Raw genomic sequence first — 87,589 nt, forward strand, 5'->3', positions numbered from 1 at the left:
GAGCGCCTGCATGGCATGCAGGAGGTCAGCGGTTCGATCCCGCTAGGCTCCACCAAATTCTTGCGCAATATTCCGCATAATCCTACATATCTGCCGGATGTTGCGCCGCGATCAGCGTCGCGTCATCGGGGGTGCATCTATGCGGGACGATTTGGCGGCATCAGTCGCAGCACAGGGCGATGACGACAAGATCCGGGCGATCCTGGAGGAAGTCTGCCAAAACACCGGCATGGGCTTCGCAGCTGTCGCCAGGGTGACCGAAGATCGCTGGATCGCCTGCCAGATCATCGACCGGATCGAGTTCGGCCTTGATCCCGGCGGCGAACTGGAAATCAAAAAGACGCTGTGCGACGATATCCGCCGCTGCGGCGAGGGTATCTATATCGATCATGTCGCGATGGACCAGGACTGGCGCACCCACCATGTCCCTATCTTCTACGGCTTTCAAAGCTATGCCTCGCTGCCTGTGATCCTGCCGGACGGCAGTTTTTACGGCACGCTCTGCGCCATCGATCCCAGTCCCCGGTCGGTCAGCGGGCCAGCCATAGTGGCTGCGATGCAGGATTATGCGCGGTCGATCGCCGAGATATTGGCAGCAAAATAACGCAGCCCGTCACGCCACCGACACAAAACTGTCCATCACCCGCTTGCGCCCGGCCGTCTCGAAATCAATCTCCAGCTTGTTGCCTTCAATCTCCGCGACGGTGCCGTAGCCGAATTTCTGATGGAACACGCGCAGCCCTAATTCCATGTCGCTGCGCCCCTTATTGCCGATCGACACCGCCGACGCGCGCGCCTCGACGATCCGCACCGGCTCACGGCTGAACTGGCCCGACGATTGCGCCCGCTGCCATCCCGGCCCGCGCCCTTCGCCGCGCCCGACATGGGCGAACGGATCGTCCCGCTCCGACCAGTTGGCCCGCCATAGCGACGCACCGCCGCTCATGCTGCTTTCCGCGTCGACATGCTCCGGCGGCAATTCACCGACAAAGCGCGAAGGGATGCTGCTGGTCCACTGGCCATAGATGCGCCGATTCGCCGCGTGCAAAATCGTACAACGCTTGCGCGCCCGCGTGATCGCGACATAGGCCAGCCGCCGTTCCTCCTCCAGACTGTTGAGGCCGCCTTCGTCCAGCGCCCGCTGCGACGGGAACACCCCTTCCTCCCAGCCGACCAGAAAGGTCGAATCAAATTCCAGCCCCTTGGCGGCATGGATCGTCATGATCGTGACCTTGCGCTCTTCCTGCTGCGCCTCATTGTCCATGACGAGGGAGACATGCTCCAGAAACGCGCCCAGCGTCTCATATTCCTCCATTGCGCGGGCCAGTTCGGTCAGATTCTCCAGCCGCCCCGCGCTCTCGGTGCTGCGTTCGGCCTGCAACATCGCGGTATAGCCGCTCTCGTCCAATATCAGCCGCGCCAGTTCGGCATGGGGCAGGGTGGTCGCCCGGTCGCGCCAGCGCGCCAGATCGCCCACAAATGCGCCCAATGATCGCCGCGCCTGTGGCGTCAACTCATCCGTGTCGAGAATCCGCGCCGCCGCATGGACCAGCGGTATCCCCTCCGCCCGCGCCAGCCGATGCAGTTTCTCCACCGCCTTGTCGCCCAGCCCGCGTTTGGGCACATTGACGATCCGCTCGAACGCCAGATCGTCGGCGGGCTGGTTGACCAGCCGCAAATAGGCCAGCGCATCGCGGATTTCCGCCCGCTCATAGAAACGAAAACCGCCCACGATGCGGTAGGGCATCCCGATCTGGATGAAGCGGTCCTCAAATTCGCGGGTCTGGTGCTGCGCCCGCACCAGTATCGCCACCTCGTCCAGCGACCCGCCGTCGCGCTGGATCGCCTCAATCTCCTCGCCGACTCGCCGCGCTTCCTCCGGCCCGTCCCATATGCCGATGACGCGCACCTTTTCGCCCACGTCGATGTCGGTCCACAAAGTCTTGCCCAGCCGATTGCCATTCTCGGCAATCACGCCCGACGCCGCGCCCAAAATATGCGGGGTGGACCGGTAATTCTGTTCCAGCCTGATGATCTTCGCGCCCGGAAAATCCTTCTCGAACCGCAGGATATTGGCGACTTCCGCCCCGCGCCATGAATAGATGGACTGGTCGTCATCGCCCACGCAGCACAGATTCTTGCGCGTCTGCGCCAACAGCCGCAGCCACAGATATTGGCTGCTATTGGTGTCCTGATATTCGTCCACCATGATATATTTGAACCGCTGCTGATAGCTTTCCAGCACGTCGCGATGGCTTTTCAATATCGTCAGAACATGCAGCAGCAAGTCTCCGAAATCACAGGCATTTACCTGACGGAGCCGCGCCTGATAGGCGGCGTAGAGCTTCTGCCCCTTGCCATTGGCATAGCCTTCGCTCTCACCCGCGCTGATGTCCTGCGGGGTCCAGCCCTTATTCTTCCACTGGTCGATCAGCCCGCCCAATTGCTTGGCAGGCCAGCGCTTGTCGTCAATTCCCTCGGCCTGGATCAACTGTTTCATCAACCGCAGCTGATCGTCCGTATCCAATATCGTGAAATTGGATTGCAGCCCGACCAGTTCGGCATGACGCCGCAGCATCTTGGCCGCAATCGCATGGAACGTCCCCAGCCACGGCATCCCCTCGACTGCCGGGCCGATCATCCTTCCCACCCGCTCGCGCATTTCCCGCGCGGCCTTGTTGGTGAAGGTGACGGAGAGGATTTCGGACGGCCAGGCCCGCTGCGTCGCGACCAGATGCGCCAGCCGCGCGGTCAGTGCCGCCGTCTTGCCCGTACCTGCGCCCGCCAGCACCAGCACCGGCCCCTCGGTCGTCAGCACGGCCTCCCGCTGCGGCGGGTTCAGCCCCTTGATATAGTCGGGATCGGTGGGAGACGGCGCGGGAAAGGTCATCGGCCTCAACTAGGCATGGGCAGGGGCGGGGGCAAGGCATCAGCCTTGCAGCGACGCGCCTTCTATGAGAACAAAAGGCGAATCATGCAAGGGAGGACGAATCATGGCGACGGGTAAATGCCAATGCGGGGCGATCCGCTATGAAGTCAGCGGCGATCCAGCGCACAGCACGATCTGCCACTGCGCCGATTGCCGCGCCAGTTCGGGCGCACCGATGGTCGGCTGGGCCTTGTTTCAACAGGACGCGGTCAAGATAGACGGCACGCCGGTCGCCTATCAATCGTCGGAAAACGCGAATCGTCACTTCTGCGGCACCTGCGGCACCGGGCTATTCTACACCAATCCCGCCATTTTCCCTGGCGGCATCGACATTCAGACGGCAACGCTGGACGATCAGTCTGCCTTCCCGCCTCAGGCCCATATCCAACTGGCCGACGCCCCGCCATGGGCCGCGACCGCCAACGACCTGCCAAAGTTTGATCGATACCCCGACGAATAAGGGCAAAATCCAATCTCCTCCATTGGGACGGGTAGCTGGCCGCAGGCCAGACGGCGGGGTGTCGTCTTCTCGATAACACCACGCCCCTTCCTTTCATGGTGCATCCGCCACGGTTCATCGCCGCTGCCGGAACGGACACGTCACGACTCCGGTTCTTCGCTCACCGCTCCCGCAAAACGGGGCCGTGAGAAAAGAAGGAAAGGAGATTCCCGATGAAATCCATCATGCTGGCCAGCGCCGCGATGCTCAGTTTCACCACCATGGCAGGCGTCGCCCTCGCGCAGGATACCCCGGCACCCATGAGCCAGCCGCCCGCCGGTGACATGGCACCGCCCGCTGATCCCGCCGCGCCGCCTCCGCCTGCTGATCCAGCCATGGCCCCGTCTGCTGAACCGGCACCGGTTGCTGACCCCAATGCAGCCCTGCCCACCGGCGCCGTCCCCGCCGATCCCGGCATGGTGCCCGCTCCCGCAGGCGTCCCCAATGATCCCGCTGCCCCTGTCGGATCATCCTCTAACCCCGTCACCGTCGGCGGCAACATGACCCCGCCACCTGCCGAGGCAAAGGATTATCCGGTCTGCTCGAAAACCGTGCAGGACAGCTGCATCAATCCAAGCGAGGCGCGCAAGGCGCGTCGTCGCTAACCACCGGCTCCGGGGCCGGGCAGGGCAGCGATAATCGCCGCCAGCCCGGCCCGGTCGCGGGTCGCGTCGCTCAGACTGTGCCGGTCCAGCACCGCCAGAAATGCCGCCGTCGCCTGCGCCAATATGCCGGTCAGGCCGCAGGACGGGCGGATCGCGCAGGCCGCGCAATCGGCCATCCTCATGTCCGGCTCGCTATGCCGGATCACCGCGCCGATGCTGATCTCCTCCGGCGCACGCTCCAGCGCAAAGCCGCCGCCGCGCCCGCGCTGGGTTGCGATAAACCCGCCCTGCGCCAGGCTATGCACCACCTTCATCAGATGATTGCGCGACAGCCCATAAGCCTTGGCAATCTGCGGGATTGTCGCGCGCCCCTCCGGCGCTGCTGCCAGATGGATCAGCACGCGCAGCGCATAGTCGGTGTGGCGGGTCAGTTGCATGGGCTTGTCCGTTAACGGCGCTACAGGCAGCGGAAAACATCTATCCTGTTTACATCTTCAAAGATGCAAATTAAATACTCCTTATCGAGTCCATCGAAAGGCGTACATATGTCCAGCTCACTGTCGGCTTCCACCATCGCGATCGTCAAATCGACTGGTCCAGCCTTGCGCCAGCACGGCGTTGCCATCACCACCGCCATGTATGCCAGACTGTTTCAGGACGCCGAAGTGAAGGCGATGTTTGATCAGGCTGCCCAGGCAAGCGGCGAACAGCCCAGGCGCCTCGCTGCCGCGATTCTGGGCTATGCCGAAAATATCGACAAGCTCGGCGCTCTCGATGGCGCGGTTGCCCGCATGGTCGCGCGCCATGTCGAAACCGGGGTAAAGCCAGACCATTATCCCAAGGTCGCCGCCGCTCTGCTCCCCGCCATCCGGGAGGTATTGGGCGAAGATGTCGCGACCGACGCGGTGCTGGACGCCTGGGCGGAGGCTTACACCTTCCTCGCCAACATCCTGATCGCGAAGGAGACGGCGGCCTACGAAGCCGCCTGATCCACCGCCCGCAGCAAGGTGATCCGCGCCTTGCCAGCGTCGCGCACGGCGTCGATCGCAAAGCCCTTCACCTCGACATCCTCACGCCGGTCGGTCTCAATGCTGATCCAGGTCGCAGGCCCGGTCCAGCCCAGCCGTCCCAGCTTGTCGAGCGCGACCTGTCCGGCCCCCGTGCCATAGGGCGGGTCCATGAAAATGAGGTCCAATGGCTTGGGCGCGGACCCCAGCGACAATACGCTCGACGCCCGGATGTCGGGCTTGATGCCTAGCCGTTCGCCATTGGCGCGGATCGAATCGATCGCCGGCTTGTCCTGCTCGACGAACAGGCAGGTGGCGGCACCACGCGACAGCGCCTCAAACCCCAACGCCCCGGACCCGGCAAAGAAGTCGCCCACGGCCAGCCCCTCGAATGATCCGATCCGGCTGACCAGCATCGAAAACAGCGTCTCGCGGGTCCGGTCGGCGGTGGGCCGGGTTGCGTCGCCCTTGGGCGCGGTCAGCGGACGACCACGCCATTGCCCGGATATGATCCTCATTTGCTGTCCTTCAGGCTGGCCTTGAACTGGACCAAGTCATGCTGGCGGATTTCCTCGACCGCGCCGGGCGGCAAATCGCCCAGCAGGAACGGGCCATAGCTGGTGCGGATCAGCCGGTTGACCTGCAACCCCAGATGCTCCAGCACCCGCCGCACTTCGCGGTTCTTGCCTTCGGTCAGGGTCATTTCGATCCACTGGTTGCGCCCTGTGCGCCGCTCCAGATTGGCCTCGATCGGGCCATAGCGGACGCCCTCAATCTCGATCCCGTCGAACAGATCCTCCAGCTGCTGCTGGCTGACTTCGCCAAAGGCGCGCGCCCGGTAAGTGCGCGGCACCCCGGATGAGGGCAACTCCATCTGCCGCTTGAACCCGCCATCGGTGGTCAGCAGCAACAGCCCTTCGGTCGTCATGTCCAGTCGCCCGATCGGCATGACACGCGGCAGGTCGGCGGGCAGCTTGTCATAGATGGTCGGCCGCCCGGCGGGGTCGCGCTCGGTCGTCAGGAACCCGCTTGGCTTGTGGAACAGGAACAGCCGGGCAGGCGGCGGCGCGGCAATCGCCACGCCATCCACCGCCACGCCATAAAGCGACGCCAGCAAGGTCGCGGGCGTCTCGACCGCCACGCCATTCAGCGTCACGCGCCCTTCCTCGATCATCCGCTCGACCTCGCGCCGCGAAGCGACACCGGCCCGCGCCAGCAGCTTGGCGATGCGCTGCGGCTCGCCCTTGCCATCGCTGGTCGCGGCGGCGCGGGCGGGATGCGGGTTGGCGGGCGTCTTGGCCCCGGCACCCGGCTTCTTGAAACCGGGCTTGCGGCCCCATGGCTTGGCGCTGGCGGCGGGATCGGCTTTGCCCTCACCCGGCTTGCCAAAGCGCGGCTTGCCATCCGATGTCCGACCCGGCCCGCCCGCACCGGGGCCAGTGGGGCGTTTGGGGCCGCCGGGGCCAGCCCTGCGGGGCGGTCCAGATTTTTTCGGCGGTTCCAAGGGCGGATTCCTTTTCGTGGGCACTGGCCCTTCCCATATGACAGGGAAGCCAGCAACAGGCTGAACGGTGCCGTCCCGGCGCTTGGGCGAGGGCGTCTTGTCCTTCGCTCGGCAACCCGGCGCGGGGGCGCGGCGTTTGATCGCTGGGCATGGCGGAAACAGGGCGGATCGGCAAATGTTTTTCGGGTTGGTGAAGGGCGAAAGCGCGGCGGCAGGACGGCGCAAGGCGATCCGCACCGTGCTGGTGGTGGAGGATGAACCCCTCGTCGCCTTCGACAATGAACATGCGCTCGAACAGGCCGGATACCGCATCGCCGCGACCGTGGACGATTACAGCCACGCTATCGCTGTCATCGACGGCGGCGGGGTCGATCTGGTGATCGCCGACGTCAGCCTGAAGGGCGACCGCAGCGGCATCGACGTCGCCCGCCATGCCGCGACCAAAGACCTGCCGGTCCTCTTCGTCACCGGCGCTTGCCCGCTCGACGCCCGCGCGCTGGCATTGGGCTGCCTCGCCAAACCCTATGCCCCGCGTGATCTGGTCGCGGCGATTGGCGTGATCGACGCCCTTCTGCGCGGCGCCCGCCGCCCGCGACTGCCCGTTGGCCTCACCCTGTTCGACACGCCCGATTGATCCCACAAGGCTTGCCAGCACCGCGTCAGGCCATATGGTGGCGCGCAACAGACGCCTTCGGGGGACGCGCACCATCATGACCGACGCCACAACCGGCACGAACAGCTGGCTTAATGCGGTAAAGCCCTATGCCCAGAAAGCCCCGCTGGCAGCGTTTTTCCTGGGCGTGTCGTCGGGCTTCCCCTTCGCGATGATCGGCGCAACCCTGACCACCCGCCTCGCGCAGGACGGCATCGACAAAAAGGCGGTCACCGCCTTCACCCTCGCATTCCTGGTCTATAATCTCAAATGGCTCTGGGCCTGGGTGGTCGATGGCGTCCGCTTGCCCGTGATCGGTGGACTGGGCCAACGTGTCTCCTGGCTGATCCTGGCAGGCGTGCTGGTGATGGCGGCGGTCGCCAATCTGGCGCTGGTCGATCCGACGAGTAGCCTGATCCAGACCGCCTATGCTGCCATATTGGTGGGCGTTGCGGGCGCGACCTTCGACATCGTGATCGACGCCTATCGCATCGAATTGCTCAAGCCCGAACAATTGGGCGTCGGGTCGGGCATGTCCCAATATGGCTGGCGCATCGGATCGGTCGCGGCGGGCGCGCTGGCGCTGGTGCTGGCGGCGCGGATCGGCTGGGAAGGCGCCTATCTTGCCTGCGCCATCTTCGCCTTGCCAGCCATGTTGACCGGCCTGCTTCTGGGCGAACCTGAACGTCATCGCGATCCGCTGGCACGACGCGGCATGAGCGAAGTCTGGCAGTCGATCGCGGGGCCTTTGGTGGAATTTTTCCAGCGCAAGGGCGCTCTGCTCGTGCTGCTCTTCATCCTGCTGCACAAGATCGGCGACACGCTGGCGAACCTCACCTTCCGCCTGCTGTTCGATGACATGGGCTATAGCAATGACGAGATCGCCATTTATGACATCGGCATCGGTTTCTGGGCCTATCTGATCGGCATTTTTGTTGGCGGTATTCTCTACGCCCGGATTGGCATGAAGCGATCGGTGCTGCTCAGCCTGATCCTGATGGGCGTATCTAACTTCGCCTTTGCGGCATTGGCGGCGCTGGGCAAGAGCAACTGGGGCATGGCCGGCGCGATCGGCTTTGAAAATTTCGCCAGCGGCATCGGCGGCGTCACTGTCGTCGCCTATTTCTCTGCCCTGTGCGACCTACGCTTCACCGCCACCCAATATGCGCTGATTTCCGCCGCCGCCAGCATCGTCGGACGCTTCCTGACCGGCACGACCGCAGGCGGGCTGATCGAACAATTCGGCTATGTCGATTTCTACCTGCTCACCACGGCGGCGGCGGTGCCGGGCATCATCCTGTTTTGGCTGATGATGCGCGCCGGCCTGATCGACGCCAGCGTCGGCAGCGCGGCCACCGATCCGGGCAATCACCCCTCGCCATAAAGCTCCAGCGGTCGGCCCAGATCGGCATGGGCCTGCGCCACCGCCTGCAAACAGGTCAGCGCGCCCAGCGCATGATCATTGCCCAGCAACCGGCTCACATGCTCATAGGCGCTATTGGGATCGCGCAGCGCGTCGCCGGTGGCTTGCATCATCAGTGCTTCGTCCGCCGTCATCCGCGCGCAGCAGCAGGGCGCGACCAATATCTTTCGGCTCGACGCCCGCGCCAGTTCCAGCATCATCGCCCGCATCAGCACCAGCGGCCTGCGATAGCTGCGCCCGAACGCGCCCAGCATCGCATTGGCGGCGTGGGCATCATTGACGCCCGCACTCGCCATCCGCCGCATCACGAACAGGAACAGCCGGTTGCCATAGCCCGATGGCATCGGCCGGGGCAGATCGTCGAGGGAGGAAGTCTCTCCATGTGCCATGATAGTGTGCCTTCTGCGGTGGTCTGGTTCCCGCAGGTTAGGCTATTGCGAGTCAATCGCAAGTAGAATCAGTCAGGCAGTTGATCGTTCAGCCGCAAAATTTCGCCTGCCAGATAAAGCGAACCGCCGATCAACAGCTTGGGGGCCGGTTCACCCAGTGCCGCTATGGCGCGGATCGCGGCGGTCGGTTCGCCGTGCGCAGTGCATCCGATGCCCCAGCGCGTCGCGATCGCCGCGAATCGATCGGCCCCATGATGCTCATGCCCCGGCACCGGCAGGGCGTGGATATGCGCGATCCGCCCGGCGAAAGGAGAGAGGAACGCATCGACATCCTTGTTGGCGAGCATCCCGATCACCAGCTGAAGCTTCTGCCCCTCCAGCCGGTCGCTAGTGAAGAAAGCGCTGATCGCCTCACCCGCACCGGCATTATGCCCGCCGTCGAGCCAGGCGGTGGTCGCATCGGGCAGGGGCGCGAGCAGGGGCCCATGGTCGAGCCGCTGGAGCCGCGCGGGCCAATGCGCCCACAGCGGCGCGGCCTTGAGCGCGGCTTCGGACAGCGGCACCGCGTTCTGATGCCGCAACATCGCAAAGGCCAGCGCCGCATTCTGTATCTGATGCGCGCCCGCCAGCCGGGGCAGCGGTGTGTCGAGCCGCCCCTGTTCGTCGCGATAATGGAGCCGGTCGCGATAGGCGGCGGCATCCCAGCCATCGCCCTGGCCGATCCAGCTGGTCCGCGCGTTGGCGACCGCGTCCATCATCACCGGGAACAGCGATTCGGCGTAACGTTGGGTGACCAGCGGCGCGCCCGGCTTGGCGATGCCCGCCTTCTCCGCCGCGATCGCGGCCAGCGTGTCGCCCAAAAACGCCTGATGGTCGATCCCCAACTGCGCGATGCCGCACACCACCGGATTGGCGATGACATTGGTGGCATCCAGCCGCCCGCCAAGGCCAACCTCTATGATGCAGGCGTCAGCGGGATGCTCGGCAAAGGCCAGGAAAGCAGCGGCGGTCGTGACCTCGAAGAAGCTGGCGTCAACGCCCTCGGCAATGTCCAGCACCCGCTCCAGATAGCGCGCCAGCGCATCGTCGCTGATCAACTGGCCGGCGACCCGGATACGCTCGTTAAAGCGGACCAGATGCGGCGAGGTAAAGACGTGGACGCTCTTGCCGTCGGCTTCCATCGCCGCGCGCAGGAAGGCGCAGGTCGATCCCTTGCCATTGGTCCCCGCAACATGAAAGACCGGCGGCAGCGCGCGATGCGGGTTGCCCAGCCGCTCCAGCAGCGTGGTGATCCGCTCCAGCCCTAATATGTCGGCGCCGGGGGACAGCGACCAGAGCCGGTCGAGTTGCGCCTGCACCGCAGGATGATCCGATACCGCGTGATCGGCCATGCGCCCCGTCCCCCTAAATGCGTGATGTCAGGCGGCAGCCCGCGGCGTCAGATAGTCGATCACCCGCGCCAGCGTGTCGCGCAATTCGCCGCGATGCACCACCATGTCGATCATGCCATGGTCCAGCAGATATTCGGCGCGCTGGAACCCTTCGGGCAGCTTTTCGCGGATCGTGCTTTCGATCACCCGCTGCCCGGCAAAACCGATCAGCGCATTGGGCTCGGAAATCTGGATGTCGCCCAGCATCGCATAGCTGGCCGTCACGCCGCCGGTGGTCGGATCGGTCAGCACGACGATATAGGGCAGGCCCGCCGCATGCAGCTTCTGGATCGCCACCGTCGCGCGCGGCATCTGCATCAGCGATAGGATACCCTCCTGCATCCGCGCGCCGCCTGCAGCGGTGAAGATCACATAGGGGCATTTATGGGCGATCGCGTCATTGACGCCCTGGATGAAGGCTGCGCCCACGCCCATGCCCATGGACCCGCCCATGAAGGCGAAATTCTGCACGCCCATCACCAGCGGCACATCGTCGATCGCGCCGCGCGCGTTGATCAGCGCGTCATGATCGCCGGTCGCCAGCCGCGCCGCCTTGATCCGGTCGGGATAGCGCTTGCTGTCGCGGAATTTCAGCGGATCTTCCTGCACATGCGGGGTCGGCAGCAGGATGAAACCGGCGTCCAATATATGCTCGAACCGTTCCGAAGGCCCGATGCGGCCATGATGGTCGCAACGCGGGCAGACGGACAGATTTTCTTCCCATTCCTTGATGAAGATCATCTCCGAACAGGAAGGGCATTTGTGCCAGAGCGTCTCGGCACTCTGTTCCTTCTTGGCGATGAAGGGGATGGCTTTGCGGACGCGGTTGATCCAGCTCATGCGGCGGTTTCCCGTGAATGGACGGTGAGCGCACCGCTCAGGGCGGCGACGAATTGCTGAACGAAGGGGGCGGCGGCATCGCCATGCGACCCGACCAGATCGACGATCGCGGAACCGACGACGACGCCATCGGCAATGCGCCCGATCGCGGCGGCCTGTTCGGGCGTGCGAACGCCAAAACCGACCGCGATGGGCAGATCGGTAGCGGCTTTGAGCTTCTGGACGGCCAGCTCGATATTGGCCTGCGCTGCCTGCTGCTTTCCGGTGATCCCCGCGACAGAGACATGATAGAGGAAGCCGCTGGCCCCATCGAGCACGGCGGGCAGTCGCTTTGCGTCGGTCGTAGGCGTCGCCAGCCGCACCAGATGAATCCCCGCGTTGCGCAGCGCTGGGCCAAGCTCGGCATCTTCCTCCGGCGGCACATCGACGCAGATGACGCCATCGACGCCCGACGCTTTGCACTGGTCGGCAAACCAGTCGGATCCGCGCACCAGCATGGGATTGGCATAGCCCATCAGCACCAGCGGCGTGTCGGGATGGCGGGCGCGGAAATCGGCGGCAATCGCAAAGATATGCGCCGTTTTCGTGCCGGACCCCAAACTGCGCAGATTGGCCAGTTCGATCGCGGGACCATCGGCCATCGGATCGGTAAAGGGCATCCCCAGCTCGATAATATCCGCGCCACCTTTGACCAGCGCGTCGAGAATGGCTGGGGTTGCCGCAACGGTCGGATCACCGGCGGTCACGAAGGTAATCAGCGCCGCGCGGCTCTGCGCCTTGCAGGCGGCGAAGCGGGTGGCCATCCGGTCAGTCATGCCCTCTCCCCTTTAGGGGAGAGGGTTGGGAGAGGGGCAAGGCCTGCCGTCTCCAAAATGAGCATAAGGACAGATTCCATGTTGGTCATCACATCTTGGTTCGTAAATCGCAGCACCCGATAGCCGCATTCGCGGAGAAAGGCACTGCGCCTTTCATCGTAAATTTCCTGATGCGCATGACTGTCTCCATCAATTTCGATCACCAGCATCGGATTTCTCACCGCGAAATCGACGATGAAGGGACCAATCACTTTCTGCCGTCGAAATTTCAATCCGCCCAATCGTTCAGCCCGTAGCGCGAGCCACAGTCGCTGTTCCGGTTCAGTGGGCGCTTTGCGCATGGTGCGGGCGTGCGCTGTCAGGGCAGGGTCACGCATATTCCCCCCTCCCAACCCTCCCCCCTAAAGGGGAGAGGGCTTTGGAAGAGCGGCGGTTATTCACATCTCCGCTCCCAGTGCGTCCGCCACGGTAAAGATGTCCTTGTCCCCCCGGCCAGACAGGTTGACGACGATGATCTTGTCCGCATCCATCGTCGGCGCAACCTGCTCGGCAGCGGCGATGGCGTGGGCCGATTCCAGCGCAGGAATAATCCCCTCCAGCGCCGACAGCTTCTGGAAACTGGCCAGCGCTTCATCGTCGGCGATCGGCATATATTGCACCCGGCCGATTTCGTGCAACCAGCTATGCTCAGGCCCGATGCCCGGATAATCCAGCCCCGCCGAAATGCTGTGCGCCTCGGTAATCTGGCCATCCTCATCCTGAAGCAGATAGGTGCGGTTGCCGTGCAAAATGCCCGACGCGCCGCCTGCCAGCGACGCAGCGTGCTTGCCGGTCAGCCCTTCGCCCGCTGCTTCCACGCCGATCATGGCAACGTCCGTGTCGTCCAGAAACGGGTGGAACATGCCGATAGCGTTAGAGCCACCGCCGACCGGGGCGATCAGCATGTCGGGCAGGCGACCTTCCGCCTCCATCATCTGCGTCTTGATTTCCTTGCCGATGATCGACTGGAAATCGCGGACCAGTTCGGGGTAGGGGTGCGGGCCAGCCGCCGTGCCGATGATGTAGAATGTGTCATGCACGTTCGACACCCAGTGACGCAGCGCGTCGTTCATCGAATCTTTCAGCGTCGCCGAACCGGACGTCACCGGAATGACCTCTGCGCCCAGCAGCTTCATGCGGAACACATTGGGCTTCTGCCGCTCGACATCCTTGGCACCCATGAAAATCTTGCATTCCATGCCGAACAAAGCGGCGACCGTCGCGGTCGCGACGCCATGCTGGCCCGCGCCCGTTTCCGCGATCACCTTCTTCTTGCCCATGCGGCGGGCCAGCAGCGCTTGCCCGATGCAATTATTGATCTTGTGCGCGCCGGTATGGTTCAACTCCTCGCGCTTGAGGTAAATCTTAGCGCCCTTGCCCGCTGGCGCGCCTTCGCGCAGCGCCTCGGTCAGCCGTGACGCATAATATAGCGGGTTGGGGCGACCGACATATTGCTTGAGCAGATAGTCATATTCTTCCTCAAACGCCGGATCGTCCTTCGCCGCGCGATAGACTTTTTCCAGCTCCAGGATCAGCGGCATCAATGTTTCGGCGACGTAGCGGCCACCAAACTGGCCGAAATGGCCACTGGCGTCGGGTTGGCTGCGCAGGCTGTTGGGCAAGCTAATCGTGTCGGTCATGATCGTTTCGGTCTCTTGGGTCTAAATGGGCGTTCGCTTCGGATGGGGGAAGCGATCAGCGCCATCGTGTCTCGATGCGCGCAACAGGGGCGGGCGGCGTCAACATTGCGAAACCGCTTTGCAGAAGGTGATGATCTTGTCCATATCCTTGATGCCCGGCGCGCTTTCCACGCCCGACGAAACGTCGATCAGCGGCGCGCCGGTGATGCGGACCGCCTCGGCGACATTGTCCATCGACAGGCCGCCCGACAGCCCCCATGGTCCGGGCACCGCCACCCCGCGCAGCAACGTCCAGTCGAACCGCAGCCCCATGCCGCCGGGCAATGCTGCGCTATCGGGGGTCTTGGCGTCGAACAGCAGCCGGTCCACAGCACCGGCATAGGCGCTGGCGGCGTCGATGTCCGCGCGGGTCTTGACCGAAATCGCCTTCCACACCGACAGGCCGAAACGATGGCGGATCGCGGCGGCCCGTTGCACGCTTTCCTTGCCGTGGAGTTGCAGCGCGGTCAGCGCGCCGGTCGCGACAAGTTCGTCCAGCATCTCGTCAGTCGGATCGACCACCACGCCGACCCGCTCGACATGGGCGGGGGCGATGGCGGCCAGCGCCTTGATCTGATCCGCATCGACATGGCGCGGGCTTTTGGGAAAATGGACAAAGCCGATATGGCTGGCCCCCGCGCGCACGGCAGCGCCCACCGTGTCGGCAGTCGAAAGGCCGCAAATCTTGATCGCGAGTCGGGACATGGCAGGGGCTGTAGCCGCGATGCAGCGCGAAGTCACATGACCGGAGGGGCATTGGCGGGCAGAGTTGGAGGCAAATGCCCCGGCCGGGTCAGGTCCATATCATGCAGCGCCAGCCACTGATCGGCATGATCGATGCAGGCTTGGCCTAAAAACTGGTCGAGTGTCGCCACAATGTCGGCATCGCTCGTGACGCGCGGATCGAGCGGGGGATGCCAGTGCAGGTCGAAATGCGGGCCATCGGTGCGGGCGAGATAGAAGGGCAGGAATTGAGCGCCAACCTTGCGCGCCAGCCGCAGCGCGACCGACAGATTGCCCGACGGCATCAGGGCACGGCCAAAAGTTGGAAACCAGACCTGAAACTCCCGCCGCTCATCCACCAATATATAGAGCGTCGCCCGGTCCTTCTGGGTCAGATGCTTGAACACGCCGCGTGCCGCGCCCTCGCCGCTGATCGCTTCGCCCATATAGCTTTGCCGCGCCTTCTTGAGCAGCGCGGCCTGCCCCGGATTATCTGGCGGATCGTAGATGCCCAGTCCCGGTCGGTCGGTCGATGCCTTGATATGAGCGGCCAGCAAATCCCAGTTGCCGGTATGGACGGTCAGGCTGATCATCGGTCCCGGCCCGTCCAGCACGGCCTGATACCCCGCCCGGTCGATGACGTTCACATGCCGCTCGTTCACCAGCCGGTCGATATTGGCCAGTTCGCCCAGCGTCCGCCCGATATTGAACCAGCGCCGGGTCAGCATCGCCTCCCGCTCCGCTTCCGGCAGGTCAGGGCGCAGGATCGCCAGATTGGCACGCGCGCGGGCGTCGCGCAGCTTCATGCGCGGGCGGGCGAGCGTGACCGACAGCCAGCCGCCCAGCCAGGAGGCGATGCTTGCGGGCAAAAGCCGCAGCAGGGCGAACAGAAAGGGGTTGGAGAGCATGGGGATAGCGTCATACAGAAGCAGCCGGGACGGTAAAGAGGCGCTGGCGTAACATGCTGTGGCTATGGATATTGCTTCAGGGGCTAAGCCTGCTGGGCGTCGTCAATTACTGGCGTCACCTGCCGGTCGATCGCAAGATCGAGACGCCCGACGGTGTCGTCATGCTATTGTCGGTGCGCGACGATTGGGATGGCGGGCCGCAGTTGATCGCCCGGCTGAAAGCCCAGACCGCGCGCTTTCGCCTGTTGATCGCGACATCGGGCGCGTGCGCCGCCGCCGATGCGCTGGCGGCGCGCGAAGGCAACTGGGTGCAGGTCGTTCATGCCGGGGACGCCAGCGACGAAGGCCAGAAAGTCCACAAACTGCGCGCGGCGCTGCGGGTGTTGCGACCGGACGATCGCTATGTCCTGTTCATTGACGCCGACATCGAACCGCCCACGCGCCTGGTTGGCCGACTGCTATTCCCGCTGGTCCGGGGCAAGGCGGACATCGTCACCGGCTACCGAATGCTGCTACCCGAACGCGGACCAGTGCTGGCGCTGGTCGGGGCGGTCGAGATGCAGCTGGCGACCCTGCCGCGCTTCGCCAGCGCGACCATGCCGTGGGGCGGCGCGATGGCGTTGACGCGGGAGGTGGCCGACCGGCTGGACCTTGATCGGGCGATGGCCGGGCGGTTGTCGGACGACATGGCGATCGGCCTGGCAGGCTGGCGCGCCAAATTGCGATTGCGGCCCGTGCGCGACCTGCTCGTCGCCAGCCCGTTGGAGGGGAGCGCAGCGCAGGTGCTGGGCTTCGGCGTCCGTCAATATCGACATATCATCACCAACAGCCCCGGCATGTGGGCGCTGGCGACTGTGGTGGTCGCGGTGCAGGCGGCGGCATGGGTCTGGGCGCTGGTCTGGGGTGGCTGGGCGATGATTGCGATCGGCTATGGCGCGGCATGGGGCCGGGCGCTGGCACGGCGGGCGATCCTGGCCAGCGTACTGGAACCGGACCAGGCTCGGCGCGCGCGACGGTCGCTCTGGTGGGATTGCATCGCACCCTTCGCGGTCAGCTGGGCGCATCTGATTGTACAACTCGCCGCCGCCACATCATCGCGCATCCGTTGGGGCGGATGGGATTATTGGGTCAGGCGCGGACTGGTCGTGCGGATGAAACGGGTGGATCAAAACCCCGCCGGGAATTGATGCAGGCCATCGTCGCCGATCCGCAGCACCACCTTGCCCGCAACCGCACTCAACGGCAGGTCGCCATAGAGATGCGGGAACAAGGCACCGCCGCGCGACTCTTCCCATCTGATCGCATCACCGAACGGCGCCAGATCGACCATCAGCATCACCAGCCGGTCCTGCCCGGCAAAATGCTTCGCCGCCGTCTCCGCTGCCTGGTCACGGGTCGACATATGGATATAGCCATCGGCCAGATCGACCGGCGCGCCCGCAAACACGCCGTCGGCCTTCAATTGCGCATATTGGTCCGCCGTCAATATCTTGTAGGCGAACAGGTCGCTCATGCCTCGACGGCCGCTTCGGTCTCGCCCTCGTCGCTTTCCTCGATCCGCGCGGCGCTGACGACATGCTCGTCCTTGGCCACGTCGAACAGGCGGACGCCCGCCGAATTGCGGCCGATGACGCGCAGGCTGTCGAGGCCCATGCGGATCAGCTTGGCCTGATCGGTCACCAGCATCAACTGGTCGCCATGGGTCGCGGCGAAGCTGCCGACGACAGGGCCATTGCGACCGATATTGTCGATGTTGGTGATCCCCTGACCACCGCGTCCGGTGCGGCGATAATCATAGGCCGACGACAGCTTGCCATAACCATTGGCGCAGACCGTCAGAATGAACTGCTCATGCTCGCGCATATGGGCGAACATTGCCTGATCGGCCATTTCGCCTTCCTTTTCCGGCTTCCATGGGGCGAAGCGCAAATATTCTTCGCGCTGCTCCTGATTGGCCCCCGAACGATGCAGGATGGACAGCGAGATAACCTCATCGTCGCTCTTGAGCGTCATGCCCCGCACACCGGTCGAAGTACGGCTCTGGAACTCGCGCACATCGGTCGCGGCAAAGCGGATGGCCTTGCCCTGCCGGGTGGCAAGCAGCACGTCATCTTCCTCGGTCAGCAGCGCGACACCGATCAGCCGGTCCTCGCTGCCCTCGTCAAAGCGCATCGCCAGCTTGCCGTTGGACGGCACATTGGCGAAGGCATCCATGCTGTTGCGCCGCACGGTGCCGTTCGCGGTCGCGAACATGACGTGCAGGTCCTTCCAGCTATCCTCATCTTCGGGCAGCGGCAGCACGGTACGGATGGTTTCGCCGGCCGCAAGCGGCAGCAGGTTGACCATCGGTCGCCCGCGCGTCGCCGGGCCGCCTTCGGGCAGGCGCCATACTTTCAGGCGATAGACTTTGCCCGCGGTCGAGAAGAACAGCACCGGCGTATGGGTCGATGTCACGAACAATTCCGTGATCGCATCCTCATCCTTGGTCGCCATCCCCGACCGGCCCTTGCCGCCGCGCGCCTGCGCGCGGAAGCTCTCCAGCGGGGTGCGCTTGATATAACCCTGCACCGTGACGGTGACGACCATATCCTCGCGCTCGATCAGATCCTCATCCTCGATCCCGTCGGCGGCGGCGGTGATTTCGGACAGACGAGGCGTGGCAAATTCCCGCTCGATCGCCTCAAACTCTTCGCGCATCACGGCATAGAGTTTTACCCGGTCACCCAGGATGGCGAGATATTCAGCGATCGCGTCGGCCAGTTCGGCCAGTTCCTTGCCGATTTCGTCGCGGCCCAGCGCCGTCAGGCGATGCAGGCGCAGGTCGAGGATGGCGCGGACCTGAAGGTCGGACAGCTTGTAGAAATCGCCCGACACTTCAATGTCGATCGCTTCGACCAGCCGGATATAGGGCGCGATCTCGCCGATCGGCCATTCGCGCATCAGCAGCTTTTCGCGCGCTTCGGCGGGGCTGGACGATCCGCGGATGATGCGGACCATCTCATCAAGATTGCTGACCGCAACGACCAGACCCAGCAAGATATGCGCCCGGTCGCGCGCCTTGCTCAGCTCGAACTTGGTGCGGCGGGTGATCACCTCTTCGCGGAACTTGACGAAGGCTTCGATGATGTCGCGCAGGTTCAAGAGTTCCGGGCGACCGCCGCGAATGGCCAGCATGTTGGCCGGGAAGCTTGATTGCGCGGGCGTGTTGCGCCACAATTGGTTCAGCACGACTTCCGGGGTCGCGTCGCGCTTCAAATCCATGACGATCCGCACGCCTTCGCGGCTGGATTCGTCGCGAATGTCGCTGATCCCCTCGATCCGCTTTTCCTTGGCGGCTTCGGCGATCTTTTCAACCAGGCCGTTCTTGCCGACCTGATAGGGGATGGCGGTCAGCACGATGGATTCGCGGTCGCCGCGCCCGCTCTCGATGACATGGCGCGACCGCATCATGATCGATCCGCGGCCCGTATGATAGGCGCTGCGGGCGCCCGACTGGCCCAGGATCAGCGGCGCGGTCGGGAAATCGGGACCGGGGACGATCTGGATCAGTTCGTCGATGGTGATGCCGGTATTGTCGATATAGGCCAGGCAAGCGCGGATGACTTCGCCCAGATTGTGCGGCGGGATGTTGGTCGCCATGCCGACCGCGATGCCGCCTGCGCCATTGACCAGCAGATTGGGGAAGCGCGCGGGCAGCACCTGCGGCTCGCTTTCCGAAGCGTCATAATTGGGCGTGAAATCGACGGTGTCCTTGTCGAGATCCTCCAGCAGCGCATTGGCGACCTTGGCCAGGCGCGCTTCGGTGTAGCGCATGGCGGCTGGCGGATCGGGGTCCATCGAACCGAAATTGCCCTGACCGTCGATCAGCGGCACGCGCATTGACCAGTCCTGCGTCATGCGCGCCAATGCGTCGTAGATCGAGCTGTCGCCATGGGGGTGATATTTACCCATGACTTCACCGACCAGACGCGCAGATTTGCGATAGGGGCGGTTATAGACGAAGCCCGATTCCTGGGCGGAAAAAAGAATACGGCGATGCACCGGCTTCAACCCGTCGCGCACGTCCGGCAGGGCGCGGGACACGATCACCGACATGGCATAGTCGAGATAGCTCGCCTTCATCTCGTCTACGATGCTGACGGGGCTGATGTCCGAAGGGTCGGCGAGGCTGGTCTCGTCGTTCAAGGCGATTCTCTTTTTTGGATGGAATGTGTTTCTGCGTTCGCACTAGCCGAGCGAAACAAATCTGTCACCCCTCGCGCGCTCACGCGCGCGCCCGCACGTGCAGACAAATAGGGCAGGGGGTGATGAGCGCCGCACACGGAACGAAGCGTGTGCATGACAGTTGCAAAATCCGCCGATATAGGCTTGTTCAATGGCCATTCACGCGCCGCCCCCTAATCGGCGCACAACAGCTTTACAGTCGCCCATGGCTTCCCCGGCCCGGCGCAAAAAGGAGATGAGGATCATGCGTTTTGTTACCCCGGTGGCGCTCGTGCTGGCTCTGGCAGTAAGCGGCGGCGCGATCACCGCCCCCGCCTTTGCCGCGAAGAAGGAAGAAAAGAAGGCCGGGCCGAAGCTGAATGTTTCGCCCGAAGTCATCAAGTCGCTTCAGGTCGCACAGAAAGCTGCCGAAGCGCAGGATTGGGCCGCAGCCAAGGCCGCACTGGCCGAAGCCGACAGCAAGGCGACGTCGAACGACGACAAATATCAGATCGGCGCGATCAAGCTGAACACTTCGATATCGAGCAAGGACGCTGCGCTTCAGAGCGAGGCGCTGAACCAGATGCTCGATAGCGGCCTCACCCCGCCCGACCAGGCGGGCCAGTTCAACGCGGTCGCTGCCGATCAGGCGATGGGCGCAAAAAATTATGATCTGGCGCTCAAGCGCGGTCAGGCAGCGCTGGCGGCCGGTTATAAAGCCGAAGCGGTCAATCCAACCATCGCCCAGGCCTATTTCGGCAAGGCCGGCACGGGCAATGCTTCGGTCGAACCCGCGCGCGGATTCAATGTCCAGGGTCTTGCCGCGCTCAAGGCTGCGGTTGATGCGATGAAGGCCGCAGGACAGCAGGTTCCGCCCCAATGGTATCAGATCGGCGTTGGCCGCTCCGAAGCGGCCAAGCTGCCCGAAGTGACCGAATGGGCGAAGATGGCCTATCAGGCAGAACCCAGCGGCGCGAATTTGCGGACGCTGGTGCGGCTGTTCCAGCGTGCCAATCCGACTATTACGAATCGCGAGAATCTTGACGTGCTGCGCCTCCTGTCGGCGTCGGGTGGTCTGGTTGTTGCGGGAGACTTTGTCGAATATGCGGAAATGGCGTCCAAGACCGGCATTTATGGCGAGGTCAAATCCTCGATCGACCTGGGCCGCTCGAAGGGCGTGCTGAATGCAAGCCAGGGTGGTGATCTCTATCAGACCGCGACGGCGCGTATTGCAGGCGACAAGGGATCGCTAGGCGCGGCTGAAGCGGATGCGAAGAAGGCCGCCAATGGCAAGATCGCAGCAGCAACCGCCGACGCCTATCTGGGCTATGGCGACTATGCCAAGGCGGCCGCTATGTTCGATCTGGCCAAACAGAAGGGTGGCGTTGACGCGGATGAGATCAACACCCGCATGGGCATCGCCAAGCTGATGAGCGGCGACAATGTTGCAGCCAAGGCGGCGTTTGAAGCGGTGCAGGGCGGCGCGCGCAAGCAGATTGCCGGCCTGTGGCTTGCTTATCTGGGTACCAAGGGCGCCTGACATTTTGCGCGCCGTCGCCCGACCGGCGACGGCGCGCCTTATAATATATTGATAAAGTGCGTACCGGGGAGGCTTTTGGGGCCATGCGATTTCATACATTAACCTTTGCGGGCCTGCCGATTGCCTTGGCGGGGGCGTTGCTGATGGCGACGCCAGCACTGGCCAAGAAGAAGGTCGCGGCCGGTCCCGTTATCGCCATGTCCGATGCGTTTCGCGCCAATGTGACGGCGGCACAGGCCGCGCTGCAAGCGCGTGATGTGACCACCGCCAACGCGCGTATCGCGGCGTTGGCACCCATGTCGGACTTTGAAAATTATGTCGCGGCAGGGCTTCGGTTCGAACTGGCGGCGCAGCGCCGCGACGTGCAGGCGCAGCGGATCGCCCTGACCGACCTGTTCAAGACCAGCGCCTTGCCCAAGAAGGATGCGCCACGGCTGCGCTATGTTGCGGGCTATCTGTCCTACGCCGTGGGCAATTATGACGATGCGGTGGCGCAGCTCGATTATGCCAGGACCCTTGGCTATGACGGCATTGACGCGACATTCCTGCGCGCCGACATTGCCCTGCGCCGCAACAAGCCCAAGGAAGCGCGCCCGTTCGTACAGCAGGCGCTGGCCCGTCAGCGCGCCTCCGGTCAGCCCATGCCGCTCGCCTGGTCCGACCGTGCCATTTCCATGGCCTATCAGGCCGGTGACTGGACGGAAGTTGGCCAGCTCTATCGCGAACGGCTGACCCAGGCAGGCGCGCGCGAAGATTGGCGTTCGGCGATCACCAATTATCTGTCGGCCGCAGGCATAGATTCGCAGCTCCAGCTAGACCTGTATCGCCTGCAAGCCGCCAATGGCGCGATGGCAAGCGAGCGGGACTATCAGGCCTATGCCCAACTGGCGGAGAAATCTGGCTATTTTGCCGAGGCCAAATCCATCATCGAGGCTGGCCGCAAGGCCGGTAAGCTGACCGCGACCCAGCCTGCGACCACGTCGCTGCTGAAAGCGGTCACGCCCAAGGCGACCAAGGAGATCGCGGCCTTGCCCGCGCAGGCGAAGAAGGCGGCGGGCGCTTCATCCGGCAAGGATGCGCAGGCCGTGGCCGACAGCTATTTTTCGTTGGGGCAATTTCCCCAGGCGGTCGAGCAATATCGCCTGGCACTGGCCAAGGGCGGTGTCGATGCAGGCCGGGTGAATGCGCGGCTGGGCGTGGCACTGGCGCGATCGGGCGACCTGCCCGGCGCGCAGGCGGCTTTGAGCCAGGCCAGCGGCAACTGGGCCAGCGTGGCGGGTTTCTGGTCGGTGTGGGTCGATCAACAAAGCCGCAAGGCCGCGTGATCGCGGGCCGGATCAGCTAATGATCCGGCACCGCGCCTGACAATTCACACCGGCAAAGGCACGCCCGGCAGATTTTTGGACGTGCGGATGGTGAGCGATGTCTTGACGCTCACCACATTGGGCGCTGGCGTCAGTTTGGACGTCAGAAATTGCTGAAAGCTCTGAAGGTCCTTCGCCACGACCTTCAGAATGAAATCTATCTCACCGTTCAACATATGACATTCGCGAACCTCTGGCAGTTCCGCGACATGATCCTGAAAGGCTTTGAGGTCCGCTTCCGCCTGGCTTTTCAGGCTCACCATAGCAAACACCGTGATGGTGTAGCCCAGCATCCCCGGATCGACCACGGCATGGTAGGAGGTGATGGCACCCGCTTCCTCCAGCGATCGGACGCGGCGCAGGCATGGCGGCGCGGTCAGGCCGACCTTGCGTGCCAGTTCCACGTTGGTCATCCTGCCATCCTGCTGCAATTCACCCAGAATTTGCAGATCAATGTCGTCGATATTCGGGCCGGCCATTATTGTGCTTATTTCCTGTCCTGTTTTCCTGTCCCATCATAATAATGTTTCAGGGCAATGCAATTGTCCCACTATGCGACGATCGCTTTCGTTCGCGTAACCAGCCCCTTTTCCTTTGCGGGGCGAGGGCTTATCGGTAGGTGCGTGACAGCCGCTGAGCGCACCGGGCACCTGCCTGCGCCACGGCCATATGGGGATTATTGGTGCGTTTCAACGATCTGATGCAGACAGTGCTGGCCGCCGAGGACCGTGCCGGGCTGGGCGCGGTGACGTTGTGGCGTCAGTGCGTCGATTTGCTGGCGCAGCATGACCGCGCCGATCGCGCGCCGATGGCGGCGGACCAGCGGGCCGCATTACTCGACCGGCTGGCAGGATTGCGCACCAAGCTGTCGGAAACGCAGCGTATTGCCACCGTCGTCGAACTGGGCGGTCGGCTGCGGTCGGCTAGCCTGGTCGAGTTTTTTGCCCATGATCGCCCCTCCATTGCCGCCGCCGCGATGGCACGGGCGCAATTGCCCGACATGATGTGGGAAGAGCTGCTGCCACGGCTGACGCCCACGGCGCGCGGCGTCCTGCGCGGGCGGCGCGATATCGGTCCGGCGGCGCGACTGGCGCTCGAAGCCTTTGGTCCGTCCGATCTGGTGCTGACCACCGTACGGCAGGATATGGTGGGCGACAGCGACATGCTGCTCACCGCCGATATGGTTCCGGCGAACGACGCGCCGGATTTGGAGGCTGAGACCGGCACGGTCACGCCGCTGCGCGCGCCTGTCGGCGACAAGGACCAGATCCGCAATCTGGTCGACCGGATCGCCCATTTCACCAGCACCCGGCCGCCACCCCAGCCACTGGCGACAGAGGAACCTGACAGCAGCGCGCCACCGCGCGATTTCGCGTTCGAAACCGATGCCGCTGGCACGATCCTGTGGATTGACCAGGGACCGCGCGCGGCGCTGATCGGCCTGTCGCTGGGCGAAGTAGCGCTGGAGGGCGGTAGCGGGCCGGATGGCCATGTCGCAGGTGCCTTTGCCCGGCGCAGCGGCTTCCAGAATGGTCGGTTCGCCATTGTGGGCGGGACGATGGCCGGCGAATGGCGACTGTCGGCCACCCCCTTTTTCGATCCCCGGTCGGGCCGCTTTCAGGGCTATCGCGGTCAGGCGCGTCGTCCCTTCCTGCACGAAGTGGCCGCGCAGCACGAGCCTGCGCCGGACGGGCTGAGCGGCCTGTCGGCGGATTCGCTGCGCCAGCTGGTGCATGAACTGCGCACGCCACTGAACGCCATATTGGGCTTTGCCGAGATTATCGAGCAGGAATTGTTCGGCCCGGCAGGCGCGGAATATCGCGATATGGCGGGCAATATAGCGGTCGATGCGCGCCATCTGCTGGCGGCCTTCGACGATCTGGACCTCGCCGCCCGCGTCTCGCGCGGCGACGATGTCGGTGCGCCGCAACTGCTCGATCCCGAACCGCTGGTGCGCCAGATCGCCAACCGCTTCCGCGATCAGGGCGGCGCGCCGGTCGACATCGCTATGGCAACCGACCTGCCGCCAGTGCGGATCGATCCGGTGCAAGGCGAACGCATGGTCCAGCATCTGTTGCGCACGCTGATTTCCGTCGCGCCAAAGGGGGAGGCGGTGACCGGTGCCTGCTGGTTCCAGCCCGAAGGCACCAACGGCCGGGTTGTCCTGGCCATCGACCGTCCCTCCAGCCTGGCGGGCATGGAGGAGGCGCAACTGCTCGATCCGGGCTATACGTCCGAAGGCGATTGGGCCGATGGTCCGCTGCTGGGGCTGGGCTTTTCGCTACGGCTGATCCGCAGCCTCGCCGGGACATGCGGCGGCAGTCTGGAAGTGGAGCCGGGGCGGCTGCTGCTCGCCATTCCCGCCGCCAGCGTTGCCGAAGACACGGCCCACGCCTGACGCGCACGGCAACCCTATGGCAACCATTGCGCGCTATGGATAGCGCATGACTGTTTCCCCCCATGACGGCAACCTGCTGGCCCCGCCCTTGCTGCAGGACAGGATCACCCTCGATCCCGCTTTCGGCACCCGATTCATGCTGTTCGTCGATACCGAAGAGGAATTTGACTGGAACGCCCCTTTAAGCCGCACCGGTCATGACGTCACCGCCCTGCCGGGTATGGCACGGGGGCAGGCCTATTTCGCGGCGGCTGGTGTCAAGCCCATCTATGTCACCGATTATCCCGTAATCGATAGCGACGTAGCGTCAGCGATGATGGCGCAATGGGTCAGCGACGGCACCGCCGATATCGGCGCGCATCTCCACCCCTGGGTCAACCCGCCCCATGTCGAGGAAGTCAGCGCCGTCAACTCCTATGTCGGCTTCCTGCCCGAAGCGGTAGAGCGCGCGAAGCTGGAGGCGCTGTGCCGCCGGATCGAGGAGCGCTTTGGCCAGCGCCCCATCGCCTATCGCGCCGGTCGCTATGGCGTTGGTCCCAACAGCGCGCGGTTGCTGAGCGAAGCGGGGTTCCGGCTCGACAGTTCGGTGCGCAGCCGGTTCGATTACAGCCATCAGCATGGCCCGGATTTTTGCGGCTTGCCCCAGACGCCCTATTGGGCTGGTCCTGACAGGACTCTGGTGGAATTGCCGCTGTCCACCGCCTTTGTCGGCCTGCTGCGCGGCGCGGGCGAGCGTCTCTATCGCGCGGCCCAGTCCATGGGGCCGCTCGCCGGCGCCCTGTCGCGCGCCCGGATGCTGAGCCGCGTGCCGCTAACCCCCGAAGGCATATCCGCCCCCGAAGCCATCGCCGCGATCGACGCGCTTATGGAGGAGGGCGTTCCCGTCCTCAATTTCAGCTTCCATTCGCCCACGCTGGAGCCGGGCCATACCCCCTATGTCCGCGATGAGGCCGACCGCACCGCCTTTTACGGCTGGTGGGACGCGGTGCTGGCGCATCTGGCGAAACGGGGCGTCAGGGCAGCCAGCCTGGATCAGCTTCTTAACGCCGTTCCCATGCGTATCGAGGCTTGCCAAGCGGCGTGATGCTGCCTAATCGGGCGTTCGTTGACAAGGTGGGGCCTGTAGCTCAACTGGTTAGAGCTGTCCGCTCATAACGGATAGGTTGCGGGTTCAAGTCCTGCCGGGCCCACCAACGCTTCAATTCATAGAGCACATATGGTATAAATAAACCCTTCAATTTGAATGGTTTATTGGCCGATGTTTATTCAGGTGTCACCAGCCGGTACAAAATCATGGCGGTTCAAATATCGGCACGGTGGCAAGGAGAGACTGCTAAGCTTTGGCCGATACCCTCCGATCGGACTCGCCGCAGCACGATTGGACCACCCGCTACGCGAGATGATGGCAAAACGGTTCGACCGATCGAGATTTTCATGGGGACAATCGCCCTTCACCGCCGCGCAAGCGCGCGAACTGCCAGAACTCATCGCCAGCTTTCGAAGGTTCAGCAATATTGCGCAGAAGCTGGAACGGAACAGTAGCCGGCGCTGCCAAGGGAATGCGGACGACCTCGGTGAAGCCCGCATCGTCCGCTCCGAAATCGAAGTAGGCGGCAACGGCATCTGGCGATCTCATTCGATCGGGCGCGCCCTCCGCCAATTCCGGTACTTCGATCAGATGAGCGCCGGCCTTGATCAGCGGAGCATAGAGCCGATCCCACAAACCGGGATAAAGATTTCGGATGAACACCTCGATGGTTTGTCCGATCGTCGCATCGGGCGATATCGACGTCGACGTGGCCCATGGGTGATCACGATCCAGGCTGAGTGCAACCCCGAACCGTTTCAAAACCAGGCTTTCGAAGCCGGTGGCTTCGGTGTCACCCATGATGAAGGCCAGGTCGATATTTCCTGTCTCCAGGCGACCGAGGAGCGCTAGCGACCAGCCTGTCTCGATTTCGAGGCTCACATCTGGATGGGCTTTGGCGAACTCGCCGATCAACTCACGGCGCTCACGAATGATCTTCGAGTAGGGTGGGGCACCGATCCGCAGCACGGTCCGGTTCCTGCGGCCAAGCTGGAGCGCCAAACGATCGGCCGCCTCCGCGGCTTTTGCAACGTTGCGGGCAGCTTCGAAGAGTTCCGCGCCCCGCTCTGTCAACGTCACGCTCCGCGTGGTGCGGTCGAAAAGACGATAGCCGATGATCTGTTCAAGCTTGTGAATACGGGCGGAGAGCCATGGCTGAGCGACACGCAGCCGTTGGGCGGCTCGGGTGAACGAGCCATTCTCGGCGATGGTCGCGAAATCGATCATGAGTTTCGGATCAATAGCCACGCACACCCCCACAGTCGCATTGGCACCAGAATATGACGATATTCTTATCAATCATAGCGAAATACGTATTGGACTTGGCAGCTCTGCCGGCCCCATGCATCTCCAGAACTAAAACGCCTGCAGGCAAGCAGGCGAAAAGAGGGGGGCGATGGTGAAATTTGGACCGATGGCCGTCGTGATGAGTGCGATGTTCGCTTCTACATGCTATGCACAATCTCGTGCGGTAGCGGTCGAAACCGCTCAGAGCCTTGGGTTGACGAATGCCATCGACATCGCGACGTCCAAGTCCTACGCAGCCTTCCTGGAAGGCTATTACGATCTGACCGGCCAGCTGAAGGTCACGGTGGGCGGCCGCTATACTTATGAGGAGCGCGCCGCCAGGGGCGACACGAATGCCAGCTTCGCGGCACAGTCACGGACAATGCGGGCGACGAGTTCGCCATCGGGACGTGGACCGCCTCGCTTTCGGGAATCGCGCAATATCGTTCGTCGATCAACTTTCAGCCCGGGGCTGGCGGTCAGCTGGGCTATGATCGCGACGGGCATCTCTTCACCGCGAACGCATCGGGCTATATCAGCCCGCCCGGAGAAAAGCTGCGCATTGGCGTCTATGCCAACAATCTATTCAACAACGACTATGCCGCTTTCAGGCAGACCGCCCAGCCCTATGGCGTCTATTATAATGCCGCCAAGCCGCGCACATATGGCATGCGGTTGGAGTATATATTCTAGTTTGTTGATCGGGGCTGCTGCATCATCATAGGGGTGATGCAGCAGCAACCGTCTTCTTGCGCCAGCGCGGCGTAGGATCATCTGCGTCCAGGCTACCGAACGCACAAGCATATCTCGAATAAGGAGTTTGGTTCGTGTCAGATAAAACCCAAGGAATAGTGGCCGACGGCTATGAGGGCGTCCGCATAGCCTTCGATGATAATCTGGCATCGGGGCAGGACGTCGGGGCGGCATTCGCTGTTTATCGCGACGGCGCCGCAGTGGTGGATCTGTGGGGCGGAAGCCGCGTGGAAGATCGCTCCGCCAGGATTACCGATCGCACCCTCTTCGGCGTCAATTCCACGTCAAAGGGCGTCCTATCGATCTGCATCGCGATGCTGGTCGACCGGGGCAAGCTGGATTATGAAACCCCCGTCTCGGCCTATTGGCCGGAATTTGCGGCGAACGGCAAGGCTGCGATCACAGTCGGCGAAATGATGTCGCATCAGGCCGGCCTGGTCGGCGCACGCGAACCGGTGACACTGGACGATTATATTGCCCATGATCGCGTCGCCGCCATGCTCGCCGCGCAGGAGCCGTTCTTCGGTCCGGGCCTGTGGGGCTATCATGCGCTGACCATCGGCACGCTGGCTGACGAACTCATCCGCCGGGTCGATGGCCGGACCATCGCCCGTTTTTACGAGGAAGAGATTGCAGCGAAACTCGACATCGACGTCTATCTGGGGCTGCCGATCGAGGAAGATGATCGCTATGCCGCGATGTTCGGACCGGACGACGTGGCTGCCATTGATTTTGAAGTCCCCAATCTCGAAGCCATGGCGGCCGCGCTGACCAATCCGATGATCGCCTGGGACTTTCCCAACCAGCGCTACTGGCGCGCGGCGGGGCACTCGGCGGCCGGCGGGACTGCGAACGCGCGCGGCCTGGCCAAGCTCTACGCGCATCTCTTCAGCGATGAACCATGGCTGCTGGGCAAGGCGGTGCTGGAACAGGCGACCCGTGAACGTGTTGCCGGCTTCGATCAAGCCATGGGCTTCCCCGGTCGCTATGCAGCCGGATTCCGTCTCAATGACGGTGCAATGGGCCCGAATCCGGCATCATTCGGCCATCCGGGCTTTGGCGGCAGCATGGCCTTTGCCGATCCGGCTCGCAGGTTCGGCGTGGCCTATACGACTAACACCATGCGCAACCCCAACGCGCAATGGCTCGACCCGCGCCTCGCCCCTTTGCTCGATGCGCTCTATGCAGCCGAGGCGGCACGCTGAACGCCATGCCGTGGAGCCTGTCGTCGCCCCGACGGGCGCTGCTTCGTAAGATTATCAGGAGGACAATATATGCCGTCCCATGAACTGAGCCATGTGGTTGGCGACACGCAGCCGCCGCTGCTGGACATGACGATCGGACAAGCGCTGGATCGCGCGGTGGAACGCTGGCCAGACCAGCTCGCGCTGATTTCGCGGCACCAGAATGTGCGTATGACATGGGTTGAGCTGAAGCAGGCGGCCGACGCCCTCGGCCTCGGCCTGGCGGCGCTCGGGATCAGGCGCGGCGATCGGGTCGGGGTGTGGGCGACCAACTGCGCCGAGTGGACGATCGCGCAGCTCGCCACCGCCAGCGCCGGGATGATCCTGGTCAACATCAACCCCGCCTACCGTCTTTCCGAGCTGGACTATACGTTGCGCATGGTGGGGGCCACCGCCCTGATCTGTTCCGCCAGCTTCAAGACCAGCGACTATGTCGCGATGGTGGAGGAGGTTGTGCCGGGCCTGGCGGACAGCGACGGCGCGATCACATGCGACCGGCTGCCGGCGCTGAGGCATGTGATCAAGATCGGCGGACAGCCACGGCGCGGCTGGATCGATTTCGAGGATGTGCTGGCGCGCGGTCGCGAATCGCCAGCCTCCATGACCGATCTTGCCGCGGGGCTTCTCCCCGGCGACCCGATCAACATCCAGTTCACCAGCGGCACCACCGGCCTGCCCAAAGGGGCCACGCTGTCGCACCATAATGTATTGAACAACGGATATTTCGTGGGGCTGGCCATGGGCCTGGGGCAGGGCGACCGGCTTTGCGTCCCGGTGCCGCTCTATCATTGTTTCGGGATGGTGATGAGCAACCTCGCCTGTCTCGTGCACGGCGCGGCCATGGTCTATCCCTCGGCCGCGTTCGATCCGGGCGCGGTGCTGGAGGCGGTGGAGGCCGAACGCTGCACCGCGCTCCACGGCGTTCCGACGATGTTCATCGCCGAACTGGAACATCCCGACTTCGCGCGATACGACCTGTCGTCGCTGCGCACCGGCATCATGGCGGGCGCGCCATGCCCGATCGAATTGATGAACAGGGTCATGACGCGGATGCACATGCGCGACATCGGCGTTGCCTATGGGATGACGGAAACCAGCCCGGTCAGCTTCCAGACCGCGCTGGACGATGCGGTCGAACGCCGGGTATCGACCATCGGCCGCGTCCAGCCGCATCTAGAGGTCAGGATCATCGACCCCGCCACCGGGGACACGGTGCCGCGCGGCGTTCCGGGGGAATTATGCACGCGCGGCTATGCGGTCATGCTCGGCTATTGGGAGGATCCCGATCGGACGGCGGAGGCGATCAGCGACGGATGGATGCACACCGGCGACCTCGCGGTGATCGACGAGGACGGCTATGGCCGCATCGTCGGTCGATCGAAGGACATGATCATCCGGGGCGGCGAGAATATCTACCCGCGCGAACTGGAGGAATTTTTCTTCCGGCATGACGCCGTCGAGGATGTGCAGGTCGTCGGCGTACCCGACGAGAAATTCGGCGAGGAGGTGTGCGCCTGCATCCGCCTTCGCGCTGGCATGGCGGTCAGTGAGCAGGCGATGATCGACTATTGCCGCGGCCAGATCGCCCACTTCAAGGTGCCCCGGTACATATATTATGTCGACGCCTTCCCGATGACGGTGACGGGCAAGGTGCAGAAACATCTGTTGCGTGACATGGCTGCGGCTGCGCTGCGTGAGCGGGCATGATGGGGCCGGCTACGGCCAGCCGTGGAGCCAGCGGGGCATGCTGACGCTCTATCATTGCCAAGGGGCGCGTTCGCTGCGGCCGCTCTGGGCGCTTGAGGAAATGGAGCTGCCCTATAAGCCGGTCCTGCTGCCCTTCCCGCCCAGGGTGCTGGACAAGCCCTATCTGGATATCAACCCGCTCGGGACCATCCCCTTCCTGGTCGATGGCGACGTGAAAATGAGCGAATCCGCCGCCATCTGCCTCTATCTCACTGCGCGATACGGGCCGACTCCGCTGGCGCTCACGAGTGACGAACCGGATTTCGCCCTGTTCCTGAACTGGCTGTTCTTCAGCGACGCGACCCTCACCTTTCCCCAGGCGATCGTTCTGCGATACCGTGAGCTTGAGGCGCCCGCGCACCGCAATGAACAGACGGCCGCCGATTATGAGAAATGGTTTTTCGGCCGGCTGCGCGCGGTCGAGGCGGCGCTCGCCGATCGCGAGTGGCTGTGCGGCGGACGGTTCACGATCGCCGACATCGCAATCGCCTATGCCCTGTATCTGGGCGATGCGATCGTGGGCCTGGGGCACGGCTTCGGGCCGAACGTGCGCGCCTATCTGGACCGGGCTTGCGCCCGTCCCGCATTCGTCCGGGCGATGCAGGTCGATGTCAGAGCGCCTGCCTGGCGTTAGACGGGGGTTCCGATCCGTGCTGCGCATTAGGAAGCGAACGCACCGGCGACGTTCCAAATGCGCTTGCAGCGGAGCCGAAGGCTATGGCGAGCTGGTTGGGGGCGACCAACGTAAGCGGCCGTGAAAGCTAAAGCCCCAAATCTTCCAGTCCGGGATGATCCCCCGGTCGTCGCCCGATCGGCCAGCGGAACAGGCGATCCTCCTGCGAGATCGGCAGGTCGTTGATGCTCGCAATCCGCCGCGCCATCAGGCCATCGGTCGCGAACTCCCAATTCTCATTGCCATAAGAGCGATACCAGGTGCCTGCATCGTCATGCCATTCATAGGCGAAGCGCACCGCGATCCGGTTACCTTCATAGGCCCACAGACCCTTGATCAGTCGATAGTCCTGCTCACGGCTCCACTTCGCGGCTAGGAAGGCGATGATAGCATCCCGCCCCTGAAGGAACTCGGACCGGTTCCGCCAATGACTGTCCTCGGTGTAGGCAAGCGCCACGCTTGCGGGATCGCGGCTGTTCCAGCCATCCTCGGCGGCGCGGACTTTTTGCAGTGCGGTCTCATGGGTGAAAGGCGGGATGGGCGGTCGCGACATCGGACAATATCCTTTCAGGCAAAGGGCGTGGCGAACTCAAGGCGAATGCCACCGGGAATGAAGATAAGGAAGTGGCGCGTCGAGGACCCCGGACGGATGGGGCCGGGCGCTGCATCGACGACTACCTCCGGATGCGCCGTCACCGCCTCCCACGCCGCCTGCAGCGCGGCATCGTCGGCGACCGACAGCGAGAGATGATGGAGACCGATGTTCGCGCGCCGGTCGAAGGCCCGGACAGTAAGTGGGTCCGCAGCGCGCCACAAGGTTAGCAGGATCGCGCCGTCCGACACGAAGATGGAGGGATAGTCGGGCACGCCGCCCACCTCGTCGAAACCCAATGTGCCACAGAAAAAGGCGCGCGCCTGATCGAGGTCCGGCACGGTGAGGCCGACATGATGGACACCGTGAGTAAGCTTGCCGGTCATGATGCTGTTCCTTCCAGTTGAGCGATGCGGGTACGCAGCGCCTCGATCTCGTCGATGAGTGGGCGAGAGGAGCGCTGCACATCCGCCTCGGTGAAGCGCGGCGTGATGTGCTGCGGGCAGTTCCAGTCGAATCCGATGACGTCGATCAGGAAGGCGCGTTCCGGTTCGGCGGCATAGTCGGGAGGCATGAGCGCAGCGATGTCTGCCGGACCCTCGCTGGAATGGGCATGGCCGATGATCTTGAGGCGGCGCCGGTTCGGATAATCCATCAGGAACAGCGAGACACGGTCGTCAGCCATAAGATGCGCGGCGGAAAGATATTGCCGGTTCCCCCGATAATCCGCAAACCCGATGCGATTGCCCTCGATATGGCGGAGGAAACCTGTCGGTCCGCCACGATGCTGGACATAGGGCCAGCCATCCTCCGAAACGCTTGCCATGTAGAAGCTGTCGCGGGCGGCGATAAAGTCCAGTTCCCGCTTTGTCAGCACATCGACTGGTCCCGCGTCCGCTTCCATGCGGGCATAGGATGTGCGCGATCCCGCCGCCGTTTGCAGGGCGCGAGCGCCGGGACCGAAGAGGGTATGGAGAAATGTCTGTGCCATGCACAAAGAGATAGCGCGTTGCCTCTGCAGCGATAATGAGCGATGATCGACGTTTACTATTTCATTTTGAGGAATAATGGACCGCTTCGAGAGCTTCTCCGTCTTCGTCGCCGTGGCCGATCGGCGCGGCTTCGCGGCTGCTGCAAGGGCGCTGGATATGTCGCCGCCCGCAGTCACTCGCGCGGTCGCGGCGCTGGAGCGGCATCTGAACGTGACGTTGTTCCATCGCTCGACGCGAGCGGTGTCCTTGACGGACGAGGGGGCGGTCTTGCTCGACCGGGCCCGGCGAATCCTGGCAGACCTGCGTGAAGCGGAGCAGATCGCCATGGGCGGGCGGTCTGTGCCGCGCGGTCTGCTCTATGTGACCGCGCCCGTCATGTTCGGGCGCCTCCATGTTCTTCCAGTCATCAATGCGCTGCTGGCAAGCCACGCAGGTTTGAATGCGCGCATGATGCTGCACGACCGTAATGTCCGCATCGTTGAGGAGGGTATTGATGTGGCGGTGCGGATTGGGACACTGGCAGATAGCACGCTGCGCGTCGTGACGATCGGCTCGGTCCGGCAGACTATCGTGGCGAGCCCGGCCTATCTCGCCGAACATGGCGCGCCCACCGATCCAGCCAAACTTGCCAGTCATCATTGTATCCTCGGCAGCGGAATACGCGCAGGCAGCACATGGCGGTTCGGTGCACGGGGCGACAGTATGGTGGAGGTGGTTCCCCGCCTGACCGTCAACAGCATCGATGCGACCATCGCCGCCGCTGAGGCGGGCGTGGGGCTCGCCAATGTGCTGAGCTACCAATCGGCCCCGCGCATCGCGAACGGGCAGTTGGTGGAGGTGCTGGCGGATCATGCCCCGTCCCCCATGCCGGTAAGCCTGCTCTACGATCCCGGTCGTGCAGCTATGCCTGCGGTTCGCGTGTTTATCGAGGCCATGCGGGAACAGGGGAGGCGAGAAGCGTGGTCCTGATCAAGATCGCTCCGAAATCGTGGGCGGAAAAATCACTGCCTTGCGAAACAGCGGAACACAGGGCTGTGGGGATCAAAACTTCTCTATTGGAAGCCGGTATGCGTCGTTTCGCGCCTCGTGCCTCACAATTTCTGCCCGGCGCGTTCAAGGTCGAGTGCGCCGCTGATACAGATCGTTCATCAGGCCAAGTCCGCTGCTGAGCGCGATCGCGATGGTCAGGATGATGAAGGCTGCACACAGGCTGCGGATGAAAAGGGCGGTCCAACTGGGAAGGTGCGGGACACTCTCGCCCCCCAAGCCGGATGATCAGCGCCGGCACGATGCTCGAAAGCCGGGCGACAATCGACCCCAGATGCTCCAGCAGCTTGACAACCAATGTGGAGACAAGGCGTTTGGCAACCCAGTTCGCTATCCAGGCGATCGCTATCAGCAGCATGATCGCCAACATCGTCTGCAACCAGGGTTAATCGAAATGGCGGTCCGTCACGACAGCCATAATATTGTCAGTTATCCATGTCATGCGTCGGTCTGATCGGCGAAGACATTTTCATGCAGCGAACGCCCAGCCGTCTCAGGCATGAAGCGGAGCGCGACAAGGCCGACGATGCAGGCCATCATCATGTAGAAAGCGGGCATCAGGTCGTTGCCGGTGGCGGTGATCAGACCGCTGCCGATCGCTGGCGCGGTGCCACCGAACAGCGATGTGGACATATTATAGGCAATCGCGAAGCCTGCGAACCGAACAGGCGTCGGGAACAGCGCGGGGAAGGTCGCGGAAATCGTGGCCAGTTGCGGCACATAGAGCAGGCCGAGTAACGCGAAGCCTATGATCGCACCGACGAACCCCGTCGCCATGAGCATGTAGAGCGGCACTATGCCCAGCAGGAGCCCGATCAGCGATAGGCGCCACATCGGTTTGCGCCCGATCCGATCCGACAGATGGCCCGCAAACGGCAGGAAGACCATCATGAAGGCCATGCCGATGATCGGCACGACCAGGGCTTCGTCCGGCGACAGGCCGATGCGCCGCTGTAAATAGGTCGGCATGTAGCTGAGCAGCGTATAGTTGACGACGTTGAGCGCCACGACCAACCCACTCACGACCAGCATTGGCCGCCAATGATCACGCATCAACGTTCTGAGCGGCGGCGATCCGCTGCCTTCGACGGCCTGTTCGCGAAAGACTGGCGTGTCCTCCATCATCGATCGCAGATACATGCCGATAAGGCCCATGGGCGCTGCAACCAGGAACGGGATGCGCCAGCCCCAATCATGCATCGCCGCGTCCCCCAGCAACAGCGAAAAGCCGAGCATCAGAACTGCGCCAAAGGAAAAGCCCGCCAGCGTCCCGAACTCCAGGAAGCTGCCATAGAAGCCGCGCCGGTCGTCGGGCGCATATTCGGCCATGAAGGTCGCCGCGCCACCATATTCGCCGCCGGTGGAAAAGCCCTGCACCATGCGCAGCCCGATCAGCAGCGCAGGGGCGCCCCAGCCGATCTGCGCGTATGAAGGGATGAGGCCGACCACCAGCGTTGCGCCGGACATCAGCAATATGGTCAGCGCCAGCACCGATTTGCGCCCCAACCGATCGCCCAGCGGCCCCCAGAACAGGCCGCCCAATGGCCGCACGAGGAAGGAAATGGCAAAGGTCGCCAACGCGAACAGCACGGCATCATCGACGTCGCCGGGGAACAGCGCGGCCGAAATATAGGTGACGCCATAGGCATAGATGCCATAGTCGAACCATTCGGTCGCATTGCCCAGCGCGGAGGCGGCGATGGCCCGGCGTAGCGTGGCGTCATCGACCCTGTTGTGGGTTGGCGACGGTATAGGTGTGGAGGTGGTCATGACATATGTCCATCTGCGGTATTGGGATCGAGCAGGGACGCCATCGGCGTCGTGCGCGGAACGATCTGAAAATCCTGCTGGTCGGGTACTGGCACGGACGGCGTGGCGGTCTGGCGCCACACGCCGAACGCAAGCGTCGCGCCCGCGCACAGGGCAATGAAGAGGAAAAGGCCGCCGCCCGGCGCGACGCTCATCAGCATGGCCGCGCCCAGCGGGCCGATTGCGGCGCCAACCGAATAAAGCAGCACCAGTCGCCCGCTCGCCGCCACCCGCTCGGTAGCCAGCAGCCGGTCGTTGCAATGCGCGACGCACAACGGATAGAGCGCGAAGCTGAGTCCGCCGAACAACGCCCCCAGGGCCAGAAGCGACGGCCCGGCAGAAACCAGCATCGTCAGCATCAGGCAAACGGCCATGGTGGCCGCAAAGCAGCCCACGATCACGCGCCGCCGATCAAGCCGGTCGGACAGGCGACCGAGCGGCCATTGCAACGCGACACCGCCCAGGATCACGATCATCATGAAGCTGGCAGTCGCGCCCAGATCCAGCCCCAGCCGCCGCACATGGACAGCCGCCATGCCGTAGAAGGCACCGAGCATCAGTCCGGTCGTGACAGCACCAAAGGTGCCGAGCGGCGACGCGGCATAGAGGGCGCGGATCGAAAAGGCCTGCGCCTCGACCGGTGCTGGCGCGGCGCTGCGGGTCAGGCAAAGGGGAATGATCGCCAGGGAAATGAGGATGGAGGCCAGTTGAAACGGCACGGCGGGTAGCGCCCCGCTCGCCGCCAGCAGCAATTGCCCGACCGCCTGCCCAGAATAGAGCGCGACCATATAAGCGGCGAGCACGCTGCCGCGCGTTTTCGCCTCGGCCCTGTCATTGAGCCAGCTTTCCAGGCAGATGAACACGCCAGCGACGCAGATACCGTCGATCAGCCGCAGCATCGTCCAGAAGAGTGGAGAGTGCAGCAGGGGGTATGCGAGCGTACTGGCTGACAACAGCGAAACGAAGGCGGCGAAGGCGCGGATATGCCCGACCTGCCGCACGATGCCGCCCGCACGCAGCGCGCCGATCACCAGCCCGCCGAAATAGGCCGTGGCGACTGCGCCGATTGCCATGGTGCCAGCCCCCGCCCGCTCCAGCCGAAGACCGATCAGCGTGGACAGGAAGCCGCTGCCCGCCATCAACATGAAGATGGCGAGCAGCAGGCTGCGGACGGGATGGATTGCGGCGAACATGGTATTGGACGGGACGCTGATCAGGCCGCGCGCCGATCTTCCGCTTCGCCTGTCCGATCTTCCACCAAAACATGGTGCAGGGCGCCTACCGCGTCATCATAATGATCGACGTCCACGATGAACTGGACATCGACATTGCGGATTTGGTGCTGCATTGCGATGACCGGCACATGCGCAGCGGCCAAGGCTTGCAACGCATCAGTCATCAGCCCCGGTCGCGATATGTCGCTGCCGATTACCGACACGATCGCCACCGGCAGGGCCGAGATAGCCGCATCGGGATAACGCGCCTGAAGGTCGGCGATCACCCGCTTCACCGTCGCCGCATCCGCCGACAGATAATGGGTGATTGTGTTGGCGTTGGACGCCTTGCTGACGATCCAGGCACCATGTTGGGTTAGCACTTCAAGGATGGCGGCGTCGTAGCCCTTCACCCCGACCATGTCCTGCTCGAAAAACTGTAATGCCTGCGCATGGCGCACCCCGGTCACGATCTCGACGCGAGGCGTGTCGGAGACATAATCGCTACAAATGAGCGTCCCGCCATCTTCCCGGTCGAAGGTGTTGCGAACGCGCAACGGAATATCCGTCTGGCGCAATCCCCGGCCAGCACCCGGATGAATTGCCTCCATGCCCAGATTCGCCAACTGGTCCGCCACGTCATAATTTGTGCGGCCAATCTTGCGCGCCTTGTGCTTGCCCACCAGCCGCGGGTCCGCGCTCGACAGGTGAAATTCCTTATGGATAATTGCCTCTCGCGCGCCAGTCAGTACGGCAATGCGCGAAAAGGTCATTTCGGAATAGCCGCGCGCATAACGGCGTACCATGCCTTCGCTGCATCCGGCATAGCCGGTGACGATGGGGAGGGTGGTGGCCAGGTTGATCGGCGCGAAGGCCTCGCTTATCCGCTCGTCCAATTCGCGCATGTCCTGCTGGTCCCACAGAGTCAGGTCCACGAACTGGGCGTTGACGCCGCGATCGCGCAACAGCAGCGCCGTCGAATGGGCGCTGTGCGCTTCGCCAAGGCCAGCGAGCAATTCGCGCACCGTCATCAACTGTTCCTTCACGCAGAAACGGCCATGGCTGCGCAGCCGGGCCAGATCGTCCAGGCAGGCGGCGACGGCGTCGATCCGTATATCGACAAAGGCGTTCGCCTCCGTCAGCCGGTCGGCGCGCACGAACATGGCCGCGTTGCGATCCTGCATGGCGCGACGCACCCTTTCCATTGCCTGGCGCCAGCCTTGGATACTTTCATCCGCAACGAAGCGCGCATAAACGCCCGGCTCGCCACTTTTCTTATGCTCCAGCAAAAGGTCGGTCATGCCGGCATAGGCAGACACCACGAAGATGCGGTTATACAGGTCCGCATCCTTGCGCCCGCCGATCAGCACATTGTCGAACAGGGTAGTGGTGGCGGCCATGGACGTGCCGCCGATTTTCTCGACGCTATGGATATTGCTCATGCCGGCACCTGCGCCATCAATGGTCCGGCGACAGGCGTGATTGCTTCCGGCTCGCCGCGCGCGGCGATGAAGGCGGGGCGTGGCGTATCGACACCGAAGGGCGCAGTCAGGCGGTTCGACACGGCGTTATAGACCAGGAAGGCGTTGGCGCGCGGGAAGGGGGTGATGTTGCCGTTGGACCCATGCATGATGTTGCAGTCGAAGATCACCACCGATCCGGGCTTGCCGGTTGGTGCGACGATCCCGAATTTATGCGCCAGTTCAGCAAGGCTGTCTTCGTCCGGGACGCCATATTCCTGCTTCTTCAGCGACTGGCGGTAATGATCGTGCGGCGTTTCGCCGACACAGGTCAAGAACTGGCGGTGCGATCCGGGGATCAGCATCAGCGGGCCGTTATGCGGGGTGTTCTCCGCAAGCAGTACCGACATGGACAAGGCCCGCATGCGCGGCATCCCGTCTTCGACATGCCAGGTTTCGAAATCGCTGTGCCAGTAGAATTCCTTGCCCTGGAAACCGGGTTTATAGTTGAGCCGCGACTGATGCAGGTAGACGTCGTCGCCCAGCAGGAAACGGGCAACCCCGGCCAACCGCATGTCGGAAGCCAACCGCTCGATCACCCGACTTTGGGCATGAATACGGAAAATGGAGCGGACTTCCTTGCTCCCCGGTTCGGTGACCACCGTTTCCGTTTCCAGCGCATCGGGATCGCTCAGCAACGCGCCGCCCTCCCGCTGGAGGAAAGCGACTTCGGCGTCAGAGAACATATCCTCCAGCACCAGATAGCCGTCGCGGTCGAACTGTTCGGCCTGGCTGCGGGTAATGGGGGCATCTTCGCTCCAGTCGCTATGGACGACAGGGTCGAGGCGCGGCGAAAACGCCGCCACCTGTGTGCGGCGGGATGGGTAGAGATCTTTCAAGGGAGGTCCCCCTTTGCTTGTTCGGGGAATTTAGTCGGTCAGCACTGGTTCGCGCGTGGCACCAGTGTCGGCGCTGGATGTATCGGCGGGATAGGCGCCATTCTCGTCATGCACTTCGCGCCCGCTGACCGGCGGATTGAAGGCGCAGGCACACAATATCTCCGTTTCGGGGCGCACGATATGCTGGTCGTGGGCATTAAGCGCATACATGACGCCCGGCGCCAGCCGATGGGTCACACCAGTGCCCAGATCCTCGATCGTACCTGTACCCTTGAGCACCAGCACCGCCTCCAGATGGTTCTGATAATGCATGTGCAATTCCTCGCCAGCGTACATTTTGGTGACGTGGAAGGAAAAGCCCATATCGTCATCCTTCAGCAGAAGGCGGGCACTTTCCCAGCCCTTGGACTTCACATTGCGGTCGGACGTGCGGATATCCTGCAATTTGCGAACGATCATCGGTCGTGTCTCCTTATTCTGCGGCGACGCCATAGGTGACGGTCAGGGCGGAAGGGACGCTGTCTTCAAGAATGTCGAGACCGGCTGAAAGAACGGCATCCTCGATTATGAGAGGCGCCAATATCTTGACGATTTCGTCATGCGCGCCGCTGGTTTCTATGATCAGCCCCTGCGCGAAGCAGGCGGCGGTGATGGTTTGGGCGATGTCGCCGGAGCCTACGTCCAGACCGCGCATCATGCCGCGACCGCGGGTGGACAGGCCATGTTCGGCTGCCATTGCGTCCAGCCTGCGTTCCAGCAACGCGCCCCGGCGGACGATGTCCTGCTGGAAACTGTCATTGCTCCAGAAATGACGCAACGCTGCCGTGGCGGTGATAAAGGCGTGGTTGTTGCCGCGAAAGGTGCCATTATGTTCACCCGGCGACCATTGGTCGAGTTCAGGCCGGAACAGGGTGAGCGCGAACGGCAGACCCATGCCCGACAGCGACTTTGCCATAGTGACAATGTCCGGGGTGAACCCCATGCCTTCGAAGCTGAAGAAATTACCGGTCCGGCCACAACCGGCCTGAATATCATCCACGATCATCAGTGCGCCGTGGCGCTTTGCAACCTCGGAAATCGTGCGGAGCCATGCGGGCGACGCGACATTGAGGCCGCCTTCGCCCTGCACCGTTTCGACGAGGATGGCGGCCGGTGCATCAAGGCCGCTCGACGGATCGGACAAGCGACGTTCCAGCAGTTCGGCGGTGTCGACGTCGGGACCGTGATAGCCGTCATAGGGTTCGTGCGACACATGGCTGAGCGGTACGCCCGCGCCACCGCGCTTGGCCGCATTGCCGGTGCAGGCGAGTGCGCCCAGCGTCATACCATGGAAACCATTGGTAAAGGCGATCACCATCTCGCGACCGGTGATCTTGCGCGCCAGTTTGATCGCGGCTTCGACGGCATTGGTGCCGGTCGGCCCCGTGAACATGGCGCGATAGTCGAGACCGCGGGGCTTGAGGATCACATCCTCCAGCGCGGTCAGAAAATCGGCCTTGGCATCGGTGTGGAGATCCAGGCCATGAGTGATGCCGTCGCCTGCGATATAGTCGACCAGCGCGCTTTTGAGCACCGGATGATTATGCCCGTAGTTCAACGTTGAGCAGCCCGACAGGAAGTCGAGATACCGACCGCCCTGATTGTCGTGCATCCACACGCCCTGCGCGCGGTTGAACTGGCGCGGCATGGCGCGCGCATAGCTGCGCACGATGGATTCGCGTCGTTCGTAGATCGCCGTGTCGGGAATGGCGGCGGTCGGTTTAGGGTGAGTGGTAATGGTCATATATATCTCCTCAAGGGCGTGCCAACTGGGGCAGCGGGCCGATCCGCGCCTGCCATTCGGTGGCGTGGGCACCCGCGAAATGGGCGTCGCGTTCAAACCGGGCGGCTTTTTCGAAGTGGGCGTTCCAGCGATGCGCTAACCCTTCAAACAAGGCCCAGGATGCGCCGTTGTCGTGGGTGATGGTGGTGGTCAGATGCGTGACGCCTGCCTGTTGTGGGCGTGCCAGCAGCGCTTGGATCATCCGTCCGGCCAGGCGCTGGCCTCGTGCGGCGGGCGATACAGCAACCTGCCAGACGAAGAAATTTTCCGGCGCGGCGGGTGGACGATAGCCCGATACCCAGCCGACCAGTACACCACCGCATTCCGCAACGATGCAGCTGTCGGCAAAGTCGGTGCATTGCAGCAGGTTGCAATAGGCCGAATTGGGATCAAGCGGCGGGCAGGCCACGATCAATCCGCTGATAGCTGGCCCATCTGTTGCAACGGGCCTTCGTAATGCGATGTCCTGCCCCTTGCTCTCTTCGGAGCGCGCAGAAGCCCGTGGCGGCGCGGCGGCCGCTGTAGCTTGGGAATCAAAGATTGTTCATCTCCCGAATTATATTTTGGACGGAACGGCAGGGACGTCCCGGTGAGACGGGCAGTTATATGACGCATTGCAGCGTGTGTTTCAACCCATGATGGTGAATTAGCTTCATTTGGTGAAGCAATATATCCGCCATCGGAAGGAAATTGGCAGTGCGCCGCCTTTGCGGCTATGGCGCAAATCTATGGACTCTGAACTTTCAACGCTGACCCTGCGCGCATTGCGGCGCGTACTGCGCGCCACCGAAATCGGCAGTCGTCAGCTCGCCACGACCACGGGTCTGACACCCTCTCAACTTCTGGTATTGCGCGAGATCGACTTGCGCGGGAGAACCACACCTTCGGCCATCGCGCAGGCCCTCCAGTTCAGCCAGGCCACGATTACCGCGATCGTGGATCGCCTCGTGTCCCTTGGCTTTGCCCAGCGTCAGCGCAGTGAAGCCGACAAGCGCCAGTTTCACCTGAGCCTTTTGCCAGAGGGTATAAAGGCGCTGGCCGACGCGCCGGACCCGCTGCAAATGCGCTTTACCAACCGTTTTGAAGCCCTGCCCATATGGGAGCAGGCCATGATATTGGCTGCGACCGAACGGCTGGCCATGTTGATGGATGCGCAAAACATTGATGCGGCGCCGTTACTCGACGGTGGGCAGATTGATCGCGCAGAGCCGCAATGATATCCATTGACTTGGTAAGTGCAGTTTAATTCACAGAAACTATTGGATAGATTCTATGGCAGGTTGCGATCTTGATCAAGCGAAGGGTGCACGGCCAGAATGAACATTTGGCTGCGTAGATACTGAATAACCTGCGAATTTCTATTTACGATACAAGCAGATATTATTATCTTGGCCGCTGCCGCGGGGTAAAAACTGGGGTAAAATAAAAATGGCGGGAAGAAAAATTTTTTTCTCATGGGATTAACACTTACTGATCGGTTGCTGCCAGGCCCACCAATTGCCATCATTGCACATCCATGCGGGTACACACCGCTCACGCGCTATTCACGCACCCTCATTTCGCTTTCTTCCGTTGCTCCCGGAGCATCAGATGACAGGCAACGCTGTCATGGCCATCGGTCCGGGGCTTTTCCCATGGTGGGGACCAGTCAATGGGTGTTTCGCCGCAAAAATAACGTCCCGGCCCGGTTCTGCTTTTCGCATCAGCCGATGTCGAGAGCGCCGTGGCCATCATGCCCAGCGCCAATATCAGCTTGTTAGACGGCATGGCTGAAGCGTCCTTCGGCAGGGCGAAGATAAGCGTCGAAGCAGGCCGCAACGGACCGGGCATAGGGTTGCGCCTCCGGGCGGATCTCGATCATGCCATCGTCCACACGAGCAATGCCCATGGCGACAAATCTGGCCAGGTCGCGGGATTGCCCAATCCCTTCGCTTGGCGCTGCCCCGTCGCATAGCAATCGCTCGATCAGTCGGCCGCGTTGCTGGTCGTCAGCGCTGCGCCTGACGCCGCGCGTCGCGGTCAGCCGCGCCTGCGCGACCATCTCCCTGTAGGCACCGGCATTTTTCTCATTCTGCACGATCAGGTCGGGAAACTGACTGATCGCGCTGGCACCCAGGCCGATCAGAACGTCGCTGTCATCCTCGGTGAAGCCCTGAAAATTGCGTCGCAGCCTGCCGCTGGTCGCGGCCTGCGCCAGGGGATCGTGGGGCAGCGCGAAATGATCGAAGCCGATGGCGCGATAGCCCGCAGCGGTCAGCATCGCATGACCCTGCGTCGCCATTGCGAACCGGATGGCCATGTCGGGAAGGTCGGCCTGCGCAATCCGGCGCTGGCGGTGCAGCAGGTGCGGCATATGCGCATAGCCGAACAGGGCGATCCGCGACGGCGCCAGACGGATGCTTGTTTCCAGAGTCTCCGCCAGATCCGCCTCGCTCTGGCCCGGCAGGCCGTACATCAGGTCGAAGCCGACGTCGATTTGAACCCGGCGCAGCCCGGCAACCGCCGCTTCCACCATATCGACCGGCTGCACCCGCCCGATGGCCTGCTGGACGTGCGGCGCAAAGGTCTGGACACCCAGATTGACGCGCGAAACACCGATCTGGCCCATGGCGTCGATCCATGCCTCGTCCAGGCGACGCGGATCGATCTCGACCGACAGGACAGCCGCACTGGTATCAAAGCATAGCAGCAACTGGTGATTGAGCCGGACCCAGTCGACCAGCGGCAGCGAATTGGGGCTGCCACCGCCAAAGGCGATATGGGTCACGCGCCTCCGCCCGCCCAGGCGCGACGCGACCATTGCGATTTCCTGCTCCAGCGCATCGACATAGGTGGCGAGCCGTCGGGGCCGGGTCGCGGCACCGGTGTTGCAGCCGCAATACCAGCAGATGTCGTGGCAATAGGGGATGTGCAGATAGAGCGAGATCCCTGCGTCCTGCGGCAGCGTATCGAGCCGCTCTGCCAGCGCCTGCGCCCCGACGGCGTCGGTGAACTGCGCTGCGGTGGGATAGCTGGTGTAGCGCGGCACGGGGGCCGCCAGCAGATCGGGATGGTATCGGAACATGGAATGCGGCCTGCCACCAACTGCGTGACAACGCATTGCGCAGGATCAAATTTCTGATTGCGCCGCGTCAAGGAACCACCGGCGGGCGGGGCCTACAAGCCATTATTGACCGCAACATCAGGGACGGAAACAATGATGCGCATAAAGACTTTCTTGCTGGCCGGCGCCATGACCGGCGCACTGATTGCCGGACCGGCCCAGGCCAAACAGGGTGACATTCTGCTGCGCGTGCGCACGATCATGGTCGCGCCCAACGAGAGGAGCGGTAGTGTTCTGCCCGCATTTCCCGGCGAAAAGGTATCGGTGGACAACAGCATCATGCCCGAAATCGACGTCACCTATATGGCGACCGACCATATCGGCTTCGAGTTGATCGCCGCGACCACGAAACATAGCGCCAGCGGCCGCACCGGGACGACCGGCAGCATCGGCAAGCTCGCCTCGACCTGGGTGCTGCCGCCGACGCTGACGATGCAATATCACCCCGTGGTCGATGGCCATATCCGGCCTTATGTCGGCGCGGGCATCAACTATACGCTTTTCTATGCCGAAGATGCATCCACCGCGCTGGAGACAGCCGTGGGCAAGACCAAGGTGCATATGAAGGATAGCGTCGGTTGGGCCGGGCAGGTGGGGGTCGATATCGACCTGAACGACAAGCTTTTCTTCAACATCGACGTCAAATATGTCGACATCGACACCAAGGCACGACTGGCAACCACGGCCGCAGGCGTCCAGCGCGTCAAGCTGGGCCTCGACCCGCTCATATTCGGCGTCGGCGTCGGCATGCGCTTCTGATCGTCAACCGGCTCACCGGAAAATGGCTTGGACGATCCGTCGTCCAAGCCATTTTCCGTTTGCGCACCGTGCAAATTCGGGCGCCTTTTTGCAAATATGGCTCTGGAGGAGAGGGGGACCAGCGATTGCTTAATATTCCGACCCGGACTGCGCTCACATTCACTGAAAGCACGACGCCCGCTCACTTTCGAAGCGTGGCTTGCGATGTGCTTTTTGCTGGAAAGTATAACTATGTCTAGTTGTTTAGTACGTCTAGTTGTTTAGTCGCGGCATTTGATGGTGCGGGTTGATTATGAACCTTTCGGGCTGGGTTGCCCAGATTTTGCAGATGTATTCGTAGGGTGTCAGGCCGCGCAGCGTTTTGAGCCGACGGGCATAATTGTAGGCATCGACGAAGTCGCGGAGATGGGCTGTCAGCTGTGTATGGCTGTCATAGTGATCGCGTTTGACGGTTGCTTCCTTGATCGTGCGATTCATGCGTTCGACCTGGCCGTTGGTCCATGAGTGCTGGGGTTTGGTGAGCCTGTGTTCGATATCATGCCGCCAACAGGCGCGATCGAAGGGATGACCACGCCACCGCGCGGTCGGGCCGTCGCGGTTCTTCGGCAAGTCGGCAAACTGGATGCCATTATCGGTTAGCATCGTGTGGATGATGTAGGGGACGGTCTCGACCCACTCGTCCAGGAACGCGGTGGCCGTCACGGTGGTCGCTTTATCTGCCAGCCTGACAAACGCGAACTTCGATGTGCGGTCGATCGCCACGTAAAGGTGGAGCTTGCCTTGGGCGGTTCTGACCCCAGCAATGTCGATGTGGAAGTAGCCGATTGGGTAGGTCTTGAACTTGCGCTTGGGTTCCTTGTCGCCGGTCACCTCCGGCAAACGGCTGATCCCGTGCCGTTGCAGGCAGCGATGCAGTGACGAGCGCGTCAGGTGCGGGATCGTCGCCTGCAAGGCGTAGCGACAGTCATCAAACGGGAGCAGCGTGTGCTTGCGGAAGGCGACGATGATCGCCTCATCCTCAATGCTGAGCACCGTCGAACGAGCGTCCTGGGGCCGGTCGGCAAATCCTTAACCGCCGTGCGCTTCTGCCACTTGGCGACGGTCTTCTGGTTGATACCGTAGCGCTTCGCCAGAACCCTCAGGCTCTCTTGACTATGTTGTATCGCTCGACGGACCGCCTCCGTCGTGCGGGCGCTCCCGTGAAGAATCTTGCCCATAGCGCATCCCTCCATTGCTGGCTGAATAATGCACCATCAAATGCCGGGACTAAACACATCCGCCGCCAGCATCCGGTCGCCGGCAGCGCCCGCACCGCGTATAGCGATAACGTCCGCATGATCCGGGGACGCCGACGCGGGTGCAGGACGCCACCGAGTTCATCGACGCGGCGGAGAAGGCATTTGCTCGGACTGTCCCGGCCATCGACCGGCGGATGCGCGAGCTGCGCGGCTATCGCGACACGCTCGCCACCCGCGTATCGGCGGCGCTCGACAACCCGGCGCGCAAGACGGCGGAGGGGCTGGCGCTGGCGTCCGAGGTGCGGGCGCACATGAAGGGCATGAAGCGGGCGGAGGACAGGACGTCCCGCGCGATGCGCGCCATCGAGGCGGAGGACAAGACGACCGTGGCGGCGATACTGCACGCCCCGGCCTACCTGTCCGGGCTGACCGACGAGGCCCTTGCCATCGTGCGCGCCCGCGCCACCGCCAAGTTCGCGCCGCTGGACAGTGCCCAGCTCGATGCGACCGAGGCGGCAATTCGGCAGGTGATGAACGCGGGCAGCGCCCTGACCCGTCGCTATGGCGACGTGCTGGCGCTCCGCAGCGCCCCGGCGGCGCGGGCGGCGACGAGCCTCCGGGCCTTAGGCGCGGCGGGGTGAAGCGCGTCAACGGGCCGGAGCGCGACGTGGCGCTCCACATGCCCAAGTTCCGCCGCCCGTGCATGCGTTGCCGCGAGCCGTTCGCCAGCACGGGGCCGGGCAACCGGCTGTGCAGGCGGTGCCTGCTTCGGGCGGCGAATATGAGTCCATACACACCGAGTTAGCAGAATCGTGTGCGCTGCCGCATGAAAGTCATTGCCTTTCTGGGCAGGGTATCCGATTCACTGAACGAACACAGAACGCAGGCTCGATTCAACGTCAGGGAGATTATGAAAGCTCAGTTGCCGCTTCAATTTGATGAGCTTCATACACCGGATGATGCAAGCCGCGTGAACTATGAGAAAATTCACGTCGCTCGGTCGACTTTTTTGAACGGGCTTGCGTCGCGTGTGCATCGCTGGTTTCGACTTACGCCCAGCTTTGGCCCCGAGCTTGTCCACGAGATGCTGGCCAAGATGGACGTGCAGACAAACGAGGTCGTTCTCGACCCTTTTGCCGGTGCTGGAACGACGTTGATCGAGTCGAAGCTGGAAGGGCGAGGATCGGTTGGCATCGAGATCAATCCTCTCCTGCACTTCGTCAATGAAGTTTCGTTGGATTGGTCGGTATCGCCTGCCCATCTTCTTAGCGAGGTGGAGCGGATTTCGACTGCTTTCAGGAAAAATGAGCGAATAGAAATAGGGCTAATTGAGACTATTGGACTATCTATACCGCCCATTCACAACCCGCTGCGCTGGTGGCGACCGGATGTGCTCGTAGAGCTCCTAATATTGCGTGATTTGATCGATCAAACCGCCGACCACAAGACAAGGCAATTGCTTCGGCTTATATTTGCTGGGGTTTTGGTCCCCGACCTTTCCAATGTGACACTTGGGAAACTCCAACTCCACTTTATCGACAGGTCCGAAGCCAAGATTGATGTTTGGGGCACATTTGCGTCTCACGCAGAGTGTGTCGCTCATGACCTTGAGAGCCTAGGTGAGATGCATAGTGCTGCAGACGCGCGCTGTTATCTTGGAAGCTCCATGGAGATCGATAACTTGGGCCTTACGTCGAAGATTGATGCCGTAATAACCTCGCCGCCGTACCCAAATCGCTACAGCTACGTCTGGAACACAAGACCGCATCTTTACATGCTCGGCTTCATGGAAACCGGCAAGCAAGCTGCCGATTTGGACAAGCGGACAATTGGGGGCACATGGGGGACCGCAACATCCGAGCTGCAAAAAGGCATTTTCCTGCCCTACAATTCAGCAGTCGCCGACGTCGTGGAGCCCATATGTGCCAAAATCCGACAAGAAGATAACCTTATGTCTAACTATGTTATGCATTACTTCAATCGGCTGACGCAGCAGATTGTAAATATGGATTTTGTACTACATGATCACGCGCGCGTGGCGTACGTTGTTGGTAATTCATGGATCAAGGGCGTCTACGTTGAAACGGACGTATTACTTGGAGAAATATTTGAGAGAAGCGGTCTGGGCTACAACACCAACGAGATTCACCGTTTTAGAAAGCGGCATAGCGGCAAAGACCTATACGAATCGATTGTTTATGCGACTAAGTGACTTTCACCGCTGGTTGGCTGGCAGCGACCTGCCTAAATGCATGAGACTCGAAAATTCCCCGCATCATCTGGCGGACTTCTTCGTGAATGCGATCGCGAACCTCTGGGCGCTCCATAATGCCCAGGAAGTCCGCTCCGAACAGGGCATTTGTAAATGCGGTCGCTTGGTCGCCCTGCATGAACGTCCAGCCTGCGCGCGTCAGCCGACCAATCGCGTCATCTCGTGGACTAATGGCGCTGTAAATCAGATAGACGGGATACAGACCCTGCGCTTGAACGTAGCGCGCCATATCAACATCCTTGCGTAAGCGCGCGCTGTCGTTCGGGTTGAAGTTGTAGCGAATTTCGATCCCTACACCGTGCGCGTCATCTGGGGCACCATATTCGCTCAGTACCTGCCGAACATGGGTTTGGTCCGCTCGGCTGAGCAGGCTGTGCCGAACGCCGATATCCAGTTCCAGCCCGTTGAACTTTTCCGCGACCTGTTCAGGCGCGACGCCGAAGCGCGCACTTGCGACATAACGAGGAATTTTGTCGTAAATTTCACCGAGACGACGACCGACGCTGATGCTCATCCGCCCCATGAGGCGCACAACCACGTACTCGGGGCAATCAAATGCGAATTTGTGGTAAACCGGATCGCCCGCAAGTGCAGCTAGTTCTTTGTCAAAGCACTCCTTGCCAAAATCGTTTTCAATCTTGCGTCGCCAGCCATCCAGGTGATGATGAATTGCTGCAAGGAAACGCTGTTCGATTTCGTCAAGGTTTTCTGCTGACAATGAATTGCTCCCTTTTGAGGGGGAGACGCTACATTTGTCCGATGGAGTCGTGAAGGGGGTAGGATGACGGGAAACGAAATTACGAGCATCGTGATCACCGCCGGGTCATTGCTGGTTGCTATCGCCAGCGCCTATTTTGCATGGCAAAGCGTTGCGGCGTCAAAGCGACAGCTGGCGTTGGTGGAACGCAAGATCGGCATGGTGACGGACCCTGCCAAAATGACCGAGATATTGCCCGTCTGGTATATCGACCGGATGGGTCAGGATAGTTGGGGGTTTGGCCTACTCCTCGCGTCGGGTGACTTGCTTGCCATAGAGCGCCTCATGGGGGTGTCTGATGACGGCCAATGGCTAGAGGTTGAATTGCTCGACGGCGGCGGTGGCCCGAAGGAAGTTTGTGGGCACCCCGTCCTTTACGCTGGGTTAAAGGATCGTACGCATGGCTCTGTTCGGGTCGATCAAGTGCAAGCCGCGTTTGAGCTTTGGACCAGCTAATGACCAAGGTCGATCAAATCCGCCAGCTTGCCGCCGAAGGCCTGTCCGTTTCTGACATCGCGGCAAAGGTCGGCATTCGCTACCAGCACGCATACAATGTATTGAAGCGTAGCGGCACGGTTGCTGCCCCGCGTCCAGCGAAGGCCCCTATCGCCAGCAAGTCGTCGCTTGACGTGCAGACGTTGCTCGACGCGGGCTTTCACCGCGCATCGGAATGGGGCCTGGATGACGCTGGGTTGTTGGTCCTCACCGAGGCGCTGCCCAAGGGCGTAGGGGTCTATGCGTTCGCGAGGGACGGGATCGTTCTGTATGTGGGCGTGGCGACGATGGGGCTGGCAAAGTGCATCTACTTCGACGCCAATCCGGGCGTGTCTCAGCGGACCAGCTTGCGGCTTAACGACACCATCCGGCGCGAGCTTCAAGCCGCCGCGCGGATTGAGGTGTTGATCGCCCAGCCACCCGTCCGCGCGCCTGTTCAGTTTCATCCTGGGCGGCACCAGCCTTATCGAGGAGTTCGTCCAGGAGCTCCAGCGCAGCTGCGGGCGGCGTCGCCTTTCAGAGGCACGACTGTCGAAGATGATGGTGACGCTGGTTTATGAGTGCTGGGTCGATCTCTCGACGGTCGCGGCGACCATGGGCATCGCCGACCCTGCGCTTCGCTATGATGCCAGCGCTGCCAACCCGCTGCGCACGCCATTCATCGAGGATATCTTCCTGCTGTTCGGCGCCGGTGAGGATGTCACAAATATTGCGGGGCGTCCCCGCACATCCGCTGCCCGGGATTTCGTGAGGATGCAGCCGCGCGGGCCAAGATATTCGCGGAGCTGCGCGACCTCCACAGGGGCGGGATCATGCTGGAGGGACGCCTCTAGGGCATCTCGCTATCAGTGCAGCCGCCGACCACTTCCGGTCGTAAAGGAGTCCGATGGCCAACGACAGGTTCAGGGAAAACACGCCATTCAAATCGAGTGCGCGCGGTTGGCGCGCTCTGGCCGTGCCAATGGCAATGGTGGTGTGGGGTGCAGTAATCGTTGATTCAATCCCTGCTCCAAGCGTTATTGGCTTTTCCGATCAATTCAGTTAGGCGAGGGAATGAGAGGCGGACAAGTCCGGCTTTCATTGATCGCGCCGGTGTCCCCGAAAGGGGCTTAATCGGGAATGCGGTGCGGAAGCTTGCTTCCAAATCCGCGGCTGTCTCTGCAACTGTAAGCGGATAGCGCGATGTACATCGCTCCTCTTGGAAGGGGCAGCCACTGGGCCGGACGCTAAATCATGCGAGGTCTGGGAAGGCGTGCATCAAGCTGTGACCCGTGAGCCAGGAGACCTGCCGGCGTCTGGTCGCTCTTGCCTTGGTCCAGAGGATGGCTGCGGCACGGTGAACTCCGTCTGAGCGACGAACGAGCGGCTGGGGCCGCATCGGAGACGTGCGTCGGCCACCCATGGCGTCCGGCCGCCGCGCGTGTCGCCCGTTCGCGCGGGTTTGCCCCGGCCACGTCGCAAGACGCCGGGGGACTATTTCGTGATCAAGACCATTACTACCAGCAGCGCTCTTGCACTGCTCTGTTTCGGTACGTCGGCATTTGCCGAAACTTCTGACAGCGAAACGCAAACAAGCGTGAATGCCGTCGTGGCAGGCAAGGACATTGTGGTTTTCGGTCGAGGTGAGGCCATGATCGGCATCGCCAAATCAGCGAGCGAAGGAGGCGTTGGCGGGGCCGATCTCCTTGTGCGGCCTCTTTTGCGCGTGGCCGAACTGCTCGAAGCGGTCCCCGGGCTGGTTGCCGCCCAGCATTCGGGGAGCGGCAAAGCCAACCAGTATTTCCTACGCGGTTTCAACCTCGACCATGGGTCTGATTTCACCACCTATATCGATGACGTGCAGATGAATTTTCGCACCCATGGACATGGTCATGGCTATCTCGACCTCAATGGCCTGATCCCCGAAATCGTGGGCCAGGAGGATTTTCGCAAAGGGCCCTATCGCGCCGATGGTGGTGATTTCGCTTTGGCGGGCGCAGCCTATATGACAACCATCAGGGGTTATGACCGGCCATGGGCATCGGCCGAGACGGGTTCCTATGGTTGGCGCCGCGTTGCAGCAGGCGGAACATTGCATGATCTGGGCGCCGGCGACCTCACACTTGTCGCCCAGGCCAAGACCTATGACGGACCATGGCAGGAACCAGAACGTCTGCGCCATTACTCGGGGTTCGCGAAATATAGCAAGCCGTCCGGTGCGGGCGCATTGGAGGCGTCGCTCCATGCCTACCGGGCAACATGGCACCCAACCGAGCAAATCCCCGAGCGCATTATCGGCACGGCATTGTGTGCGGATGTGTTCTGCTCTCCAGATCCTTCCGCGCGGGGTGAGACGACGCGCCTGGTGGCTAACATCGCGGTCAAGAAACCGACATGGCGCGCCAATGTCTATGCCCAGTTTTACGACTGGTCGATGTTCTCGAACCCCACTTACACCGATCCGGATGGCACAAGCGCGCAGATCAAGCAATTCGACCGGCGTTGGGTCCTTGGGCTATCCGCACAAAAACATTGGGAAATCGCTGACAGTCTGGCTGTGAGCCTTGGCACCGAAAACAGATACGACGCCGTCGGGGATGTTGGTGTCGATCGAACCGCTGCCCGCGCATTTCTTCAATCTCTCGGGCACTATCGAGTCGGGGAATTGTCTTCCGCGCTCTACGGCGAAGTCGCTTGGAAGCCCTTGGCTGGACTGCGTGTGACAGGTGGTCTTCGCGGGGACTATTATCACTATTCCGTGCGTGCACGAGATGCAGTTGCGGCGTCGCTGGGCGAAGGCAGTGGCTCAGCGTCGCTTCTCTCTTCCAAGGCATCAATCGCCTATCGGGTTACGCCGCATCTTGAACTTTACGCCAACTGGGGCCGTGGATTCCATTCCAACGACGTTCGAGGTGCGGTCAACACGGACACGCCTGTTCCCGTTCTGGTTCCCGGCATCGGCAAGGAACTGGGAGGACGCATTCAATTCTCCGGGGTCACGTTAACCGCGACTTACTGGTGGCTGCATGTCGGCAGCGAACTACGTTTCATTGGCGATTCCAATGCTGTTGAACCGTCGGGTGCCAGTGGTCGTCATGGCTATGAAATCGTCGCCTTCTGGCGGCCGTTCCCTTGGCTTGCGCTTGATGGAAACTATACCGCCAGCCATGCGCGCTTCGACAATGGCGATCACATCCCCAATGCATTTGAGAACGCGGCTTCAGCCGGTGCCGCCATCGTTCTTGATCCTTGGGAAGCCAGCATTCGGGTGCGCTACCTTGGACCTTCTCCGCTTGTCGAGGATAACAGTGTCCGGGATCGGGGCAGCACCGTCATAAATGCCCGGGCCGCGTGGAAAGGCAAGAAGGTCGAGATATTTGGCGAAGTGCTGAACATCTTCGACAGCCGGGACAAGGACATCGCCTATTATTACGAGTCCTACATCCCCGCCTTCGATGCAGCTGCTCCGGTGGAAGGCCGGTTGAGCCGCGTGGTCGAGCCTCGAACCGTGAGGATTGGCGCAAAGGTCAACTTCTAGCGAAATCCCTTGATGGGCGGAGCAGCAGCACGTCTGCGCCACCGCCCTTCGTTTGTTCATTCCTCAATCGCCGAGCCAATCATGCCCCTCACGAAGACACTGCCGTCCCTGTCTCTGCGCCGACGAATTGGCGCCTTGTTTGCCGGATTGATCGCCGCCAACATTGGCGTCTGGGTCTGGGCATTCAGCCTGTTTCATGCACAGCCGTTGATGCTCGGCACCGCCATGCTTGCCTGGGGGCTGGGCCTGCGTCACGCGGTTGATGCCGATCATATTGCGGCCATCGACAATGTGACCCGCAAGCTCATGCAGGACGGGCAGCGCCCGGTCTCGGTCGGATTCTGGTTCGCGATCGGGCATTCCGGGATCATTGCCATAGCATCGATCATCATTGCGGTGACGGCCAGCGCGCTGTCGCAGTTCGGCGCCTTCAAGGAAATCGGCGGCGTGATTGCAACCGTGATTTCCGCGCTTTTCCTGTTCACGATCGCCGGCATGAACCTCGTCATCCTGCGCTCTGTCTGGCGGACTTTTGCGCATGTTCGTGCAGGCGGCAGCTATGCCGAGGACGATCTTGATCTGTTATTGGGTGGGCGCGGTCTGCTTTCCAGACTGTTCAGGCCGATGTTCCGCCTCGTGAACAAAAGCTGGCATATGGCCCCGCTGGGGTTTCTGTTCGGGCTTGGGTTCGATACCGCAACCGAAGTTGCCATTCTGGGCATGTCCGCCAGCCAGGCCGCCGATGGCCTGTCGATCGGGACAATTCTGGTCCTGCCTGCCCTGTTCGCGGTCGGTATGGCCCTCATCGATACGGCGGACGGCGTGGTGATGTTGGGCGCTTATGAATGGGCCTTCGTGAAGCCGATCCGCAAGCTCTACTACAACATCACCATCACCCTGATCTCGGCCATCGTGGCGATTGTCATTGGTGGAATCGAAACGCTGGCCCTGATTGGCGACAAACTGGCCCTTACGGGTGCGCCATGGCGGGTCGCCGTTGAACTGGGCGAAAATTTCAATGGCCTGGGCTTCGCCATCATCGGACTTTTCGTGTTCTGTTGGCTGGCGAGTTACGCGATCTATCGCTGGAAGCGGTTCGATGAAATCGAGGTTTCGGTCGTTGCCTGACCGTCACTGCGTGAATCGTTGCGTCATACTCAGCCACGATGACCACTCCTGCACCGTCTCAATCGATCTTGATGTCCGAATGCCGATTGGGCTTCGCGTACATCGCGGCGAGCGCGATGCGGCGATCCGGATGCTGATGGCTACATTTGTTAAATCCAGAAAAAGTTGTGTCTTTGATCCGAATTCAAGGCAGGCTGCGGAAGATCTCGTCGATGCCATACGGAAACGGCTTTTTCGGATAGCGTGCAAGCCTGTCAGTCAACGACAGGTCGAGGATATTCTCGGTATCACGTCCCGCGAGCGGATACGGTGGCCCAAGGTTGGCCGCTTGGCCCGATCGGGAACATCCAGAATCAAAAGAGGCACAACCGAGATAACGCTCTGGACCTATCCTTGCGATGCGATCGAGTATCTGGCCGCCAACCCTGCCGAAATATGGCGGTGGCGCCAAGACGACAAAGGAACAACATCATCATTGGCTTGGCTGGCATTTTCGTCTAAAGCGCGCGGCGAAGGGACGGGGTAACTCGCCCTTCGATGATCGCGCCGGTGCCCCGCAAGGGGCTTAATCGGGAATGCGGTGCGGGAGCGTGCTCCCAAATCCGTGGCTGTCCCTGCAACTGTAAGCGGATAGCGCGATGCACATGCTCCTGAAGTCAGGAGCAGCCACTGGACGGCGCGTTGCGCCAAGTCTGGGAAGGCGTGCATCAAGCTGTGACCCGCGAGCCAGGAGACCTGCCGGCGCACCGGTCGCTCTTGCCTGATCCAGGGGATGGTCACGGCACGGTAACTCTCCGTCTGAGCGACGAAGCTGTGTGGCTGGGGCTGCACGGGTTGCGTGGTAACGGGTGCTTTGTCGCGCCCGCCCGTCGTCGCGCGCCGACTGGACTTGTCCGGCAAGCCCCGCCGTGTCTCGCTCTGGCGCACGGAGAAGTTACCATGTCCGACCTGTCAAAGGTGCCGGTCACGATCATTACGGGCTTTCTGGGCGCGGGGAAAACCACGCTCATCAGCCACCTGATTCGCAATGCCGGTGGGCGCAGGCTGGCGGTGGTGGTCAACGAATTCGGCACGCTGGGTGTGGATGGCGACATTCTGCAATCCTGCGCGATTCCTGATTGCCCGGCGGAAAACATCGTCGAGCTGGCCAATGGCTGCATCTGCTGCACCGTGGCGGACGATTTCATCCCCACGGTCGAGAAGCTGCTGGCGCTCGATCCGCGCCCCGATCACATCCTGATCGAAACATCCGGACTGGCGCTGCCTAAGCCCCTGCTCAAGGCATTCGACTGGCCCGCGATCCGCAGCCGGATAACCGTGGACGGCGTGCTGGCGCTGGCCGATGCCGAAGCTGTTGCGGCAGGGCGGTTTGCGCCCGACGTGGCCGCGCTCGATGCGCAGCGCGCTGCCGATTCGAGCATTGATCACGAAACGCCGCTGTCGGAAGTGTTCGAGGATCAGCTTGCCTGCGCTGACATGATCCTGCTGACCAAGGCCGATCTGGCCGGACCCCAAGGCGTTGCCGCGGCGCGCGCCATCATCGCCGCCGCGATTGACCGCGCGGTGCCGGTCATCGAACTGACCGAAGGCGTGGTCGATCCGCGTATCATCCTGGGGCTTGATGCCGCCGCTGAGGACGACATCGCCGCGCGCCCGTCGCACCACGATGGTGAGGACGACCACGAGCATGATGATTTTGACAGCATCGTGGTCGAATGGGGCGAGATCGCCGATCGGGCGGCGCTGGTCACGCGGATCGAAACGCTGGCGCGCGATCACCATATCCTGCGCGTAAAGGGCTATGCGGCAGTGGCGGGCAAGCCGATGCGGCTGCTGGTGCAGGCGGTGGGCGCGCGGGTGCGGCACCAGTACGACCGCCCATGGCGCCCAGACGAGCCGCGCCGCACCACGCTGGTTGCCATTGCTGAGCATGATCATATCGACGCCGACGCCATTCGCGCGGTCTTGCAGGGCTAAGCGCGGGCCATGCACGTCATTTTCCGCGAAACGCACGGGATGGAAGAAACTGCCGTCCCGCAGGATCTGGGGCAGGAGCCTGCGGATATGGTGGTCCTGTCCTTTTCGGACAGCGACCTGGGTGCATTCGCGGCAGCCTGGCATCAGGCCCGCGGGGGCAATGCTGTATTTCCTTCGCTGCGGCTCGCCAATCTGGCGGCGCTGATGCATCCCCTGTCGGTCGACACGTATGTCGAGCGTACGCTGTCGGGCGCCAAGGCGATTCTGATCCGGCTGATCGGCGGCACGCCCTATTGGAGCTATGGGCTGCAACAGGTCGGGGCGCTGGCCCGGTCGCGCGGAATCGCGCTGGCAGTGCTGCCCGGCGACGGCTTTGAGGACGCACGGCTGGATGCGGCTTCGACCGTGCCGGTGTCCGCGCTGCGCGAACTTGCGCAGTGGTGCGATGCGGGCGGCGCACAGGCGGCACAGGCGGCGCTTGCCGCGCTGTCCCGACTGGCGGGGCTGATCGATGCACCCGCCCAAAATTGCGCGCCGCTGCCGCTGGCAGGAGGCTGGCATCCCGACCGGGGCGTGATCAATCCCGAAACCTTTGCGCGTAATCCCGGACGGCCACTGGTTCTGATCATATTCTATCGCTCCTACCTGACCGCGCACGATCTGGATCCGTTTGCCGCCCTCCATGCTGCGTTCGAGGGGCGAGGCTTTGAGGCGTTGTCGATTTTCGTTCCCTCGCTGAAAGCACCCCAGGTGCGCGATCGGGTCGACCGCTGGGCGCGCGATCTTGGCCCGGCGGCCATCATCAACGCCACCGCCTTTTCCGCGCGAGGTGAGGACGGTACTACCCCGCTCGATGGCGCGGGCGTGCCGGTGTTCCAACTGGCGCTGGCCACGTCCGGGCGTGCAGGCTGGGCAGCAGCTTCGCGCGGGCTGTCCCCGGCAGACCTCGCCATGCATGTGGTGCTGCCCGAGATTGACGGGCGGGTGTTTGCAGGCGTCGCCAGTTTCAAGGAAGCGGGCGCGCGCGATCCCGCTCTTGGTTTTGCCCGCACCGTCCATCGCGCCGATCCCGACCGGATCGAGGCGATCACCGCGCGGGTGGCCGGATGGATTGCGCTGGCGCAAACGCCGGTTGCAGAGCAGCGAGTTGCGCTGGTCCTGTCGACTTATCCTGGCAAGTCTTACCAGATGGCCCATGCGGTTGGGCTGGATGCGCTTGCCTCGACCGAGGCGATGCTGGCAGACCTGTCAGAAGCGGGATATGCCACGGATGGCCAGACCGATCTGGCGGTGCAGCTTGAACGCGACCATCTGCACTGGTCGCTGATCGAATATCGCAAGGCGTTGGCGGCATTGCCCGAAGCTTTGCGTGCCGATCTTTGGGCGGCGTGGGGCGAACCGGACGTCGATCCAGCGGTCGCCGATGGTGCGTTTCGTTTTGCCGCGCTGTCTATCGGCCATGTGCTGGTGGCGTTGCAGCCTGAACGGGGCGAGTGCTCGGGGCGCGATGGGGACTATCACGATCTGTCCCGCTGTCCGCGCCATTCCTATGTCGCGTTTTATCTGTGGCTGCGTGCGCGGGGGGTGGACGCACTGGTTCATATTGGCGCGCATGGCACGCTGGAATGGCTGCCGGGTAAGGCGGTGGCGCTGTCTGGCGCTTGCTGGCCCGAGGCGCTGATCGGCGCGATGCCGGTGATCTATCCGTTCATCGTCAACGATCCCGGAGAAGCTGCGCAGGCCAAGCGGCGGATCGGCGCGGTTACTATCGGGCACGTCCCGCCGCCACTGGTGCAAACTAAAAGCGGCGTGGGGCTGGCCCGGATCGAGGCGCTGCTCGATGAATTCTCCAACGCTGACGGGCTGGACCCGGCCCGCCGCGACCGCCTGCAAGCGAGCATCCGCGAGGAAGCGCGCGTGCTGGGGTTGGAGGCGGAACTGGGCCTCGATGGCGCGGCCACGCTGGTTGAGGCGATCACCCGGATCGACCGCTTTGTTTGTGACATCAAGGAAAGCCAGTTCGGCGACGGGCTGCATGTGTTCGGGCGCGGCGAACAGGGCGCAGCCGAGCGGGCCGGATTGCTGACGGCGCTGGACGGACGGCGCGTTCCTCCCGGTCCCTCCGGCTCCCCGTTTCGCGGGCGCAGCGATGTGCTGCCGACCGGGCGAAACCTTTATGCGATAGACCCGCGGGCGGTGCCTTCACGCGCGGCCCATGCGCAAGGAGTGACATTGGCAGAGGAGCTGATCCGGCGGCATTTGCAGGATCATGGCGATTATCCGCGCGGGCTGGTGGTCGATCTGTGGGGATCGGCCACGATGCGCACGGCGGGCGAGGAATTCGCCATGGCGCTGCACCTGCTGGGCGCAAAACCGCTGTGGGACATGACATCCGAACGGGTGACGGGCGTTGAGATTCTGCCGCTGGCGCTGCTGGACCGGCCGCGCATCGACGTGACACTGCGGGTTTCAGGCCTGTTCCGCGATGCCTTCCCGGTGCTGCCCATGTTGTTCGGACAGGCGGTGCGAGCGTTGTTTTTGCGGGACGAACCGGCGGACTGGAACCCCTTTGCGGGGCAGGCAGCGGCCCCGCGCGTCTATGGACCTGCACCCGGCAGCTATGGCCTTGGCCTTGGCCTTGGCGACGCGGCCGAGGTCTATACCGACGCGGCCCGGCACGCTGCTGGTGAGGCATGGCTGGCGGCATCAGACCATGCGTTTGACGCAGCCTCCGATGCGATCGGGGGCACGCCCGATCCTGAGGGCCTGCGCCAGCGCGTGGAACGGGCCGACGCCTTTGTCCATCTTCAGGACTTGCCCGAAACCGACCTGCTGCTGGCCGCCGACTATGCCGCGCATGAGGCGGGCTTTGCCGCTGCCAAGGCGCTGACTGGCGGGACGGCAGCGTTCTATCACCTCGATAATCGCGACCCGTTGAATCCCGTCGCGCGCACCCTGACCGAAGAGATCGCCCGCGTGGTCCGTGCCCGTGCCGCGCATCCCGGCTGGATTGCAGGCATGATGCGGCATGGTTTTCGCGGGGGCGCGGAACTGGCCGCGACGCTGGATCATATGGGCGCCTTTGCCCATCTTGCGGGCAACGTGCCGCCGCATCTGTTCGACCTCTATCACGATGCGACGCTGGGGTGTGCCGATGTTCACGCCTTTCTTGAGCGTGAAAACCCCGGCGCGCTGGCGGCGATGGAAGCCCGCTTTGTCGCGCTCCATGCCGCCGGGCTGTGGCAGACCCGGCGCAATTCCATCCTCGCCAGTCTGCCCAGCCATGAGGATCGGACATGACGAGCCCTGTGGTGAAAGGCTGGTGTCCCGATGCATGGCGCCCGATGATGGCGGGCGACGGGTTGCTGGTGCGAGTAAAACCCCGGCTTGGCTGCCTAACCCGCGCGCAAGTGCTGGGCCTGTGCGATGCCGCCGTGGTACACGGCAATGCCCTGATCGACATGACCGCCCGCGCCAATCTCCAGCTTCGCGGGGTGCGCGAAACCGGCTGGCAGACGCTGCTCGACCGGTTGCTGGCGCTCGATCTGGTGGAGAGCGATCCCGTCATCGAACAGCGGCGCAACATTCTTGTCGCGCCGGATTGGCGGGTCGGTGATGACAGCCATCGCATTGCGGGCGCGTTGCTGACCCGGCTGGATGAGTTGCCCGATCTTCCGGGCAAGTTGGGCTTCGTTATCGATGCTGGTCGGGCCTGCGCCCTGCACGGCGAGGTGGGCGATTTCCGCATCGAGTGCGACGAAAAAGGCGGCCTGATCCTGCGCGCCGATGGCCATCCGGGCGGTGTCGCGGTTGCCGCAGGTCGGGAAGTGGACGCCCTGATCGCGTTGGCACACTGGTTTGCGGCCAGCGGTGGCGCGGAAGCGGGGCGTATGGCCCGGCACACGGCTGCCCTGCCCGAATGGGCTTGTGGCGACATTCTGCCCGCGCCGTCGGCTGCTCGCATCGTGCCCGGCGTTCATGATCTGGGCTGGGCTTATGGCCTGCCGTTCGGCCGGATAGAGGCGCCGATACTGGCTGGTATTATGGAGGCATCGTCTGCCGGGGCGGTGCGGATTACCCCGTGGCGGGTGCTCGTAGTAGAAGGCGCGCCTGCCATGCAGGTGGATGGCCTGATCACCGACCCTGCCGATCCGCTGCTGCATGTGGATGCCTGTCCGGGCGCGCCGTGTTGCCCTCAGGCCACGGTCGAAACCCGCGATCTCGCCCGGCGCCTCGCCCCGCATATCGATGGACGGCTGCATGTTTCGGGCTGTGCCAAGGGCTGTGCCCGCCCGCGCGCCGCCGATGTCACGCTGACGGGCCGCGATGGCCTGTTCGATCTTTCCCTGAACGCGCCCGCCGGAGGCCCTGCGGTTCGCAGCGCGCTTGGCCCGGTCGACCTTCTTGCCCAATTTGGAACCACTTGATGCCCCATATCTATGAAACCGATGGCGCAGCCATTTATCGCCAGTCCTTCGCCACGATCCGCGCCGAAGCCGATCTGGCGCCCTTTTCGGCCGATGAGGAGCCGGTGGCGGTCCGCATGATCCACGCCGTCGGGATGGTCGAACTGGCGGCACATATCCGCTTTTCGTCTGGCTTCGCACAAATGGCTAGTGCCGCGCTGGCCGATGGCGCGCCGGTGCTGTGCGATGCACGGATGGTGTCCGAAGGGATCACCCGCGCACGCCTGTCGGCCAACAATCCGATCATCTGCACGCTCAATGCGCCGCCAGTACCGGACATGGCGCGGGCGATGGGCAACACCCGTTCCGCCGCCGCGCTGGAACTGTGGCGACCGCATCTGGCGGGCGCGGTGGTGGCCATCGGCAATGCGCCAACCGCGCTGTTCCATCTGCTGAATATGCTGGAAGATCCCGATTGCCCGCGCCCTGTGGCGATTATCGGCTGTCCGGTGGGCTTTGTCGGCGCAGCCGAATCCAAGGCGGCGTTGTGGGCCGCCCCGCCGGTTCCGTGCTGCATCGTTGAAGGGCGGCTGGGCGGCAGCGCGATCACGGTCGCCGCGATCAACGCGCTGGCAAGCCGCGCCGAATGAGCATGCTGCCAGAAACCATTCCTGCGGGAACGATACACGGCGTCGGGCTTGGTCCCGGCGCGGCCGATCTGCTGAGCGTGCGCGCCGACCGGCTGGTGCGCGGGGCGCGCCACGTGGCCTATTTCCGCAAGGCCGGGCGGCCGGGTCAGGCGCGGCGGATTGTCGAAGGGATGCTGCGCGCCGGCGTGGTTGAAATCCCGATGGAATATCCGGTGACGACCGAAATTCCGCTGTCCGATCCCCGTTACAACGACTGTCTTTCCGCCTTCTATGCCGAATGCACCCAGCGATTGCTGGCGCTGGCGCAAGCGGGCGAGGATGTGGTTGTGCTGTGTGAGGGCGATCCGTTTTTCTACGGCTCGTTCATGCATCTTCATGGCCGTTTGGCGGGCGTGGTGCCGGTGGCGGTGGTGCCGGGCATCACCGGCATGGCCGGAGCGTGGAATGCGACCGACATTCCCATCACCTGGGGCGATGATGTGCTGACCATCGCGATGGCGACCCTGCCCGAGGAGGAACTGGCGCGGCGCATCCGCGACACCGATGCGCTGGTGGTGATGAAGATCGGGCGCAACCTGCCCAAACTGCGCCGCGCGGTGGCGGCGGCGGGACGCGAGGACGCGGCCTGGCTGGTCGAACATGCGGCCATGCCCGGCCAGCGGGTCACCCGGTTGAGCGAAGCGACCAGCGTCACGCCCTATTTCTCGATCCTGCTGATCCATGGCCAGGGGCGCCGGCCATGAGAGCCGGGGCCATGAGCGGCTGGCTCGCCATCGCCGGTCTGGGGCCGGGGGATGAGGCGCTGATCACGCCCGAAGTCACCGCCGCTCTGGCCGGGGCGAGCGATGTTATCGGCTATATTCCCTATGTCGCCCTGATCGCCCCGCGTGAGGGGCTGACGCTGCATCCGTCCGACAACCGGGTGGAGCTGGACCGGGCCGCTCATGCGCTGGAACTGGCGGCGCAGGGGCGGCGCGTGGTGGTGGTGTCCTCTGGAGATCCCGGCGTGTTTGCCATGGCCGCCGCCGTGTTCGAGGCGCTGGAGGCTGGCCCGGCCCACTGGCGCGATCTCGACATCCGGGTGCTGCCGGGCATTACCGCGATGCTGGCCGCCAGCGCGCGGGCGGGGGCGCCGCTGGGCCATGATTTTTGCGCGATCAACCTGTCGGACAATCTCAAGCCGTGGGCTTTGATCGAAAAGCGGTTGCGGCTGGCGGCGGAGGCGGACTTTGCCATGGCCTTCTACAACCCAAGGTCAAAAGCCCGGCCCGAAGGTTTCGAACGCGTGCTGGAACTGCTGCGCGAGGTGTGCGGTTCTGATCGCCCGATCCTGTTCGCCCGCGCCGTATCGACGCCCGACGAGCAATTGCGGATCGTACCGCTGGGTCAGGCGCGCGCGAATATGGCCGACATGCGGACCATGGTCATCGTCGGATCGAGCCTGACGCGGATCATCGAACGTGCGGCTGGCCCCATCTTCTATACGCCGCGTTCGGTATCATGAGCCAGCCACACCAGCACATCTTCAGGGCGATAGCATTCGGCCCGGCGCGGAATGGCGGGGCGATCAATCATCAGGACCGGCAGGCCCAGATTTCGCGCGGCGATCAGCTTGGCATCGGCGCCGCTGCCGCCCGCATTCTTGCACACCACCAGATCGATGGCGTGGGCCTGCATCAACGCGCTGTCGCCGGTAACGGTGAACGGCCCGCGATCAACGATCAGGGTGTGATGGGGCAAGCAGGGCGGCTGATCTGGCGCATCGACAAAGCGCAGCAGATAATGATGTTGCGGCTGGGCAGCGAAGGCTGCCACATGCATCCGGCCCAGCGCCAGCATGATGCGGCGGACCGGGCCTGCCAGCGCGGCGACCGCGCTGTCGATGTCGGCAACGCGGGTCCAGCGGTCACCGGCAACCGGCTGCCACGCCCGGCGGGTCAACGCCACATGAGGTACTCCGGCCAGACGGGCTGCCTCCATGGCATGGCCGCTCATCGTCGCGGCAAAGGGGTGGGTCGCGTCCACCAGATGAGTCACGCGGTGGTGGCGCAGATAATCGGCCAGCCCCGCCACCCCGCCGAACCCGCCGACGCGCACTGGCACCGGCTGAACGCGGGGGTTTTCGGTGCGCCCGGCATAGCTGAGCGTCGCCGCAATGCCCTGCGCCGCGAGCAATCGGGCCAGAGCGCTGGCCTCGGTCGTGCCGCCCAGCAGGAGGACATTCGGCATGGCTGACGCGGCTCTCCAAGCGTGGTTGACGATCATCGGCATCGGCGAGGACGGGCCGGATGGCCTGTCCGCCGCGAGCCGGGCGGCGTTGGCGCGGGCGGAACTGGTCATGGGACCGGCCCGGCATCTGTCGCTGCTGTCCGCGATTAGCTGCCCCGCGATCGAATGGCCAGTACCCTTTGCCGATGGCATCGCCCTGTTGATGCCACATCGCGGGCAGCGCGTGGTGATGCTGGCATCGGGCGATCCGTTCTGGTTCGGGGCGGGGAGCAGCGTAACCCGGCAGCTCGATCCGGGCGAATGGGTGGCGATACCGGCGCCTTCCACGTTCACACTGGCCACCGCGCGATTGGGCTGGGCGCTTCAGGATGTGGTCTGCCTTGGCCTGCACGCTGCGCCGTTAGAGCGACTTAGACCCCACCTGGCGCCGCAACAACGCATCCTGGCGCTGTTGCGCGATGGCGAGGCGGTGACCGCGTTGGCGGACTATCTGATCGGGCAGGGGTTCGGCCCTTCGATGCTGCATGTGATGGAAGCATTGGGCGGCCCACGCGAACGGATGCGCGGCGTAACCGCCGAGGCGCTGTCCCTTACCGATATCGCCCATCCGGTTGCGGTCGGGATCGAGTGTGCCGGGCACGGTGACGCCTTGCCGCTGACGGCGGGCCGACCGGACCACTGGTTTGCATCCGACGGGCAGATCACCAAGCGCCCGGTGCGTGCGCTGACGCTGTCGGCGCTGGCTCCGTGTGCGGGTGAACTGCTGTGGGATATTGGCGCGGGATCGGGATCGATCGGGATCGAATGGCTGCTGGCCCACCCGGCCAACCGGGCCTGTGCGATAGAGGCAGATCCGGTGCGCGCAGACCGTGTGCGGGCCAACGCCGCTGCGCTGGGCGTTGACCGGCTGAACGTGGTGATCGGACGCGCGCCGGATACTTTGCCACCGGGACCATTGCCCGATGCGGTGTTCATCGGCGGGGGATTGTCGGAGGCATTGCTTGAAACGCTATGGGCGCGGTTGCCCGCCAGAACGCGGCTGGTGGCCAATGCTGTGACGCTGGATTCGGAAGCGCTGCTGACCCGGTGGCATGGCCAGAAGGGCGGGAGCCTCCTGCGTATCGAACTGGCCGACGCCGCGCCGCTGGGCAACCGGCACGGATGGCGCGCGCGCTATCCGGTGGTGCAATGGAGCGTGACGCTGTGATCGTCGCCGGGTTCGGCTTTCGGTCTGGCGTCGGCCTGCCCTCGCTGCGCGCGGCGTTCGCGCTGGCGGAGCAGGGGCAACCGCCGGTGACGCATCTGGCCACGGCGCAAGACAAGATCGCGGCGCTGCTCCCTCTGGCCAAAGCGCTGGGCCTGCCGCTGATGGGCGTGGCGTCCGATGCACTGGCCGCCGTTTCCACCCCCACGCGCTCGATCGCCAGCCTGAACGCTCGTCACGTCGGCAGCGTGGCAGAGGCATCGGCCATGGCCGCCGCCGGCGCAAGCGCTCGCCTGCTGGGGCCGCGCCACATCTCCCCCGATCGCATGGCGACGTGCGCCATTGCTGTCAGTGACAACCTTCAGGGAACCCCGACATGACCGTCCACTTCATTGGCGCCGGTCCCGGCGCGCCCGATCTTCTCACTTTGCGCGGACGCGATCTGATCGCGGGCAGTTCGGTGTGCCTTTATGCCGGGTCGCTGATCCCGGTCGCCGTGCTCGATCATTGCCCGCCGGGCGCCCGGATCGTGAACACCGCGCCGCTGGAGCTGGATCAGATCATGGCCGAGATCGCCGCCGCTCATGCCGCCGGGCACGATGTGGCGCGGTTGCATTCGGGCGATCTGTCGGTGTGGTCGGCGATGGGCGAGCAATTGCGCCGCCTGCGCGCGCTCGACATTCCCTTTACCGTGACGCCCGGTGTTCCGGCGTTCGCCGCCGCCGCCGCCGCGCTGGAGGCGGAGCTGACGCTGCCCGCGCTGGCGCAATCGCTGGTGCTGACCCGCACGCCGGGCCGCGCCAGCACCATGCCGCCCGCCGAAAGCCTCACCAATTTCGCACGTACAGGCGCGACGCTGGCCATTCACCTGTCGGTTCATAAGCTGGCGCAGGTGGTGGCGGATCTGACGCCGGCCTATGGCGCGGATTGCCCCGTCGCCGTGGTCTGGCGCGCCAGTTGGCCTGATCAACGGATCGTGCGCGCCACGCTCGACACGATCGAGCAGGCCGTGGCCGGAAGCATGGAGCGCACCGCCCTGATCCTTGTCGGTCGGGTGCTGGCAGCGCAGGATTTTGTCGAAAGCAGCCTTTACGCGCCTCGCTATGACCGTCGCTTTCGGCCGCAGGATGCCACGTCACGCTTTGCCGGTGCGGCCGAATGAGTGCGCGCCGCCAGACTCCGGGATTGATGATAGCCGCCCCCGCATCGGGCACAGGCAAGACCACGGTGATGCTGGGTCTGCTACGCGCCCTGACCGAAGACGGGCTGGCGGTGCAGCCGTTCAAGAGCGGGCCGGACTATATCGATCCGGCGTTTCACCGCGCCGCTTGTGGCAGGTCGTCGTTCAACCTCGATAGCTGGGCGATGGAAGGCGATCTGATCGCTGCCATAGCGGGGCAGGCTGCGGGCGCGGACATGGTGTTGGCCGAAGGGTCGATGGGGTTGTTTGACGGCGTGGCCATCAAGGGTGCGTCGGGCAATGGTGCCAGCGCCGACATGGCCCGTCGCATGGGCTGGCCGATCGTGCTGGTGCTGGACGTATCCGGGCAGGCGCAGTCCGCCGCCGCCGCCGCACTGGGGTTCAGCAGCCTTGATCCGGGGCTGCCATTTGCCGGGGTGATCCTGAACCGCGTGGCCAGTCCGCGCCATGAACGGCTGGTGCGCAAGGGCATGGAGGCGGTAGGCATTCCGGTGCTGGGCGCCCTGCCAAGGCGCGGCGACCTGACCCTGCCCGAACGCCATCTGGGGCTGGTTCAGGCGGTGGAGCATCCCGACCTTGATCGCGCGATTGCCGAGTTTGCAGCGTTCCTGCGCGCCCATGTCGATCTTGACGCTATTCGCCTTGCCGCTGGTGCCGCACCACAAGCCGACGGCGGCAACCTGCCCGCCCCTCCGGCCCAGCGGATTGCCATGGCGCGGGATCCCGCCTTTTCGTTCGTCTATCCGCACTTGCTCGAAGGGTGGCAGCGCGCCGGGGCGGAGATCCTGCCGTTTTCGCCATTGGCGGATCAGGCGCCCGCCGACCATGCCGATCTGGTGTGGTTGCCTGGCGGCTATCCCGAACTGCACGCCGGGACCATCGCCGCCGCCGCGACATTCCTGTCCGGCCTGCGCCGCCATGCCGAAACGCGGCCCGTTCACGGCGAATGCGGTGGCTATATGGTGCTGGGGCAGGGGTTGATCGACAAGAGTGGTGAGCGGCACCAGATGGCCGGGCTGCTGGGGCTCGTCACCAGCCATGCCCAGCGCAAGATGCACCTTGGCTATCGCCATGCCGAACTGCTGGTGCCGATATCGGGCCTTGCCGCCGGGACCAGGATGCGCGGGCACGAGTTCCACTATTCCACCATCGTTGAACAAAGCGACGCGCCGCTGGCGCTTGTGACCGATGCCGAAGGCGCGGCGGTGGCCGAAAGCGGATCGCATCGCGGCAATGTCACCGGCAGCTATTTCCACATGATCGCGCCCGCTTCGTGCCGAGAAGCCCAATGATCGACCTCCACCTGATCGGCATCGGCACTGGCAACCCCGATCACCTGACAGCGCAGGCCGTGGCGGCGATGAATCATGCCGACCTGATCCTGTTGCCGCGCAAGGGGCAGGCCAAGTCCGACCTGATCGACCTGCGCCGGGGGATCTGCGCGCAGGTGCTGACGGGGCCAACGCGGATTGTGGAATTTGACCTGCCAGTAAGAGGTGGGCCAGTGCGCGGTAATGGGTCCACTTATCTGGATGACGTCAATGCTTGGCATGATGCCATCGCGGATGCGTGGCAGGCGCGGATCGCCGAACATTTGCCCCGTGGCGGCACACTGGCGCTGCTCGTCTGGGGCGACCCCTCGCTTTATGACAGCACCTTGCGCATTGCCGATCGGCTGAGCAGCGCGGGCGTTGAAATCACCGTGCGGGTGGTGCCGGGCATCACCAGCGTTCAGGCGTTGACCGCCGCCCATGCCATGCCGTTGAACCCGCTGGCCGGCCCTGTGACGATCACCACCGGGCGGCTGCTGCGCGCCCATGGCTGGCCTGCCGGAGCCGACACGATTGTCGTCATGCTCGATAGTGGCGGCGCGTTCGAGAGGCTGGAGCCGCAGGGCATCACCATCTGGTGGGGCGCTTATCTGGGCATGGCGCATGAGGCGCTGGAACAGGGCGCGCTGGCGCAAGCAGGTCCCCGGATCGCGCTGCGCCGGGCGGAACTGCGCGCGCGCTATGGCTGGATCATGGATGTCTATCTCATGCGAAGGGAATTGGCCGATGGAACCTGAAAACCAAGTAGAAGTTGCAGACGACGATGCCCGCCACGCCGAAAAGATGCGCAAGAAGCAGACCGCGCAGGCCAAGATCATGGCCAGCAAGACCCGCGAACAGGGCCTGCTGATCGTCCACACCGGCAAGGGCAAGGGCAAGACCAGCGCGGCGCTGGGCATGGTGGTCCGCGCCATCGGCCATGGCATGAAAGTGGGGGTGGTCCAGTTCGTCAAAGGGGCGATGAAGACCGGCGAAAAGGCCGTGTTCGATGCCTTTCCCGACAATGTCGAATTCAAGCCGATGGGCGAGGGTTTTACCTGGGACACGCAGGATCGCACGCGCGATATCGCGGCCGCCCGCGCCGGTTGGGACGAGGTCAAACGCATGATGGCCGACCCCAGCTATCACATGGTGCTGGCAGACGAGTTGAACATCGTGCTGCGGTATGACTATCTGCCGGTCGATGAAGTGGTGGCGGTGCTGACCGCGCGCGACGCGATGAAGCACGTCATCGTCACGGGCCGCAATGCCCCCGACGCGCTGATCGAGGTGGCCGACCTCGTCACCGAGATGACCATGGTCAAGCACCCGTTCCGTTCGGGTGTGAAGGCGCAGGCGGGGATCGAGTTCTGAGCGACGCCCCGCCTCTGTTCGACGCGGCGTTTGCGGAGCAATTCACGCAATTGCTGCGCTGGCGGCGCGATGTCCGGCATTTCGACCGTCGCGCCGTGGCGGAAGCGGACATGCGCGCGCTGCTGGCCTGCGCCGCGCTGGCGCCATCGGTCGGTAATGCCCAGCCGTGGCGCTTTGTGCGCGTGCGGACGCCGGACATACGGGAGGCGTTGGCCGCGCATGCCGATGGGCAAAGCGCCCATGCGGCAGAGCGCTATGCCGGGCAGGCGCGGTACGATCACTACCTGTCGCTCAAGTTGCACGGCTTGCGTGAGGCGCCCGAACTGATCGCGGTGTTCTGTGACGAACAGCCTGAGGCGGGGCACGGCCTTGGCATTGCCACCATGCCCGAAATGTTGCGCTATTCCTGCGTGCTGGCGATCCACAATCTGTGGCTGGCGGCGCGGCTGCGTGGGCTTGGCCTTGGCTGGGTGTCGATCGTTGATCCACCGGCGGTCCATGCCATGCTCGACGTTCCCGCCGCCTGGTCGCTGATCGCGCTGTTGTGCATCGGTTACCCGGCAGACACGTCCGATACCCCCGAACTGGAACAGCGCGGCTGGCAGCAGCGTGAGCCGTGGGCCGACCGGGTGTTCGAACGATGATTTTCAATCAAAGGACCAGAAAACCATGCTGATACAAGTGGAGGACGGCCCCGCTATAGTGGCCTGCAACACCTGTCGCCACAGCGCCGACGCGCGTGAGGACGTCGCCGGAACGCGCGGCGGCGCGCAATTGGTGGCGGCGCTGCGTTCAGTTCAGCAGAGCGACGCGCGCTATGCCGGGGTCGCCGTGCAGGAAATGCCCTGCCTGTTTGCCTGCACCGATTTCTGCACCATCCACCTGCGCGCGCCGGGCAAGGTCGGCTACGTTCTGGGCCGGTTCACGCCGGACGAGGACGCCGCCACCGCTATTCTGGACTATGCGGTCCATTATGCCGCCAGCGAGCATGGCCGGGTGCCGTTCAAGCAATGGCCCCAAGGCGTGAAGGGCCATTTTATCACGCGCACCCCGCCGCAGGGCTTCGTCGCGGAATGAGCCGGTTTGCTACGCTGGTCGCGTTTGAAACGGCCCTTGGGCGCTTGCCCATGGCCGATGCGGACGCCATCGCCGCGGCGCGTGCGCGGCAGGCCAGCCTGACCAAACCGGCCGGATCGCTGGGGCGGCTGGAAGACATCGCGGTGTTTATGGCCGGATGGCAGGGAACGGTGCAGCCGGTGATCGAACAGGGCCGCGCGGCGATCTTTGCCGGAAATCATGGCTTCGTCGTCCACGGGGTCAGCGCCTTTCCCGCCAGCGTGACCGCCGCGATGGTCGGCAATTTCACTGCTGGCGGCGCGGCGATCAACGCACTGGCCGGGGCGGCCGGACTGGATCTGCGGGTGGTTGCACTCGATCTCGACCGGCCCACGGCGGATTTCACCGTCGTCGCGGCCATGGATGAGGCGGAGTGCCTTGCCGCATTGTCCGCCGGGGCTGCGGCAGTGGAGCCGGGGTTGCACCTGCTGGTCGTCGGCGAAATGGGCATTGGCAATTCGACTGCCGCCGCCGCGCTGTGCGCGCGCAGTTATGGCGACACGCCCGCGCAATGGGTCGGGCCGGGCACGGGGGTCGATGCGGACGGCATAGCGCGCAAGGTGGCGGTGGTGGAACGGGCACTGGCCTTTCACGCCGATGCGCCGCACACCCCGTTTGAGACCCTGCGCCGATTGGGCGGGCGCGAAATCGCCGCGATTGCCGGGGCCGTGCTGGAGGCGCGCCGTCTGCGTATTCCTGTGGTGCTGGACGGGTTCATCAGCTGCGCCGCGCTGGCGCCGCTTGCCGCCGCCGTTCCGGCGATCACGGATCATTGCCTGGCGGGGCACTGCTCGGCTGAACCGGGGCATATCCGCTTGCTGGGGCATTTGGGCCTAGAGCCCCTACTGTCGCTGGGCATGCGATTGGGCGAAGGCAGCGGTGCCGCACTGGCGGTGTCGATCATCCGCGCAGCGCTGGCCACGCACAATGGTATGGCGACATTTGCCGAGGCCGGGGTGGCAGACAGCCTGTGAGCAGCTTTCCACTTTACCTTCTGCGCCACGGCGAACCGGAAGGCGCGGGGCGGCTGATCGGCCGCACCGATGCGCCGCCTACGGCCGCTGGTATCGCGGCCTGCGCCGGTCAGGCGCGGGATCTGGCGGCGGAGGTGCTGCCAGAAGTGTTGATCGCTTCCGACCTTTCCCGTGCGCGTTTGGCGGGCGAGGCCATCGGGCTGGAGACCGGCGTGCCGCTGTCAATCGATCCGCGCTGGCGCGAGCTGGACTTTGGCGCATGGGACGGGATGGCGCCGGGCGATGTCGAAGGCGCGGCGCTGGCGCGGTTCTGGGACGATCCCGATGGCCATGCGCCGCCCGGTGGAGAACGCTGGTCGGCGCTGGTGGACCGTGTGTCCGCTGCCATTGACGATCTGGCCGCGCGGCCAACGCTGATCGTCACGCACGCTGGCGCGATCCGGGCGGCGCTGGCGGTGCTGTGCGGGTTTGACATGCGCCAGACGTGGGCCGTTGACCTGCCCTACAATTGCCTGCTGACGTTGCGCGTGTGGCCCGGAGCAACCCCCACGGCACAGATCGCGGGGCTTTATCCGTGAGGGGCTTCATCATCGCCCTGCAATTCCTGACGCGGCTGCCTATGCCAGCTCCACTGCGGACAATCGTCGTGGATGATGCCGCGTTTGCCCGGTCGATGCGCTGGTTTCCCGCTGTGGGGCTGGTTATTGGTGCAGCGGTTGCGGGGGTGGCATGGGCAGGCGCGCTGGTCGATCACCGGCTGGGCGCATTGGCCGCGCTGATCGTCTGGGTGGGCGTGACCGGCGCGCTGCACCTTGATGGCCTGGCCGACCTCGCCGATGCCCGCGGCGCGGCGCATAAGGATCACGACAAGCTGCTGGCCGTCCTTGCCGATCCCCACGTCGGCAGTTTTGGCGTGGTCGCGATTGTGCTGCAACTGCTGGGCAAGCTGGCGCTGCTGGATATGCTGGTGGATGCACGGGCGTTTGGCGCGCTGGTACTGGTGCCGTTTGCCGCGCGTATCGGCCCGCTGGTGTGGACATGGTGGCTGATGCCGCTGCATCAGGGGCTGGCGGCACGATTCCGTTCCGCCATCGGCCCGATCGATCTTGCAATCTGGGCCGCCGCGCTGGCTGCGGCGGCGTGGTTCACGCCGGCGCTGCTCATCACGCCATTACTCGTTCTGTGGTGGGGCTGGCACGTGCGCCGCGCGTTGGGCGGGATTTCCGGCGATGGCCATGGCGCAGGCATCGAACTGATCGAAACCGGCTTGCTCCTGAGCCTGACGATCACGGGCCTATGGATACCCACGGTATGAACAATTTCAGTTTTCACGGCGGCAGATTGGCCGATGCCATGGCGCAGTTCGGCATGGCCAATGCGCCGTGGATCGACCTTTCCACCGGCATCAATCCGCATGGCTGGCCCGGCGCGGACAATCTGGCGGTGGACTGGCAGGCGCTGCCCGATGCAGGCGCGCTGAACGATCTGGAGGCCGCCGCCGCAGCCTGTTTTGGCGCGGACCCTGCGCATGTCTGCGCGGTGCCGGGCACCGAGATCGGCTTGCGGATGTTGGGCGATATCTTGCCCGGCCCCGCTATCCATGCCCAGCCCAGCTATCGCACCCATGGCGAGATGATCCTCCACAGCCGCCCCGTAGCCCTGACCGAAATGGCGGGAACAGAGGAAGCGACCCTCATCCTCGCCAATCCCAACAACCCCGATGGACAGATCACCCCGCCCGCGACGCTGCTGCGCTGGCTGAAAGCGCGGCGCGACAGCGCAGCTTGGCTTGTCGTGGACGAAGCCTTTGCCGATGCCGCCCCGCACAGCAGCCTTGCCGCCCATGTGCAGGAAGAACAGAGGCTGATCATCTTTCGCTCGTTCGGCAAGTTCTTCGGGCTGGCCGGGGTGCGGCTCGGCTTCGTGCTCGGACCGCGCGCTCTGCTAGCGCAATATCGGCAGCGGCTGGGCAGTTGGCCGCTATCGGCGGCGGCGCTGGCCATCGGCGTGGCTGCCTATCGCGATGCGCATTGGATTGCCGCCATGCGGATAGCCCTGCGCGAACAGGCCACAGCACTGGATACGGTGCTGGCGCGGCGGGGCTTCAGCGCGATAGGCGCTTGCCCGCTGTTCCGGCTGATCGAAACGGACGATGCCAATGCGCTGTTCGAACGCCTTGCGCGCCATGCCATCCTGACGCGACCGTTCGATTACGATTCGCGCTGGCTGCGCCTGGGTCTACCTGCCGACCGTGAGGCGCTGGATCGCCTTGATGCGGCGCTGGCTGATGATTGAGCCGACTGCTTTCCTGGCCTTGGTGCTCGACGCGGCAGTGGGCTGGCCTCAGGCGCTGTATCGCCGGATCGGCCATCCTGTGGGCATCTTTGCGCGGGTTATCGCCGCGCTGGAATGGCGCTGGAATGTCCCCTCGCGTTTCGATGGACAGCGGCGCGTGGCCGGGGCGGTCACTGTCCTGATCCTGCTGGGTGTGGCGGGCGGTGTGGGCTGGGTGCTGCAAAGTCTGCTCGTTGCAATCGCCGGGCCTTGGGCTTGGCCGCTGATCGCTGTGCTGGCCTGGCCGGGTCTGGCGCAGCGCAGCCTGTACGACCACGTTCGCCCCGTTGCGGATGCGCTGGAGCGGCAGGATCTGCTCGCAGCGCGCGCCGCAGTCGGCATGATCGTTGGCCGTGATACGACGGCGCTTGATGAAGCGGGTGTTGCCCGCGCGGCGATCGAGAGTCTGGCGGAAAGTTTCTGCGACGGGGTGGTCGCGCCGTTGTCCTGGCTGCTGGTGCTGGGGCTGCCCGGTATCTGGGCCTATAAGGCGATCAACACCGCCGACAGCATGATTGGACACCGCGAGGAGCGATGGCGCGCCTATGGCTGGGCTGCGGCCCGCACCGACGATGCGATGAATCTCGTGCCAGCACGCCTATCGGGATTGCTGATCTGCCTGTGCGGCGGGGGTGGCTGGCGGATATTATGGCGCGATGCGTCTAGGCACGCCTCGCCCAATGCGGGCTGGCCCGAGGCCGCGATGGCCGGGGCGCTGGGGCTGCGCCTGGCTGGGCCAGTCGCTTATGACGGGATTTTTTCGGACAAGCTCTGGATTGGGGAGGGAGACCGCCCGGCCCGGACAGAGGATATTCGGCGCGGATTGGGCATTTACGCCCGTGCCTGCCTGTGCCTGTGGGTCATGGCAGCCGGAATTGCAGGAGGTGCAGCATGGGCGCTATAATGCTTCAGGGCACCGGCTCGGATGTGGGCAAATCCGTGCTGGTGGCGGGGTTGTGTCGCGCCTTGGTGCAGCGGGGTTTGCGGTTCTTGCCGTTCAAGCCGAAGAGCATGTCGAACAATGCTGCCGTCACCAGCGATGGCGGCGAGATCGGCCGGGCGCAGGCCTTGCAGGCGATCGCCTGCAAGGTGGAGCCGCATACCCACCAGCCGATCCCGGCGGAGGCCACGCTGATCATCCTCCCCGGATCGAAGGCGCCCATCGCCGATCCCGCTGGGCTGGAGGGTCCGGCCAGCGCTGCCAGCGGCCTTGGCCTGCTGGATGTCGAAACGCCCCTGCACGCGCACAAGGCGTTGCGCCCGGTAAGCGGGCTGGCGATGGGGGCGCCTTTTCAGGGCTATGAAATGCACATGGGGCAAACCAGCGGGCCGGACACGCAGCGCCCCTTCGCCCGGCTTTCCGATGGAGGCTGCGATGGCGCGATAAATGCGGGGGGAACGGTGTTTGGTTCCTATGTCCACGGCCTGCTGGCCGATGCGGAGCTGCGCCGGGCACTGCTGTCGCGCATGGATGTAGAAGCCGGGGGCGTGGACTATGGCTCCACCGCCGAGGCGGCGCTGGACGAGATCGCAGCTGCGCTGGAGGAGCATCTCGATATCGACGCGCTGGTGGCGCTGGCGATGATGGAACGACCCGCCTCCGTCCCAGCGAGAGACAGCGTATGAGCAGTGCTTTGCCCCATTTGCTGGTGCTGGGCGGAGCGCGTTCGGGCAAAAGCCGCTTTGCCCAAGGCCGGGCTGAAGTCCTGACAGGTAAACTGGTCTATCTTGCGACAGCCCAGGCCTTCGATGAGGAGATGCGCGAGCGAATCGAGCTGCACCGCGCCGATCGCGGTCCTCGCTGGTCAACTGTCGAGGCCCCGCTGGACCTGGCGGAGGCAATCACGGCATATAGCACGCCGGAAACGGTGGTGCTGGTCGATTGCCTGACGTTGTGGGCTTCGAACCTGATGCTGGCGGAACGCGATACGGCTACCGCTACGGAAGGACTGGCGCGCTCGCTTTCAGCCGCACGGGGGCCGGTCATTCTGGTCGCCAACGAAGTGGGTCTGGGCATTGTACCCGACAATGCCCTTGCCAGAAGGTTTCGCGATGTTGCGGGCCGCATCAATCAAGAAATGGCGGCAGTGGTTGAAGAGGCCGTCATAATGTTCGCCGGCCTTCCCTTGACGCTGAAACCTAAAGGATGAGCGGCTACCCATACCATTTGCCCCTGTGCAACTCGTGGGGGCAGGTGGTATGGGGCAAAGCCAGATCCAGCGTGTCGGTGACGTCGCCGGCCATCATTGTGGTGCACAGCTTCCACGAGATGATGTAGCGGGAGTAGCGGTGTCTGCGGCTCGCTGATTAGCGAGTTCGCCTTCGGACTCGGGGATCTCCGACCGCAGAGGTCATCATCGAAGAGCGCCAGAGCTCGACTTTCGACCGGTCATGACAGCCTGGCCCGTTTTTATCCCGGCGTTGACACCTGAGCCGAAAACCCCTTGCCCCAGACGCCCATCCTCGGCGGTTAACCCGGTGGGTCAACAGGGACCTCCCACCGACGCCGCCGCCAGCACACCTGACGGTGCGCGTCGTCGTCCGCGGGCCCCTCCTATCGACTACCGGGATAACCGCCCCACCACTCGAAGGTGGGGTCAATATTGGGCGCCGATAGGGGGTCAGTATTGAACGCCGGTTGACAGCGCTAGCAGATATAGTTTGTATATCTGAACCGGTCATCGCAGCGGAAAGAACCGATGTTGGCGAGAACGACAGGTTACGTCGGAAGCTGACCTACCGGATTTCACCTGTTTTCCGGCCTCACAGCCCTCAATGGCAGTGGCCGATTAAGGTTGGCTCGGAGATGGGGCTGGAGAGGTTTGTGGGATTCGCCAGTTTAATACGCCGTTGGCCGTGTCCGCAAATGGGATGCCGAAGACATCGACTGCTGGCTCATAGCGACCTAATGTCATCATGACGTGACAGGTGGCCGCATCAAGTGACGTCGACCCGGAAGAGCGCCTGATTCTACACGCTGTTGGAAGCCCGTCAGGAGATACGTCGATGTCGGCAAAAGCTCTACCCTGCTCGTTTCGCTGCTTTGCCTCGACGGGGTAGGAGAATTCGCCGCTAAAGGGAGGAGTTGCCAAGCGCGCCGGATGCCCCGGTCGCGCCGCAATCACCTGTGGGTTGGAAGTGTTCCAAATAAATTTGAGCGGCATGGCCGGCGCTCCATAGGCACTCTTCTGAAACCGTGCGGTTTGTGCTGCTCGGCAACTGGCTGCGGCGAGTTCTAGATCGGTAGCCGAAGTCTTCACCTCGCAGGCGACGATGCTGCCGTTCGGATCAACCCGCAAATCGAGTTCAACAGCGCCTTGAAGTTCGCGCTGGCGCATTGCCGATGTGTAAAACTTGGCAAGCTTCGGCTCTTTTTCCAAGCGCAGGGCAACCGGCAATTGCCAAGGTTTAGTGCGCTGGGGCGGTGGAACTGCAACTTGCGAAACTGCAATCGCAGGGATCGTCGAGACCGCCAAAGCTGCGAACCAATTCATCTTCATTGAAAGTTCCGATGCTCCCCTGTACACCCGCATATTATCGAGCGCACGCCACTCGTCCAGCACCCGTCCAGCTTCGGTATCGAAAAGACCTGATTTCCGCACACCTCACCGAAACCAAGTATCGAATCGACTATAGGGGAGGCAGAGAAAGGACACGCTGGGAACCGGATTGAAAGAGATCGGCTCGGCCGGGATGAAACCGAAAGCCTCATACAGCTCGCGCGCAGGAACGAACTTTGCCTGCACATCAAGCCTCATTCGCTGTAGCCCGCCACGCGAGCTTCCTCGATCAGCCGTTCCACTAGGCGGCGGCCAAGATGGCGACCCCGTGCATGGGGACGAACATATAGTCGTTTCATTTCGCATATTTCGGAAGAGACTTGGCGCATTGCGATGCAGCCTTCAATTTCGCCCTCCTGATCCGCAAGCAGCACGCATCCTTTAGGCGAGGCATGTTTGCCCGGCAGGTTCGCGAACTCTGCATCGTTGTTTTGATAATCGAGATTCAAAGGGGAGTTGGCGATAAATGCATGCCAGATGCTCAGCACCGAAGCTGTATCACCAGGGAAAATCGCGTGCCGTATGATCACCATAACATCAATATCATGCCGAAGATCATGGACGCAATGAGACGCATTTTTGAGAGCATTGTGGTGATGCGGGAACAGCAGATTAGCCCCGGCGACCTCCACCCGCCGCCAATCACATGGCGGCGGCTATCGCCAAAAATAGGTCGTTCTAAAAATCGACGCTCAGAGAAGCGCTGAAGCGGCGCCCGTCGAGGATGTAGGCGAAGCCCTCTTCCGGCGTGACCTGCTTGTTGGTGAGATTGTAAACGCCAAGGTTCACCCGCACGTCTTTCGTGGCCTTGACCACAATGCCGACATTATAGAAGGTGTAAGGCGGATACCGGAAGTCGTTAGTGCCCGATCCGCTGGCGTTGGTCGTGCGGCCAGATGTCTTGCCCCGGTAGTTCAGCTGCGCCCAGGCTCTCAGCGCATCAGTGGCTTCCCAGTCAACCGACGCGTTGAACATATGCTCGGGAATATCGTTGAGCGGCTTGCCTGCGTTGACGCCGGACGTCTGTTCCGTTTGCGAATAAGTGTAGCTGTGTCGATACCGCAGACCTTGGACGATCTTCCAGTCGACCGTCCATTCCACGCCCTTCAGTTCCGCCGTGTCGACATTGATATAGGTGGTATAGCCGAACGGGTGGGCCGGATAGGTGACGCCGCCATAGTCACATACTATGTTCGGCATACAGATGCGCCCTGTCCGCAGCAGCTTATCCTTGAAATCGCTTTTGTACATGGTCAGGCTGGTGGAGATTCCGGCCCGTTTATTGGCGTAGCCGACGCCGATTTCATAATTGACGGTCCTTTCCGGCTTCAATTCAGGGTTGCCGATGATGACACCGCCCATGGAGGTCGAGCCGAAGTCGGTGGCAGCCATACGCAAACTCGGCACCTTGTAGCCTGAAGTGACGCCGCCCTTGAAGGTCAGCGCGCCCGTTGCGTTGAACACAGCGTACGCCTTTGGACTGAAACGACCACCGAAGCTCTCGCTGTGGTCATAGCGACCGCTAAGCAGAAGCGAGAGGTCGTCAACGATTTCCCAATTGTCCTCTATGAAACCGGCATATTGGTTGCGGTCCATCGTGACGATATCCGAGGGCGCAACGACGCCCGGGAGGTTAAGCCCGTTGGTGGCGCCATCCTTGAGTTTTTCATGGAAGTAGTTCACGCCAGCCACGATCTTGTGGCGCGACAACGTGAGGGCTGCTTGCGTGTTAGCGACCAACGTATCGAAGCCGATGCTGTTGCCTGTCGTAGCGTTGACACGCGTAGGGTTCGATGATGCGTCGAAGGTGATGTAGCTGTTCCAGATCAGACTGCCAAAGTCGCCCTCATGGGTCAGGAAGTAATTGTCGCGGACAGACTTGGTGTAGTTGACGTCCGCCGTCGCGGCGATACTTTTACCAGGGGTAGCCGTCCTCTCCTGGACGGTCTGCCCGCTGCCGGCTGTAAACGTGTTTGCATCATCAAGCCGGAAGCTGAGCTTGGCGGCGATGTTCTTCCGCCGAAATTCAGGCTCTGCGGTGGCACTGCCGATGCCGCCTGCGAAGTCCGCCTCGTCCTGGTAGCGCACGCCTCCGGTCACTTGCAGCGACAGGCGATCCCTGACGATTGGCAGGTTCACCGCAAGGCTGGCGTTCACATTGTCGTTCGTTACATCATTGCCCGGCCCCGACTTGATATATTCGGTCGTGAAGCTGCCGCCGAAATCATTCATCACCTTCCTGGTAATGACGTTGATGACGCCGCCGATCGCATCCGAGCCATATAAGGATGACGCGGGGCCGCGGATCACTTCGATTCGTTCGATCGAGTCAAGCGGCGGGAGGAAGTTGACTGGTGTGCCTGCCTGCGTGCCATTGAGACTAAAAGCCTGATTGTCCTGCATCCGCTTCCCGTCAACCAGGAACAGCGTATAGTCGGAACTCATCCCGCGCATCATGATCGACTGTTCGATACCGCCGCCCTGGATATGCACGCCCGCCACGTTCATCAGAACATCGGTGATATCGGTGTAGGATCGCTGCCTGATTTCTTCGGCCGTGATGACGGAGATCGTGGCCGGCGCATCCCGGACATTAAGTTCGTAACCTGTTGCTGAAACGACGATCTCGTCCGGCATCGCGTCCTCACGCGAATAGGAACTCACTGCCTGATCATTGATGGCGAATGCATGCTGCGGCGCGAGGGAAGTTACGGCGAGCGAGGTCGTAGCGAGAATTCGCCTGCGAAACTTTATCAATGGAACCCCCAATGCAAAACTAAGTACGCGCGCCTGTGAACACTTACACCTTTGACAATGCTGTGTTTGTTCGAGGAACCATGCCCGAATTCGCGTCGTGCATCCACAATTTCGCTAATGCGACTTGCTTGCATCAGCTATCGCGAACAGTTCGCAGGCGCAATAAAAAATTGGATGATGATATTCATTTTCGCTCGATCGCCAAGCGATGGTCGCCGCCATGGGCACTGGATGCAGCCCATGCCAGCGGCTGGCCTTGACGACAACAGCGTCGCCTTGCTGTCTGTCACCAGGAGTACCCTCGATACGATCTCCCACTTCGTAAGCGCAATCGGCAGAAGCATGTCCGTTTCAGACTGATGCTTGCTATCCTGCATCGACGCGGGGATAGCGCTGCACATCATGCCGTTTAGGGGAAGTTCGTATCGGGCGTGTTGTTGTACAGGCTATGATTTCACACGCTCGGTCTGAGCCAGCTCACACTGCTGGAACAATCGAAAGCGTGTTCTTCGTCCTTTAGGGCGATGTTGGGTATCGGACGACAGGCCCCTGATCAAGAAATCGCAAGCGCTGAAGTATGTGAGCCACAAGTCTGGCCCGGCCGTAGAAACTGCCTCTCAGATGCCTTTTTCCTTCTTGACTATTTGTATGTCCACGATACTGTATGTTGAGCGAACAGATTAAGGAGAGGAAATGTCCGATTTCGGACCATTGTCTGAGCATCTGGGCTATTTGCTTCATCGTACAGAACTGAAGCTACTCGGGCGTGTCGCGAAGGCTTTAAGCGAGTTGGGTGTAACGCCTGCGCGCGCGACGGCTGTCATATATGTCGCTCTGCATGAGGGGTGCGACCAGATGGCTCTGGGGCGTGCTCTGGGCATCAATCGCGCAAGCACGATGAAAGCGGTGAATGATCTCGTGGCGCTCGGTGCCCTTGAGCGTCGCGCCGGTCGGGACAGGCGCAGCCACGCATTATACCTGACGGCGCGGGGAATCGAACTGAGGAACTCGATCGAAGTCATAACCGAGACAACGGACGCGAACAATTTCAGCGTCCTGACAGCAGACGAGCAGATATTACTCCGCGCCATGCTGCAAAAACTGCATGACTTCGAGCCGCGTAAACGTGGCCTATACGGCCGACGCCAAAAAGTTGTGCTCTCTGCCTAAGGAAGTAGGCGCGTGACTGAACGAAAAATAACTGAGGATTGCCGATAGTGACCAAGGCGGGTGCCTTCGACTGATCAGCGGGAATTTGCCGTGCACATGGACTGAGCGCTGATAATCGGGTCGGCACCCGCATCGAGGAGAACAGATGGTTCCCGCGTGCTTATCTGATCTTGGCCATGTGAAGCTGGGCGAAATAGTCGCCAGTGAAAAGTATATAAAAGATATTGGGAGAGATACAGTGAAACTCAAATGTCCAGTAAGAGGGCTGCTGCTCTGCACGACGTGTTTTGTATCGATGCCGGCGTTCGCGCATATGTCGTTCGATGAACCGTCGGTCCAGAAACCCGCCGCGGCTCATTCCGTATCTCGCCATTCGCAAAGACAGCGCTCCGCGACGCACAGGCCGGAATCGGCCAGGCGGCAACACCGCGATCACGACACGCCGACGACCGAGACAGCGGCCGAGCCGAGTGACGAGGACATCGTCGTTACAGGATCGCGAATTGCGAGGAGCGGCGTGGAGGCACCATCGCCCATTACCGTGGTGTCATCGGAAGAACTGGAGAAGAGTTCCCCGTCCACTTTGGCGGCGGCGCTGAACAATCTTCCTGCGCTGGTTGCGGCCGGCGGCCCGAATGCGACGGCAGGACGGACGAGTTCAGGACGTAACGCGTTGAACCTTCGCGGACTGGGCAACAGCCGCACGCTGGTGATGGTCGATGGCCGCCGGTTCCCCGGATCGACGCCCGGCGGCTCGGTCGATACCAACCTGATCCCGCAAGCCCTGGTATCGCGCGTTGAGGTCGTGACGGGCGGTGCATCGGCCGCCTATGGATCCGACGCGGTCGCGGGCGTCGTCAACTTCATTCTCGACAAGACGTTCGAGGGGACGAAGGTGACGATGGGCACCGGCATTTCGCAGCGCGGCGATGCCAGCGAACGTCGAGCATCTGCGACATTCGGTCGCGCTTTTGCCGATGATCGACTGCATGTCGTCGTGAGCGGAGAATATTATGACAATGACGGCGTCCGGGGCGACGCACGCGCCTTCACCCGGCAGGGGGCCGGCCTGATCCCCAACCCGGCCGTATCGGCATCGAATCCCGCCTCTCCGACCAATCCGGCCGTCATAGTAGCACCGGCATCGCGTATTCGCTCGACATTTGGAGGGGTTATCATTTCGGCCGTCGGCGGGAACGCTGCGGCGCAAAATGCCCTAATTGGCACCCAATTCCTAGCAGGCGGCGTTCCTGCGCCATATGACTATGGCCAGTTTACGAGCGCGAGCCTGCAATCGGGGGGCAGTGGCGTGAATCCGTCGATCCTACAGCCGATCAATCGAGAACTGTCGCGCGCGACCGGATATGCAAATATCGGGTATGACCTGACGGACAACCTGAAGATCTTCGTCGACGGGGGTTATGGCTGGTCGAAATCGAGCAACCCTACCAACCTCCAGCATGCCGGCCAGAACGTCATCACTATCACGCGGGACAATGCGTTCCTGCCCGCCAGCATCCGCGCCCAGATGGTTGCAGGCAACATCACGTCGTTCAGGATGAACCGACACGATGGTGAGTATGAAACTGTCGTTGTCGCGACGAACAGAAACTGGCGGGTGCAGACCGGGGTGGAATGGAAGGTCGGCAAGTTCAGGTTCGATGCTTCATATCAGCGTGGGCACAACCGTGAAACGGCACCCAATACCGGCAATTACATCCGCCCGAACTACGCTGCCGGTATCGATACGGTTTTGCGGAACGGCGTACCGGTGTGTCGATCGACTGTCGCGAATCCGACCAATGGCTGCATCCCGATCAATCCCTTTGGCCCGGGATCCTATTCTCCGGAGGCTGTAGCCTGGTTTACGGGAACTTCGGACAAGACCACGATTGTCGATCAGGAATTGGCGCAGGCGAATGTGAGCGGCCCGCTATTCAGCGGCATAGGTGCCGGCCCGTGGGAAGCAGCAATCGGTGTAGAATATCGGAAAGACTTCACCGACGTGACGTCCAACGCCCTGAGTGCCGCCGGCCAGTATTTCGCAGCCAACCAGATACCCTTCAGCGGCGGGCAGACCGTCAAGGAGGCCTATGGCGAAATCAACCTGCCTGTGCTCAAGGACCGCCGGTTCGCTCGATATCTGGAAGCCAACGGTGCCGTGCGCTTCACGAAATATTCGCTGACTGGCAGCGTCACGACCTGGAAGCTGGGCTTGAACTATCAGATCATCGACGATCTCCGCTTGCGGGCGACGCTGTCGCGCGACATCGCCGCCCCGACGCATTCGCAAATGTTTTTGAAGGGGGGACAAACCGTCCTTGCGTTCAACGACCCGTTCAACGGCGGCGTTCGGGTGCCCAATGTGCCAGTCTTCATTCAGGGTAATCCCGATCTCATCCCGGAAGTGGCCCGAACCAATGTTTTGGGCGCAGTCTATCGTCCGAAATGGCTGCCAGGCTTCGCGCTCAGCCTCGACCGCATTGACATGAGGCTCAGAAACGCGATCACGAGCCTGGGTGGACAAGCACTGATAAATCTGTGCTTCGAAGGCAACGCGCAGGCGTGCGCGTCGACCATTCGTGATAGCAACAACAATCTGATCCAATTGAACAATTCCAGCTTCAACCTGGATAGCCTGAAGTTAACATCCTATGATCTTGAGCTATCGTACCGTCAGCCATTCGCCGGCGGAAATATATCAGCACGTGCCTATGTAAGTTATCTTCAGCGTCTGTTGAGCGAAGACAGAAATGCACTGGCGACTGAAGATGCCGGCGAGATTACGACGCCGCGCTGGAGGGGGCTGTTTTCCGTCAACTACGACCGTGGGGCATTTCAGTCGTTCGTTCAAGCGCGATACATTGGTGGTAGCAACCTCAACAATCAATTGTCGGCCAGCGACGTTGCCTTCAACCATGTCGGGGACGCGGTGTATCTGGATGCCCAGATTGGTGTGCGCGTCACCCGCAACATGGAGATTTCGCTCAATATTCAGAATCTTCTCGATCGCAGTCCACCATTCTCGCCCGAGACGGAAAGCAGCAGTCCGGTCAACCAGAATGTCTACGACCAGATCGGCCGCGCTTTCCGCATATCGGCAAGATTCAACTTTTGACATTTGGCCTATTCAGGAGAAACTAGCATGGCAATTCGCAAATCAGTCTTCTTAATCGGTCTGCTAACGACCCTCGCAACAGCAGCCGATGCCCATGATTCGGCTAGCCCGACAGCCGAGCAACATGCGGCCGCCGGCACCGCCGCCGGAAAGGACTTTCCTGGACTGGTCGATCTTTGCGATCTTTCGAAGCGCCTGATCGTGGCCGGGCAGCGGGAACCCGGTGCCGCCCGCACGCGTCCGGAACGGCCGGGACGCGCGGCCTTGCCACCGCTGCCGCCAATGCAGGTGTTCGACAACCTCTACTTCGTTGGCAATCGCCAGGTTTCCGCTTGGGTGCTGGGCACGCCGAAGGGCTATATCCTGATCGACGCGATGAACACCGACAATCAATCCAAGACTATCGTCGAGGCGGGAATCCTGGAGCTCGGACTGGACCCCAAGAAGATCAAGTACATCCTCATCACGCACGCGCACGGGGATCATTACGGCGGTCAGAATTATATTGCGACGACCTATGGTCCACGTGTCGCCATGAGTGACGCGGACTGGGGCGTGCTTGAAGATCCGAACCAGCGGATCGAGAACCCGCGTTGGGGTCCTCGCCCGGTACGCGACATCGTCCTGAAGGACGGGGACACGCTATCGGTGCCCGGCACTGTGGTCCAGGTTCGGGTAACGCCGGGCCATACGCCCGGCACCATCTCTTTGATCTTCCCGGTTTCCGACAAGGGCAAGCCGCATAAAGCGGCGCTGTGGGGTGGAACCGGATTCAACTTCGGTCCGGACGAGGTGAAGCTGAGGCAATATGCCGATTCCGCGGCGCGCTTTGGCAAGATCGCATCGGATCAGGGCGTCGATGTTTTCCTGTCCAATCACCCCAATCGGGACAGCGGGATCGAGAAGATGGAGATACTCGGCAAACGCGGCCCTCGCGATCCCAATCCATTCGTCATGGGGCCGCCTGCCCTCAAGGCATTCACGGTGTTCCAGCAGTGCGCGCTGGCACAGGCCGAGCGGGTGAAATCCGGTGCGGAATAACCTCTCCATGCTCGCTATCCCGGCGCTCGCGCTGAGCACGGCATTGTGCTCCAGCGCCCTTCCGGCATCCGCTCAGGATGTCGAGCGCCCGGCCCAACCAGGCACGCCGGCAACGATTCCGCTTATGAAGAAGGAGATCATGTCGGGCGTGTTCCTGATCACCGGCAGGGGTGGCAACGCCGTCGTCGTCAGGACCACCGAAGGGCCGCTGCTGATCGACAACAAGGTGATGCGGGAGTCGGTTCGCAAGGAACTGAACCAGATATTGCTGAGCATCGATCCGAAACCGGTACGGATGGCGTTCGTTACGCACCATCACGCCGATCACGGCGGCGGAACGCAATGGCTGCTTGATGCCAAGGTTCCGGTCGTCGGTCAGCGTAACATGCTGGATATACTGCAAAACTATCGCTCGACTATCGCGCCCAGAAATCCGTCACCGCCGTCGATCACCTTCGACAAAAGCTATCGCGTGACGGTAGGCGATGTGCCGGTCGAGGCCTATTATTGGGGACCGGCGCATACGAATGCTGATATCGCGATATTCCTGCCGCGATCGAAGATCGTGGTCGTCGGTGATCTGATCGTCGGGGATGGCGAACCCGATGTCGATGCTCTCGACGGGCATGGCAGCCTGTTCGGACTGCAGCAGCGGCTGACCGACCTGCTCAAGCTCGATTTCACACTAGCCATTCCCGGTCATGGAGAGAATGCCATGACCAGAGACGAGGTGACAATCTATAAGAAGAAGATCGATACTCTCATTGCACGTGGGCAAGCTGCTGCGCGCGCGGGGGTTGGTCCGGACAAGCTACTCGAAGCGATGCGTAGCGAGGATCTGGCATTTCGGCTGGTCGGCCATTTCTGGACGGAGCCGGCGCGGCTGAAGCTGCTTTACGATGAGTTGGCCAGCACAGGTAGCCAGAACAGGCGGAAACCGCGATAGACATGGTACATCAGGTCGGATCGACAAGCGTCCTTCACGTTTGGCAGCATTGATCGGCGATATAGTTGCGTAATTTCAATATGTGGTCCGATAACATGCCAGTGCACTGGCATGTTGCGTCTGTCTCCAGCATGAAGAGATGGCGGCACCCCTTGTCAATAATGAGAAAACAGCGTTACCGAGAAGATGTTGCCATTCCTTGCTGATGCGAAAATGTCGCGGGGGTATGCAAGCCCGCGCGGGCATGACCTTGCGGCGACCATATGCATAAATACCGGCTTTCCACGATTTCAGCTCCGTTCCTATAACCAAGATTTGTCAGGATCACAGGCGCTACATTCAGCGCTTGCGGACCATGGAGGCGGCGAGATGCTAAGCAACAAGCAGAGAGTGCGATTGGTACCCCGGTGCTTCTGCCGTCCGAAAATCACATGAAACGCACCGGTCCATGCTGGCGGCCGCGGTCAGGTGCCAGATCAGCGCCGACGCCCCCTGACGGGAAACCCTGCAACCGGCGTTGTCGGACACTTTCTCAATCCGACAGTGATTTTCGGACATTCCACGGGATCACTGGACCACGCAATTCCGTGCGCGCCGGATTTTCGGCGGAACCGCGTGACGACTGCCTGAGATTCATGTGATTTGCGACGTGTCCATTCTAGCCGGACGCCTTAAGCTGTTCCGATGGACAACAGAGCCTCATGCGTATTTTCCATTCTATGCGATGATCCACACCGCTGGCACCTTCTGGATGTGGTAGCTGCGCTAGATTTGCCCGACTGTTGGATCGGTGCAGGCTTCGTCAGGAACGCGATATGGGATCATCTCCATCAGCGATCCCCTATGCCGATTTGTGGCGATGTGGACGTAATCTGGTATGATCCGCGTCGCGCGGATGCGATCCATGACAGAGAATTTGAAGCGCTGTTGCTCGCTTGGGAGCCGTCCATAGCTTGGTCGGTTAAGAACCAGGCCCGGATGCACGTCCGCAATGGTGACGCTCCATATATCTCTGCGACTGATGCCATGCGATATTGGCCGGAGACAGCGACAGCGATTGCCGTTCGCCGCAGTGAAGCGGGTGGTGGTTGCGAGATCGCAGCCCCGTTGGGTTTAGACGACCTGTTCGACCTTGTTTTGCGTCCGACGCCACGCTTCCGCCGAGATAAGCGCACCATCTATGAGGATCGGATACGCTCGAAATCTTGGTCTGAAACTTGGCCGCTTCTCAGGAAGATCGATGCCTGATGATCGCGTTGGCGAAAGACGGGCGATAGCCGCCGAGTTGCGAACATCCGGCGGCCTGATTACGATGGTGCCGAAAGGTGCGCGGCGACAACTACGATGGCCGGTTGAGCGGCGACTATGATGGCCGGTAGGA

At 62.7% G+C, this 87,589-nt stretch carries 83 protein-coding genes, 1 tRNA gene, 2 pseudogenes and 2 riboswitches; of the genes and pseudogenes, 53 read left to right on the forward strand and 33 right to left on the reverse strand.

The features are described 5' to 3' along the window. Positions 1–139 precede the first annotated feature (139 nt). Complete coding sequence (locus tag ACODSR_RS16270; protein WP_489077684.1) at positions 140–604, forward strand: GAF domain-containing protein; 465 nt, start codon at positions 140–142, stop codon at positions 602–604. A gap of 9 nt (positions 605–613) precedes the next feature. Here ACODSR_RS16270 and ACODSR_RS16275 read toward each other — a convergent pair whose 3' ends face one another. Continuing rightward, positions 614–2,890: an ATP-dependent helicase gene (locus ACODSR_RS16275; RefSeq protein ID WP_489077685.1), complete on the reverse strand. Its 2,277-nt coding sequence runs from the start codon at positions 2,888–2,890 to the stop codon at positions 614–616. Positions 2,891–2,993: 103 nt separating this feature from the next. Between ACODSR_RS16275 and ACODSR_RS16280 the strand changes: the two genes are divergently transcribed. Next, complete coding sequence (locus ACODSR_RS16280) at positions 2,994–3,389, forward strand: GFA family protein (protein ID WP_489077686.1); 396 nt, start codon at positions 2,994–2,996, stop codon at positions 3,387–3,389. A 212-nt stretch (positions 3,390–3,601) separates the two neighbouring features. After that, entirely contained in the window at positions 3,602–4,033 is a 432-nt protein-coding gene (locus tag ACODSR_RS16285; protein WP_489077687.1) for a Fe-S oxidoreductase, read from the forward strand. Here the strand turns inward: ACODSR_RS16285 and ACODSR_RS16290 are convergent. Then, positions 4,030–4,470: an Rrf2 family transcriptional regulator gene (locus tag ACODSR_RS16290; RefSeq protein ID WP_489077688.1), complete on the reverse strand. Its 441-nt coding sequence runs from the start codon at positions 4,468–4,470 to the stop codon at positions 4,030–4,032. The two genes, ACODSR_RS16285 and ACODSR_RS16290, sit on opposite strands and share 4 nt — an antisense overlap. Positions 4,471–4,578: 108 nt before the next feature. Between ACODSR_RS16290 and ACODSR_RS16295 the strand changes: the two genes are divergently transcribed. After that, on the forward strand, positions 4,579–5,022 hold the full coding sequence (locus ACODSR_RS16295) for a globin domain-containing protein (protein ID WP_489077689.1): 444 nt from the start codon (positions 4,579–4,581) through the stop codon (positions 5,020–5,022). Here ACODSR_RS16295 and rsmD read toward each other — a convergent pair. Further along, entirely contained in the window at positions 5,007–5,558 is a 552-nt protein-coding gene (gene rsmD / locus ACODSR_RS16300; protein ID WP_489077690.1) for a 16S rRNA (guanine(966)-N(2))-methyltransferase RsmD, read from the reverse strand. The two genes, ACODSR_RS16295 and rsmD, sit on opposite strands and share 16 nt — an antisense overlap. Beyond that, positions 5,555–6,544, reverse strand: coding sequence for a pseudouridine synthase (locus ACODSR_RS16305; RefSeq protein WP_489077691.1), 990 nt, complete (start codon positions 6,542–6,544; stop codon positions 5,555–5,557). The genes rsmD and ACODSR_RS16305 overlap by 4 nt, the downstream gene beginning before the upstream one ends. A gap of 175 nt (positions 6,545–6,719) precedes the next feature. Between ACODSR_RS16305 and ACODSR_RS16310 the strand changes: the two genes are divergently transcribed. Then, positions 6,720–7,178 carry a response regulator gene (locus ACODSR_RS16310; RefSeq protein ID WP_489077692.1) on the forward strand — a complete coding sequence of 153 codons (459 nt, stop codon included), beginning with the start codon at positions 6,720–6,722 and terminating at the stop codon, positions 7,176–7,178. 76 nt (positions 7,179–7,254) lie between these two features. Beyond that, complete coding sequence (locus tag ACODSR_RS16315) at positions 7,255–8,580, forward strand: AmpG family muropeptide MFS transporter (RefSeq protein WP_489077693.1); 1,326 nt, start codon at positions 7,255–7,257, stop codon at positions 8,578–8,580. Here the strand turns inward: ACODSR_RS16315 and ACODSR_RS16320 are convergent. The 8 genes from ACODSR_RS16320 to ACODSR_RS16355 form a co-directional block, all read right to left on the reverse strand. After that, positions 8,565–9,008 carry a DUF6628 family protein gene (locus ACODSR_RS16320; protein ID WP_489077694.1) on the reverse strand — a complete coding sequence of 148 codons (444 nt, stop codon included), beginning with the start codon at positions 9,006–9,008 and terminating at the stop codon, positions 8,565–8,567. The genes ACODSR_RS16315 and ACODSR_RS16320 overlap by 16 nt on opposite strands. Positions 9,009–9,076: 68 nt before the next feature. Next, complete coding sequence (locus tag ACODSR_RS16325) at positions 9,077–10,399, reverse strand: bifunctional folylpolyglutamate synthase/dihydrofolate synthase (RefSeq protein WP_489077695.1); 1,323 nt, start codon at positions 10,397–10,399, stop codon at positions 9,077–9,079. 27 nt (positions 10,400–10,426) lie between these two features. Further along, positions 10,427–11,278: an acetyl-CoA carboxylase, carboxyltransferase subunit beta gene (gene accD, locus ACODSR_RS16330; RefSeq protein ID WP_489077696.1), complete on the reverse strand. Its 852-nt coding sequence runs from the start codon at positions 11,276–11,278 to the stop codon at positions 10,427–10,429. Then, positions 11,275–12,093: a tryptophan synthase subunit alpha gene (gene trpA, locus ACODSR_RS16335; RefSeq protein ID WP_489077697.1), complete on the reverse strand. Its 819-nt coding sequence runs from the start codon at positions 12,091–12,093 to the stop codon at positions 11,275–11,277. Before trpA ends, accD begins: the two co-directional genes overlap by 4 nt. Further along, a complete protein-coding gene (locus ACODSR_RS16340; protein ID WP_489077698.1) occupies positions 12,090–12,470 on the reverse strand; it encodes an endonuclease domain-containing protein in 381 nt (126 codons plus the stop codon). Before ACODSR_RS16340 ends, trpA begins: the two co-directional genes overlap by 4 nt. Positions 12,471–12,530: 60 nt before the next feature. Next, entirely contained in the window at positions 12,531–13,772 is a 1,242-nt protein-coding gene (gene trpB / locus ACODSR_RS16345; protein WP_489077699.1) for a tryptophan synthase subunit beta, read from the reverse strand. Between the two features lie 99 nt (positions 13,773–13,871). Next, positions 13,872–14,516, reverse strand: a complete 645-nt coding sequence (locus ACODSR_RS16350; protein ID WP_489077700.1) for a phosphoribosylanthranilate isomerase — start codon at positions 14,514–14,516, stop codon at positions 13,872–13,874. A gap of 32 nt (positions 14,517–14,548) precedes the next feature. Next, positions 14,549–15,442, reverse strand: a complete 894-nt coding sequence (locus ACODSR_RS16355; RefSeq protein ID WP_489077701.1) for a lysophospholipid acyltransferase family protein — start codon at positions 15,440–15,442, stop codon at positions 14,549–14,551. A gap of 53 nt (positions 15,443–15,495) precedes the next feature. On the opposite strand from ACODSR_RS16355, the gene ACODSR_RS16360 reads away from it, so the two are divergent. Then, positions 15,496–16,629 carry a glycosyltransferase family protein gene (locus ACODSR_RS16360; RefSeq protein WP_489077702.1) on the forward strand — a complete coding sequence of 378 codons (1,134 nt, stop codon included), beginning with the start codon at positions 15,496–15,498 and terminating at the stop codon, positions 16,627–16,629. On the opposite strand, the gene ACODSR_RS16365 is transcribed toward ACODSR_RS16360, so the two are convergent. Continuing rightward, the gene (locus ACODSR_RS16365) at positions 16,608–16,955 is read right to left on the reverse strand and encodes a DUF952 domain-containing protein (RefSeq protein WP_489077703.1); all 348 of its coding nucleotides are present in this window, start codon (positions 16,953–16,955) and stop codon (positions 16,608–16,610) included. The genes ACODSR_RS16360 and ACODSR_RS16365 overlap by 22 nt on opposite strands. Beyond that, positions 16,952–19,627: a DNA gyrase subunit A gene (gene gyrA / locus ACODSR_RS16370; RefSeq protein WP_489077704.1), complete on the reverse strand. Its 2,676-nt coding sequence runs from the start codon at positions 19,625–19,627 to the stop codon at positions 16,952–16,954. Before gyrA ends, ACODSR_RS16365 begins: the two co-directional genes overlap by 4 nt. A gap of 283 nt (positions 19,628–19,910) precedes the next feature. Here gyrA and ACODSR_RS16375 point away from each other — a divergent pair, with 283 nt between their 5' ends. Both ACODSR_RS16375 and ACODSR_RS16380 read left to right on the forward strand, forming a co-directional pair. Continuing rightward, positions 19,911–21,185, forward strand: a complete 1,275-nt coding sequence (locus ACODSR_RS16375; RefSeq protein WP_489077705.1) for a hypothetical protein — start codon at positions 19,911–19,913, stop codon at positions 21,183–21,185. A gap of 83 nt (positions 21,186–21,268) precedes the next feature. Further along, positions 21,269–22,510 (forward strand): tetratricopeptide repeat protein, encoded by a 1,242-nt coding sequence (locus tag ACODSR_RS16380; protein ID WP_489077706.1) that lies wholly within the window; start codon positions 21,269–21,271, stop codon positions 22,508–22,510. 44 nt (positions 22,511–22,554) lie between these two features. Here ACODSR_RS16380 and ACODSR_RS16385 read toward each other — a convergent pair whose 3' ends face one another. Then, the gene (locus tag ACODSR_RS16385; protein ID WP_006950751.1) at positions 22,555–23,028 is read right to left on the reverse strand and encodes an Lrp/AsnC family transcriptional regulator; all 474 of its coding nucleotides are present in this window, start codon (positions 23,026–23,028) and stop codon (positions 22,555–22,557) included. Positions 23,029–23,231: 203 nt separating this feature from the next. On the opposite strand from ACODSR_RS16385, the gene ACODSR_RS16390 reads away from it, so the two are divergent. From ACODSR_RS16390 to ACODSR_RS16405, 4 genes and pseudogenes are all read left to right on the forward strand, one after another. Next, a complete protein-coding gene (locus tag ACODSR_RS16390; RefSeq protein WP_489077707.1) occupies positions 23,232–24,947 on the forward strand; it encodes a sensor histidine kinase in 1,716 nt (571 codons plus the stop codon). Positions 24,948–24,993: 46 nt separating this feature from the next. Further along, positions 24,994–26,031 carry a polysaccharide deacetylase family protein gene (locus tag ACODSR_RS16395; RefSeq protein WP_489077708.1) on the forward strand — a complete coding sequence of 346 codons (1,038 nt, stop codon included), beginning with the start codon at positions 24,994–24,996 and terminating at the stop codon, positions 26,029–26,031. 32 nt (positions 26,032–26,063) lie between these two features. After that, positions 26,064–26,140 (forward strand) — tRNA-Ile (locus ACODSR_RS16400). Between the two features lie 65 nt (positions 26,141–26,205). Then, positions 26,206–26,313, forward strand: a pseudogene (locus tag ACODSR_RS16405) (Arm DNA-binding domain-containing protein); the annotation flags it as partial. Between the two features lie 66 nt (positions 26,314–26,379). Here the strand turns inward: ACODSR_RS16405 and ACODSR_RS16410 are convergent. Then, complete coding sequence (locus ACODSR_RS16410) at positions 26,380–27,282, reverse strand: LysR family transcriptional regulator (RefSeq protein ID WP_489077709.1); 903 nt, start codon at positions 27,280–27,282, stop codon at positions 26,380–26,382. Positions 27,283–27,469: 187 nt separating this feature from the next. On the opposite strand from ACODSR_RS16410, the gene ACODSR_RS16415 reads away from it, so the two are divergent. The 4 genes from ACODSR_RS16415 to ACODSR_RS16430 all read left to right on the forward strand — a co-directional run bounded on the left by ACODSR_RS16415 (position 27,470) and on the right by ACODSR_RS16430 (position 31,698). Continuing rightward, positions 27,470–28,045, forward strand: a complete 576-nt coding sequence (locus ACODSR_RS16415) for a TonB-dependent receptor (RefSeq protein ID WP_489077758.1) — start codon at positions 27,470–27,472, stop codon at positions 28,043–28,045. Positions 28,046–28,148: 103 nt separating this feature from the next. Next, positions 28,149–29,279 carry a serine hydrolase domain-containing protein gene (locus tag ACODSR_RS16420; RefSeq protein WP_489077710.1) on the forward strand — a complete coding sequence of 377 codons (1,131 nt, stop codon included), beginning with the start codon at positions 28,149–28,151 and terminating at the stop codon, positions 29,277–29,279. Positions 29,280–29,348: 69 nt separating this feature from the next. Continuing rightward, complete coding sequence (locus tag ACODSR_RS16425; protein WP_489077711.1) at positions 29,349–31,025, forward strand: AMP-binding protein; 1,677 nt, start codon at positions 29,349–29,351, stop codon at positions 31,023–31,025. Further along, a complete protein-coding gene (locus ACODSR_RS16430) occupies positions 31,012–31,698 on the forward strand; it encodes a glutathione S-transferase family protein (RefSeq protein WP_489077712.1) in 687 nt (228 codons plus the stop codon). The genes ACODSR_RS16425 and ACODSR_RS16430 overlap by 14 nt, the downstream gene beginning before the upstream one ends. Before the next feature lie 127 nt (positions 31,699–31,825). On the opposite strand, the gene ACODSR_RS16435 is transcribed toward ACODSR_RS16430, so the two are convergent. The 3 genes from ACODSR_RS16435 to ACODSR_RS16445 are packed head-to-tail and all read right to left on the reverse strand — an operon-like array spanning position 31,826 to position 33,320. Then, complete coding sequence (locus tag ACODSR_RS16435) at positions 31,826–32,290, reverse strand: nuclear transport factor 2 family protein (protein WP_489077713.1); 465 nt, start codon at positions 32,288–32,290, stop codon at positions 31,826–31,828. A 14-nt stretch (positions 32,291–32,304) separates the two neighbouring features. Continuing rightward, positions 32,305–32,715, reverse strand: a complete 411-nt coding sequence (locus ACODSR_RS16440; protein WP_489077714.1) for a VOC family protein — start codon at positions 32,713–32,715, stop codon at positions 32,305–32,307. Then, complete coding sequence (locus ACODSR_RS16445) at positions 32,712–33,320, reverse strand: pyridoxamine 5'-phosphate oxidase family protein (RefSeq protein ID WP_489077715.1); 609 nt, start codon at positions 33,318–33,320, stop codon at positions 32,712–32,714. The genes ACODSR_RS16440 and ACODSR_RS16445 overlap by 4 nt, the downstream gene beginning before the upstream one ends. A 76-nt stretch (positions 33,321–33,396) precedes the next feature. Here ACODSR_RS16445 and ACODSR_RS16450 point away from each other — a divergent pair, with 76 nt between their 5' ends. Next, positions 33,397–34,290, forward strand: a complete 894-nt coding sequence (locus tag ACODSR_RS16450; protein WP_489077716.1) for a LysR family transcriptional regulator — start codon at positions 33,397–33,399, stop codon at positions 34,288–34,290. 516 nt (positions 34,291–34,806) lie between these two features. Here the strand turns inward: ACODSR_RS16450 and ACODSR_RS16455 are convergent. The 7 genes from ACODSR_RS16455 to ectA are packed head-to-tail and all read right to left on the reverse strand — an operon-like array spanning position 34,807 to position 42,035. Continuing rightward, positions 34,807–36,138 (reverse strand): MFS transporter, encoded by a 1,332-nt coding sequence (locus ACODSR_RS16455; protein ID WP_489077717.1) that lies wholly within the window; start codon positions 36,136–36,138, stop codon positions 34,807–34,809. Next, positions 36,135–37,370 carry an MFS transporter gene (locus ACODSR_RS16460; protein WP_489077718.1) on the reverse strand — a complete coding sequence of 412 codons (1,236 nt, stop codon included), beginning with the start codon at positions 37,368–37,370 and terminating at the stop codon, positions 36,135–36,137. Before ACODSR_RS16460 ends, ACODSR_RS16455 begins: the two co-directional genes overlap by 4 nt. A gap of 20 nt (positions 37,371–37,390) precedes the next feature. Beyond that, positions 37,391–38,833, reverse strand: a complete 1,443-nt coding sequence (locus tag ACODSR_RS16465) for an aspartate kinase (protein WP_489077719.1) — start codon at positions 38,831–38,833, stop codon at positions 37,391–37,393. Continuing rightward, the gene (gene thpD / locus ACODSR_RS16470; RefSeq protein WP_489077720.1) at positions 38,830–39,750 is read right to left on the reverse strand and encodes an ectoine hydroxylase; all 921 of its coding nucleotides are present in this window, start codon (positions 39,748–39,750) and stop codon (positions 38,830–38,832) included. Before thpD ends, ACODSR_RS16465 begins: the two co-directional genes overlap by 4 nt. Before the next feature lie 30 nt (positions 39,751–39,780). Next, positions 39,781–40,209, reverse strand: a complete 429-nt coding sequence (locus ACODSR_RS16475) for an ectoine synthase (RefSeq protein WP_489077721.1) — start codon at positions 40,207–40,209, stop codon at positions 39,781–39,783. Positions 40,210–40,222: 13 nt separating this feature from the next. After that, positions 40,223–41,533: a diaminobutyrate--2-oxoglutarate transaminase gene (gene ectB / locus ACODSR_RS16480; RefSeq protein ID WP_489077722.1), complete on the reverse strand. Its 1,311-nt coding sequence runs from the start codon at positions 41,531–41,533 to the stop codon at positions 40,223–40,225. A 10-nt stretch (positions 41,534–41,543) separates the two neighbouring features. Then, entirely contained in the window at positions 41,544–42,035 is a 492-nt protein-coding gene (ectA, locus tag ACODSR_RS16485) for a diaminobutyrate acetyltransferase (protein WP_489077759.1), read from the reverse strand. A 265-nt stretch (positions 42,036–42,300) separates the two neighbouring features. Between ectA and ACODSR_RS16490 the strand changes: the two genes are divergently transcribed. Continuing rightward, positions 42,301–42,789 carry a MarR family winged helix-turn-helix transcriptional regulator gene (locus tag ACODSR_RS16490; protein ID WP_489077760.1) on the forward strand — a complete coding sequence of 163 codons (489 nt, stop codon included), beginning with the start codon at positions 42,301–42,303 and terminating at the stop codon, positions 42,787–42,789. 539 nt (positions 42,790–43,328) lie between these two features. On the opposite strand, the gene hemN is transcribed toward ACODSR_RS16490, so the two are convergent. Then, positions 43,329–44,636, reverse strand: coding sequence for an oxygen-independent coproporphyrinogen III oxidase (gene hemN, locus ACODSR_RS16495; protein ID WP_489077723.1), 1,308 nt, complete (start codon positions 44,634–44,636; stop codon positions 43,329–43,331). A gap of 135 nt (positions 44,637–44,771) precedes the next feature. Here hemN and ACODSR_RS16500 point away from each other — a divergent pair, with 135 nt between their 5' ends. After that, entirely contained in the window at positions 44,772–45,434 is a 663-nt protein-coding gene (locus ACODSR_RS16500; RefSeq protein ID WP_489077761.1) for an OmpW/AlkL family protein, read from the forward strand. A 252-nt stretch (positions 45,435–45,686) separates the two neighbouring features. Here ACODSR_RS16500 and ACODSR_RS16505 read toward each other — a convergent pair. Next, a pseudogene (locus ACODSR_RS16505) lies at positions 45,687–46,651 on the reverse strand (IS481 family transposase). 140 nt (positions 46,652–46,791) lie between these two features. Between ACODSR_RS16505 and ACODSR_RS16510 the strand changes: the two are divergent. Both ACODSR_RS16510 and ACODSR_RS16515 read left to right on the forward strand, forming a co-directional pair. Next, a complete protein-coding gene (locus ACODSR_RS16510) occupies positions 46,792–47,313 on the forward strand; it encodes a hypothetical protein (RefSeq protein WP_489077724.1) in 522 nt (173 codons plus the stop codon). 185 nt (positions 47,314–47,498) lie between these two features. Next, positions 47,499–48,884, forward strand: a complete 1,386-nt coding sequence (locus tag ACODSR_RS16515) for a DNA methyltransferase (protein WP_489077725.1) — start codon at positions 47,499–47,501, stop codon at positions 48,882–48,884. On the opposite strand, the gene ACODSR_RS16520 is transcribed toward ACODSR_RS16515, so the two are convergent. Further along, a complete protein-coding gene (locus ACODSR_RS16520) occupies positions 48,877–49,662 on the reverse strand; it encodes a hypothetical protein (protein ID WP_489077726.1) in 786 nt (261 codons plus the stop codon). The genes ACODSR_RS16515 and ACODSR_RS16520 overlap by 8 nt on opposite strands. 63 nt (positions 49,663–49,725) lie before the next feature. Here ACODSR_RS16520 and ACODSR_RS16525 point away from each other — a divergent pair, with 63 nt between their 5' ends. The 11 genes from ACODSR_RS16525 to cobJ all read left to right on the forward strand — a co-directional run bounded on the left by ACODSR_RS16525 (position 49,726) and on the right by cobJ (position 63,378). Continuing rightward, positions 49,726–50,157, forward strand: coding sequence for a hypothetical protein (locus ACODSR_RS16525; protein ID WP_489077727.1), 432 nt, complete (start codon positions 49,726–49,728; stop codon positions 50,155–50,157). Continuing rightward, the gene (locus tag ACODSR_RS16530) at positions 50,157–50,756 is read left to right on the forward strand and encodes a GIY-YIG nuclease family protein (protein ID WP_489077728.1); all 600 of its coding nucleotides are present in this window, start codon (positions 50,157–50,159) and stop codon (positions 50,754–50,756) included. The genes ACODSR_RS16525 and ACODSR_RS16530 overlap by 1 nt, the downstream gene beginning before the upstream one ends. A gap of 513 nt (positions 50,757–51,269) precedes the next feature. Then, a riboswitch (cobalamin riboswitch) is annotated at positions 51,270–51,503 on the forward strand. 173 nt (positions 51,504–51,676) lie between these two features. Next, positions 51,677–53,713 carry a TonB-dependent receptor gene (locus ACODSR_RS16535; protein WP_489077729.1) on the forward strand — a complete coding sequence of 679 codons (2,037 nt, stop codon included), beginning with the start codon at positions 51,677–51,679 and terminating at the stop codon, positions 53,711–53,713. 81 nt (positions 53,714–53,794) lie between these two features. Then, positions 53,795–54,841, forward strand: a complete 1,047-nt coding sequence (locus ACODSR_RS16540; protein ID WP_489077762.1) for a HoxN/HupN/NixA family nickel/cobalt transporter — start codon at positions 53,795–53,797, stop codon at positions 54,839–54,841. A gap of 79 nt (positions 54,842–54,920) precedes the next feature. Beyond that, the gene (locus tag ACODSR_RS16545; RefSeq protein ID WP_489077730.1) at positions 54,921–55,367 is read left to right on the forward strand and encodes a hypothetical protein; all 447 of its coding nucleotides are present in this window, start codon (positions 54,921–54,923) and stop codon (positions 55,365–55,367) included. Between the two features lie 4 nt (positions 55,368–55,371). Continuing rightward, positions 55,372–55,598, forward strand: a riboswitch (cobalamin riboswitch). A gap of 182 nt (positions 55,599–55,780) precedes the next feature. Continuing rightward, positions 55,781–56,818, forward strand: coding sequence for a cobalamin biosynthesis protein CobW (gene cobW / locus ACODSR_RS16550; protein WP_489077731.1), 1,038 nt, complete (start codon positions 55,781–55,783; stop codon positions 56,816–56,818). Between the two features lie 9 nt (positions 56,819–56,827). After that, positions 56,828–60,118, forward strand: coding sequence for a cobaltochelatase subunit CobN (gene cobN / locus ACODSR_RS16555; protein WP_489077732.1), 3,291 nt, complete (start codon positions 56,828–56,830; stop codon positions 60,116–60,118). Beyond that, positions 60,115–61,245: a cobalamin biosynthesis protein CobG gene (locus tag ACODSR_RS16560; RefSeq protein WP_489077733.1), complete on the forward strand. Its 1,131-nt coding sequence runs from the start codon at positions 60,115–60,117 to the stop codon at positions 61,243–61,245. The genes cobN and ACODSR_RS16560 overlap by 4 nt, the downstream gene beginning before the upstream one ends. Beyond that, positions 61,245–61,874, forward strand: a complete 630-nt coding sequence (locus ACODSR_RS16565; RefSeq protein ID WP_489077734.1) for a precorrin-8X methylmutase — start codon at positions 61,245–61,247, stop codon at positions 61,872–61,874. The genes ACODSR_RS16560 and ACODSR_RS16565 overlap by 1 nt, the downstream gene beginning before the upstream one ends. Then, positions 61,871–62,617, forward strand: a complete 747-nt coding sequence (gene cobI / locus ACODSR_RS16570; RefSeq protein ID WP_489077735.1) for a precorrin-2 C(20)-methyltransferase — start codon at positions 61,871–61,873, stop codon at positions 62,615–62,617. The genes ACODSR_RS16565 and cobI overlap by 4 nt, the downstream gene beginning before the upstream one ends. An 11-nt stretch (positions 62,618–62,628) precedes the next feature. Beyond that, complete coding sequence (cobJ, locus tag ACODSR_RS16575; protein ID WP_489077736.1) at positions 62,629–63,378, forward strand: precorrin-3B C(17)-methyltransferase; 750 nt, start codon at positions 62,629–62,631, stop codon at positions 63,376–63,378. Here cobJ and ACODSR_RS16580 read toward each other — a convergent pair. Beyond that, entirely contained in the window at positions 63,354–64,103 is a 750-nt protein-coding gene (locus ACODSR_RS16580; RefSeq protein ID WP_489077737.1) for a cobalt-precorrin-6A reductase, read from the reverse strand. The two genes, cobJ and ACODSR_RS16580, sit on opposite strands and share 25 nt — an antisense overlap. Between ACODSR_RS16580 and cbiE the strand changes: the two genes are divergently transcribed. The 15 genes from cbiE to cobU are packed head-to-tail and all read left to right on the forward strand — an operon-like array spanning position 64,102 to position 75,766. Next, positions 64,102–65,310, forward strand: coding sequence for a precorrin-6y C5,15-methyltransferase (decarboxylating) subunit CbiE (gene cbiE / locus ACODSR_RS16585; RefSeq protein ID WP_489077738.1), 1,209 nt, complete (start codon positions 64,102–64,104; stop codon positions 65,308–65,310). The genes ACODSR_RS16580 and cbiE overlap by 2 nt on opposite strands. Continuing rightward, the gene (locus tag ACODSR_RS16590; protein WP_489077763.1) at positions 65,307–65,687 is read left to right on the forward strand and encodes a cobalamin biosynthesis protein; all 381 of its coding nucleotides are present in this window, start codon (positions 65,307–65,309) and stop codon (positions 65,685–65,687) included. Before cbiE ends, ACODSR_RS16590 begins: the two co-directional genes overlap by 4 nt. Continuing rightward, positions 65,684–66,469, forward strand: a complete 786-nt coding sequence (gene cobM, locus ACODSR_RS16595; RefSeq protein ID WP_489077739.1) for a precorrin-4 C(11)-methyltransferase — start codon at positions 65,684–65,686, stop codon at positions 66,467–66,469. The genes ACODSR_RS16590 and cobM overlap by 4 nt, the downstream gene beginning before the upstream one ends. Continuing rightward, positions 66,466–67,800: a cobyrinic acid a,c-diamide synthase CobB gene (locus ACODSR_RS16600; protein ID WP_489077740.1), complete on the forward strand. Its 1,335-nt coding sequence runs from the start codon at positions 66,466–66,468 to the stop codon at positions 67,798–67,800. Before cobM ends, ACODSR_RS16600 begins: the two co-directional genes overlap by 4 nt. Then, complete coding sequence (gene cobF, locus ACODSR_RS16605) at positions 67,797–68,576, forward strand: precorrin-6A synthase (deacetylating) (RefSeq protein ID WP_489077741.1); 780 nt, start codon at positions 67,797–67,799, stop codon at positions 68,574–68,576. Before ACODSR_RS16600 ends, cobF begins: the two co-directional genes overlap by 4 nt. Further along, entirely contained in the window at positions 68,566–69,192 is a 627-nt protein-coding gene (cobO, locus tag ACODSR_RS16610) for a cob(I)yrinic acid a,c-diamide adenosyltransferase (protein ID WP_489077742.1), read from the forward strand. The genes cobF and cobO overlap by 11 nt, the downstream gene beginning before the upstream one ends. Continuing rightward, positions 69,189–69,836, forward strand: a complete 648-nt coding sequence (gene bluB / locus ACODSR_RS16615) for a 5,6-dimethylbenzimidazole synthase (protein WP_489077764.1) — start codon at positions 69,189–69,191, stop codon at positions 69,834–69,836. Before cobO ends, bluB begins: the two co-directional genes overlap by 4 nt. A gap of 25 nt (positions 69,837–69,861) precedes the next feature. Further along, positions 69,862–70,269: a DUF1636 domain-containing protein gene (locus ACODSR_RS16620; RefSeq protein WP_489077743.1), complete on the forward strand. Its 408-nt coding sequence runs from the start codon at positions 69,862–69,864 to the stop codon at positions 70,267–70,269. Then, the gene (gene cobT / locus ACODSR_RS16625) at positions 70,266–71,282 is read left to right on the forward strand and encodes a nicotinate-nucleotide--dimethylbenzimidazole phosphoribosyltransferase (protein WP_489077744.1); all 1,017 of its coding nucleotides are present in this window, start codon (positions 70,266–70,268) and stop codon (positions 71,280–71,282) included. Before ACODSR_RS16620 ends, cobT begins: the two co-directional genes overlap by 4 nt. Continuing rightward, a complete protein-coding gene (locus tag ACODSR_RS16630; RefSeq protein WP_489077745.1) occupies positions 71,279–71,860 on the forward strand; it encodes a histidine phosphatase family protein in 582 nt (193 codons plus the stop codon). Before cobT ends, ACODSR_RS16630 begins: the two co-directional genes overlap by 4 nt. Further along, positions 71,857–72,597: an adenosylcobinamide-GDP ribazoletransferase gene (locus ACODSR_RS16635; protein ID WP_489077746.1), complete on the forward strand. Its 741-nt coding sequence runs from the start codon at positions 71,857–71,859 to the stop codon at positions 72,595–72,597. The genes ACODSR_RS16630 and ACODSR_RS16635 overlap by 4 nt, the downstream gene beginning before the upstream one ends. Next, on the forward strand, positions 72,594–73,577 hold the full coding sequence (gene cobD / locus ACODSR_RS16640) for a threonine-phosphate decarboxylase CobD (RefSeq protein WP_489077747.1): 984 nt from the start codon (positions 72,594–72,596) through the stop codon (positions 73,575–73,577). The genes ACODSR_RS16635 and cobD overlap by 4 nt, the downstream gene beginning before the upstream one ends. Continuing rightward, positions 73,570–74,520, forward strand: coding sequence for an adenosylcobinamide-phosphate synthase CbiB (gene cbiB, locus ACODSR_RS16645; RefSeq protein ID WP_489077765.1), 951 nt, complete (start codon positions 73,570–73,572; stop codon positions 74,518–74,520). The genes cobD and cbiB overlap by 8 nt, the downstream gene beginning before the upstream one ends. Continuing rightward, the gene (locus ACODSR_RS16650) at positions 74,508–75,242 is read left to right on the forward strand and encodes a nucleotide-binding protein (protein WP_489077748.1); all 735 of its coding nucleotides are present in this window, start codon (positions 74,508–74,510) and stop codon (positions 75,240–75,242) included. Before cbiB ends, ACODSR_RS16650 begins: the two co-directional genes overlap by 13 nt. Beyond that, positions 75,239–75,766: a bifunctional adenosylcobinamide kinase/adenosylcobinamide-phosphate guanylyltransferase gene (gene cobU / locus ACODSR_RS16655; RefSeq protein ID WP_489077749.1), complete on the forward strand. Its 528-nt coding sequence runs from the start codon at positions 75,239–75,241 to the stop codon at positions 75,764–75,766. The genes ACODSR_RS16650 and cobU overlap by 4 nt, the downstream gene beginning before the upstream one ends. Before the next feature lie 639 nt (positions 75,767–76,405). Here cobU and ACODSR_RS16660 read toward each other — a convergent pair. The 3 genes from ACODSR_RS16660 to ACODSR_RS16670 all read right to left on the reverse strand — a co-directional run bounded on the left by ACODSR_RS16660 (position 76,406) and on the right by ACODSR_RS16670 (position 79,933). Beyond that, positions 76,406–77,116 (reverse strand): TonB family protein, encoded by a 711-nt coding sequence (locus ACODSR_RS16660; RefSeq protein ID WP_489077750.1) that lies wholly within the window; start codon positions 77,114–77,116, stop codon positions 76,406–76,408. Positions 77,117–77,370: 254 nt separating this feature from the next. After that, on the reverse strand, positions 77,371–77,709 hold the full coding sequence (locus tag ACODSR_RS16665) for a GNAT family N-acetyltransferase (RefSeq protein WP_489077751.1): 339 nt from the start codon (positions 77,707–77,709) through the stop codon (positions 77,371–77,373). A gap of 145 nt (positions 77,710–77,854) precedes the next feature. Next, positions 77,855–79,933 (reverse strand): TonB-dependent receptor domain-containing protein, encoded by a 2,079-nt coding sequence (locus ACODSR_RS16670; RefSeq protein ID WP_489077752.1) that lies wholly within the window; start codon positions 79,931–79,933, stop codon positions 77,855–77,857. Between the two features lie 693 nt (positions 79,934–80,626). On the opposite strand from ACODSR_RS16670, the gene ACODSR_RS16675 reads away from it, so the two are divergent. From ACODSR_RS16675 to ACODSR_RS16695, 5 genes are all read left to right on the forward strand, one after another. Further along, on the forward strand, positions 80,627–81,103 hold the full coding sequence (locus tag ACODSR_RS16675) for a MarR family winged helix-turn-helix transcriptional regulator (protein ID WP_489077753.1): 477 nt from the start codon (positions 80,627–80,629) through the stop codon (positions 81,101–81,103). A gap of 145 nt (positions 81,104–81,248) precedes the next feature. Continuing rightward, positions 81,249–84,221, forward strand: a complete 2,973-nt coding sequence (locus ACODSR_RS16680) for a TonB-dependent receptor domain-containing protein (protein ID WP_489077754.1) — start codon at positions 81,249–81,251, stop codon at positions 84,219–84,221. A gap of 27 nt (positions 84,222–84,248) precedes the next feature. Then, entirely contained in the window at positions 84,249–85,262 is a 1,014-nt protein-coding gene (locus tag ACODSR_RS16685) for an MBL fold metallo-hydrolase (RefSeq protein WP_489077755.1), read from the forward strand. A 7-nt stretch (positions 85,263–85,269) separates the two neighbouring features. After that, on the forward strand, positions 85,270–86,208 hold the full coding sequence (locus ACODSR_RS16690) for an MBL fold metallo-hydrolase (protein ID WP_489077756.1): 939 nt from the start codon (positions 85,270–85,272) through the stop codon (positions 86,206–86,208). A 684-nt stretch (positions 86,209–86,892) separates the two neighbouring features. Further along, positions 86,893–87,456, forward strand: a complete 564-nt coding sequence (locus ACODSR_RS16695) for a nucleotidyltransferase family protein (RefSeq protein ID WP_489077757.1) — start codon at positions 86,893–86,895, stop codon at positions 87,454–87,456. Positions 87,457–87,589 lie beyond the last annotated feature (133 nt).

Source organism: Sphingobium sp. FG125 (assembly GCF_057809795.1).

What these genes read in the sequence shown, in the direction of transcription:
- ACODSR_RS16285 (WP_489077687.1), top strand. Translation starts at nt 3,602, where the DNA reads ATGAAATCCATCATGCTGGCCAGCGCCGCGATGCTCAGTTTCACCACC.
- accD (WP_489077696.1), bottom strand. Translation starts at nt 11,278, where the DNA reads ATGAGCTGGATCAACCGCGTCCGCAAAGCCATCCCCTTCATCGCCAAG.
- ACODSR_RS16355 (WP_489077701.1), bottom strand. Translation starts at nt 15,442, where the DNA reads ATGCTCTCCAACCCCTTTCTGTTCGCCCTGCTGCGGCTTTTGCCCGCA.
- cbiB (WP_489077765.1), top strand. Translation starts at nt 73,570, where the DNA reads ATGATTGAGCCGACTGCTTTCCTGGCCTTGGTGCTCGACGCGGCAGTG.
- hemN (WP_489077723.1), bottom strand. Translation starts at nt 44,636, where the DNA reads ATGTTCCGATACCATCCCGATCTGCTGGCGGCCCCCGTGCCGCGCTAC.
- ACODSR_RS16350 (WP_489077700.1), bottom strand. Translation starts at nt 14,516, where the DNA reads ATGTCCCGACTCGCGATCAAGATTTGCGGCCTTTCGACTGCCGACACG.
- ACODSR_RS16290 (WP_489077688.1), bottom strand. Translation starts at nt 4,470, where the DNA reads ATGCAACTGACCCGCCACACCGACTATGCGCTGCGCGTGCTGATCCAT.
- ACODSR_RS16340 (WP_489077698.1), bottom strand. Translation starts at nt 12,470, where the DNA reads ATGCGTGACCCTGCCCTGACAGCGCACGCCCGCACCATGCGCAAAGCG.
- ACODSR_RS16395 (WP_489077708.1), top strand. Translation starts at nt 24,994, where the DNA reads ATGACTGTTTCCCCCCATGACGGCAACCTGCTGGCCCCGCCCTTGCTG.
- ACODSR_RS16385 (WP_006950751.1), bottom strand. Translation starts at nt 23,028, where the DNA reads ATGGCCGGCCCGAATATCGACGACATTGATCTGCAAATTCTGGGTGAA.
- ACODSR_RS16545 (WP_489077730.1), top strand. Translation starts at nt 54,921, where the DNA reads ATGCCGATTGGGCTTCGCGTACATCGCGGCGAGCGCGATGCGGCGATC.
- ACODSR_RS16650 (WP_489077748.1), top strand. Translation starts at nt 74,508, where the DNA reads ATGGGCGCTATAATGCTTCAGGGCACCGGCTCGGATGTGGGCAAATCC.
- ACODSR_RS16270 (WP_489077684.1), top strand. Translation starts at nt 140, where the DNA reads ATGCGGGACGATTTGGCGGCATCAGTCGCAGCACAGGGCGATGACGAC.
- ACODSR_RS16310 (WP_489077692.1), top strand. Translation starts at nt 6,720, where the DNA reads ATGTTTTTCGGGTTGGTGAAGGGCGAAAGCGCGGCGGCAGGACGGCGC.
- ACODSR_RS16360 (WP_489077702.1), top strand. Translation starts at nt 15,496, where the DNA reads ATGCTGTGGCTATGGATATTGCTTCAGGGGCTAAGCCTGCTGGGCGTC.
- ACODSR_RS16445 (WP_489077715.1), bottom strand. Translation starts at nt 33,320, where the DNA reads ATGGCACAGACATTTCTCCATACCCTCTTCGGTCCCGGCGCTCGCGCC.
- cobI (WP_489077735.1), top strand. Translation starts at nt 61,871, where the DNA reads ATGAGCATGCTGCCAGAAACCATTCCTGCGGGAACGATACACGGCGTC.
- ACODSR_RS16460 (WP_489077718.1), bottom strand. Translation starts at nt 37,370, where the DNA reads ATGTTCGCCGCAATCCATCCCGTCCGCAGCCTGCTGCTCGCCATCTTC.
- ACODSR_RS16695 (WP_489077757.1), top strand. Translation starts at nt 86,893, where the DNA reads ATGGACAACAGAGCCTCATGCGTATTTTCCATTCTATGCGATGATCCA.
- cobW (WP_489077731.1), top strand. Translation starts at nt 55,781, where the DNA reads ATGTCCGACCTGTCAAAGGTGCCGGTCACGATCATTACGGGCTTTCTG.
- ACODSR_RS16475 (WP_489077721.1), bottom strand. Translation starts at nt 40,209, where the DNA reads ATGATCGTTCGCAAATTGCAGGATATCCGCACGTCCGACCGCAATGTG.
- cbiE (WP_489077738.1), top strand. Translation starts at nt 64,102, where the DNA reads ATGGCTGACGCGGCTCTCCAAGCGTGGTTGACGATCATCGGCATCGGC.
- ACODSR_RS16450 (WP_489077716.1), top strand. Translation starts at nt 33,397, where the DNA reads ATGGACCGCTTCGAGAGCTTCTCCGTCTTCGTCGCCGTGGCCGATCGG.
- ACODSR_RS16280 (WP_489077686.1), top strand. Translation starts at nt 2,994, where the DNA reads ATGGCGACGGGTAAATGCCAATGCGGGGCGATCCGCTATGAAGTCAGC.
- trpB (WP_489077699.1), bottom strand. Translation starts at nt 13,772, where the DNA reads ATGACCGACACGATTAGCTTGCCCAACAGCCTGCGCAGCCAACCCGAC.
- ACODSR_RS16540 (WP_489077762.1), top strand. Translation starts at nt 53,795, where the DNA reads ATGCCCCTCACGAAGACACTGCCGTCCCTGTCTCTGCGCCGACGAATT.
- ACODSR_RS16440 (WP_489077714.1), bottom strand. Translation starts at nt 32,715, where the DNA reads ATGACCGGCAAGCTTACTCACGGTGTCCATCATGTCGGCCTCACCGTG.
- ACODSR_RS16560 (WP_489077733.1), top strand. Translation starts at nt 60,115, where the DNA reads ATGACGAGCCCTGTGGTGAAAGGCTGGTGTCCCGATGCATGGCGCCCG.
- cobJ (WP_489077736.1), top strand. Translation starts at nt 62,629, where the DNA reads ATGAGCGGCTGGCTCGCCATCGCCGGTCTGGGGCCGGGGGATGAGGCG.
- cobD (WP_489077747.1), top strand. Translation starts at nt 72,594, where the DNA reads ATGAACAATTTCAGTTTTCACGGCGGCAGATTGGCCGATGCCATGGCG.
- ACODSR_RS16375 (WP_489077705.1), top strand. Translation starts at nt 19,911, where the DNA reads ATGCGTTTTGTTACCCCGGTGGCGCTCGTGCTGGCTCTGGCAGTAAGC.
- ACODSR_RS16580 (WP_489077737.1), bottom strand. Translation starts at nt 64,103, where the DNA reads ATGCCGAATGTCCTCCTGCTGGGCGGCACGACCGAGGCCAGCGCTCTG.
- ACODSR_RS16415 (WP_489077758.1), top strand. Translation starts at nt 27,470, where the DNA reads ATGTTCGCTTCTACATGCTATGCACAATCTCGTGCGGTAGCGGTCGAA.
- ACODSR_RS16275 (WP_489077685.1), bottom strand. Translation starts at nt 2,890, where the DNA reads ATGACCTTTCCCGCGCCGTCTCCCACCGATCCCGACTATATCAAGGGG.
- ACODSR_RS16660 (WP_489077750.1), bottom strand. Translation starts at nt 77,116, where the DNA reads ATGAAGATGAATTGGTTCGCAGCTTTGGCGGTCTCGACGATCCCTGCG.
- ACODSR_RS16380 (WP_489077706.1), top strand. Translation starts at nt 21,269, where the DNA reads ATGCGATTTCATACATTAACCTTTGCGGGCCTGCCGATTGCCTTGGCG.
- ACODSR_RS16600 (WP_489077740.1), top strand. Translation starts at nt 66,466, where the DNA reads ATGAGTGCGCGCCGCCAGACTCCGGGATTGATGATAGCCGCCCCCGCA.
- ACODSR_RS16565 (WP_489077734.1), top strand. Translation starts at nt 61,245, where the DNA reads ATGCCCCATATCTATGAAACCGATGGCGCAGCCATTTATCGCCAGTCC.
- ACODSR_RS16690 (WP_489077756.1), top strand. Translation starts at nt 85,270, where the DNA reads ATGCTCGCTATCCCGGCGCTCGCGCTGAGCACGGCATTGTGCTCCAGC.
- ACODSR_RS16490 (WP_489077760.1), top strand. Translation starts at nt 42,301, where the DNA reads ATGGACTCTGAACTTTCAACGCTGACCCTGCGCGCATTGCGGCGCGTA.
- ACODSR_RS16500 (WP_489077761.1), top strand. Translation starts at nt 44,772, where the DNA reads ATGCGCATAAAGACTTTCTTGCTGGCCGGCGCCATGACCGGCGCACTG.
- ACODSR_RS16675 (WP_489077753.1), top strand. Translation starts at nt 80,627, where the DNA reads ATGTCCGATTTCGGACCATTGTCTGAGCATCTGGGCTATTTGCTTCAT.
- ACODSR_RS16425 (WP_489077711.1), top strand. Translation starts at nt 29,349, where the DNA reads ATGCCGTCCCATGAACTGAGCCATGTGGTTGGCGACACGCAGCCGCCG.
- ACODSR_RS16455 (WP_489077717.1), bottom strand. Translation starts at nt 36,138, where the DNA reads ATGACCACCTCCACACCTATACCGTCGCCAACCCACAACAGGGTCGAT.
- cobM (WP_489077739.1), top strand. Translation starts at nt 65,684, where the DNA reads ATGACCGTCCACTTCATTGGCGCCGGTCCCGGCGCGCCCGATCTTCTC.
- ACODSR_RS16665 (WP_489077751.1), bottom strand. Translation starts at nt 77,709, where the DNA reads ATGGTGATCATACGGCACGCGATTTTCCCTGGTGATACAGCTTCGGTG.
- cobU (WP_489077749.1), top strand. Translation starts at nt 75,239, where the DNA reads ATGAGCAGTGCTTTGCCCCATTTGCTGGTGCTGGGCGGAGCGCGTTCG.
- ACODSR_RS16680 (WP_489077754.1), top strand. Translation starts at nt 81,249, where the DNA reads ATGGTTCCCGCGTGCTTATCTGATCTTGGCCATGTGAAGCTGGGCGAA.
- trpA (WP_489077697.1), bottom strand. Translation starts at nt 12,093, where the DNA reads ATGACTGACCGGATGGCCACCCGCTTCGCCGCCTGCAAGGCGCAGAGC.
- ACODSR_RS16465 (WP_489077719.1), bottom strand. Translation starts at nt 38,833, where the DNA reads ATGAGCAATATCCATAGCGTCGAGAAAATCGGCGGCACGTCCATGGCC.
- ectB (WP_489077722.1), bottom strand. Translation starts at nt 41,533, where the DNA reads ATGACCATTACCACTCACCCTAAACCGACCGCCGCCATTCCCGACACG.
- ACODSR_RS16315 (WP_489077693.1), top strand. Translation starts at nt 7,255, where the DNA reads ATGACCGACGCCACAACCGGCACGAACAGCTGGCTTAATGCGGTAAAG.
- cobN (WP_489077732.1), top strand. Translation starts at nt 56,828, where the DNA reads ATGCACGTCATTTTCCGCGAAACGCACGGGATGGAAGAAACTGCCGTC.
- ACODSR_RS16685 (WP_489077755.1), top strand. Translation starts at nt 84,249, where the DNA reads ATGGCAATTCGCAAATCAGTCTTCTTAATCGGTCTGCTAACGACCCTC.
- ACODSR_RS16435 (WP_489077713.1), bottom strand. Translation starts at nt 32,290, where the DNA reads ATGTCGCGACCGCCCATCCCGCCTTTCACCCATGAGACCGCACTGCAA.
- ACODSR_RS16295 (WP_489077689.1), top strand. Translation starts at nt 4,579, where the DNA reads ATGTCCAGCTCACTGTCGGCTTCCACCATCGCGATCGTCAAATCGACT.
- ACODSR_RS16525 (WP_489077727.1), top strand. Translation starts at nt 49,726, where the DNA reads ATGACGGGAAACGAAATTACGAGCATCGTGATCACCGCCGGGTCATTG.
- cobT (WP_489077744.1), top strand. Translation starts at nt 70,266, where the DNA reads ATGAGCCGGTTTGCTACGCTGGTCGCGTTTGAAACGGCCCTTGGGCGC.
- ACODSR_RS16530 (WP_489077728.1), top strand. Translation starts at nt 50,157, where the DNA reads ATGACCAAGGTCGATCAAATCCGCCAGCTTGCCGCCGAAGGCCTGTCC.
- rsmD (WP_489077690.1), bottom strand. Translation starts at nt 5,558, where the DNA reads ATGAGGATCATATCCGGGCAATGGCGTGGTCGTCCGCTGACCGCGCCC.
- ACODSR_RS16325 (WP_489077695.1), bottom strand. Translation starts at nt 10,399, where the DNA reads ATGGCCGATCACGCGGTATCGGATCATCCTGCGGTGCAGGCGCAACTC.
- cobF (WP_489077741.1), top strand. Translation starts at nt 67,797, where the DNA reads ATGATCGACCTCCACCTGATCGGCATCGGCACTGGCAACCCCGATCAC.
- ACODSR_RS16320 (WP_489077694.1), bottom strand. Translation starts at nt 9,008, where the DNA reads ATGGCACATGGAGAGACTTCCTCCCTCGACGATCTGCCCCGGCCGATG.
- ACODSR_RS16515 (WP_489077725.1), top strand. Translation starts at nt 47,499, where the DNA reads ATGAAAGTCATTGCCTTTCTGGGCAGGGTATCCGATTCACTGAACGAA.
- cobO (WP_489077742.1), top strand. Translation starts at nt 68,566, where the DNA reads ATGGAACCTGAAAACCAAGTAGAAGTTGCAGACGACGATGCCCGCCAC.
- ACODSR_RS16620 (WP_489077743.1), top strand. Translation starts at nt 69,862, where the DNA reads ATGCTGATACAAGTGGAGGACGGCCCCGCTATAGTGGCCTGCAACACC.
- ACODSR_RS16365 (WP_489077703.1), bottom strand. Translation starts at nt 16,955, where the DNA reads ATGAGCGACCTGTTCGCCTACAAGATATTGACGGCGGACCAATATGCG.